The sequence below is a fragment of the Flavobacterium sp. Sr18 genome (genome assembly GCF_011064265.1).
GTDB lineage: Bacteria > Bacteroidota > Bacteroidia > Flavobacteriales > Flavobacteriaceae > Flavobacterium > Flavobacterium petrolei.
Genome location: NZ_CP049329.1, coordinates 634386 through 749728, shown reverse-complemented (window position 1 = coordinate 749728; position 115343 = coordinate 634386). Strand labels below are relative to the sequence as shown.

Sequence of the window (115343 nt, the reverse complement as noted above, 5' to 3'; positions counted from 1 at the left end):
TGGTAAATGCGGTAAAATTGCTGGTTTTGTTTTGAACACTTTCATTGTTAGGAAAGTATTCCTGTGCATAAGTTTTTGGCAGTAAAAAACTGAAAAATAACAGAAGTAAGATTTTTTTCATAGTAAGGTTTCTAATTATTTTCTAAAAGTAGAAAAATGCTAATAGTATACCCTCAATTTTTTTAATTTTAACATTTTGTTTTTGCGAAAAATGTATCATATCGGACTGTAATATGTAATATTTGAAGTATTTTTTGATGAAATTTTGGTTATTCACTATTTTATTGGAATTTGTGTAGGATTTATAATAATAATAAGAAAAGTTTTCTCTAATTTTAGAATCAAATAAAAACAGATGCTAGTTAAAGTTTTTGGAAGTGCAGTTTTTGGAGTCGAAGCCACAACGATTACTGTTGAGGTAAATATTGATAAAGGGATTGGTTATCATTTAGTTGGCTTGCCGGATAATGCCATTAAAGAAAGCAGTTACCGTATTGCAGCAGCACTCAAAAATAATGGCTACGCCATGCCAGGTAAAAAAATCACCATCAATATGGCTCCCGCTGATTTGCGCAAAGAAGGCTCTGCCTATGACCTGACTTTAACCATCGGAATTCTGGTAGCTTCCGGGCAAATCAATGCCGAGGACGTTGATAAATACATCATTATGGGAGAACTTTCCCTTGATGGCAGTCTTCAACCGATACGAGGTGCTTTACCTATTGCCATTAAAGCCAAAGAAGAAGGTTTTAAAGGTTTTTTTCTTCCAAAGCAAAATGTAAAAGAAGCCGCAATTGTTGCAGGATTAGATGTATATGGAATTGAAAATGTGCAGGAAGTAATTGATTTCCTTGAAGGAAAAGGGACGCTGGAACCAACAACAATAGACACGCGAGCCGAATTTTATAAAACATTAGATTTTCCTGAATTCGATTTTAGCGATGTCAAGGGACAAGAAAGCATCAAGCGTTGCATGGAAATTGCCGCTGCCGGAGGACATAATATTATATAAATGACGTACACAGACAGACTTTTTTATTTATCTTTGTAAAAAACAAAAGGTAATGAAAAGAAGTGCAATATTACTGGTTCGTGTAAGTACGATTGAACAAGATTATAACGCTCAAATATATGACTTAACCAAATATGGTGAAAGTTTAGGTTATACACAATTTAAAATAATTGAAACAAAAGAAACTGCATTCGCTGATTTATCTGAAAAAGTAGGAACAAATGCAATGTTCAAATTTATCCAAGAAAATCCAGAATACAGTTGTATAATGACCACCGAAATTTCCAGAATTGGTAGAAGACAATCAATACTGCACCAAATAAAAGAACATTGTTTAGCCAAACAAATACAAATATATATTAAAGATTTATCTTTTAAATTGCTTGATGATGATGGTAAAATTTCACAAATAAGTGAAATGACATTCACACTTTATGGTATGATAGCTGAAAGTGAAATCAAACAAAAGAAAGAACGTTTTATTCGTAGTAGAAAGGACCTAATGCAACAAGGATTATCAATAAGTGGTAAATTACTTTTTGGTTATGATAGATTACGATTAGATAATAAAAAGAATACACTTGTAATAAATAAAGAACAAAGTGAAATTGTAAAAACAATATTCAATTGGTACTTGAACGGATTAAATACCACAAACAACCCACTTATATTAAACCCATCAATCAAAACAATTAGCCTTGAATGTATCAAAAGAGGATTTCACCCATATACACATTCAAAAAGAAACGTTAACAAGCTACTAAAAGAAGAAGGTTACACTGGCTTGAAAACAACCAACAATAAAAGGAAAAATCCAAAGTTTGGAATTGTTACTAATGAAGATGAATATTTAATTAGTAACACACTAATAAAATATCCAACAATAATTGATAAAGAAACATTTGATAAAGTGCATTTAAAATTAAAATCAAATGTTATCAATTCAGATAAAGAAACAAAACACATAACACTACTATCAAAAATATTAACTTGTCCTTCTTGTGGTCGTAAATTATCTGGAAATTATAGAACAACACCAACTGGAAATAAAAATTCTTATAGATGTACAAGCCGAGGTGATACAACACCTTGTACATCAAAAAAATCTTTACCAATGAATTTAGTTGATAGTGCTGTTTGGTCCTTAATAAAAAAAGATTTACCAGCATTATCAACCAAGATAAATGAAATAAATCCAGATGAATATTTGGTTGAAATGAATCACCAATTAAATAATTTAGTTGCACGTGAAAAAGAAATACAAGAAAGAATAAATGAAAATGTTGCAATACTTAATTCTGTTGGTAAATTAACAAGTGGTAGTGTTTTAACATTAATTGAATCTACTGGTAAAAAGATAAAAAAACTTGAAGGTGATTTAAATAAAATCGAACAAGAAAAGACAAGGATTGAATCTAATAAACTACTTATAAGTGATAAACAAACGAACATTGAATCAGTTATAAATGATAACCTTGATAAGATTGAATCATCAAAAGAATTACTTAAAAAATATATTAATATTTTTGTTGATGAAATAAATATAATAGAACATAGTGTTAAATATACTATACTTAAAGTGACAATAAAAAATTATTTCAAAGACTATACATCGCTTATTAAACTTGATAACCAACCAACAATACCAATGTACAAAGATTATAAATATCTTATCTTGGATAAAACAGTAACAAGAAATATTAAAGGTGCATACTATGTAAATAAACCAGTGTATCCATATTACCCACCACCAAAAATAACGCTTGAAGATGATTTATTAACAGTCAAAAATGAAATCATATCAAAAGAATATGTTGTTGGTGAACCGTTAAATTATATTAAACTTAATTTGGAAATGTAAAATATTTTTACTAATATTTGCATCACATCATAAAATAAACAAACTTAAAATAATACATTATGGTAACTGAACAAGAAGAAAAAATTGCAGCACAAATTGCAAAGATAAAAGCACAACACCAAGCAGCAGCTGAAAAAGAAATTGAAGATTATAAGCTATCATTTGAAGTAGACCAAGCAAGAAAAGATTTAAGCAATAAAATCAAATCTGATTTAAAAGATTTGGATACAAAACATAAAGCTGAAATAAAAGAATTTGAAAAACATTATAATGTAGATTATGATGTAACAAAAAAAGATGCACCATTACCACACGATGCAAATGTAAAAGATGGTTATTTTAGTTTAACACAAACAAAATGTGAAGAAGCTGTTGCATTAATAGTTAATGGTAAACCAAAGTATTCACTTAATGCTGATAACTTAGTTGTTGGTACAAAGGGTGAAGTTATCACATCAACAATAATGTTACCAAAAACACCAGCTGGTAAAAAAAGAACACTTTCAGTTAATGCATTAAAATCATATATGATTGGGTTAAAGAAATAATACATCATCATACATCAAGAAACAAAATAAGGTATCAAAATTGATGCCTTTTCTGTTTTACAATACATAACACTACATTTAAATTATCATCACTTAAAACGTCTTATTTGGATTGATGCTTATAAAAATATATTTGTTTTTATAATACTTATATTACTAATTTAATCTATATTTGTTTCTGTAACTTTAAAAATAATATAAAATGAAAAAATTCCTAGTGGTGCTAGTACTGATGTTAGGTACTGCGAGTTATTGTCAAACATACACAACTGAAGATAAAGCACTAACTGGTGTATTTGAAGTTGCTGGTAAATCTAAAGCTGAAATATTTTCAGCCATAAATAAATGGATAAGTATCAATTATAATTCTGGTAAATCAGTAACTCAATTATCAGATGCTGAAGCTGGTAATATTGTAGTAAAAGGAATTAATCAAACTATCTACAAGAACACATATAAAATTTTATATCCAAAAAGTAATTCAATACCAAGTTATAACCCTTTATCGTTAAACCATCTGATTGAAGTTAATGTTAAAGATAATAAATATCGAATCACATACAGAATAATTGATTATTCACCAGCAATTCCAGCATTACCTTATAATTTGGATGATGTTGCTTATCAATGTCTAAATTTTAATGGTTCATCTGATGATTCTATATTAGCTTATAATAATAGAATGGATTCATTACTTAAAATGGGTTTAATAGGTGCAACTAAACGTGCAACGGTTAATGCAACAACTAAACAAGCATTTGATGAAATGGGTGTTTCTTTAATTGCTGATATGAAAAAAACAATGGAATCAATTAATAAATCTATTACAACACCAACAAATGATGGTTGGTAACGTTTAATATTTGTAATCAATTAAGAATAAAAATATTACATTTTAATAACTGCAATTAAAACTAATTAAATTATGATAGCAACACCAACTGTTATACCTAAACAAGCGATATTACAACTAAAGAAAACGCTAGATAACTTTAAGTTAAACGATGCAATAGAGTTATGTAGCAATGAAGCCCAGACAAGAAAGTTTTTAATTGAACCTTTTTTCTTTTTGTTAAACTATGTTTCGAATGATTTGATACCAGAATACAATGCAGACTTTGGTGACCGTATCAGCCAAAAAATTGATTATGCTGTTGTACTAAATAAAAAAGATACTATATTAATAGAGGCTAAAAAACATAACAGCCGCTTGACAGACAAAGAAGCTGGACAATTAAATGGGTACTTCAATAATACCAAGAATTCTAAGATAGCTATTCTAACAAATGGTATTTCATACCGTTTTTATTCTGATGTATTAGAGCCAAATGTGATTGATGGTAAGCCATTCTTTTGCTTCAATCTAAGCAGCTATACCGATAGGGATATTGAAACACTTATTAAGTTTGATAAGCGATTTATCAAGATTAAAGAAATAGTTGAAACAGCACAAGAAGCTGTATTTATTCAAGATTTCGAAGATACATTATTTAAAGAATTAGTAGTACCATCAAAAGACTTACTTAAAATAATACATAGAAATATGAATTTTAAAACAAAGTTTAATGAAGAAACACAATTGAAAATGATAAGCCTTATTAATTCATCATTGTTAAAAAATATCTATGATAAGAAAGTATTAGCTGAAGCAAATTCAAATTCATTAGGTATTATTACAACAGATTTAGAAATACAAGCATATCACACAATAAGAACCTTAATTATCCAGAATAAAAAGATTGATAAAGAAAGAATAAAGTTTAAGGATTTCAAATCTTTTTTCAATATTAGCATTGATGATAACAGCAAGAAAACTATTTGTAAGTTAGATTTCAACAACTCTAAAATGAAATTGTCAATTGATAATACTGATTACGTACTTGACCACATTGATGACCTAATGAAATATAAAGATAAATTAGTTACGAGAACATTAGCACTAATAGAATAAACACATATCTATCAACAAAATAAGGTATCTATATAGATACCTTATCTGTTTTATAACACCTAACACTTCATTTAAATTATCGTTGCTTAGAACGCTTTAAAATGCGTTATAAATTTAAATAGATATTGTTTAACTCTTCTTGTCTTATTCCTAAATACACACGTGTTACTGCAACTGATGTATGATTATAAAGTTCAGATAAATATACCAAAGCATTTTCTGATTCACCATTATTTGTATATACACGTCTACCAAATGATTTACGAAATGAATGTGATGATATGTTAAGTGTTTTTGATTCCTTAGCAAACACATCTTTAAGTAAACGATTCAAATGTTGGTTGGTTATAACTGAACCTTTATTTGTTATGAATGGTGAACCAGTTGCTGATGCTGGAATGATAGCTTTAATAGAATCATTTAAAGCAATGATTTTATTCTTATTGGTCTTTTGTTCCGTAATGGTTAACTTATCACCTTGTAGGTCCTCATACGTTAATGATAGTATATCACCAGAACGTAATCCAGTATTAACTGCAATGATAAGATAAGTACCAATTAGTTTTGTTTTAGGTTCTTTGATTAGTTTATTAGCAACATTCATTACTCTATCATAATCAATATAATCAGCTGTTGTTGTTGTTCCTTGTTTGCCCATAGTAATTATTATTTGATACAAATGTAAATTAAAAAATGTTCACCCACAACTGTAAATGAACATTTAATAATAAATTTTTTTATATGTGTTATTGTATCACTTGAAATGGTTTATTCCATTCACCAACTGATAATGATATATAATGACCAACATCAAAGTAATCAACCATTGCATCAGAATTATTATAATTATCTTGATTCAACACACTATTGATTTTTGTTAATACTTCTTTAGCTGCTGGATTAGCTTCATAATGTGATTCAATGTAATAGTTATTAACTGATTCGTGTGAACGTGTTAAATCCATTCTTAATTCAATTGGTGCTGCAAGGATTGCACATCTTACTGTTGAATAGTTAATACAAGTAATACTGAATTTCCAACCTTGTTTTGCTGGGAATAAGTTTTTGATTTCGTTTCTCATTCCTTTTACTGTTTCTGTTTTGATGTAAGCCATTGTGATTTGATTTAGTGTTTCGCTTTATTGCTGTTACAAAGATATAAATAAAATGTTCATTTACAACTATTATATTAAGTAAATGAACATTATTTTTACTGTTGATATTTTATACCCTTGTTAAGTACCGTAAACACTAGGATTTTTATTTAATGTTCACAAATGTTGGTAGTGAACATTTTTATTATGATGGTTATTTAGATTGAAAAGCTGAATTAGTAATGATAAGTTAAAATAAAGTAAGAAAAAGATGCTAGTTATCAATTTTTCCAGATTTCAACTTTTTTACGTGGTTTGGCTATGTTTTTGAACATATACTTTTAATAAAGGCGTAATAAATATGAGTGATGATTAAATTTAATGTTTAAAAATAATCAACAAAAGGAAACTTTTGTTCTAACTAATTAAACTTTTGTTTATATTTGTACAACAAAAAACCCACCAGAACCACAAAAAAGTTCTAGCGGGATTTAAAACGGGATTAGCGTTTTTTGATGAACACCAAGACTAGTTTCCTAATCTCTTTAATCGTTGGTGGTAAAAACTGTATAGCGTTTACCAACCCAATGAGTAATAAAAAGTTTTTTTCCATTGTGTTGAAATAAGTTAGAAAATAAGAACATTTCTAGCAACTCGAACCGAAACCCCACGTTTCGGTTTTTGTTTTTAATGAATGCTAGACTTCATTAAAAGCTTATTCTACAAATATAAGTTAAATACAGATACACTCAAAAAAGTGTATGCTGGTTGTAAACTATGAAGAAATTTCTTCATTAAAAACTTAAATTCCATTTCCAAAGATACAACACTCTTGTTTTTAAGTAGCTTTTAAATCGATTAAAAAACAAATTTTATTTTTTTTATTTGATTGAGTAAATTCAAAGTTTCCTTATCAAATTTCAAATTTACTTAAAGGTTAGGTTTTTTTCTTGGACAAAAATTAAATTACTATTTGATAAGTGTTTGCATATTATATACGATTTGTTTGATTCTGTCTGTTGATAGGTCGTATTGTTCCGATAGTACTATATATTTCATTTCTTTTATTATTGTATCTTGTAGGTTAACAAAGCTTTCATATATTTCAATATCTCTTAGTATCATAAAAGATAGTATTCCATTTTTCACATACTTATAATTTATTGCTTCATTCTTTTTTAATAGTTGGTATCTGGTCATTCTATTGTTGCTTTTTATTTTCTTTATTTATTTTATCATTGATGTATATTTTTAACCATCCATTAAAATCTTTATCTATATTATACCCTTTTCCATTTGCACTAATACAGCAAGCTGCTTCAACTAATGGACATATTTCATTTTTTTTCATTTCTATTGTATTTTATTCTCTTTTGTTATTTTTGTGTTGTTAGGTGTTGATTGGAAAAACCAGTCAAATTGACCACCCTATTCCAGTTCAAATTGACCACCAGTTTCGGAGCAAACTGACCACCATTTTCCAGTCCAAATTGACCACCTGATTTTGGGCTAAAATTGGACATTAAAAACTACTAACTTTTTCATGTTGTTAGCACCATACATTCGTTAAAAAAATACGGATTATGGCAAACAAAATAACAGACATGAGTAAAATTAGAAAAGCAATTAAATTCTACTGTAACGGGAAAAGTAAGTTATTCATAAGTAAGTACTTATCTCTTTCTAGAAATACAGTAAAGAAGTATATTTCTTTATTTGAAGTGCTAGGATTAAGTTTTGAAGTAATTAACGAAAAAACAGATGCTGAGTTAGAACTTTTGTTTTCACACACTACCGTGGAATCAATCAGTCCCAAACTGCAGATTCTTTATGATTTTTTTCCTAAAATGGAACGCGAACTAAAAAAAGTTGGCGTTACCATACAGCACATGTGGGAGCAATATATTGCCCTAAATCCTAATGGTTACCGAAGCTCGCAATTTGGACATCATTATAAAACATGGAGCAAACGAGTCAATCCAGTGATGCACATGAATCACAAAGCGGGTGATAAAATGTATGTGGATTATGCTGGAAAAACACTCTCCATCATTGATAAAGACACGGGAGAAATTAAAGAAGTACAATTTTTTGTAGCCATATTAGGAGCCAGTCAATACACCTATGCCGAAGCTTCCATGAGCCAACAAAAAGAAGATTTTGTTACTTCGGTAGAAAATGCTATGCGTTTTTTTGAAGGTACTCCTGCGGCAATTGTTCCCGATAATTTAAAATCTGCAGTAATAAAAAGCAGTCGTTTTGAACCCACAATTAATGAAACCTTAGCTGATTTAGCCGAACATTACCAAACTACAATCTTGCCTGCTAGGGCTTATAAACCCCGAGACAAATCATTGGTTGAAGGAGCTGTTAAGATCTTGTATCGAAGGATTTATGTAAATCTAAAAGAAACTAAATTCTTTTCTCTGGAAGAATTAAACCAGCAAATATGGGATTTATTGGATGCTCATAACAGTCGAAAACTCACAGGACGTCCGTACTCTCGGATAGAATTATTTTTAGAAGATGAGCAACAAAAACTAAGTCCATTACCACAAGAACGTTTTGAAATCAAATACCAATCCTTTGCAACAGTAATGCAAAATGGGCATGTTCAATTAAGTCAGGACAAAAATTACTATAGCGTTCCGTATCAATATGTCAAGAAAAAAGCGAAACTATTGTATACCAAATCAACGGTAGAGATCTATCACAAATACAATCGAATAGCCATCCATCCAAGGAATTACAAACCTTATATCTATACCACAATCCCGGAACATATGGCTAGCACGCATCAATTTGTAGCTCAGTGGAGTGCTGCCCGCTTCATTGATTGGGCCAGTAGTATTGACGAGTCAGTAGCAGAATATATTATGCAAATAATTGAAAGTAGAAACCATCCTGAACAGGCTTATAAAAGTTGTTTGGGAATATTAAACTTCGAGAAAAAGGTAGGGAAAGAGCGATTAATAAATGCCTGTAAGCGGGCACTTGATTTTAAAATTTACAATTTTAAGACCATTCAAAATATTTTAGAAAACAACTTAGATCATATCGAATTTGAACAAGAACCTGAGCAGGAACTTCCAATTCACGCTAACATAAGAGGAAAACAGTATTATAATTAAATTAAAACACAGTAATCATGAATGAATCCACAGTAACAAAAATGAAACAAATGAAGCTTTACGGCATGCACAATGCTTTTAAAACAGCCATTGAAAGCGGAAAAACAGACCATTACACGCTCGATCAGTTTGTATCGATGCTTATTGATGCCGAATGGGATGAAAGGCACAATCGGCGTATTGCCCGCAGTATCACCAACGCCCGATTCCATTACAAATCAAATATTGAAAGTATCAATTTTGACCAAACCCGTAATCTGGATCGAAATACCATACTGCGTCTGGCAGAATGTGAATTTGTCGAAAAAAATGAAAACATTTTAATAACGGGAAGCACTGGTGTAGGCAAAAGTTATTTAGGCACAGCATTGGGTTATCAAGCCTGTATCCAAGGTTTTAAAGTAAGTTATTTTAATACTTCGAAGCTGTTTGCTAAATTAAAAATGGCCAAAGCAGATGGTTCTTACCTGAGAGAATTGGCCAAAATAGAACGGCAAGATGTTATTATATTAGACGATTTTGGACTCCAAGCTTTGGATAGCAGTAACCGAATTACCCTTTTAGAGATCATTGAAGACAGGCATAATAACGGTTCTATTATTGTAACCTCACAAATCCCAGTGCAAGGCTGGTATGACATCATTGGAGAAAAAACCATAGCTGATGCCATTTTGGATAGACTGATTCATCAATCTCATCGACTCGAATTACATGGAGAATCCATGAGAAAAAAAAGAGGGATAAACAAAGGCTAATATTTAAGTATATTTGAATACTAATTAACAGATGAAAAAGAGTAGTTTTTAATGAAAAATGGGGTGGTCATTTTGCTCCGGAATTAGGTGGTCATTTTGAATTGGAATCAGGTGCTCACTTTAAATTGGAATTGGGTGGTCAATATCACTGGAATTTGCAGTTATACCAGCACTTGCTGCATAACCAACTGATTTACTCGCATCAGATGTATTATCAACAAGGTTTAAACCAAAATCAGTTTTATTTAATACAACAGCACCTACTTGACCGTTAACACTGGTAACTTGTCCAATCGTTGGTTTACCAGTAACATTTGCCCAAGCAACCGAACCAGTTGAATCAGAATAACCAACTCTTACTGCATTCCCGTGATTAGAAGTTATAAACCAATGAGAACCAGTCCAATTGTTCTCTAAATAAAAAGCATCTGGGTGAGTAGTAGACCAAAATTTAATTGCCCCATCAGCTTTACCACCGTTTGCTGGTGCTGAACCAGCAGTATTAGCATAATTAACAGATTTTGATGCATCAGATGTATTATCAACAGCTGATAAACCAATTTCAGATTTTGTATAACTTGGCTTTGAAGCTGCTTTTGCCCAAGGATATACATCAGATGCTGGTGCTGAACCAGCACTATTTGCATAATTTGCAGTTGTTGAGTAATTTGAATTTCCGTTAATATTCATTATTTGACCACTGATTGCAGCAGCAACAGCAGCTGGTGTATAACTTCTAATGTAAGTATCAGTTGAATTAAAACCAGCAAAATAACCCATACCAGATGCGTTTCTTTCTGTACCACCAGCAGTTGTATTAAAATAATTGTTGAATATGTAACCACTACTATCACGCTGTACAATGGTGTTTACACCACCAGTTGAACTAGGTGCATTATTTAATAATAAACCAGCATTCAGTGCATAATTAGCATTAGTTGCTGAACCAGCTGAACCAGCATAATTTACTGATTTAGTTGAATCAGCTGTATTATCAACATTTGATAATCCAACCATTGCTTTTGAAATTCCACTAACATTTCCTGTAAAAGTTGGTGAAGCCAAATTTGCTTTTAAATTCAATGCATTTTGTGTTGCAGTTGAAACTGGTTTATCCAAATCCGAAGAATTTACAACTTCGCTTAAACCTACATCATACTTAGTTAATGTAACAACACCCGTTTTTCCAGCTACTGAATCAACAGCACCGCTTGATATAAAAACATATACTGAACCACTCCATCTATATGTTTTGTTATTATCTATTGCAACATATATTTTTCCAGTAGTTCCAATTGCTGGAAATGAAGCAAAATTTGCATATTCTAATACATCATCAACATAACTAGGTAATTGTGTTGATGGTACTAATGCATTTGCATCTAATGTTGCAACACCATTTGCAACACCTTTTTCACTTGTTGCTATACGTGGTGTTGTATCAGTTCCTGGAATAGTTATATTTGCAGTACCATCAAATGCAACACCATTTATTGTTCTAGTTGTATTTAACTTAGTTGCTGAAGTAGCATTACCAATAAATGAATTTGCTTTAACATTTCCATTTACTTCAAGTTTTTCACTATAAGTTCCATTACCACCAATAATAACGTGGTTTGCTGAATCTTCGATTTGACTATTAACAACACCACCATTATTATCAAATTTTGGTATCTTTCCGCTAGTTCCATTTATTTTACTTGAAGTTAAATATTGTGTTGAATCCGTTGAACCATCAGCTTTTAAAAATTGTGAATTTAAACCACCATATACTTCATAACTACTAGCTAATAAATCACCATCTTTACCTAGTAAAAAACTTGTTGTACCATTGTTTTGACCTTCGATTAAATTTGTTTGATTTGGTTGACCATTCAACACAATAAGCTCTTTATAGTTGTCTAAACCAGCATTTTTTGCAAATAAAATAATAACTAGTGCATCAATTAAAGCATTTGCTGATGTATGTACTACACCATCAACTGATATTTGACTAAAATGTCTTGATGATAATATTTGTTGTTTAGTATCGTATGAATTATGGATTGAAATATTTGTTGTTCCATTTTTTATAATGGTAAATATTTTAATAAATTTTACACCATTTAATTTAAATGTTTTTCCGTCTATATTTTGAATTATTTGCATTATATTTTTCTAAATCTAAATGTTCTTTCACCAACTATATTTGATTCTGAACCTGTGTTATTTTGCCATTCTGGAAATATTAATGTACTTGCATTCAAATACATCTTAATAATTTCCCATCTTGCACCAGCCAATTGTAATTGTTGTGTTGCTATATCTTTTAAAGAATTTCTATCAGCAATTTCACCATCTTGTGGTACTTTATTTGTTGCACCGAATGGTGTAAAATTGGTATTAACCTGTAAGACATACTTTGACATAAAATAATCACTTAAAAGTGCTTTAATTCCATCGTGCTGGTATGTTATACCACAATATGTAAAGCTGCAACCATCCAATAATGGTTGGTATTTTGTTGTTGCTAGATTGTTTAATAAATCAAAATAAAAACGGTCTCCTAATACTGATTTTAATTCAGTTAATTGCGCTTGTTCAATAATTGGGTTAATTTTTGATTCATCAATTTTATTACCAATATCTTTATAATTCTTAATTTCAGTTGATGTTAATATATTATTCATTTGTTGGTTCTGGTTTTTGAATTATCGGTGTTATGTTCCAATCATTTGATGGATTTATTTGTTTATGGAATTTTGAAAATAACATTTGAAAAGCATCACAAATAATATTGCGTTCCTCTTCTTTGTTTTCCCAATGCATTTGTTGGGAAACCCTAACGAGTTCCCCAGAGTTCCCAAAAATTGAGTTGTCACCATCTTCGATTAAAATCGATGGAACACCAAACGCCTTACGAATGTTTTTTGCTGATGATATTTCTGTTTGAACAAACATTTTATCGTCCAAATTTGATGCGATATCTAATACAGAAAGTTCATTTGCTAATACATCACTTTCTTCAGATACTTGAAAATGTACCATCCCAATATTATCAACACCTTGCAGTTTTTCAAGTGTTTTACCAAAAGCTTCAGTTTCAGCATAGTCCATTGGTTTTGTTAATATAAACTTTGACCCCGTATACCCTTTGGTTAATAACTCATTTTTAAAAAGACCAGTTCTATGTTCTGCATTTGCATCATAAATAACTGAATCAATATCACTTAAAGAATATAATTCACCAAAATCTGAATTTATATGTAATACTTGACCTTTGTATTTATTCCAACCACCAGCAGCTTCAACTTGTGCTTCAATTACGGCTGGTAATGGGTTGTATTTATCAATTATATTGAAATCTTTTTTCTCGATTTTTTTACCTTTATCTTTCGACCAATTATCGTAAACAATGAATTTTCCACTATATCCAGTTGAATCACTTTTACCAATTCTTACATCTTCTGATGTTAATAAATCAACTGAAATAATTTCATAAAGTGCATTAAAATTGATATGTAAGAAAAGATTGTTTTGTTCTGAAAATTCACGTGAAACTATTCTTAGTAACTGATTTATATTTATACCTCTTTTATTGATGATAAGGGTATTTTTATCAACTATATTTGAAGTAAAATCAAAACCCTTACCATAGATATATTTTGCGTTTAAATCAACACATTGTTTAGCTGTTACGCTAGAATTAATTAATGATTTTATTAATTGTGGGTAACAATTATCAGCACCCCAATTATAAACATCTTCAGATTTATTGTATTTTATTGAAAGTCTATTATCAACATCTACTAATTTTATTTTCATTATTCATTTTCAGTTTCATTTTCGTTATTTTTTTGGATTAATTCCATCCAGTTTTCTGGATACTTTTCAAATAATGAAATTCTAGCTGGATTGTCTTTTAAAAAACCAATACATAAATCATCTGGTGCGTATGTTTGGCTAATGAAATTACCATCACCAAAATTGATTTGAAGTACACCTATGTTATCTCGTAATTTAAAATTACTTTCAGTTTTTGCTGTTAGTTTTTCAACACCATTTTCAACTAATTTTTTATAATATGTTGGAAATTTATTTTTACAGCTTGTACATACTTTTACATTATAGATAAATTTATAATAATCAGTTAATTCAGTTTGTAATTCGCTATTTGAAACCAATTCTGAAAATGGTATATTCAATATTTGTTCTAATCTTTGTTTGTTCATAATTTCTTGTTTTTTTTATATAAAAAAAGGTAGATAGCTTTTATCACTATCTACCTTTAATTATACTATTGTTATATCCTTTTGTAAAGCTGTTATACTACTTTAAATAAAGCATCAAATTTTGCTTTTGAAGCTACATAAGTACCTTCTAAATAAACTTTATAAGGATAACTTTCACCGAAGTTTTCAACACTTGATAAAGTGAATAAGAATGAACCATCATTTTCAAGTGATGTAAATGAACCTTCAGACATTTTTAAACCATTTTCAAGTCCAAAAAGTTTATAAGAATCAACATTACCAGTTCCTTTGAATTTCGTTTCAACACACACCACAAATTCACCTTCAGCTAATTGTTTAATTATTTCAGCATCATCTGCACCTTGTCCAAATACTCTTGCAGCAAATGAATGATTGAAAGTATCTAATCCATCATTTACAGAAAATTCTGAAGCTGTGTTTGCTAGTTGTTTTATCCAACCAATTTCGTAACCTGTCGCACCGCTTTTAAGTGCTAAATTTGTAACTGTTGCACCAGATTGTGTTATTGCTGTTAAATCTAAATCAGCAACATTAATCAAAACTGCTTTTGTTTCAAGACCACCTTTTGCTCTGTTTGCAGTTGTGCAATCATAAGCAATATTAGCAGTTAATTTATTTATACAATTTGCCATTGTTTATATATATATTTTCTTTTTTTATGTTATTTTTTTAAAGCTTTGGGTGCTAACTTTAGCACCCATTACTTAATGTTTATTGATTAATATGCTACTGAAATAAAATAACCTTCTAATACTTTCGCATCTAATGAAAAGATGTTCTCTGTGTAAACTTTTCTAGCAGTTTTATCATACCAAACTGCTAACTCTTTAAATTCCCCAGAATCTAAAGTTCCTACTGGAATGTTAGCTGGTGTTGTAAATACAATTCTGTTTGGTAAGTTGTATTTTGTACCGTTATCTTGGTAAGAAGTAATGTTTCTATCCATAAAGTCAGCAACAATAATTTGTTTACCTCTGTAAGTCATTACTCCATCATTCATAGCCAATTGACCTACTGCTGATAAACCAGCATCTTCCAATTTATCTAGGAAATTATCATAAACTGATTGGGTTACGATGAAAATACCATCTTTGTGATTTTTCAATCTTGAATCAGATTGATTGTACACTTTTCTCATTGCTGTTAAAGCTTCACCAGCTGATAATTCTTGTGCTGTGTAGTTTGCACCAGCATTTGAAGTAATCGTTGCTCTTTTAATATCACCAGCAGTTACACCAGCAAAAATTTGTTTCCAAATACCATCAACACCTTTAAAATATGCTACATTAGTACCATTTGAGATAGTACCACCACTTACAATATTTGCAGCAGCTTTATCACCAAACCAAGCTAATCTTAAAATTGCTTCATCTAATGCTTCAAGTAATCTTGTTGCAACCATTTTGATTTCTTCAGAACCTTCAACATCATATTTATTTGATTTAGTTCCAAATGCTTTTAACAATTCTGGTAAGTCTTTTGCACAGTAAGGAATTCTTACTTCGATTTGGTTATTTTCCCAATATTTTTGTGTTGCCACAATTCCAGCATCAGAATCTTGTGGGTCACAAGTTCCATCAGCTGATAAACCTTGCATTGCCATTGATGATAATAACAAGATTTGAGATTTCATATCTATACCTTCAACAATGTTATGTATTTTTGTAAGTTCTGGATTTGCAAATGCAGTTTCAAAGATTGCAGTACTTAGTTCTTGAACTTCTTTTGGTGATAACGTTACGTTATCAAAATTAAAATTTGCCATTTATTTATTTATTTTTAGCTCTTTTTGTTATTTTATTATTTTCTTTTTATAGCAAAACTTGTTGTTTCACTTTGTACATTTTTAATTCCACTTTGATTTTCTTTTGTACTTGTTCCAGTAAAATCTGAACCAATTGATTTAGCAAGTGCTAAAAATTTTGTTTCCAATTCAGCTTGTTTTGTTGCTGATACTTCTAAAGCATTTAATAAATTTTCAACATCAGTTACACTCATTAATTCTGCAATTTTTGCTTCCAATTCAGCAACCTTTGCTTCTAATTCAGTAATCATTACATCTTTTTCATCAGTAATTACTTCTTCTTCAACTGGTACTTCTTCAACAGCAACCGCTTCTTCTTCAACTGGTACTTCAACTTCTTCAGCTGGTGCAATTACAGTAACAACACCTTTTACAGCTGTTATTGTTGAACCATCAGCCATTAAAAAATCACCATCAGCAGCTTTACCATCAACCATTACTTTTGCATCAACTGAAGCAACTTCTGTTGGGTCTAAATCAGCAAAAACCAATTCAACACCTGTTGCATCTTGTAATTTTAATTCAGCTTTAATTGTTGGATTTCCAGATAACATATTCATTATGCTATCAATTTTTTTGTTTAGTTTATTCATTAAACTTTCTTCTATTTCTTCTTTGTTATTGTTTAATCTAGCAACCGCTTTTTGTGCAACTTGTAGTTGTGTTGCAAAACCTAAATCTTTGGCTTGTGTTGCTGATAAGTATGTTTCACTTTTAAGTAGTGAATGAATTGTTGTTGTATCTAATGCAAGTGCATCTGAATAAAATTTTACTAAATTATCTTCAGTATTTTTTAAGTCTTTTAAATATGTTGATAATTCAGAATGATTACCAACTGCTTCCATCCAAGGTAAATGAATCATTAAAGCTTCAAATGCATTTTCTGGTATAATTCTAGTTGAACCAGCCATAAAAATTACACTTGCAATTGAGTATGCTTTTGTTGTGTATGTTGTTACTGGAACACTTAAATTTTTTAAATAATTGTATATATCCATACCAGCATCAACATAACCACCAACTGAATCTATCTTAACTAAAAATGATTCTGATGTTGATTGATTTTTAACCTGTTTGATTACATCTAAAAGTGTTGTATCAAATCCAATTTCTCCCGTTATATATATTGTTCCTATCATATAAAATAATAGTACTATCATATACAAGTGATGTAAAGTTTTATCTAATTTTTATTAGTTTTTTGACATAAAAAAACCAGCCTGTTAAGCTGGTTTAGTTTGTTTTTTAATTATTAATAATCTGTTTCAATATATATTTTATTGATACCCATTTGTATTGCATTTGCACCCAAAGTTGTATTTGCTCCATTACTTGCAAGTACATTAGCTGTAAACATTGTTGATGCAGCTGGTAATGAACCATCATCATATAATATACCAGACGCTTCCATTTTAGTGTTTAGTTCAACTATTCGCCATTGTATGTTGTTACCGTTGTTACCGTTAGGGGCGCAAAATAAAAATATATCATAACCTTTACCAGCTGAAATTGTAAAAATAGTTGGGTCTTTTCTGGCATACGTTGAACGGGATAAAATACTGATTAAGCCATTATCATATTCATCACAACCTACACCAATAGTATTATTTAAGGAATTTGGATTTCCAATAATTACGGCTGCCGAAGTTGCCATACCAGCAAAAAACCTTCCATTAGTGGTCCAAGTGTCAAAACCAACTCTAGTATAAAAGAAAAAACCACCTTGTCCAGCAACTGTACCACGGGTAAACATTGCTTCAGTAGTTCGTTGCCCCAAAACTTGATTTGCAGTTGTAACAACATTTGCGTATCTGGCTCTTTTCATCGATGTGTAAATTGATGTTGTTGTTGGTAAAGCTGTTGTATATGTTCCAGAACCAGCACCAACCGTTCCAGACCATAAACCAGCAGTTGCTGTTGTAGGTGTCCACATAGTAACATTATTTTGCCATAATGCTGATTGTAATGGAAAATCTAAACCGCTTGGTCCTTTTGCCTTTAGAGTTATCTTACCAGCAATTGATTTAGCATATATTTGTAAATTTCCAGTAGCTGGTGTTGGTGGTTCGTTTGTGATTGATTTTAAAATAATTCCAGCATCAGCACCATTTAATATTAAATCATTACTTACCTTATTCCATACAAAATCAGCATCAGCACCAAATGTTCCATTATCATTAAATTGTATTTGTGTATCAGAACCGCTTGGTAATGTTGCTGGACCTTGAATACCTTGTGGTCCTGTTGCTCCACTTAATCCAGTTGCACCAATATCACCTTTTAAACCTTGAATACCTTGAATACCTTGTGGTCCTGTTGCTCCACTTAATCCAGTTGCACCAATATCACCTTTTAGACCAGTTAGTCCTTGAATACCAGCATCACCTTGTGGTCCTTGTGAACCATTAAGACCAAGTGAACCTTGTGGTCCTTGCGGTCCTTGAATACCTTGAATACCAGCATCACCTTGTGGTCCTTGCGGTCCTTGTGAACCATTAAGACCAAGTGAACCTTGTGGACCTTGTTCACCTTGAATACCTTGTGGACCAGTTGAACCAGTATCACCTTTTGCACCAGTTAGTCCTTGAATACCTTGTGGTCCAATTGGTCCTTGTTGTCCTGTTGCTCCACTTAAACCAGTTAATCCTTGTGGACCATTTAGTCCTTGAATACCTTGTGGTCCTGTTGCTCCGCTTAATCCAATTGGACCCGTTGCTCCACTTAAACCTTGAATACCTTGTGGTCCAGCAACACCAGTTAATCCTTGAATACCAGCTGGTCCTTGAATACCATCAATTCCATTATCACCTTTATCACCCTTTAACCCTTGAATACCTTGTGGTCCAGCTGGACCTGTTAAACCAATTGGTCCTTGAATACCATCTATACCATCAGCACCTGTATCACCTTGAATACCTTGTAATCCAATATCGCCTTTTGGTCCAATAGGTCCTGTTAATCCAATATCACCTTTAAAACCATTAACACCAGCAATACCTTGTGGTCCTTGTGAACCATTATCACCTTTTATTCCTTGTATTCCAATTGGTCCTTGTGAACCATTATCACCTTTATCACCCTTTGGTCCAATTGGACCTTGTTCACCTTGTGGTCCTGTTGCTCCATCAATACCAGATGGTCCTTGTAATCCAGCAATACCTTGAATACCATCAGCACCTGTTGGACCAATTGGTCCTTGCAATCCAGTATCACCTTGTGGTCCAGCAATAATTGAATCAGAACCTTTATCACCTTGTGGACCAATCGGTCCTTGGATACCTTGTTCACCAGTATCACCTTTAGGTCCTCTATTTCCTTGGATACCTATATCAGATGTAACAATTGAAATGGTTTCAATATTATCAATTATAGATAATGTTATATCTTCATTTACACCAGTAACTGAAATATTAATAATTGGATTTGTTTCATTTATTTGTATCATTATTCAGTAATATCTTGTACGATTGTTATTGAACCACGAAAAAATGTTTGCACAAATCCATTACTAAATGTAATTTGACAATCATAAATGTATTTTGCAGCTGCAAAATCTAACATCTTATTATTCATTCTAATTATTCCATTTATTGGGTCAATTATTATTAATGAATCATCAGTTGTTGACCAAAAAAAAGTTGGTAAAGAAGTAACAGTTGTTTTAAATTGCATTGCAATTTTTGCATCAGTTATATCTTTACCAAAATTTATTTGTTTATCTAAAAATGTATCTCCTTTTATATGGTCTGGAAAATTATATGTTGGTATCATATTTTAATTATTTAATTATAGTTATTAAATAATTATACTATGTATTCGAACTATTTTAAAGCATCAGTTGATAGTATTCTTTTGTTTTATTTATTCTATCACTTAAACCATTTGGTATAACACTTGTATTAACATTTCCAACATTGATTGCTTTACTTATTTTGGTTATACTTGCATCATCAACTGTTATTGTATATTTCCATAGTTGGTTATTATCAAAATAAAATTTAGCTGATTCAAAAAAGTACTTACTAGCAACCAAATCTGGATTTTTAAGGCAATCTTCACCAACATATTTTGAAAATGCTTTATAATTTGCCTTACCAGTTAGCTGTAAAGCACCCCTTCCACGGAAATTAAACCCATCATTGGTTGTTATATCACCGTTTCCCATACGATTTGCATATACTTTATTAGCTATTTTTTGCGGCTGTCTAGCATATAATGCAGCTGATTCTGGTGTTGGAAAGTACTTTTTAAAGGTTATTTGTAATGCAGCAGCTGAATAGTTTAGATTTTCAGTATCAGCTGTAAAATCGGCTGTTTCGTGGCTTATTTGACCCATAAAATGTGCTAATGCTTCATTTGTTGGTATATTAAGCACTTCTTTTATCTTGTTAAGTGTTTTTTTGCCAATTACACCATCACTTGTTAATCCATATTGCAGTTGAAATTGTTTTATCTTAATCATTATTGTTTAAGAATATATATTTCACCCAAAATGATTGAAGTTATTAAGCTAATTGATGGTGTTAAACTATATGATGATGCATTTTTAACTGGTTTTTTGAATATAATAGTCAGTTCAACACCCATTTGAACAACATTATGTTGTCTATCTAGCTTATTTGTAGGTATTAATGTTAGTGAATAACCAATATTTGATGCATTATGACCCGTTTTTTTGCCGTAATTCTTTAATGCATTGTTGATATTAGTGTTTATTTCACACTCTAATTCTTTATTAAATGGGTCAAAAAAGTTTAATGCACCAATACCAGATACATCAACTTGTATTGCATCATCTAAATCTTCATATTCAAGTAAAAACGGGTTGTATTTTGGTAGGTTCTTTATTTCAAGTTCACCTTTTTCTGTTGTAATCATAATCATATTGTTATATGATTAAATATTACTATGGTTGTGGTGGAATGTAAAGTGTTATATAAAAAAGTTTGCGGAGCGAAGTTTATTTAATCTTATTATCCTTCTATTCATCTATGTTACTGATATAATAGTAATAAAATACTTTGTTAGATACTGTGAATAGTGGGTTGACAAGAAATAGGTGTAATATAGTTATGCGCAATTTGCGCTATTATGTAATAGTATATAGTAGCGCAAAGCGGTTGATTATTTGCGCTATTGTGTAATAGTAATAACAAAGGTGCGGAGCGAAGTTTATTTAATCTTATTATCCTTCTATTCATCTATGTTACTGATATAATAAACATAATAAACCTTGTTAGATACTATAAACAATGGGCTAAACGAATATATCTAAAATAAAAGTATGCGCAGTTTGCGCTATTACCAACCAATTAAAATAAAGTTGAAACTAGAATATTATCTAAGTAGTTTTGTATATATAGAATCATTATAACTTTTCGTCATACTACTATAAGAAAATATGATAGTTAAAAATGCTTTACTTATAGTGATTCAAGAAGTATAATTGAAATAAGATTAAGATAAGCAAAAATAATTTGGCTTTTTACTAAAAGCTAGATATATATAATAACACTTCAACATTGAATGTTGTCTGGTTGCTGATGGGTAGCTCCCATCAGCTTCTGCACCAGATTAAAAAAAGCAGAACATAACATAAAAGCAGAATAAAATGAAAATTGAAAACAACAACCAAATTAATTAATGAAGATGTAACACTAAGTGGTGATACTGGTGATATACAAATAATCCAAAATGATATTGCGCTAATATTCCCAAGCGTTGATTCAATCCTAATTCCAAAAAAAATAGAATACAACTTAAGAAAATACGTTTCAAAATCTTTATTAAAAGAAATTGATTCAGATATTGATATTGCTATTGAAAAATGTTTGGTAATAATATCTAATTTTTCCAGTACCTTTTTTACTGATGATAAATGGAAATCTTTAAGTAGTGAAATATTACACGAACAAACAAAAATTGGTGAAGACAATACATACATCTATAAAAAAATATTAACAGTATTAAAGAAAGGAACTGCAACTGGTGCAATGATTGAAGTTAAAATTGATTCAGCTGGTTATGAAGATTACACAATTGGTTTAAAAAATAAACATTACCGATTAACTGAACAATACCTAAGAGTTGGACTAATTGAATACAGATTAAAAAATAAATCAATTATTCAAAAAAGAAATAAAGATTTTTTTAAACAATTAGATGTTGCATACCAAAACACCATTTGTAAAAACTTAATAAAACTTTATCCAGAAATTGACTTACCAGCAAATGAAGAACTACTAAAAATTGGTAAATAATTAGTTAAAGATGGTTATAAAACCAAAAAAGGTAAACAATTAACATTAAGAAACAAACACAAAAATGATTATTGGATTGACTCAACAGAACGTTCATTTGTTGAAGATGATATTCAACTTTTTGATTACTTAACTGGTCGTGGTTTTATGATTCCAAGTGCTGGTGATGAAAAATCTGGTGGTCGTGTTGTCGATTCATTTACCCTTATGCCATCTTGGATAAGAAAAGAAATATCAATCAATGGTACAAAGCTAAAAGAGGCTGATTATACAGCATTACACCCTAATATAGCGGTTAAATTGTATGCTGGTAAAGAAAGTTATATTACACACCAGAAAGTAGCTGAAAACGCTTCAATTGATGTTGCTGATGTTAAGATAGAACACCTAAGTTTTTTCAACAAGCATTGGAACGGAATGTTAACATCACCATTATTTAACTATTACGCAAATAACGAAACTGAAATGATGGAAAATATTTTTAAAGATAAACAGCAAAACGGTTACAAAATAACATCAAGAAAATTATTTAAAGCTGAAGTTGATGTAATGACAACGGTAATTGAAAAATTAAACGGAGTTGGTATTTATGTTCTATATGTTTACGATGCTTTGATTTGTAAACCAGAAGATGAATCAATTGTAATTGAAATAATGGATAAAGTAATTTTAGATTTTGGAATTAAAACTGAAGTAAAAAAAGAAGCGGTTGAACCAGAAATTGATTTGGTAGCGGCACAAGCATTTGCTGATGCATTCCTTAATAAAATCAAAACAAGAACTGAAGAAAAGATTCAAGAAGAAATTGATTCTGTTAATGATATTGATAATTTATTTGAAGTGCTGAAACAATCACCGATGAAAGAGATTCACAAATTATCTATATATGATGATATTAAAGATTTAAAAATAAAAACACTTGAAGCATTAAATATTAGAATAGCATCATAAATTATAATTGCGCACATGGTGCGCCCCAATATAAATTATTTTCATCACATATTGAAAATAAAGTTGAAACACAAATAACATAGAAGTATATTTGTAATGTACCCAGCAAAATAGACATTACCACCTTCAGCTGCTTACTTTAACCACCAACCACATTTTGCAAAGCCATTTAGCATATTGATACAACATCAGTAATATCTTGTTGTATTCCAATGTTAAGTAATTGTTAACTTTAATATTATTTTAGTTGTTTTCGATTAGTTGATATATTTATAATAAAGCAATAACAATAAGTGGTGTACCACAAAGCAAAAAAACAAAAACAAGATGAACACAATTATTTACAACTCAGTAAAATTATCTAAAAACGAAAGAACAATCTTAACTAACATCGTTAAAGGTGCAAAATCAAATGATAAATATGTAGTATGTATTGAAAAATTAGCAGCTGCAACTGGTATATCTTATGAAACAATTATGAACACGTTAAGAAGATTAACAAGAAAAAATATTGTTAGATTAACGAACTTTGATAGAAGTATTAATAATGGAAGTGGAAATGTACAGATATATTATGTTACTGAAGAAGAAGTGTTACCAATCGTTGAAACCAAAATGAAAACATTATCAACACCAAAAACCAAAAGAATAACATTAACTGAAGAACAAGTAAGTGATTTAATATTTTTTTGTAAGGAAACAATAAGCAGTGATTTTGCTGAAGATTATCACGATTTATTTAAAAGTTTAATAAAAAAATTACAATAACAATACCAAACAAGAAACCAAAATGAAAACATTACCAACAGCAATAGAAACATTAGCAACTGAAACAACTAATAAACTTATCCAACTATACCCAACAAGTGAGACTAATAGAAAACAATATCACCAAGTATCTTTAAAAAAGAAAAAAGGGTTAATCACATTTGATATTAAAGGTAAACATAATGATATAACAAATGTTTTTGATACATACATAACATTATATGTAAGCGGTTTAAATGTACCAACTGATTATAAAAGCGAATTAGCAAGTGAAAATAAATTTATTAGCAAATGTATAACTAATGAAACATCATATCTTAAGTGGGTTATAACACACGAATACGCACACATACTTTATCCAAACCTTGGACATACAAAGGAATTTTTTGAACAGGTTGAAGCGATTTATAGAACAATATAATAATGATGCTTCGCATGAGCGAAGCGAATAACAACTAAACCACCTTCAACGGTGGTTTTTTTATTTTCAGTTGAAGCTGTCCTTTTGGTTTTCTTGATATATTTATATTAAATAAGAATACACAAAAAAAAATATTAACCAATGAAACCAACAAAAAATGAACTTAACCTAAAACACATTACCAACAAAGATTTTGATTCTTTACTAAGAACCAACCAAAGATATATAAATACAATTGCTTATTCATTTGGTATAAATGATGCTGAAGTAATTAATGACCTTATACAAGTTGGTAGAATTGGTTTATTCAATGCATACCAAAATTTTGATATTAAAAAATCACCAGTATTTATTGGTTATGCAAGTTGGTACATTAAAGCCGAAATGTTAACGTTCCTAAATGAAAACCTTAATACAATCAAGATAACACATCGAACACGTGAACTATTAAAATCAGAACAAATACCAGCAACCAGAACAATATCAATGCAACACCCAATTAATGATTCTGGTGGTATTATTGAAGACTTAATTGCAAATCCAGTTGATAGTACTGAAGATGATTTAGAAGGTCTTAAAACGGCTGTATTGAAGCTGAAAAGTGAACAACAATATTTGATTAATTTGTGTTATGGGTTGAATGGTGATGTACCAGTAAAGCAAAAAGATATTGCTGTTATGTTTGGGTGTTCACATCAAAATATTCACGACAAAATAAACAAGGCAATTGCAGCATTAAAAAAAATAATGATAAATAAATAATCTTTTTTTGGCTTTTTGATAAAACGGATATATTTATTAGTATAACAATAATATAAATGGTTCGCCATGCGAACCAAACATATAAAAAAATATTAATAGAATGACAACAGAACAACAGAAATTTCAAAAAGCATCAGAAAATGAAAGACAAAAGATGATGCAAATATTTAATCAATTTGGTGTAACACAATATGAATTTACACCATCAGTATCTTATGATAGAATTGATGGTTATTACACCGCTTCAACTGGAACAGAATATGTGTTTGAAGTAAAGACCAGAAATAATGCAGCAAGTGCTTATAATTATAATACAGCAATTGAAAAAAGCAAAGTGGAATACATACAAGGTAATACAAAAGAAATACCACATCAACCGATACTGTTTTTCTTTTACAATGACAACCAAGCATATTATCAACAATTGGATTATGAAAAAGAATATGATTCATTTAGAGCATTTGCACCAGCAACAACATTTGGTGACCAAACAATGGTATTAAAAGATTTTGTTGGATTTAACATAAATAAAAAACACTTACTAAAACTAAACTAAAATGAACCAAGAAGACCAAAAACAAAACGAAAATAACGATGATATGTTAATGATATTATTCCAATTGAACCGAGCAAACCAAATTCAAAAAGATTTTTTAAAAAGCTTAGATGATTTGTTTACGCTAGAAGCTGAACAAGAAGATTAAAAAAAAAATGCTAACTTTAACCAGTTAGCATTTTTTTTATTTATAAATATATATCTCAATATTCTTTTCATCAACAATAATTTCACCAATTTTATTATTATTAAGTTGATTAAAAATAAGATTCAAAACATTGTCTTCATCAAGTATTACATAATCAATTTCTGTATCCTCAAAATGAAAAGTAATATATGTTGATGTATCAAATTTAAGTTGCATTTCATCATCAACATAATCAGCTTGGTTATCTAACTCAATACCAAAATAATCAATATTGATTAAATTAGATAAAATTAATTCTTTAACAAATTCCAAAATTTCAGTTGATGGAATTATAATTTTTGGTGTTGTTAACACAAGTGTATGTTGTACCATTGTTTAAAATATTTTATTTAGTTTTTATTTTCTGATTCATCAGTGAATAAACTTTCTAATTTCATTATGTAAATTTTTTCGTTTGTATGTTTGATTATTTTTCCTTTTTTATCTTTTTTAAATCCTTCAATGATTTTAATAAACATATATTTATCATTAAAATATAATAATTTTTGTTTTGTATTAGGATACTTTTTAGCAACATCAAGTTTAACTTGTTCAATATTAATTATGTTGTTAGGTGCTATAAAAATATTATGAATACGCTTATAAAAATAAATTGTTGCAATAATATATAATAAAAGCAATAAAATATTACAACCTTTAATAATTTTTTTATGTTTTTCTTTTGCATAAAAAAAACATCTATTTAAGTATACATTAAGCAAATAAAAAGCAAAAAATGATGTAACTGCTGAAGTTTCTATTTTACTGAAATTAGATTTATCATTAATAAAATATAAATAATAATAAACTAAAAGAACATAATAAAATGAAAAAAGAAACATCGATGTATTTAACTCTGATTGTCTGTATTTTTCATATTTTTCAACATCTAAATATTCAGTCGCTTTGGGTTCGTCTTTAATAAAAAATAAAATATCAGCAAACCAAGCAATGGGATAAAAGGAAAAAGCTGTGACTAAAAACATAAGTATTAAGATTCCATCTGGTACAATTTGAGAGATAGAAAAAAACCTTATATAAGGTATAGAAATTGACATTAATTCAAATGCTTGCCATAATCCACCAATGAATGCGGGAACAATAATTAGAACGCTTAAATACTCTTTTAGAAATTTTCCAATTGTAGTAATTTTTAAACCTGTTTGAATCATTTTAATTTTTTATATAACATTACTAGCTGAATCATAATAATTATGATTCCAACACCCATAATTATTTGAAACATTATTTTTGATTGCTTATTCATAATTATTATTTAAATATTTGCTTATTCTAAAGGTAAAAATATAACTTTGCTAGACCATTTTTTATTGAAATTTATTTAAAATTTTAAGATAATTTCAACTTTTTCAAAACATCAAGTATAACTTACTGATTTATAACATTTTAAAAAGTTCGTCTGTATACTACATTATTATCTTGATTGGACCACCGGGAGCAGGGAAGACGATGTTAGCCAAACGTTTGCCGAGTATTTTGCCGCCGATGACGTTGCGTGAAGCATTAGAAACAACCAAAATTCATAGTGTTGCCGGAAAATTAAAGGAAGTGGGATTGATGAATCAACGTCCGTTTCGAAGTCCGCACCATACAATTTCGAATGTCGCTTTGGTGGGCGGCGGAAGTTATCCGCAACCGGGTGAAATTTCGATGGCGCATAATGGTGTTTTGTTTCTGGATGAATTGCCTGAATTTAAGAGAGACGTTTTGGAAGTGATGCGTCAACCGCTGGAAGATCGGGAAGTAACGATTTCCAGAGCCAAGTTTACGGTTACTTATCCGTCCTCGTTTATGCTGGTGGCGAGTATGAATCCAAGTCCAAGTGGGTTCTTTAACGATCCGGATTCACCACAAACTTCTTCGCCACACGAAATGCAACGGTATCTGAGTAAGATTTCGGGACCTTTATTGGATAGAATTGATATTCATATTGAAGTGACTCCGGTTCCTTTTGAAAAATTATCGGATGACCAAAAAGCAGAAAGCAGTGTTGATATTCGGAAAAGAGTGACTGCGGCAAGAGAAATCCAAACCGAACGTTTTGAACAAATGGAAAACATCCATTACAATGCTCAAATGAATACCAAACACATTCGGGAGTATTGCGCTTTGGACGATGTTTCCAAGCAATTATTGAAAACGGCAATGGAACGATTGAATCTTTCCGCTAGGGCCTACGATCGTATTTTGAAAGTAGCCAGAACAATTGCCGACTTGGATGCAGCTCCAACAGTAATTTCGGGCCATATAGCAGAGGCAATTCAATATAGAAGTTTGGATCGTGATGGTTGGCTGGGGTAAATTAGATTTCAGATTTTTGATTAACGATTTTTGATTTTAGATGTTTAACAGCTGAAAATAGAGAATACGCTCGCGCTAAAGAGTAAAAAAGAAAAGTGTAGAAATAAATAAGTCAAAAAAGAGATTTCGAGAGAAATCTCTTTTATTTTTGCCAAATGTTAGAAATTCTGTACCAAGACGAATATATTATTGCAATTAATAAACCAAGTGGATTGTTAGTCCACAAATCGTTTTACGCGCGCGATGCAAAAGTTTATGCGATTCAAGAATTGAGAAATCAAATAGGAGGGCAACACGTTTATCCTGTTCATCGGTTAGATCGCAAAACATCTGGTGTCTTGTTATTTGCGTTGGATAAGGATGTTTTGAAAATTATGAATGATCGTTTTGCCACACGCGAAGTCGAAAAAAAATATTTAGCCATTTTACGTGGTTGGTCACCCGAAGAACTAACGATTGATTACGATTTAACCAATGATGATGGCATTATACAAAATGCAATAACCTACTTTTATCGATTGCAAACTACCGAAATTGAGTTAGCATTTAACAATAAACCTACATCACGATATTGTTTGGTAGAAGCGATTCCTGAAACGGGACGTATGCATCAATTACGAAAACATTTCAAACATATTTTTCATCCCATTTTAGGAAGCCGACCACATGGTTGTAACAAACAAAATAAATTATGGTTGGAGCATTTTGAACTGAAAGGAATGATGCTTCATGCACATCAGTTAATTTTTAATCATCCTATAACAAATGAACCACTTATCTTGAATGCAAAGATTAATGAAGAGTTTAGCAGAGTAGGTACTATTCTTGAGCTAGATTTGAATAACTATGAATAGCATACTAATTTGTAAAGTAATGCTTTACATTATTGTTGTATTTTGAAGCAACAGTTTTCAGTATAAAGAGGTATAGATTTTTTATTAATTCTTGAGATATTTACGAAAAAAGTCGGTAGACTTTTATATCGTTTGTGATTTTTAAGAATATTTAAATTAAAAGTTCAAAGTCTTGAAACTTTGCGTAGCGGGGGTAAATGAAGTATTGTGTGAAGTTTATAGCCATCCATCAAGTGTTTTATTGACAACCTTAATACGATCTGTAAAAGCAGAAATATTTTCTTCTTTAACTGTTTCAGGTTCATGAACTATTTTATTCCTTAAATATATAAAGTTTCGAATTTCATTGTGTAAGTCTTCATTTAAAAGACCGTGATTAGAAAGTCTTGTCAAATCCCCGACAATAGATCGTCTTGAATAATTCGGCTTTTGCTCGGGAAACATGTTAAAAATTTTATTTTCCACAAGCATGTAAATTAACCTTGTCATTTCAGAGTATTCTGAAAGATATTCACCTAAACCAAAATTAAAATTTCCCGCAACAGTTTCGGTTAATATTGTGCTTTCAATTTCAGAAATATTAATTTTGTCCAAATTGAGAATTGCTTTTGAAATCACATCTTTTACCTCAATTGAAAGAGAGTTGACTTTTTCGTAATCTGATTTTTCAAAAGTTCTATTGTGTGCGATTTTACACCTTAATCCATATAACTCATCCCATTTTTTGCTTAGATTTTCTTTCGTTATATCAACATTCGTGGAGAAGAATTTCTCCCAATTAGACATTGGGATTAGTGCTTTTATCTCTTCAAGTTTTAGTTCTTCAATAGTTTGAGCTTTTCTGAGTTTTTGAATTAAATGATCTTTATGTGCTGTATAATTTTCACTAAACAAAAAATTTTTTAATTGAATAAAATCAACATTATGCAAATAAGTCATGTCTTTGTTTGATGAAATTATTGAATTTTTTACATCATCTGGCACTCGATCTTTTATCCAATTAATTCCAACATTCGTCAGCATAAACTTTGTAATTAATTTTCGCATTAAATTTTCTACTTCAAAAATTTGCGGATATGCTAAATTTGAATAATAAAGACTTATTCCATCGAATAGTGTTTGGGGTGTTTTGTTAATTATATGTAATATCGATTTTACTGCTCTTAGAAGCTCAATAAATTCTTCTATTCTCTTATCATTATCGCATTCAATGGATAAATGAAAATAAGACTCTCCCGTATTTTTTACTTTGCCAGATTCTAACAAATAATTTACGTGTAGCTCTTTGTATGACAGTCTGTTTTTAGAAATTGTAATTTCTGGATCGGATTGTAACAAATAATTAAAAGTTTTCTCATTTGAACTTTTAATATTTTGATTTTCTATAAAAACAAGATATTCAATTTTTAGCATGATGTTGAATTAAATTTCGCACAACTAGTATATAAGTCTGACAATAGCCATACTGTTTTATTCAAATATATTATTTTTTTTCTTACAAATCATCTGGCAATTCTAGATTTGTCAAATGAATTTACAAAATTGTATTATGAAAGTAAAAACGCTCTTAATAGCCCCGATTACTTCACTTAGCTTTTATTTTAATTGGAGTTCAGTGAACTACGTTTGAAATGAAAAACCTTCTTAGAGCTGGTGTTCAGCCCTAAGAAGGTTTGTAATGGATAGCGAGAAATACGTTCTTAAAAAACGAAAATATTCTGCTCCTAAAAAACAATAAAATTAATTATCTTTTAGAACGTCTGTCATTATTTTGACTCGGACGTCTTGGACCAAAACTGTTATTGCTGCTTCGGTTTGTAGTGTCTGTTTTTGGTTTTCGCGGAGTTGAATCGCGTTGTTGTCTTCCTTGCCCTTGCTTGATTGGTTCTTTGGAAGCGTTAGGATCGGGTTCGAAACCTTTGATATTTTCTTTAGGCAAATTCAAACCCACTAATTTTTCGATATCACGCAAGAAGACCGTTTCGTCTGGACTGAATAAAGAAATAGCTTCACCATTGGCACCAGCTCTTCCGGTACGACCAATTCGGTGAACGTAATCTTCAGGAATGTTAGGCAATTCAAAATTGACCACATGCGGTAACAATGGAATATCCAGTCCTCTGGCCGCAATATCGGTAGCGACTAAAGCGGTTAGGCTTCCGTCTTTGAAACCCGCCAAGGCTTTGGTTCGTGCGCCTTGACCTTTGTTTCCGTGAATGGCTGCTGCTTTGATTCCGGCACTAATCATGCTTTCTGTCAGTTTATTAGCGCCTTGTTTGGTACGGGTAAAAACCAAAATTTGTTTCCAGTTTCCTTCTGTAATCAATTTAATGATAAGTTCAGTTTTTTTCTCTTTGGCAACAGGATATATTATTTGAGTAATAGCATCTACGGTTGTGTTTTCCGGAGTTGCTTCTACGTGAACGGGATGGTGCAAAATACCCATCGCCAATTTCTTGATGTCTGTTGAGAAGGTTGCCGAAAACATCAAGTTTTGTCTTTTTGTAGGCAATACTTTTATAATGCGCTCAATGTCTCGTACGAAACCCATGTCTAGCATACGGTCAGCTTCATCTAAAACTAAGATTTCAACTTTTGCAAGTGATATTAAACCTTGATTTTGCAAATCGATTAACCGACCTGGAGTGGCAACTAAAATATCTACTCCCTGACGCAGTTGTGTTACTTGTGGATTTTGGTTTACGCCACCAAAAATAACGGTGCTTTTTAAGTCTAAAAATACACTATATTCCTTGATATTAGCCAATATTTGTGCGGCTAATTCTCTTGTAGGTGTCAATATTAAGGCGCGAATAGGTCTTTGTCGCAATTGTTGACCTTGTGATAATATTTGTAAAATAGGTAATGTAAAACCGGCTGTTTTTCCTGTTCCTGTTTGTGCAGATGCTAAAACATCTTTACCTTCTAATATTGGGGGAATTGCTTTTTGTTGAATTGGAGAGGGAGTTGTGTACCCTTTTTTGCTGATGGCTTTAAGTAAAGCATCAGATAAACCTAATGAGTTAAATGACATAAATGGTGTTTATAAAGTAAACACTATTATTTAGGTTACTTTTTTAATTGGGCGCAAAGGTACAGTTAATTTTCCGATGTGCTTTTGATTGCCTTGATTTGTTTAAATGTAAGCATAAAAAAAATCGGGACTATATCCCGATTTTTAAATTCTAATGATTTGAAATTTATCTTATTTCTGCAAAAGTATCGCCTTGATTGATGTCACCGGATTTATACCCTTTCATAAACCACGCTTTACGTTGTGCCGAAGTTCCGTGTGTAAAGGACTCCGGAACAATGTGTCCTTGAATTTTAGCTTGAATTGCATCATCACCAACTGCGTGAGCCGCACTTAATGCTTCATCAATATCGCCTTCTTCCAAGAAATTATTCATTTTTTGATTGTAATGCGTCCAAACACCCGCATAAAAATCAGCTTGCAATTCCAGAGCAACCGATAATTTATTGGCTTCAGCCTGACTTTTACCTTCTTGCATTTGTCTCATTTTAGCAGAAGTGCCTAACAACGTTTGCACGTGATGACCAATTTCATGGGCGATTACATAGGCTGTAGCAAAATCGCCTCCTTGTGCACCAAATTTTGTTTTCAGTTCTTCAAAAAATGTTAAATCCATATATACTTTTTGGTCAGCCGGACAATAAAAAGGTCCCGAAGCAGAGGTAGCATTACCACACTCCGTTTCCACAGCCTGGTTGAACAATACTAATTTAGGATTTGAATACTGCATATTATTTTCCTGAAATATTTTTGACCAAATATCTTCACTATCTGCAAGAATGGTTTTTATAAATTGTTGCTCTTCGATTTCTTTGGCAGTTAAATCTCTTTGTTCGGTAGGAGTACTTTGACCCTGATTCATCTGTTCCAATATCGGCGTAAGCATTTGGGCATTTTCTCCACCAAAAGTGTTTAGTAACAAGATAATAATCCCAATTATTCCACCTCCTACAATTGTTTTTCCACCAGAAGACATTCCTCTTCGGTCCTCTACATTATCACTTTGACGTCTGCCACTCCATTTCATAATCTGTATTTTTTTAATTGTTAATAAACCTTTGTACTACAAAATTACATTATTTTTAAGTATAATTATTTTTTATAAATTTTGGTCAATGTACCCATTTCAGAAATGTTTCTTCAATAATTCCTTTGATAATTGGTTTTGGAATGTAATCACTCATTCCTGCATTAAGACATTTTTCCTTTTCTTCTTTTTCCGTTCCGGCAGTTATTGCAATTATGGGTACGTTCTGTCCTAATTTTAAATTCCGAATGATTTCTGTCGCTTCATAACCATTCATGACAGGCATTTGGATGTCCATAAAAATAATATCAGGGTGAATTGTTTCAAATTGTTCTATTGCTAACTGACCGTTTAGTGCTTCATAAATTGTGGTAGGCACGGGCAAATTTTTAATGATTGTTTTCAGCAGTAACATATTCACTTTGTTATCCTCCACAATTAATACAGTAACTTTTTTAGCTTGATGATTAGTTTGGACTGCTATTTTGTTATTAGAATCAAAATCAGTGTCGTTTAAACTGAACGTTGTCGAAGCTTCATCGCTTGTCTTTAGTGTTAAATCAAAATAAAAAGTGCTGCCTAAATCTATTGTACTTTCTAATTGCAAATGACTGTTCATTAATCCTAATAATTGGTTTGAAATTGTTAATCCCAGTCCAGTACCACCAAATTTTCTTGTTGTGGAGCTGTCTTCCTGTGAGAATGCTTTAAATATTTTCTTTTTGTTTTGTTCTAATATTCCAATTCCGGTATCGATAACCGCAAAGCGAATAGTAGCTTTGAAATCATCTATTTTCTCTATCACTGACACCTCTAATTTTATAGCGCCTCTTTCTGTAAATTTTACGGCATTCGCCAATAAATTAATTAAAATCTGTTTCAATCGAACGCTATCCAGCCATAAATATTTTGGTGTATCTGCTGCAATATTGAGTTCCAGTTTTAAATTTTTTTGATTGGATTCGTATAAAATTAAGTCGATTACTTGAGCAAGCATTTCATTGATATCATATTTTTCAATGTACAAATCCAGTTTTCCGGCTTCAATTTTGGAGAAATCCAGAATATCATTGATAATGTCTAGCAAGGAGTGTGCCGATTGACTGATGGTAGTCATATATTTATGCTGTGTTACTCCAAGATTAGTTTTCATCAATAAATCCGTAAAACCGATAATCCCGTTTAAAGGTGTTCTAATCTCATGACTCATGTTAGCCAGGAATTCTGATTTTGCTTTGTTGGCAGCTTCGGCTAATTCTTTCTCTTGTACTACGGTTTCGGCTTGCTTTCTCTCGGTAATGTCAATAAAAATCCCTTCCAAAAAAACAATTTTCCCATCTTTGTATATGGTATCGCCAAATTCTTCTACCCAAACCACGCGATTGTCTTTATGAATAATTCGGAACGTTAAGTGGATAGGGATTTTACGGTCTATCGCATTTTTTTGAGCAGCAATAGCGTTCGCTTTATCTTCGGGATGAATTAAATCTATGAAAGATAAGTGGTGATTTAGGAATTCTGATTTGGGGTATCCAGTAAGTTTTTCAATTTCATCATTGATGTAAATTTTAGTATTATTTTCATCGTAGTTCGATAAATATACCGTCCCGGGAATATTATTAGCCAATAATCTAAATTTTTCTTCACTTTCATAAATTGCAGTCTCGTTTGTAATACGTTCAATAGATGACGCAATATTACTGGCTAATGTTTGTAAAATATTCACCTCATCTTCAGACCAGGTTCTTTCGTTTTGTGTGTCGTCAAACCCTAAAAATCCGTGAAATTTATTTTTAACGAAAATTGGAAATAAGATAATTGAAATTACATCTACATTAATTAATTTGTTTCGAAGCGATAGATTTTCAATTTTCGGAATTATTGCTTTATAGATTTTGTTATTCAAAAGCGGTGTTAATAGCTCTTCAAAAAAATCATGCGGTAAGTTTTGAAGTTTAATATTGTTCTCTGTCAATTTAATATTGTTGATAATCCATCGGTATTTTTGACTTATTAATCCCGTATTTGCATCGTTTTCATAGTAATACGCACGATGTGATTTGGTCGCTTGTCCCATAATTATAAGGACATCCGAGAAAATATCGTTGAAGTCATTACTGTTTAAAAATTTCTCCGTGCAAAGCGCCATAGCAGACAAAAGTTCGCTTTTATATTCTAATTTCTTTTCTGTTTCATAGCGACTTTGTGAAATCATGGTTAGTGAAATAATATCAGAGATTGATCTTGCAAAGTTAATGTCTTCATTATCCCAATTTATTTTTGATTTGGTAGCCTCAAGACACAACACGCCAATGAGTTCCCCATTAATAAAAAATGGAATATCAAGTATTGACTTTATATCATACTCTAAAAAATAATTTTCAGTGAATTCTGATAGTCCATATTTGCTGAATACGTCAGGAGCACAAATTTGTTTTCTGCTTTTTATCAGTTCAAAATAAATTGGGTAATTTTCTTTTTTAAGAACAACGCCTCTACTGAAAGAATTAGCTTCTAATTCATATTGGTTTTCACATGTTAAGATGTCATTGGCATATTTCCAATAACTTACACGATTGCATCTGGTAACTCTAGCAGCGGATTCTAGGATTTGCATTACACTAACATCTAGATTTTTGTAGTTGCTAAAGTTAGTTGTTGATAATCGTTTAATCGTTTCGTTGTATTTTTCTATTTTTTCCTGCCGTGCTTTATTTTCAATTTCTATATCTTTAAACTTAGTTATATCTCGAGCAATTCCGGAATAGGCAACTATTTTTCCAAGATCATTTCTACGAATAATTACTTTCTGTGAAACCCATAATTCTTCTCCGTTCTCTTTTAATAAAGGAAATTCAATTGTTGGAAAGTAATTTTCCTTTTCCAACAAATTTTGATAAAAATCTCTGATGCTGCTAACATAATCTTTCCGAATAAAATCAGAGTAATGTCGATTTATTAATTCCTCATTTTCATAACCCAGCAATTTAATTGTAAAGTCATTCACAAATATAAAATTTCCAATAGTATCGACTTCATAAATAAGATCGATTGCATTTTGAATTAGATATTTATACTGATTTTGAATTTGAATTTCATTGGTTACATCCTGTCCAATTCCAATTATCAAATCATTCGAAAATTTCTTATCGTTCCATTGGATGTGTTTAAATTCACCATTTTTACATTTCAGTTTTCGAATAAATATATGATCGTCTTTAAATGTTTTATGGTATTCTTCACCAAAAAATTCGCTGTCTTCAGTAACTTTCCAATACCCTAATCCCATAACTTCCTCCACAGAATAACCTAAAATTGTTTTTACATTTTCACTGCAAAATACAATTTCCCCTTTTTTGTTAGTGGCCAGAATAAGCGAATTTCCTTTATTAATGATTTGATTGTTGAAACGCATTTCAATTTCAAGATTCAGTAACGAAATATAATGAATGTAGTTGATAATCAATATAATGAATGAATAGGTGGCAAGCGTAATGCTAGTTTCTATGGGGACCAATTCTAATAAAAAAATAACCAAAAAGAATGTAAAGACTGCGGTTACGAAAAACCAATATAGTTTTGTAGGTTTTAAAATGTTGTATGAAAAGAAAAAGCACACTATAAAACCTACAATAGGAATTGTATCTGTTGGAGAATAAATCAGATTTCTAGAAATAAAAACAAAGTAGAAAAGAAATAAACTGATGAATATTTCTTTAATATGTTTAAAAATAATTGCATATTTAGTGCTTAGCATGTAGAGAATTAGCAGAAATAAACCAATAGTACAGTTAGCTAATAATAAACTTTTAGGTCTAATTTTAAAAATCTCAAAGATGATTTCAATTGAAGGAAGTATGATACCTAGAAAAAGAAGATACAGTTGGTATTCTTTATTTTTTAAAACTGTTTCCGTACCATTTTTTAATAGCTTACTCTTTAAAGTCGATTTTATTTTATATACTTCATAGATCATGAATACAAATAAAATGGGTATAGCAATCAATAAAAGATTACTCATAGGGAAAAAATTATAAGCCCAAAATAAAATAAATTTTGAGTTGAGAATAGTCAGCAGTCCACAGTACCACAACATAGTAATTTTTTTATGAGGTTTCTAAAGAGTAGATCTTGGGCTCTAACTTTTGGTGTTCAATGTAGCAAAAAAAATCAAATAAAAACCAAAACAGATTTAAATTTCTGTTTGGTCTTTATTCAAAAAAGTAATTCTTAATTTTTATATTTTTTCTTGAAATTCAATTTCGCTTTCATTTTCAAAACCTATTATTTCGCTGTAAATAGCATAGTATAAGGAGTACATAAAAGGTAATGTGAAAAATATTCCAATACAACATCCTATAAAACCTACCAGCACTCCAATCGTTCCAATAACGATTAATCCCAGTAGTACTAATGGTTGTTTAGAAACCAATAGAATGCTAGTTTCTATTGCTTCTACCGCTTTTAAATTTCCAAAAATGATTAGCGGAATCATTAACATCGTAAATAACGATACGGTCACAGTAACAATAAAACCAAGTGCAGGTATTTGTGCATAATTTATTATCGTGGAAATGATGGAACTTGTAATAGATATGAGAAATGTTGCTACAAAAAGTTCCTTGAAATAGGGAGCTTTGAAAAATTCAAACATAGTAGAGACATGAAACTCTTCATCTCTTTCTGCGCAATAAGCCATTTTTAGTAACCCCGCTGTGAATGGACTAAATAAACTTGAAATAAGTGCTGAAATTCCTGTAATCAGTAGCAGCGTAGGTAAGGCAATTTCCTCCAGTTTTAAATTTTCCGGTTTTAAAAAATCTAAAACTGTTGGTGCTCCAAATATGGACATCACTATTCCAAATCCTAATATACTAAGCAGAACAAAGAAGACGAAAAATATCAAACCGCCATACAGTGCAATCTTTTTATAATTTTCGAAAGCGTGATTGAAAACATTGCCAAAATCTAAATTGTAGCCATCTTGTTTTATTTCTGAAATTCGGTTTTGTGTAGATTTATTCATTTGGTTTAAAAATTGATTAATTATATTTTAAAATAAGTTTCTTCAAAAGGGATTCGGAATCGTTCTCCATAAACACCATTTTCGTCTCTGATACCGCAGCCTAAAATCATGTTGATTTCTGCGGAAGCGGGTAAATGTAATATTTTTTTAATTCTCAGCGAATCAAAACCTTCCATGGGACACGTGTCATAATTGATTGCGGCCATACTAATCATAAAATTCTGCGCAGCGAGTCCAGCACTTTTGTGAGCTACAATACGCATGTCGCTTTGTCGCGCTTGTCTGTAAATAGGTTTGAATATTCCAATGACTTGAAAAACAACGAATTTTATCATTCCGATAATTCCTAAAAAATCAAAATAAAGTGCCGGAATAATTTTCTGATAATAATTCAATGCAAATTTCTCTCTTTTGGAATACGCTGCTTCGGGTTTATTGCCGTATTGATTTTTCAAATAATCAATATTCGATTGCACTCTCTTGCGCCATAAATCCTTCCTCGCCACTACAATTACCAATTGCTGAGCTGTTTTAGCTGCATTTTGGTCAAAACTCGCTTTGGCTAATTTTTGAATTATTTCAGGGGATATCACGTGATAAAATTCCCAAAGTTGCATATTACTGCTTGTGGGTGCGAGCGCCGCCAATTGAATACATTCTTTTACTTTTTCAGTATCAATAGCTTCATTTTTAAAGACCCGAACTGAGCGTCTGTATTTTATGGCTTCGCTTACTGATTTTTCATTGGTTACAACCATTTTAAGAGTTTTTGAATGGTTTTTAATTTGTCTTTATAGGGTGCATAACGCAGTTGTAAATCAAGCCAAGTTCCTTTTTTTACAATCGCTTTTTTATGGGAAAAAATATCAAAACTTAATTTTCCATGATACGCACCCATTCCGGAATTTCCAACTCCACCAAAAGGAAGTCGATTGTTTACCAGATGAATTACGGTGTCATTAATACAACCACCACCAAACGAGTATTTGTGGATGACTTCATCGATAAAAGATTTGTTTTGGGAAAATAAATAGAAGGATAATGGTTTTTCGAAGCTCGAAATTATTGCATCAATATCTGATTTAGTTTCGTAGGAAAGTATCGGGAGTATCGGTCCAAAAATTTCTTCGGTCATAACCAGACTGTCCATTTTGGGTTCGTCCAGTAAAGTAGGAGCGAGGTATAGCGAATCTGGGTTTGATTGTCCACCAAAAAGTATTTTCTGATTTTCCAATAAACTCAATTGACGCTGCCAGTTTTTCAGGTTAATAATTCGGGCAAAATCCGGAGATTCTTCTGGATTTGTTCCCAATGCTTTTTCAATTTCCTGTATAAGGAATTTAACCAAAGTATCTTTCATTTTATGGTGTACCAAAATATAATCTGGAGCCACACAGGTTTGTCCGGCGTTTATGATTTTTCCCCAAACAATGCGTCTGGCACTTAATTCTAAATTTGCGGTTTCATCAACAATGCAAGGGCTTTTTCCGCCTAATTCCAGTGTTACCGGCGTTAGATTTTCGGCTGCAGCCTTTGCTACTATTTTTCCAACGGCAACACTTCCCGTAAAAAAAATATAGTCCCAGCGTTTGCTTAACAAATTTGCTGCAACAGTGGCGTCTCCAGTAATGACAACAACATCTTTTACCGGAAAAGTTTCAGTGATTATTTTTACTATAATATTTGACGTATTCGGGGTTAGTTCAGATGGTTTTAAAGTCACTTTATTCCCAGCAGCAACAGCGGCGACAAGTGGACATAAAGCCAATTGAAACGGATAATTCCAAGGCGAAAGGATTAAAACATTGCCATAAGGTTCACTGTATACGTAATCAGAAGAAGGGAAATTTAAAAATGAAGGGAAAACCTTTTTTGGCTTCGCCCAAGAATCGATGTTTTTTATCGTTTCTTTCAAATCACTGATAACGTAATTAGTTTCAGTTAAAACGGCTTCAAAAGCAGGTTTTTTAAAATCATCATACAACGCCTTAATAATTTCCTCTTCATGTTTTGTGATGACATGTAATAATTTTTTAAGAGATTCTTTTCGGTATTTTATGTCAGTTTTGTGATTCATGAGATGATTTTTAAATTAAAAATACATAATTATTAACTTACAGCAGCTTTCTTTAGAAGCTAAAATAAAAAAAACAGGAGTTTATATTCCTGTTTTATATGGTATAAGTCTGTAAGTTATCTTTTTTGTTACCGTTTTTGGATCCGTAAACTGCAAAATATTAGACTGCATTCCAAATCACATCATCAGGAGTTGGTGCGATGATTTCTATGTTTTCTTTAGTAACAGGATGTACAAAAACTAGTTTTCTGGCGTGCAAATGTATTCCTCCATCGGGATTACTTCGATCAAAACCGTATTTCAAATCGCCTTTTATGGGTGATCCAATAGCCGAAAGTTGGGCTCTGATTTGGTGGTGTCTTCCCGTATGAAGATTAATTTCCAGTGCAAAATAATTGTTGAGTTCTTGAATAATTTTATAATCTAAACTGGCTAGTTTACTGTCAGGAACTTCTTTTAAATGCGCTTTTGACGTGTTGTTTTTTTCATTTCTTTTAATATAATGAACCAATTTATCCTCAGAATTTGCAGGTTTATTTTTCACAATACACCAATACGTTTTTTGAGTTTCACGGTTGCTGAACAACTCATTCATTCTGGTTAACGCTTTACTGGTTCGGGCAAAAACTACAATTCCGGTTGTTGGTCTGTCTAAACGGTGTACAACGCCCAGAAATACTTCTCCGGGTTTATTATACTTATCTTTGATGTATTCTTTCACCACATCAGACAATGGTTTATCACCTGTTTTATCACCTTGCACAATATCGCCTACGCGCTTGTTGACCACAATAAGATGGTTGTCTTCGTGAAGAATTTGCAGGTTATTTTTATTGGAAACTATTTTCATTTGGATTTTTAAATTTTTAGACTTCTTAGATTTTTAGACTTTCTTAGATTTCTAGACAAGTTTTGCAGTCTAAAAATCTAAGAAAGTCAAACAATCTTTTTTTAAAAAAGTCTATAATAAAGTTGCTCTAAATCTTGAAGTCATTTTAATAATTTCGTCTAGCATATTTGATAATTCTATTAAATCTTCTGGAGTGATAAAACCTAAATCGGATGAAATAAGAATTTGTGTTTCAACTTCATAAGCTGAACCGATGGCAATTTCTAAAAATCGTGCAAAGTCCTTATTAGATTGCCTTGATGATCCTTCAGCAATATTAGACGGAATAGAAACAGAAGCTCTTCTTAATTGATTTGTTAGTCTAAATTTTTCTTCGTTAGGAAAAGACAAAGTCACTTTGTAAATTTTAGAACAGAAATATCTACTTTTTTTCCAAATCTCTAAGTCCTTAAATCTCTATGCATTCCTATTTTTTTTATTCTAACAATCCAACAATCTAAAAGTCTAATAATCTAAAAGGTCTAATTTAATATTGTTCGCTGGAATTAGGAAAATCACTTGATTTCACATCGGCAACATATTGACCAATAGCAGTTGTCATTCCTTCGTATAAATTCATGTATCTTCTCAAGAAACGCGGACTAAATTCATTGTTCATTCCTAACATGTCGTGAATCACCAAAACTTGACCGTCAACACCGCCACCAGCACCAATTCCAATTACTGGAATCGAAATACTTTGGGCAACTTTTTCGGCTAAATGAGCAGGAATTTTTTCTAATACTAATCCGAAACAACCCAATCTTTCCAACAATTTAGCGTCTTCTATTAGTTTATGCGCTTCTTCTTCTTCTTTGGCACGAACGGTATAGGTTCCAAATTTATAAATAGATTGCGGGGTTAAACCCAAATGTCCCATCACTGGAATTCCTGCGTTTAGTATTTTTTTGATTGAATCTTTAATCTCTTTTCCGCCTTCCAGTTTCACGGCATGACCACCGCTTTCTTTCATAATTCGGATAGCAGAACGCAACGCTTCTTTAGGATCTGATTGGTAACTTCCAAAAGGTAAATCCACGACTACCAATGCTCTTTCGATCGCTCTCACCACAGATGATGCGTGATAAATCATTTGGTCCAACGTAATTGGCAAAGTCGTTTCATGACCCGCCATCACATTCGAAGCAGAATCACCAACTAAAATCACATCAATTCCGGCGGTATCAACGATTTTTGCCATCGTATAATCGTAGGCAGTAAGCATGGAAATTTTCTCTCCATTTGCTTTCATTTCAATCAGTGATTTTGTAGTAATCCTTTTATAATCTTTTTTTGCGACAGACATATTTGTTATTTTAAGATTGTAAAGGTAACAAAATGTATATTTTTAACTCAAAAATGTAACAGTAATGTTACTTGAAATACCAATTAAATAAAAAAGTAATTATGCGTAAAATAGTATTAATGATAGTATTGCTTATAACGGCGAATGCTGAGGCTCAAAATCAAGAAATTCAAAACGTAATTGAAACTTTTTTTGAGGCTTTTCATGCCAAAGATACGCTGAGATTAAAGACGATTTGTGACGAAACAATGATATTGCAATCCATTAGTGAAAATGCTAAAGGCACTAAATTAACGAATGAAAAATTACAAGCATTTTTTAAATCGATAGCTTCTATTCCTCCCGAAGTCAAATTTCAGGAAAAAATATTGAATTACTCCATCCAAATCGATGGAAGTATGGCGCACGTTTGGACGCCGTACGAGTTTTATGTGGATGGTAAATTAATTCATAAAGGCGTGAATGCGGTTACGCTGTTTAGGAAAGATACTCCCGAAACTTCAGAATGGAAAATCGTTCATATTATTGATACCAGAAGAAAGTAGTTTTGGTCAGTAATTTTTTAAAGACGTTTACTTGATTGTTTTATCCAATGTATTTATCATAGAGAAAAACATAGAAAATGGCTATCATAACAGAAATGAAATTCCCCACCAAATAAAAATCGTTGTACAGAGATTGCTTTACTTTATCTTGTTCATCGTCCCTTTTTAATCTTGTTGCCAATTTTAAGGCACCAAATAAAGCTAATGCATGCGGGTAATCATTGATCAGCGAAACTAATAAAAAGATTCTTTCAACGATTCCTTTAAGAAGAGATTTATAGTCTATAACTTTATTTTTTCGAATTGTTTTTGGCGTGATAACATAATAAAATATACCTAAAAGTATTTCTGTAGAAAGAATGAAAACCATAAATTGAAATATAGCCATGCTTTTATTTTATTGAGGTAATTGTATGAATTATATTTTTTGTAGCATTATAAGTTTCCATCTGTAATGTTTTTTCTCTTTTCCATATTAAAGAACGGGTTTTATTCATTTTTTCAGAAACGATTTTATAGTCTTTTAATTGTATAAAATTTGATACTAATTCATAGTCCTTTTCTAAAGACCATTTGTCTATAACATTTTCAAAAATTATGAAAGCATCATTCAAAATACTTTTTTGTAAGAGATTGTCTATTGAAATGTTAAATCTAAATTTTTTATATTTTGAATCATTCAGTTTTAATCTTGCTTCTGTTAAACCGCTTCCCAACATTTCATAGGCAATCTTTTCATTGACGGGCGTTTCTATTTCGCCTTGATTCAAAACATACCGTAATTTAAAATTTAATTTTTTGTGAATACAATTTTCTTCTAAAGTAAGAATAATTTGTATCGATGCGGCTAAGTTTTTTATGACACCTTGAAATTCATCACCTAAAGTAATAGTTAATGGTGATGATATATCTGTTTTATAGATTTCATTTACCTCTTCTATTAGATTTTTGAAATCTTCCATTAGTGGTTTTTGCTCCTTTTTTCCACTATTAATAATATCCGCCATTAGGATAAAGTGTTTCATAAAAAATGAAATTATGTATTTTATTTCAAAAATAGTGAAATAATTAATATAATTTCATTTTTAGTGAAATTAAAAGTAGGATTTAAGGAAAGATAAAATCAATTTACAAAATTACATGAGAATTTAACAAGACAAGTTAATAGGTGTCGTCATTCAAATCTGATTCTTTTTCATCAGCTTTTTTGAAATCATTGTTCAAAAAATTGGTGTACTTTTTTTTATCTTTTTGATTTTTTTTGATAAGAAATACAATCAAAATTACCACACAAATAATTACAATACTAACTACTATCCAATTGATTTCCATTATTTTTGATTTAAGAATAAAGATTAAATCTACTATTAATAGTTGGATTTTAGAGTGAATGTATTTTAAATTTGTGTTATGGAATTAACAATCCGCCATATTTACGGCAATAGCTAATCCTCCTTCGGAAGTTTCTTTGTATTTGTTGTTCATGTCTTTAGCCGTTTGCCACATCGTGTCCACCACTTTGTCCAAAGGTACTTTTGCGTTTTTAGGGTCGGTTTCCAGGGCTAGTTCAGCTGCATTAATCGCTTTTATGGCGCCCATCGTATTACGTTCAATACACGGAATTTGAACCAAACCACCAATAGGATCACAAGTCAATCCCAAATGATGTTCCATCGCGATTTCGGCAGCCATTAAAACCTGCTCAGGAGTTCCGCCCATCAATTCGCATAAAGCGGCCGCCGCCATCGAGGAAGAAACGCCTATTTCTGCCTGACAACCACCCATTGCTGCGGAAATGGTAGACCCTTTCTTGAAAACACTTCCTATTTCACCGGCAACCATCAGGAATTGTTTGATTTCTTTTTCTCCGGCATTGTGGTTTTCAATTACTAAATAATACATCAAAACGGCAGGAATTACACCCGCACTTCCGTTTGTTGGAGCCGTAACCACACGTCCTAAAGCTGCGTTTACCTCATTTACCGCAAGGGCAAAACAAGAAACCCATTTCAGGATTTGGCGAAATTTCACTTCCGTTTTTCTGATTTCTTCGAGCCAGGTTTGTGGAGAATCATAATTGGCTAAACCAATAAGGTTTTGGTGCATATCAAAAGCGCGGCGACGCACGTTTAATCCGCCGGGAAGAATCCCTTCAGAATGACAACCAATGTACATGCATTCGAGCATGGTTTTCCAAATGCGCATCAATTCATGATCGATAACCGCTTCGGTGCGCATTGATTTTTCATTCTCATAAACGATTTCTGATATGGATTTGTTCTCCTTTTTGCAAAAATCTAACAGTTCAGCTGCTTTCTCAATTGGATAAGGAAAAGCATATTTTATTTGTGTTTTCTTCTTGGCGTTAATGCGTTCTTCTTTGACCACAAATCCGCCACCAATAGAATAAAAGGTAGAAACGTATTCGCTGTCATCCGTCATGTACGCTGTAAAAGTCATTCCATTGGCATGAAAAGGAAGGAAGTTTTTATTGAAAACGATGTCTTGGAGGAAATAAAAAGGAATTGGTTTTTCGTTTCCTAAATTGATTTCGTTTTTAGATTCAATGGATTTGATAATGCCATCAATATTTTCCACAGGAATGTATTCCGGATCTTGCCCGCTCAAACCCAGCATTACGGCTAAATCTGTGGCGTGACCTTTTCCGGTCAAGGAAAGGGAACCGTATAAATCTATTTTTACCCGATTTACAACAGGAAGTAAATTTTCATTTCTCAATTCACTAAGAAAGCGTTCGGCTGCTCTCCAAGGTCCAAGTGTGTGTGAACTCGAAGGTCCAACACCAATTTTTAACATGTCAAAAACTGAGATACATTCTTCCATCTTTCGTGTGAATTTTGTTGTTTGCAAATATAATAGAATGTAGCAAGGATACTAATTCAAATTGGAATATTATTGTTTTTTTAATAACGAAAGGTGCTGTATTGTTAGTATTCTTCAACAAAAAATGAATTAAAAAAAACTTGAGGTTTAGGAAAATCAATATTTCATTAATCCGAAATTTAGCTTGTGCAATAGTTCGTAAATGGCTATTTTTGAAGTATAACTAACCCAAAACAATATGAAAAAGACTATTTTTTCTTTTTATCTAATGCTAACTTTGGTGCTCAGTGTTCAGGCACAAGTGCAAAGTCCATCCCAGTTTTTACCCAATTATGGAAAACAAATTACCTATTATCATCAGGTTGAAAATTATTTCAAGCATCTCGCGGAAAAGTCCACTTTTGTCAAACATCAGAAATATGGAGTGACTCCAGAACAAAGAGACTTGAATGTGTATTTTATTTCCAGTCCGGAGAATTTAGCTAATTTGGAACAAATCAGAAATAACAATTTAGCAGCCATTGGTTTATCCGAAAATAAATCGCAAATGATTGGTGATAAATTAATTGTATGGTTGAGTTTTAATGTTCACGGAAATGAATTTGCCGGAACCGAAAGTGCCATGACCGTAGCATACGAGTTAGTAAATCCATCGAATGCTGAAACTAAAAAATGGTTAGAGAATACGATTGTTATCCTTGATCCATGCATTAACCCTGATGGATATTCCAGATACGGGAATTGGTTACGAGAAATTTCAGGAAAAAAAACGCATCCTGATTTATCAGACAGAGAGCATATGGAAGTTTGGCCAGGCGGAAGATACAACCATTATATTTTTGATTTAAATAGAGATTGGGCTTGGCAAACACAACCGGAAACCCAGCAGCGTATAGCGTTGTACAACCAATGGATGCCTCAAGTTCATACGGATGTACACGAAATGGGATACGATTCTCCGTATTTTTTCCCACCATCAGCGGAACCATTGCACGAATACATTGAGAAATACCAGAAAGATTTTCACTACACTTTAGGTAAAAATATTTCCAAAAAATTTGATGCTCAAAACTGGATGTACAATACCGGCGAACGTTTTGATTTGTTTTATCCAAGTTATGGCGACACTTATCCTACGTATAATGGTGCGGTAGGAATGACGATGGAACAAGGAGGAATAGGCGCGGGGAGAGCTGTTACAATGAGTAACGGAATTACCCTTACAATACAAGACCGATTAACACATCACGCAACGGCAGTCTTGACTGTGGTAGAATCAGCGGCGGCACAAGCGGATGTTTTGCTGAAAGGATTCAGAGGTTTTATGAATAATTCCCGAAAAACAGTGAAGGGAAATTATAAAATGTACGTGATGAAAAGCAATCCGAAGTTGGTTCAAATGGCGGATTTATTGAAAAAAAATAATGTAGAATTCAGTTATGCCGATGCCAGTCAAAAAGCATCTGGATTTAATTATAATACTAAAACAGAGAAAGGTTTTACGATCGAACCTAACGATTTAATTGTAAAAGTAGACCAACAAAAAGCTGTTTTTGCTCAGGTACTTTTTGAACCAAATCAAAAATTGAATGACAGTTTATCTTATGATATTACCTCTTGGGCTCTGCCCTTGGCGTATGGAGTTGAAGGCTATGCGTTGAAAAATAGTTTGGCTATCAAAACAAAAGCAGCCATTGAAGTGATAGAAAAAGGAATTCCACAAAATGTATATGCATTTCATATTCCATGGAATAACAGAATTTCTGCTCAGGTGCTTTCGTTATTGCACCAAAATAATGTCAAAGTTAGATCTGCTATGAAAAAAGCTGTTTTTGGTGATGTAATAGTGGAGCCAGGCGGTTTGATTGTGACCAAAGCCGATAATCCAAAAGTAGTAGATTTTGAAAAAACGATTGGCGAGCTGATTAAAATAAAAACCGATTACAATTATATAGCTACGGGATTTTCATCGAATTCTAAAGATGTTGGTGGAGAAAATTTCAATTTACTAAAAGCACCAAAAGTCGTTTTATTATCCGGAAAAGGAGTTGGTTCAACTGAGTTTGGTGCTGCTTGGTATTATATGGAAGAAACTATTGGATATCCAGTGAGTGTGGTTGAGGTAAGTAATTTTGACAGATTAAACCTATTCAATTATAACACGCTTATTATGGCTGATGGATATTATGATTTTTCAGAAGACCAACAAAAGAAAATAGGAGAATGGATTAAAAATGGCGGAAAAGTGATAGCGATGAACAGCGCACTGACTCTTTTTGAGGCTAAAGAAGGATATGCGTTGAGTCCTTTTGCAACAGAAGAAGACAAATTAAGTTCCGAAAAAGAGGCCGAAGAAGAGGAGTTGAAAGAACGTTTTCTGGATTTTCAGGATTCAGAGCGTAGGTATATTTCTAAATCAATTCCAGGAGCCATCATTGAAAATCTTCTGAATAAAACACATCCAATGTCGTTTGGTTTAGGCGATAAATATTTCAGTCTAAAAACAGATGACAGACATTATTCATTATTGAAGAAAGCCACCAATGTTGTTTACGTTCCTAAAGATTATAAAAGTTATGGATTTGTGGGGAATGAAATCAGAAAGAAACTGAACAACACCGTAAGTTTTGCAGTAGAAAATAAAGGTGATGGTTCTGTAATTTATATGGTAGACAATCCATTATTCAGGGGATTCTGGGAAAATGGAAATTTACTGTTTAGCAATGCCTTATTCTTGGTAGACTAAAACGGGATTAATTATCATAAAAAAAGAGCACGAAATCATCGTGCTCTTTTTTTATTTAAATGGTTTTGTTCTAAAAAGGATATCCAATCGCTAAATTAAAAACTAAATTTTCTCTTCGCCAAGGACCGCTTCCAAAATCAATTTTATCTAAAACCCAACGGTCTCCGTCCGGCAAATAGGGTTTTCTTAAAGGAAATGCAAGATCTGTTCTCAGGATAAGAAAAGAGAAGTCGAAACGCAATCCGGCTCCGGCTCCAACAGCTATTTCATTTAGGAATTTTTTAGAGAATTTAGCTCCCGGTTTTTCCGTATTCTCATTCAACAACCAAATGTTTCCGGCGTCTATAAATAAAGCTCCCTTCACTAATCCGTAAATTTTAGCTCGGTATTCGGTATTAAATTCTAATTTTATATCACCGGATTGGTCAGGCAAGAAAGCATTAGTATTTGTTGATGCGCCATCAAAACTTCCCGGCCCAATAGAACGTGCTCTAAAGGCTCGCAAACTATTGGTTCCACCAATGAAAAACTGCTTGATAAAAGGCAATTCGCGCGAGTTACCGTAAGCAAATCCTGCTCCTGCAATAACTCTGGTGGCAATTTGTGAATCCGGACCTAACTTGTAATAATGTCTAAAATCATTTTCTATTTTTATAAATTGGCTAAAAGGGACGTCAAAAAATTTAACTGGGTCCTTTTTTTCAATGTTTGCTCCCGTAGCTAATCCGGCAATATTTCCTGCCAAGTCGACGGTTCCTTTGTAGTAAAAAGTATTTTTCTTTCGCTTTTGCAATGTATTAGTGTACGTGTAGGAATAGGTTGGACCAAAAATTAATTGTTTCTCAATTACTTTGTCTAACGATGGGTTTACATTTATTTGTTCTTGATACAACGGCGTTACATTTTGCGGACTTGCATATGTAATTTCAGTGATATTTAATAAATGTTCTTTCTGTTCACTTTCTTTCCATAAATATCCAAAAGAGCCTTTGAATGTTTGCAACGAGTATAACTTGGTTCTATTTTGAAACTCATATCCTAATGTTGCTTTTGTTTTTGGTACAAAACCACTTGGAGAATTAAGTTTGAAAGGAGCCACTAATCTTGGCCAAATTAAATTAGCCTCGGTTCCGAAGCGATAGACATTAAATCCATTATTTTGCCCGGAAACTTGTACTTCAACACCTCCAAATGCTGATATCGTAAGCAATTCAGCACCTCTAAAAGCATTTCTGTTGCTCCAGTTTAAATTGAGCTCGGTTCCGGTATAATTAGCTGAATTGGTTTTGGCTAATAATTCCAGTCGGATTGATTTTTTTGGTAACGGCGTCAAATAATAGTAGGCATCAAGATAATTTCCTGTTGTATCTGAAATCTTAAATTGATTTTTTACAAATTTAAAAGTACCTAAATTCACCAATCGATTCAGTGATAAGTTATGATCAGTTCTGTTATACAAATCTTCTTTTTTGAAATACAGCGCGCGGTCAAAAATACGTGGTTTGAATAAATTCTCTGGGTCTATAATCGTTAAATCATTGTACTTTTGGATAGAATCCAAGTTATTTTTTACACTGTCAATCCCAATAGAATAATTAGGATAAACAATAATTTTATTGATTTTATACGGTGTCTCTGCCAGGCTTGGAGTTTCCTCTTTAACTTTTACAATTAAATCCACTTGATGATCCGCAACGGTACTATCGACCTGCACTTTAAGATAATCGGGGTTAAAATAGAAAAACCCTTTTTCTTTTAATCGGGCATCAATACGAACCCTCTCTTCTTTGATTGCCTCAAGGCTGTATCCTTCCTCTTTTTTTAACAAACTTCTGCGTCTGGTATTGCGCACAGCAGTTGAAATTACTGAAGAATCCGTAGGGAATTTAACTTCTCTGATTTTGTATTGTTTTGCCGGATTTACCAGATATTCAGCACTTGCTTTTTTTCCTTTTCGTGTAGAATCCGCCGTTGTTTTGGTATTGAAATAACCATTGTTTTCAGAGAAATTTTGTAAAACGCTTTTGTTGTATGATAAATCTACTTGACTATACAAAACGGGAGGTTCGCCTACTTTAGTTCTCAACCAGTAACGCCATCCTTTTTCCTTCTTTGGCGCCCCAGCCAAATTATAAATGTACAGTTTTGGCTTTAACCCAAGAATTGAAGAGTTGGGTTTGGGTCTCACAATTTCTTGTAATTGGTTTTTTAGCGCTTTGTTTTCTTTCTTGGAGGTTTGCTTTCCTTCCACTTTTATTTTTGCGCCGGTATACAATAATTCTCCTTCCGGCAAATATCTGGTATTGCTACACGAGGAAATAAACAATCCTAAAAAAAGAAAGTATAATAAAGGAGTTTTATTCATCTGATTTATTTTTTAATTCTTTTTTTGCTTTTTGCTTTGCTTTTTTTGCTTCGCTTTTAGCGTATAGTTCCCTGAACTTGTTGTAATTCATCGTAATAACGAATGCAACTCCAGTTTCAACCACTTCTCCCTGAAGCGCGACTTGATATTTATTGACACGATATACTCTAATTTTATACCTTCCATCTTTAGAAAGTTGATAATCCAGCGAAACATCACCTGCAATATTATTGGCATCCTGATTAGTTTGCTGTGGCCCTTCGATTCCAAAACTACTTCCAACAGTAACTTTCAATCGGTCATTCAGCAATTTCTTTGAAATTCCAACATTCAAATCAGTTTTATTCTCGCGTTGTCCGGTTGTATAATCGTCAGAAGTATTCAAATCAAAATTAAGTTCAACGCCTTCAATTAAATCTCCTGCCAGATTATTCAGCTGTTGTGATAGAATTTTACTGGCACTTTCTCGCGCTAATGATGAAACGTTTGTTCCTCCGGTTTCACTGGCAAATGGGTTTTCTCCAACAAAACGGTTCAATAACAACAAGGCAAAAACCTGCTTGTTCATTTCATCCTGTTGTTGACGCAATTGAGTCAATTTAGCCTGTGTAGTATTAATAATTTCTGTTGAAACACTGTTATTACCCTCCGGTAAAACAATGTCAAATGAAATTGTGGGTTTCATTAATTCTCCTGTCATTTTCAGACGGGTTTCAAACGGAATTCTTTGCTTGTATGTATTTCTTATTTCGGCAGTAACAGTTCCTAATTGGTCGTTTACTAAATCGATTGGAGCGGCTTCCGTCTTATAAATTGCCGTGATGTTTATGTCAGCGCTTGTTGGTTCTCCAGTCCACAAAATATAGCTTCCTGATTCGATATCGAATTTTCTTTTAATACCATTAAAATTCATCTCATAACTTCCTTCAGACAATTCATATCTGCCGGTCAGCGTTGTTTTTCCTGAAGGATCAATTCCTCCATTCAATTGTGCTTCTCCTTTTAATTTTAAGAAATCTCCGCTTGCTTTATCAATGTTTAAAGATAGTTCAGCCTCTTTGTCGATTTCAATATTTACAGAGGCATTGATTCCTTTTATTTCCATTTCACTACTGATTTCATCAAGTGTAGCGGTGCCTAGAATTTGTGGATTATCCTGATCAATGAACTCTACAATTCCTTCTCTGTCCGCTATGGACGGATCTGATTGTGGTAAAACAACAGTAAATTTAGTGTCTTTATTGATTTTGATATTTCCTTCTACGATAGGATTTTCTATTGTTCCACTTACTTTTAAATGGTTATCCAGAAACAGTTGACCATAATACAAATCATTGTCTTTCGCTTCAGAATTGACTGCTTGAAAATTATCTGCATCAATCGATAAATCAAATCCAAAATTGCTGAAATTACTACTGTTAATTGCTCCGTTTATCACTAAATCATTGTCTTTCTCGTCTTTTATGGTGAACGTGTCAAAAAGGATTGCATTTTCTGTAAAGGTGATTTTATCATTCAAAGACTTAAATTTGGCATTAAGTTGTGTGGCTTTGAATCCAATCTCATTGAATTGTAATTCTCCAATTACTTTTGGCTGTGTAGTATTTCCGGTAATCTTGAAATTTCCAGTTAAAAATCCTGTGCTTTCAGTAATGTTATCAAGTGTAAAGCCTTGGATACTTTTCAAATTCAATTTGTCAATGTCCAAATTCATATCAAAACGGCTTTCATTCGCTTTATAGAATCCTTCTAAATTCACCTGATTTCCTTGCCCGGTAATTGCAACTTTAGCATCATATTGATTTGCAATCGCATTATTGACGTTGATGCTGATGTTTCCAACGGTGTCTTTTTTGAAAGTGAAATTTTCAATGTTCAAATCCGAAGTGAAAAGCGGTGTCTTAGTTAAGTTTTTTACAGTTGCATTTCCATTTATTTTCCCACTTAACTGTAAATCTTTCTTCTCCACAAAACTGGTAATCGTATTGATGTCAAAATCCTTAAAATCAATTGCAATTGGAGCATTCTGATTATCCGTTTCGGACTGGATTTTGATGTTACTTCCATCTTTACTCAATTCGAAATTATCGATATAAATTCCTTTTGCGCCAAAGCGAATCAGATTGTCTTGTGCAATTTTCCAAGATTCATAGTTCAACAATAAATTGTCCGGACCAAGGCTTACTTCGTTATTTCCATTAGTAGCCTTTAATGTACCAGCAATTAAATAACGCTCCACATCTTTTGCATCTTTCAATTGCAAGATGTAATCCACCAGATTTTTCTCCACTTTTCCAGTAATGCTGGTGTGTGGTAATTGAATTTGGTTGTTTTGAATATCGTCTACTACAAAGCTGTATAGCAGTGCTTTGTCTTGAGTGTCAACTTTCAAAGTCGCATTTGTAATTGTGTTGGCTCCGTAAACTAATTTTGGAATAGAACCATTCAAAACAATGGAATCGTTTACCGAATTATATTTCCCTGTTATATTAATTGGTTCCAGACTTTTAAGTTCAGGAATAAGTTTCAATATAATAGGATTGTCTTTTACACTAACTTTAAAATCAAATTGCTGATTTTCAAGCGCTATTTTTTTCGAATTTGGGTTACTGTCATAATACTTCGCAATAGAATTAGATAATGCACTTGCAATTTTTGATAACTTATATTTTCCATTTATTTCAGCATCTAAAAAGGGAGAATTTACTACCAATGTGTTTTTTTCAGAAGTGGTCGTTGCTACAACATTTATGGAATCAATTACGAATTGTTCCTTGGCATTGACCACATTTATGCTGTGTGCATTCACGGTTCCGTTGAGATAATCTAAATTAGCTGACTGAATATCAGCATCTACAACACCTCTTATTTTTAAAGGACCGGCATGCAGATTCAGTTTTTCTAAATCGGCGATATCGACATTCAGTTTTAATTTTCCGGAAGGATATTTGTCTTTAAAACTACCGCTGCTCACTAAATCAAAAGTCAAATTAGGATCTTTTGCAATAGCAGTCGCATTAAAATTTCCATTTCGAATGGCTCCTTTTACATTCAGATTTTTATAAGTGTATTTGTTGTAATATGCTTTTAAAATACTTCCGTTTAACGAAGCCGTTGCGGTTTTTGTATCAAAACCAGTTCCTTTTATATTGGCTTTTAAAGTAACTTTTCCAATCGAATCGTTTTTGATAAATTTTCCTAAATCAAAATTAGTAAACTCCGTTTGAGCATCGTATTTATCATAATTTTTTCTGCGTTGATCGAATGTTGCTTTGATTTTTGCACTTCCAAAACTGCTGACCAAATTCAAATTGGTATTGAAATTAGCAATCGTTCCTTTAAATGTTCCTTTAGCGTTTAATTTTGAAGGCAACTGAATCGTATTTGGAATCGTCCCTTTTGGTAAAAAACCAACAAAATCCTTTGCGCCAGTTTGCAAGTCTTTAATATTCAAATCAAAATAAGCTTTGGTCATGTCCGGTAATCCTACAATGCTGCCGCTTGCCGATAATTTTGTCGCTCCAATGCCGCTAATCTCCATAGACGGAAATATAATGTTGTTCAGTTTTCCTTTGATGGAGCCATTTAGCAACAATATTGCATTAGGATAGCTCATGAAAGGATTGGTTTTGTTCAAAGTGGGGGCAAAAAGTAAAATGTCTTTAATTCCAATTTTACTTTTCTTTAAAGAGGCGATAAGGCCTAGTTCGCCGGGATTTGCTGCCAATGAAGTAATTGATGGATACCCAATTCTGATTTCATCCCTCAATTCCGTTTGTGGAGTTTTTAAATATAATTTCTTAAAAAAGGCATTCTTCTTTCCATAAAAGAACTCAGTAGTTAAGGATTGAATGTTCAAACCGCTTTTGTCTTTTATGCTCAGGGAATTAACCTCTCCGGATATGTTTTCGGGATTGTAATTAAGGACATCTACTTGTAAATTTAAATTGGTAAGATTTAAATGGTTGTAATCAATTCCTTGTTGGGTAGCAGCCACATTATTATTGTCGTAACGGAAATTAACACGCTTGAACTCCGTCGTCTTTATCTTGACCTCCCACTTGTTGGATTCGGTGCTTGCAGATTCTTTTTTTGGTGTTATTTTATCTAATTTTCCAAAAGTCAAAGCGCCTTCTACACCGGTTAAGTTAAAACTTTCCACAATGGCAAATTGATTGTTGAGATCAATTTTATCTATTTTGGCAAGCAATTTTTTAACATAGAAATTTGTCTCTAGTTTGGTTTCTTCACTTTGGTAATCCACATCAATTTTTGCCAAATCAATCTCACCCAATTTTAATTTTAGGATGGATTCCGACTCGTTTTTTATAACTGCGGCTTTGGTTGCATTAGAAATTTGAACGATACCCTGTTGTAATCTGAACTTTAATCCATTAATTTTTGCTTTCGGAATTTCAAAGTTCATTTTGTCTAAATCGAAAGTTTTGATATTGGTTTCAAAGTGATTTAGATTGGCGTACAGATTGTTTTTTGTGACAAAATCATTGTATTTAAATCGGATTCGGTCCAGTTTGATTTTTTCTACGGAAAATTGCATCGGTGGTGAATCTGTTTTCTGTTTTTCAGGCGATGCAAAAGCGTCTATGATGTAATCAAAATTAAAAACAGCTTTTGAATCTCTATTTAAATGAGCCGTAATTCCTTCTAAATGAACAGAGTTTATTTCGACTTTGTTATTCATCAATTGGAGTAAACTAATATCGACGGAAAGTTTTTCTCCTGCAAAAAGGGTGTCTTTTTTTTGATCTTCAAAATAAACACCTTCAAGAATCACTTTTTTTGGAAGGCCAATTTCTATGCGTTTAATGGTAACTTTAGTTTTAATTTTTCCTTCCAAATATGTGACCGCTTTAACTTTAGCATAATTTTGAACTGATGGAATTTGAATGGCTACAACTAGTAGTAAGAACAACAGAAGTATTGATCCTATTATCCATAGGAAAACTTTTAAACTTATCTTTAAGTATTTTTTCAAATGATGTGTTTTTTAGCTAAAAATAATCAATTAAATCAGAATTCAATTTCAATCCTAAAAGGAATTACCTGCAAAGGTCGAAAATTGAAAGTAAAATACATTATATAATATAAAAATAAAGTTGTAAAATTTTTCGGAATTTTTTTATTTTTTTATAAAGTTTAGGTTTTGTAGATGGGGATTTCATTAAAATTCTGAGCATTTTTTTCGTCTAATAAAACATCTTTAACGGCCATTAGCATCGCTTTATTTGAAGTAAAAAGTTCTCTATTAAAATTGATAACGGTTGTAATGTCAATACTTTCGATAGTTGTCAGTTGAACTTCTGTATAGAATGTGTTAAGTGCTGTCGTGTAATTTTTTTGAATAGTGTCAAAAAGAACTTTTAATTCTTCAAAATTTGTGGGTTCTTTTTTAGTCAGAAACGCATTTAATTTGACATATAATTGTTGTGTCTCGTTTTTATGATGCAGGAAAAATTGGTATTTAATATCTTTAGAAGAGCGACTCAGATTGGTAATGTTTGCACCAATATCTTTCACGCTTTTTACGGCATGCATTGAACTTCGTGCAGCCGAAATTAATTGGTTGAGTTCTGAGTTTTGTTCACTGTTTAATTTAGTCCTTAATTTCAAATAGAAAGCCTGCATTTCCCCTTGCAACTGTTTCAGGAATTCATATTTTTCTTCGATGGATTTCGTTTCATAATTATTTTTTTCATTGATTTCAACGTAATCGCTTTGTTGTTTTAGAGCAGTCGTATCAATTTTAAATAATTCCAGATTGAAAAGCATCGAGTTGTGAATGAAATAATTAGTTTCTCTTCGGAATAAATCAACTGCCGTTACGGGTTCTGCAATAGAGGCGTGGCCAATAAAAGCAGCAGAATTACCATCGGTATTTTTAAAAAAACGTTCTAAAAATTTAGTAAAAATATCAAGAACAGGCAGGAAAAGTACAATCGCCAGTAAGTTAATCAGACTCGAAAATGTAACCAAGCCTATAAGCGGATCTTTGATTTTTATAACGTCAGTAATCAACTGAAGAATAGGTTTTAGCAATATAAATGCAATGGCGGTGATGAAAATATTGAACAATAAATTGCCTAAGGCGACGCGTTTTTTTGATGCGTTGCCTCCAATTGCACTTACAAGAATTTTAATGATAGTTCCGGTCTCTCCTCCCAATACTATTGCGGCTGCCATAGGAAATCCTATTGCTCCTGCATTCAAGGCGCTTAATGTGAGCGCCATGGTTACGGAACTTGATTGCACAATTAACGTAATCAAAAAACCAATAATAAGAAAAACGATTAGCGGCATCGAAGCATATTGCGAGAAATCAAAGTGTTGTACCTGAGTCTCCATGGCGGTTTTCATAAAGGAAAGTCCGATGAACATTAAGCCAAATCCCAAAAGAAAATAAGAAATGTATTTGAATTTTTTCCGGCTACCAAGCAAAATAAGTAAAAAACCACCCAAACAAACGGCTGGATAAGCAATCACTTCAATATCAGTTTTAAAACCTAAAGTGGCCACCAGCCAGCTGGCAATTGTTGTTCCTAAATTAGCACCAAGTATAATGGCCATTGCATTTTTCATCGTAAAAACACCTGCACCTACAAACGCCAAAACCATTAAAGAAACCATCGAACTGCTTTGAAGTATGCCCGTAATTATAGTTCCGCCCGCAACGGCGCCAATATTGTTTTTAGTAATGCGTTGCAGAAATAGTTTGAAACTTCGGCCGGAGAGATTTTTCAACGATTCTTCTACCAAATACATGGCGAAAAGAAATAATCCCACACCTGCAGCAAGTTTTAGTATCGTATTGAGTGTTTCCATAGCTTAAATTGGTATTAAAGATACTTAAATTTATCAATACTACCTTTGTGAAGTTTTGACTTCTATTCTTTGCAAATTAGCATTTGGGGTATTGCTTTAAACAAAAAAACTACAACTTTTAGGGTTATAGTTTTAGTAGCTTACGATCGAAATCAGTTGTTGTAAACCTAATAATCAGAATAATCTGTTGGGTATAAAAAAGTAATATCGATGTGCGAAATATTATTTTTATACTTTTCCATAGCTATTAATCCTTTCCATTCTGGCGAATCTACAAAGGATTTCCAGTGCGCATCTCTACTTTGCTGGTCTGCAAAAGTGGTCATATACATTAAATTCGGCATTTTGGCTCCTGAAACAACTTCGCCGTAAAAAACAGCATTAAAGGCAAGGCGTTTAAAGAGTTTTATTTCTCCACCGGCATTAAACATATCGACTTTATTGTGGTAAATTGCTTCGGTAGCTGATTCGTAGCTTCTCAATTCATAAACACGACTGGATCTAGCGCTGTTCAGTGCTGGTTTCGTCAAGAAAGGATGATCTGAAAAAGCTTTTAGTAAAATAGATTCTATTCGCAAATATGGCGGTTGTTTGTAGGTAGCATTTAAATAATCGGCGCCAGCAATTAAATATGTTTTGTCTTTCGCCAGTTTATCTTCTAATTCGAGGAATTGCTTCATGGATGAAAACGGAATTACTACAATAACTTTTTTTAAGGTGTCCGTAGTATTTGGTTTTGGCTTGAAAACACCAATATTTTCGATTCCCAGTTTTTTCAATCCAGGTAAATATGCTTCTTTTAGATATGCATCAGTGGTTTGTTCTTGCTGTTCGTTTTTAAAAATATAGGTTTTAATTTGGTAAAATTCTCTTGATTTTAGCATACTCGATACAGCAATTGAATCTTTTGGAGCCCATTTAAAACTGGTTGTGCTAAAAATGATCAACAGTGCAAAAAATAATTTGGTTAATTTCATTCTTGATTTTTTGGTTTGGTAGTTTTATTTATTCATCTATAAAAGTATAAAAAAAAAGACAACTTTATGGGGTAATTACTTGGGAAGCGAATTACTTTTTATTGTTTAAAGAAGGGTCAATATGTAACCCAAAATGGAACTGCCCAAAACGATAAATGCGCTATTTATTTTTTTGAAACCAAAAGTAATGGCGAGGCTTATTATTGCAATTAGAATCGTACGCAAATCCGTAACGGTGTCTTTTGCCATGGCATAACATATCGAAATTATGATGGCCACAGAAGCTATATTTACCGCATCGAGAAATACTGAAAAGGGTTTTGAACCTCTCATTTTTTTTACCAATGGATTCAGAAGCGCAACAAAAATAAAGGAAGGCAGAAAAATTGCAATTGTAGAAACTACTGCGCCGGAGAAACCTTTGATTTGATATCCAATAAAAGTTACTGATGAAAAAACTGGACCTGGTGTAAATTGTCCTACTGCAATTGCATCGATTAATTGTTGTCTTGTCAGCAGTCCGGTAGCCACGAGTTCAGCATCGAGAAACGCAAAAAGCACATAACCGCTGCCATAAAGGATTGCGCCAATTTTCAAGAAAATCCAAAATAAATTCATGTTGGTGGCAGTCAAAACTGTTGTGGTGGAAACTTGCATCAGCGTTATGGGCAGAAAAATAGAAGTGTTTTTCACTTTTTGGTCTCGGATGAAATACCAGAACAAGGCAAATAATCCTGCTCCAAACATCAAATAGATTTCATGGAAGTCGAGTAAGGACAAGATTAATACAGCAATTCCGATTCCGGCTAATGGTATTGATTTCAGGGATTTCTTGGCCAATGGATAAATGGCAGCCAGAATCACGGCAATAATCGCGGGCTTTATGCCATAAATAAAGGGTTGAATTTCCGGTAACTGTCCATATTGTTTATAGCCCCAAGCAAAAAAACCGGTGATGAAAACTGCTGGCAGAATAAAACAGAGTCCAGCTGCAATCAGACCTTTCCAACCAGCTCGTTCATTGCCAATATGGATTGCCATTTCAGTGCTGTTGGGTCCCGGAATTAAATTTGTGGCACCTATGAGATCTAAAAAATGTTGTTCTGAAAGCCATTTTCGCTTTTGGACTACCTCTTCCTGCATCATCGCAATATGTGCCACCGGACCACCAAAAGCGGTAAGTCCCAACTTAAGGAATAGTTTGGCAAGCTCTTTTATTTCGGAATTTTGATTCATCTTTCTGAATCTTTTTTGTTAAAGGCAATACAACTATCGAAAGGCATTTGGTTTTATAAAAAGGAAGTTCTTTTTATTAAATATTTTGAATGGTTATTCTTCTTTTTTCTTTTAAATTTTTAAAATGAGTGGGTGTCAATCCGGTTGCTTTTTTAAACTGATTTGACAAATGGGAAACACTGCTGTAATGCAGTTTGAAAGCTATGGCTGAAAGCGTATGTTCTTCCAAAATGATGAGTTCTTTTATACGTTCTACTTTGAGTGAAATCACATATTGTTCAATTGTACTGGCTTCTATTTCGGAGAAAAAATTGGCTAAGTAGGTGTAACTGTGATTTAATTTTTCGCTTAGCAAAACAGAGAATTTGATGACTGGTTTTTCATCAGAATTATAGACGTAATCAATTATTACGCTTCTGATTTTTTCAATCAGAATACCTTGTTTTTTTTCTAATAATTCTAATCCTGCTTTTTTAATTTTACTGTTTAATTTCTTTTTTTCACCCGTGGTGAGTTCTTCTTTCACTTCAATTTCACCAAGTTCTATTTTTATCGCTGTGATGTCGAGCTCTTCTAAAGCCTCTTTAACAAAGATTTTACAACTTTCGCAAGCCATATTTTTGACATATATTTTCATAGATGGATATTGCATTAAATTTTTGGATTCCGAAGTTTATCCAAAATATTGTTTTTGTTTCTTGAAAACCGGATAATTTGCAAAAAAATGAGTGCTTTTTATTTCTAATTTTCTTCGGTCTTTGTTGGACCGCTTACGATTCTGGAAATTAATCCTTGCTGCGTTGTTAATTCAGAATAGAAAACGCCTGATAAGTGAATCACAATAAACGCCAATAGATAGTAAATAGAAAGTACGTGTATTTCTTCCATGGATTCCTTTAGATTTTTTGGACCTAAAACAATAATTAAACCGGTAATCAGCGAAATAGCGACACAAACATAAAAAATGAGATATGTCCAATATTGAAATTTTTCTTTAATACCCAAATCTTTGTGGAACGGATTAGAGAATTTCATTTGTCCAAAAAATGGTAGCGCCATCCGAATACTATACAAACCTACTAAAGCATAACCAATATAAATATGCCAGTCCCACATGGGTTTTCTTATTTTTTTAGCAAGCGTAATGAGTTGGTCTTGCGTCAACTTTTGATCTGTAGTCGCTAAATAATCTTGAATAATTAGCGCAACATTATTTTTATTCATCCACGTCAAACGTAGAAAAATCGTGACAAGCAATAAAGTCATGCAAATGGCGATTGACCAATGCATTATTCTGTAAATGGCGGAGTATTCTCTGTTTTTCATGATTTTTGAGTGCTAGTAACGTTACGCTTTTGATTCTCGTTTGATTTAAAATGCGAAAATGATTCTAATTTCCCGATTTTTTTTATGTAGTCACGAAGCTCTCGCTTTTAGGAAAAATACTCAAGGCTTCCATCGCAATTGCGGGAGTAGGAGATGCTAGTTTTCGAAGTTTAAGATCCATCCATGCGCCATCAACTGTTATGGTTGCGCATAGTTTATTGTCTTCATTCATGAATTCATGTACAATAGACCAGCGGGATGCGTCCGCATTTACTTTTGAAGTTTTGGTGTACATGGAAATTTTATCCGAAAGTTTTATTTCCTTTCTAAACACACATTCTTCCCTAAACAGAATAGGGCCAAAGCCTTGCGCTTGCATCACCTTCATGGTTAAACCAAGACTTTCCAGTATTTCGATACGATGTTGTGCACCAAAGTCATAATAAGCGCTGTGTCGAACATGAAAATTAGGGTCAAGATCAGACCAACGAAAGGATAATTCTTTGCTAAATGAAGTCATTGTAATTATTTTTAAAGTTGTTTGCGCTATTCTTTTGGATTGCTTTACCAGAAATTTAGTACGCATTGTTACGGTCAAAACTACGAATAATATGTGGAATGAAAAGGAACTCACGAACCTTTTTAATCCTTTTTTAAGGATACGCTACCAAAAGTAATTGGGGATTTTGTAGTTTCTTTTTCTTCAAAAAAAAATGTGGCGTGTCTTTTGTATAAGAAAAGAATTGTCCAATTCCGGATAATAGAAAATAACCATGTATGAAAAAAATGATTGTACTGTTATTGCTATCGGGTGGTATTTATTCTCAGGAACAAGTGTTTAATGTGCAACGGTATTGCATAGATGAAGAGCCTTTTAAACAAGGCGAATGCAATGTATCAGGAAATGAGTATTCATTTGTATTCCTTGATACTCAAAAGCGTACTGTGGTTTTCTTTCTTACGGCTACAAAGATGAAATATAAAATTGTAGACTCCGGTATTTTTGCTCCCAATAGGAATTATACGTTCTATACTTTAGAAAATGAGAAAGGTCAAGTAACAATGCGGATAAACAAGCAAAATACTAAAATTGAATTCCTGTATCCCAATACGCATGTTTATTTGACGGTAGGAAAATCTACTAAGGCGGTGAATTTAAGAGCGTGATTTTTATTATTATCCGCACGGTCATGTTTTTGAAATCAAACATGATCCGTGCGGTTTTTTTTAAACAGGTCTACTAATCTAAGACTTTGAAATTTCTTCCAATACTTTTTTCCCGTTTACATTATTTGGATCCAGTTCCACTGATTTTTTATAGTTGATGATCGCCAGTTTTTTATCTCCGTTTTTCAAATAGGCTTCTCCCAAACTATCGTAGGCATTTCCTGATTTTGGAAACGCTTCTACATTTAGTTTAAAAACTTCTATTGCTTCTTTTACTTTTCCGGTTTGTAACAATTGATATCCTGCGGTATTCATTTCATTTTCGTTGATAGCATAGGTATTTGAATTTTTATTTTCATTAAAATAAGTTAATCCGGAAGCAATTCCTTTTTCCAGAATAACGTCTACGAAAGCAACAGCCAATGATTTTTTAGGCAAACTGTACGGTTTATTGTATAAGATGTTTCGAATTGCTTTACTCATCTCGTTTAAGTTTGTACCGCCTGTATTATTTAACAAAACCACTAGATTTTTGTCAGACGGAATACGGGAGAGCAAGGTGTTGAATCCATTTATTCCACCGCCATGCTCAGTAACTATGATACTCTCATTTTTTTCTCCATTGAAAGCCTTATTGATAAACCATCCATAACCATATTGTCCTGGTCCTGCAGGAATATAGGAATTAAATAACAGCTCTTTATTTTTTGTCGAAAGTAACTGTTCGGTGTAAAGTGCTTGATCCCATAAATACAAATCATCTACATTGGAATACAAAGAACCGGCAGCGTAGGGGATAGACAAATCAAGGTAACTGGCATTGCTGTAGTTTTTACCGTTTTTCTCATAACCGGAAGCTCTGTTTTTCAAAATTGTCTCATGATGGTCGAATCCTGTATTATTCATTTTGAGTGGTGTAAGAATATTGTCTTGCAAAAACTGCTCGTAAGTTTTACCGGAAACTTTCTCTATAATATAACCCAATAAAAAATAACCGGAATTGCTGTATGCAAATTTTTCTCCCGGCGTAAACTCCAGCGGTAGGTCAGCGAATTTTTTCACAAAAGTTTCTGGGCTGTACGGATTGATACTTAAATCTTTCACGAAATTAGGAAACGAAGTATAATTAGGAATTCCAGCGGTGTGCGTCAGTAAATGATGAATAGTAATTTTATCGCCCAATGGTTTAGGATAATCAGGAAGATAGGTTGTAATAGGAACATCCAACTTTAATTTTCCCTGCTCAACTAATTGAAGTATTAGCATGGCGGTAAATTGTTTGGTAACAGAACCCAAACGGTGTTTGGTATCCGGCTGGTTCGGAATATTCCATTCCATGTTTGCCATTCCAAATCCCTTTTTATAAATGACTTTACCTGCGTCAGCGACAAGAATGGAGCCGTTAAATTGCCCGTAGTCCGAATATAGATTCATCAACTTATCGATTTGTTCTGCTTTGGTTTGGCCAAAGGAAACTGATATTGTAATTAGCTGGATGAATAGACCAATTAGGATTGTTTTTAATGCAAAATGCTTGGAACGTTGTTTCATGATGATTGTTGGTTTAAGTGATTGATGTTTTTTTGTTCTTTTTGTCTGTTGTTGCAAATTTTGTTTAATAGTCCGTTACAGGCTAGTGTTTATATTCCGAATAATTAATAAATGTTTTTCCATCGTAAAGGGAGAGACCTGTTTCTCTCGTACCCACCCAAATATTTCCTGTTTTATCTTCCAAAATTGCCCAAACACCGTTATTGATTAATCCATCTTTTGTTGTAAAACAAGTGAAAGCTTTTCCATCGAAACGGCAAATACCGCCAGCGCCACCAAACCAAATATTTCCGTTTTTATCTTCTATAATTCGCATAACCGAATCACTTAGCAAGCCATCACTTTTTGTGAAACTCGTAAATGATTTTCCATCATAACGGTAAGCACCGCTCCAATTGCTGAACCAAATATTTCCGTTCTTGTCTTGCAATGCGGGCCAAGCCCAATTATCACCATTTGGTTTAAGATTGGTTATAGATTTTCCATCGTAACGAAACACACCCTTATTACCCCTTCCACCAAACCAAATGTTACCAGCTTTATCCTCTAAAATATATTCCACGTTATTGTTACTGCTCATATAGCCAACTCCGCCCTCATTAATTATAAACGGAGTAAAGGATTTGCCATCGTAGATGTAAACGCCATTGATTGTTGCGAACCATAGTTTTCCGCTTTTGTCCTGCATGATACTGAATACCTCCTGCGTTTTTCTAAACTTGTTGGGAGGCAGGTTTTTTCGTAGAGGGATCTGGATTTTAGCAAATGTTTTACCATCGTAAAGACAAACTCCCGCTGGAGTACCTATCCAAATTTTACCATCTTTATCTTCTAAAATGGCATTAATATTATTACTGTTGAGCCCATCGCTTACTAAAAATTGGGTAAAGGATTTTCCGTCATATTTATAAAGACCATTTTCTGTGGTGCCAAACCAAAGGTTACCGGCTTTGTCCTGCAGCGCAGATTGTACATTGCCATATTTAGGCGAGCCTATGGTTTTTATAAGTTTGGGATGTGCAACAGATAGCGATTCACTTATCTCTCCTTTTGGCAAGTCTTTTTTAACGGGTCCGTTGCAGGCAGTGCCAAAAAGTAATATTGTCAGAAAAGTAAAAACTCGCATTTGTGAGAAATATTTTTTCATCGTTCAATCTATTTGTCGGTTTGGGTGTCGCTCTGCAATGACCATTAACTTGTATATATTTGTTGCACAGTAGCGGACATAGACCCAAATATATGTATAACTTAGAAGAGCAACTGTAAAGTTCGCCATATTTTTATTGCGTTAGTTTTTAATATTTAAAACTAAGTCTTTTTTTGAACAATTTTTAAGAAAGTCTGCGAAAAATAGTTTGCACAAGTAATCGCTTTCTATAAAAATTTTCTGTAATAATAGAGCAAGTACGTTAATTATTTGGCAGTATTTAATTTAATAGTCTTAATAGTATGGCACAGGAGATCAGCTTAAAGCTATTTAGGGAGCTAATAATTGATAGTTGTGATTCTTTATTAGAAAAAAATAACAGTTAACTTTTTTAAGAACAATCACTTAGGGCCATTTATTTGAAATTTCTGGCGTTTCATAAATGAAACTTTAGATTAATCTTGATTTTTAAGATTTTTTTAAGAAAAAAAAGTAAATTTACTTTCTAGACTATATTAAAAAAACAAAAAAAAAATTATGAGATTTAACCAATTTATTTTAGCCGCATTATTTATCTTAATAGGTACTGCAGCTGTAAATGCACAAACAATTAAAGGGATTGTGACGGACGAGAATGGGCAAGCGCTACCATATTCTAATGTAATAGACAAAGTGACATCACAAGGAGTAACCACTGACGGTAATGGTAATTTTGAAATTAAGGTAAAGAGTTTGCCAGTTACTTTAATTGCAAAATATGTGGGTTACCAAAATCAAAATATTGAAGTAACCAATGCTGATGTTGCCATTGTTTTTAAACTTAATCCTAATAACAGTTTAGATGAAGTAGTTGTTACTGGAAATAGATCAAAAGTACGCAGTGTTTTAAACTCTGCTGTGCCAATCGATAAACTTTATGCGGAAGATCTTAAATCCAGCGGGCAAGTTACGTTTGATAAAATGTTAGCCTATAAAATTCCTTCATTCAATTCCAGCAGTCAGGCTATCTCTGATGCTACGGCTCACTTTGACCCAGCAGATTTGCGTGGATTAGGACCCAGTCGTACGTTGGTTTTGGTTAACGGGAAAAGAAAAAATCAAAGTGCATTAGTGTATATCAATGATACTCCTGGAAAAGGTGAGGTAGGAACTGATATGAAAAGTATTCCTTTTTCAGCAATCGAAAGAGTTGAGGTTTTGCGCGATGGAGCATCTTCTCAGTATGGCTCTGATGCTATTGCCGGAGTAGTGAATATTATACTTAAAAAGCAAACTAACTTTACCGAAGTGAGTCTTACTTCAGGAATAACTTCGCAAGGGGACGGTTTCAATTTTGGAGCTGATCTTAATTCAGGATTTAAAATTGCAGACAAAGGTTTTGTGAATTTCAATCTTTCTTATTTGGATCAAAAGAAAACGAACAGAGCAGGGAAACCAGGAAAAGATGATTTGTTTGGAGTAGCTGCAAATGATGCACAATGGGGAGATTGGTTAAGTAGAAATCCTGACTTGGGAATGACTATTGGACAGCCAGATTCTAAAATGGGAGCTTTGGTGGTTAATGCTGAATATCCTCTTTCTGACATCACAACGATTTACGCTTTTGGAGATGTAAATGTTAGAAAAGGAACGAGTTTTGCTTTGTATAGAACTCCTTACTGGGTTTCAGACCCTAACAATTTATTACACGATGCAGGTACGACTTATAATGGATTCCAACCTACCTTCAACACGGATGTATTTGATAACCTGGGGTCTATTGGGATAAAATCAACTTTGTTTGGTTTTAATTCAGATTTCAGTTTAACAGCGGGTTCTAATAAAGTAGATTACACAGTAGGGAATTCCTTGAATGTATCTTTGGGTGCTAATAGTCCTACTGAATTTAATACTGGTGGATATACTTTTAGTCAGTTGGTGGGTAATGCTGATTTTAGCAGAACATTTGATAAAGTTACTTTTGGTTTTGGAACAGAATTAAGAAGAGAACAATTTGAAGCTAGAGCAGGCCAAGAGGAGTCATACGTTGGTGGAGGTGCGCAGTCTTTTCCTGGGTTACAACCGGCAAATGCATTGAAAAAAGACCGCAGCAACGTTGGGGTTTATACTACATTAGACTATGATGTTTCTGAGGCTTTCTTGATTGGAGGATCTTTACGATACGAGAACTATTCTGATTTTGGTGATAATTTTTCTTGGAAAGTGAATTCTCGTTACAAATTAAATAATGATATTGTTGTAAGAGGGTCTTTCAGTACAGGATTTAGAGCACCGGCATTACATCAGATTTATTTGAGTAATATTCAAACCCTTGTATCAGGAGGAACGGTTTCTAATCAAGGGACTTTTAACAATGTGGATCCAGCAGTGATTGGATTAGGAGTTCCTAAATTACATGCTGAGCAATCACAAAATGCATCAACAGGGATTACTTTTAGATCAGGTGCTAATTTTTCTGCTTCAGTTGATTTCTACCATATAAAAGTGAAAGACCGTGTTTTGTTTTCAGGAGAAGTTGGATTTGACGGTGATAATTCAACAACTAACCCAGTCGAAGCGGTGTTAATTGCTAATGATATAACAAGCATGAAGTTTTTTATCAACGCAGTGAATACTATAACTAAAGGTGTTGATGTTGTTTTGAATTATAAAAACCTTGCAATTGGGAACGGTAAATTAGGATTTAGCTTGGCATCAAATATTGCTTCTACTAAAATTGATGGACAAATTGCAACACCAGCTATTTTGAAGGCTAACGGATATGATATTTTCAACCGTAAAGAGCAAGGTAGAATTCTAAGTGCAAGACCTAATACAAAGGTATTGTTAGGAACCAATTATGATTTGAAGAAAGCAAGTCTTATTTTTAATAACACTTATTTTGGTGAAGTTACTTGGCAACACGCTACAGACATCTCAAAAGATCAAACTTTTGCAGGAAAAGTTATTACGGATTTAGGAATTGCTTATAAATTCACAAATACAATATCTGCTAATGTGATGGTAAACAATTTATTCAATGTTTATCCAGACAAAATAGACACTAAAGGGGATGTGGTTACTGACTTGGGAGGTCGTTTTAAATATCCTTGGGAAGTAAATCAATTTGGGTTTAATGGAACCACTTTTTCAGCAGGACTAAACTTTAAGTTTTAAAAGACAGTAAAAACTTAGCATAAAAAAACGGGATTTATTCCCGTTTTTTTTATGATTAAGTTTAACTGATTGCTGCCGTAGTATTTATTTTAATAATTGAATGGGGTAGTACTATATTTCAGTTATAGTTGTATGACTAGTAATTGAAAATTAGACAACTCAAAAAATTAAACCGGAATTTTTTCTATCACAACGGGATCCCCTGCAGAGGTAAGATAAGTGCATGTCATCTCGATGATATCAATATGCGACTTGGCAATACCACATTGCGCAGCTTGTTGGCAAAAAGTATAATAGTCGGTTTGACCGCTTTCATGAGTAACCAGATATTCAATGAAGCGTTCCTTATTTGCAGTGCCAGCGATCAATAATTGATCGTATTTTGCATCGGTGCTTACTTCATGATTAGTATCTCCATAATAAACGACACGACCGTCTGTAACATGAGTGTCATATTCTTTTATACCTAATTCAATTAATTCCTGGATGTAATTTTTAAAATCAATTTCTGTATGTACTTTATCATACGCTTGTTTGATTTGTGCTAGGGTAAACATATTTTTTAGTTTTATTTTTTATTTAGTTTGTGGCTACAGCGTGTAAATGTACGCAATATGGAAAAATAAAATTGACCGCTCTGACTTTGATTTTGTTTGCAACTTGCTATTTTAAACTTTAATTTCACCATTCAAATCAGTTGTAAGAGCAACACTCAAATGGTCAAAAAAGGGTCGTACCGATTTGAAAATTTCGTTCACCTTGTAAACAAATTTCGGATCAATGACTTCTTGATCTGTAAAATTATGTCTCAAAATAAATTGTTTATGGCGAATTAGATCTATGGCTTCATGGTCTTTAGGGAAGCCTTTTGGAAAAGTGGGAACGGTGCTGCCTGTCAGCTCTACAAAGTTATCTTTGATAGGTTTTGAATCTATAATTTTGCGCCAATCTTTAAAGTTCAGCTCAATATCCTTTCGTATTCTTTTTAGGTCTTCTGGATTAGGGGAGAAAAAACCACAAGCCAAATAATTATTACCGGGTTCTATGTTCATATAATAGCCTCCTCTTTTTAATTTAGTAGCTCGTTGTAAACTGAATGCAAATCGAGGTTTGTAAGGGGATTTATCTTTACTGAACCGGACATCATTATAAATACGATAGAGGCTTTTTTTTCCAGATTCATTTTCAATGGCATCATAGGTATTCATTAGCAGTATGAGTTGGTCAATAAAGGCAATAATATTACTTTGTGCCGAAATATAAGTCTCCTTATTTTCAGCAAACCATTCTCGATTGTTATTTGTTGCCAAGGTTTCCAAAAAAGTAATGCTGCTGGCAAGTATGTGTGAATCTTCCATTTTAATTTGTATTCTGATTATTGTTCTGTGTGTTAGCGGGCACGGATTGCAAATCAGCGCAAGAGGTTTTTTATTCCGATAAATGTATGCAAATTCCAATATGATCGCTTAGTTTTTTGTCCAAATTCCAAGTTTCAATATTTATTTTTTTATCTTTTATGAAATCATTACTCAAAACAATATGATCAACATTATCAGCAATTTCAATGGTTAAACATTGTAAATTTAGATTGTCAAAAATTTGATTAAGTTTTTCTCGAGCTTCATGACTCGGATATGCATAACCAGTCATATAAACATTGAAGTCTCCCGCAATACAAATAGTACCCGAAAGATTTTCAAAGTCTAAACGTTGAGATTCCAAATCGGTTTTAAAGCGTTCATCTTTTCCACCAAAAACGCCAATTATTGTTCCGTAAATAGTTAATACACCTAAAGCTGTTTGAATTTCTGCGCAAACACTAGTAAAGTTATCAAAGGTTTTGAGTTGTTTTTCAATTTTATACTTCGTCCAGATTGTTGTTCTGTTTTCTCCACTTTTATATGGAATTCCATCGTGGCCTTTTGTCAAGCTTTCTGTAGCAATATATGAATAATCTTTACCAGGATTGATAATAGAATTTGTTTCTGTTAAGATCAAAATGTCAGCATCAAGTTCTGAGAGTTTGTCTAAGATTACTTGATTTTTATTTTTTATCAGTCTTTCTAAATTCCAAGTTAAGATTTTCATAAGTTAGCGCACGTTTTTAATAATTTCTTTAAGTCGAGTTTGCCAAATTATTCCAAATACAAAACCATTTTTCTATTAAGCTAAATGCCCAAATTGCTTGTAGCGTGTGTTAGCAGCTGGCTTTATTTTATCGAATTTATTATTTTGGAATGCAATTCTTTTAGTTTTTTATGTGTTTGTGGTATTTCTAAAATGGTACCTAGGGTTTTACTTTCTTGTTCATTATGTGTTTTTCTCGTCATTTGAGCTCGATCATCTACAATTATACGTCCCAATCTTTCTTTACTGCTTTCTTCAACAGTCACGAAAGAGTGACAAATTGTATCTCTTAAATTTTTCACAGTAACACCACTTATAAATTCTTCTGACAGATCAAGCTTTGGTATTTTTGAAAACATTCCTGCATCAAGTTGGTCGTTAGTTGCGTAAGGAATTAATAAGTAAAGTGCGATTATTTCTCGTACACCTGGTATTGAAAGAAATCTATCATTTCCGTCTAAAATATTTTGGGCAATTTCTGAAAGGAAAATTGAATGTTCTCTAAAATTAGTATTTCTGTCTTTAATCATTTTATAGATTGAAAATATTGTTAGAATAGTTTTTATGATATTGATTTTTCCGTATTTGCTTGTAGCGTGTGTTAGCGGTAGTAAATATTTCTAAGCGAATTCTTTAAAAACATATTCTCTGATTTTGGCATCTAGACCTTTGGTTTGTAAACAAACTTCTTTTAAGTCAATATGTCGAATTTCTCCAAGTAAATATTTGTGAATTGCTTTAATTCTATAATCATTAAAATACTTTATTTCCGCAATTAAATTTTTATCGAAGCCTAGTATTTCGCATTCGTTTATATAATTTCCAAACATTCTTTTGTCTGTCTCAGCGTCTATAACTTTTCCTTTTTTATTTTTAATGACCACATACATTCGCAAATAGAGTTCAATATGTTGTAATCTAAGTGAAATAGTTTCAATATAAAAGCCTTGTTCGAATGCTTGCTGAGAAATAATTGCACCTTCATTTAGGTTCTCAATGAAAATATCTATGTTTTTAATCCCAAGTGTAAATAAATTTGGACCACTTTTAAATTCCCCGATGGGACCTAGTTGCATTAACTCATTCATTTCAGTATCTGTGAGCACTGTTTTTTCCCTTAATTCAGATAATCGTTCTTTTTCCGTCATTTTTTTTGTTTATTAACGCCAACTAGCATATACCCGCTACAAACTAGCGCTTATCCACCCAAAATCAGGTTGCTTAGCGCTACAAATAGCATTTTATAGTTCTGCTAATGTAGTTCATTTATTACGAATTACTGGTATTGAAATTGGTAAAGTAATCGAATAGAAATAAATAAACTTAGGAATCAGATTATCTAGCCCCGATAGCAGCGGCATCCTTTATGTTCTTTCTTTAAGAACATAAAGATACAGCGGAGAGCGGGAGAGAGCTCCAGATTCCGACTTCCGCCAGAATGACAAACCTACTGAAATGTCATCTTGTCAGATTTTTTTCCGCCAATTTTAATATAAACTGACATTTTATTAGTGGGTTTTGTATTGGCACAAAGATTGACTTATGCACTTCGAGTCATTAAAACAAGTATACAATAAAATTAAATATATTAAAAATGGGTAAAATAATCGGAATTGATTTAGGTACGACCAACTCTTGTGTTTCTGTAATGGAAGGTAATGAAGCAGTTGTTATTCCTAATGCAGAAGGAAAAAGAACAACACCATCTATCATCGCTTTTGTTGAAGGTGGCGAAATTAAAGTAGGAGATCCTGCGAAAAGACAAGCGGTAACTAATCCAACTAAGACTATTGCTTCTATCAAACGTTTTATGGGACAAGGTTTTGGTGAAGTTTCGGCTGAAGCAAAAAGAGTTTCATACAAAATTGTAAAAGGGGACAACAATACACCACGTGTGGATATTGATGGTCGTTTATACTCTGCTCAAGAATTGTCAGCAATGACACTTCAAAAAATGAAAAAAACTGCTGAAGACTATTTAGGTCAAACAGTTACTGAAGCAGTTATTACAGTTCCTGCTTACTTTAATGATGCACAACGTCAAGCGACTAAAGAAGCTGGTGAAATTGCAGGTCTTAAAGTTATGCGTATCATCAATGAGCCTACTGCTGCTGCACTAGCTTACGGATTGGATAAAAAAGGAACTGATCAAAAAATTGCTGTTTACGATTTAGGTGGAGGTACATTTGATATTTCTGTTCTTGAATTAGGAGACGGAGTTTTTGAAGTATTGTCAACTAATGGAGATACTCACTTAGGTGGAGATGATTTTGACCACGAAATTATTGACTGGTTAGCTGCTGATTTCTTAGCTGAAGAAGGTATTGACTTACGTCTTGATCCAATGTCATTGCAACGTTTGAAAGAAGCTGCTGAGAAAGCAAAAATTGAATTGTCTTCTTCTGCAGAAACTGAAATCAACTTGCCATACGTTACGGCTACTGCTTCAGGACCAAAACACTTAGTGAAAAAATTATCTAGAGCTCAATTTGAAAAATTAACTGATTCTTTAGTTAAACGTTCTATGGCACCAGTTGCTAGAGCCTTGAAAGATGCAGGTTTATCTGTTTCTGATATTGACGAAGTTATCCTTGTGGGAGGTTCTACTCGTATGCCAAGAATTGCTGATGAAGTAGAAAAATTCTTTGGTAAAAAAGCGTCTAAAGGAGTTAACCCTGATGAGGTTGTTGCTATTGGAGCAGCTATTCAAGGTGGAGTTCTTTCTGGAGATGTAAAAGATGTATTGTTATTAGACGTTACACCTTTATCTTTAGGGATCGAAACTATGGGTGGAGTTATGACTACTTTAATTGAGTCTAACACAACTATTCCAACTAAAAAATCTCAAGTTTTCTCAACTGCTGCTGATTCTCAACCAACTGTTGAACTACACGTTCTTCAAGGAGCTAGAGCAATGGCTGCTGATAACAAAACTATTGGTCGTTTCAACTTAGATGGTATTCCACCAGCACCAAGAGGAGTTCCTCAAATTGAAGTAACTTTTGATATTGATGCTAATGGTATCATCAAAGTTTCTGCAACTGACAAAGGAACTGGAAAATCTCACGATATCCGTATCGAAGCTTCTTCTGGATTAACTTCTGAAGAAATCGAAAGAATGAAACAAGATGCTGAAGCTAACGCTGAGTCTGACAAAGTTTTAAGAGCTAAAGCGGAGAAAATTAATGAGGCTGACTCAATGATTTTCCAAACTGAAACTCAATTGAAAGAACTTGGAGCTAAATTAGCTGATGATCATAAAGTTGCTGTAGAATACGCATTAACTGAATTGAGAATGGCTCACCAATCTCAAGATGTTCCTGCAATTCAAACGGCTCTTGACAACATCAACGCAGCTTGGAAAACAGCTACCGAAGCAATGTACGCTCAAGGAGAACAAGGTCAAGGTGAAGCACAACCTCAAGGGGATGCTGCTCAAGGAGACAATGTTGAAGACGTTGAATTCGAAGAAGTAAAATAATTATCTGTAGAGATGCACTGCGGTGCATTTTTACGATTGATTTAGAAAACCGTTCGCCATTGGTGAACGGTTTTTTTTGTGGAATTTATTTTTGTTTAAATAGGGATGCGCCTATTTTGTATCAAATATTATTGTACTTTTCAACCCCTTTGAAATCGAAAGCAATTATGAAAAAAACAATTTTACTTCTTGTTATGGCATTTTGTTGTACGGCTCTTTTCAGTCAGACCAATAAAGCCAAAAAATCAACAGCTTCATCCATTCTTGCAAAATCAGAGAATGTTTCTGCGGAAATGATTAAGAATAAATTTTATTTGTTTATCACGAATAAAGGAGCCAAAAAAGACACGATTTTATTGAAAAGTTTTGAGGTAGATAAGTTGCCATTAGAATGTAAAATTGAACCCTTTACGACCAAAGGAACTCCTTTGCATAAAATAACTTGGCAGGAAAAAAAGACTGCGCAAAGCAAATTAAAAACAGAGGCTGCAGTGACTACCATTTCTGTAATTTGTGACATAGTTTCTAAAACAAAAGTGCTGACGAATGAACAAACAACTACAAAAATAACTGAAATACATTTTTTGGATGATAAGCAAACGGTTTCTGAAACAATAGACCGAATTCGAAATGAAGGTTTTGAATGTATTGTAAATAAAGCAGGAGATGTGGTATTGAAAAATAAAGGAAAGGAAAATAAAATGATTTACGTTCCTGCAGATAAAAAGTTTGTATTCGCTTCTGCCGGACCATCTAAGAAAAAATAATAAGTTTAGTTTTAAAATTTAGCCTGATTCGTTTCAGCAATGAGTCGGGTTTAGCAGCTGAAGAAATCGTAAGAATGAAAAAAGAGGCAGAAGCTAATGCTGATTCTGACAAACTTTTAAGAGAAAGAACAGAAAAATTGAACGAAGCTGACGGAATGATTTTCAAAACTGAAACTCAGTTGAAAGAATTAGGGTCTAAATTATCTGATGAAAATAAAGTCGCTGTAGCATATGCATTGATTGAATTGAGAATGGCTCAATCTCTAGACATTCCTGCAATTCAAATGGCTCTTGATAACATCAACGCTGCTTGGAAAAAAGCAACTGAAGCGATGTATGCTCAAAGAGAATAAGGTCAAGGTGAAGCGCAACCTCATGGGGATGCTGCTCAAGGAGACAATGTTGAAGACGTTGAATTCGAAGATGTAAAATAATAATTCCCCGTAGAGACGGACTGTTGTCCGTCTTTATTGTTGATTTAGAAAACCGTTCACCGTTGGTGAACGGTTTTTTTATGCGTTTCTATTTTTTAGTCTGTTTTGTGCCAAACATGTTTGTAATTACTACCGCATGTGGAAAGGTTATGGCGGCCAAAAAGGAGAAAAACAAAGCATTAAACAATTGTTCCTCTTTACATATATAATAGATCAGTGTAATTCCTACTATAGATAGTAACCAATAAATCCCTGCCGCTTTACAATAGGCAAAAAAATATTTTATTGAAAAGGAACCATTCAAAAATTTAATTTGGTCAATTATGGAAGGAATGCTGTGCCATAAAACAAAATAAATGGCAAATCCCCAAATCAGACTGGAAGACTTAAATAGGATTGCAAATAGAACCAAATAAAAGAATTCTAAAATTAGTTTTTTTCTGATATTTTCTGATTTCCAATACAAATATGCGCTTAAGCTAATAAAAATAATTCCTGAAACCTGCAGTATAATGGTAAAGTAACTGTCAGAAATGCTGATATTTGCAATGTTTAAAATGATATTTTGCACTTCAATCGAGTGAAAATTAAACAGTAAAAGAAGAATAACTAATCCATATATAAATTGGAATATTATTACCAGCCATTTGGGAAAGTCACGTTGTAGATTTTGCCATTGTTGTTCTCCAAAATGATAGGCACTTACAATAATGAACAGTAACAATGCAATTTGCGGAATTGTATAAAACAATAGTATGCCTGTTAGAACCACCACTACATAATACCCTAGTATTTTGAGTCCTGAATTGGACTGTTTTACAGAATTTATATTTTTTATTAAAAGTAGATCATTTGCACCATGCAAAATCCCAAAAGTAAAAATCAAGAAGAAACCGGATACTATCTGAAGTTCAGTCGAAAGAAAAGAATCCATCCATAACCCGAAAAAGCTTGCTACAATTGCAATATTTGAATAATTTTTCATGAAATTTAATTAATGTTTAAAATTAGTTAAAAAATATTAAACAAAAAACACTTTTGTTTGTTTAACATTTTGTAGATTTGACTCAACAAAATCATTAAAATAATTATTTATGACAAATTTTATGTTTATTTCAGGACTAGTTGGGAAAATGTTGCCGACTGATTACGTAGGGTTTACTTTTTTTGTAGGCTGTATGGCTATGATGGCCGCTTCAGCATTTTTCTTTTTATCCTTAAGCCAGTTTGATAAAAAGTGGCGTACGTCAGTGTTGGTTTCTGGTTTGATAACCTTTATCGCTGCGGTGCATTATTTCTACATGAGAGATTATTGGGCTTCATTTGGGGAGTCACCAACTTTCTTTCGTTACGTTGACTGGGTGCTAACGGTGCCGTTAATGTGTTTAGAATTTTACCTAATACTAAAGGTAGCTGGAGCAAAACAGTCTTTATTATGGAAAATGATTATTTACTCAGTAATCATGTTAGTAACAGGTTACATTGGTGAAGTTATCGCACCAGAAAATGCGGCTTTATGGGGATTCATTTCCGGAGTAGCTTACTTTGCAATTGTGTATGAAATTTGGTTAGGTGAAGCCGCGAAATTAGCTGCTGCAGCTGGTGGAGAAATTCAAAAAGCACACAAAATTTTATGTTGGTTCGTACTTGTAGGATGGGCAATCTATCCATTAGGTTACATGTTAGGAACTGATGGATGGTATACAGGTCTTTTAGGTAAAGGAAGCGTTGATGCAGTTTACAACATCGCTGATGCTATCAATAAAATTGGGTTTGGATTAGTAATCTACACTCTTGCTGTTAAATCTCAAAAAGATTAATTCCATTTTTATTTTTTTTAATATTTGATTAGAAAACCGGGCTAGCGATAGACCGGTTTTTTTTGTATCATTAAATGAAATAGAACACCCGACCTATTTGAAACAAGTTGGATGTTTTCATTTTATTATTGTTATTTATCATGCAGAGACACACTGCATTTCATCTCTACATCGTGTGTTCTTCAAGATAGGTTTGTATATCGTGCTTCTCTGCGAAGAGCAACTTCTTAATGTGTGTTTAAAACGTCATAATAACCATGAAATGCGTTAGTACATTTACATAATCCACGATGAAATAACATTCATTACAAAGCAAAAAAAAAGGGAAAATGTTGTTTGAACATTTTCCCTTTTTAATTTATTATTTAGGATCTAAAGCTTCACCAATTCTAGAAATCAAATCGAGTACATGGTATTTACTCATTCGGTCTGACATTCTAGCGGAAGACATTTTTAAATCATTTTTAAGAGAATTCAATTGGCCTCTGGCAATAGAAGGTAAATCCGTTTGTGCTAAATTTACTCTTCTGGTATTGAAACCGTACGTTACACCAACCGGAACCGATCTTACTTCTGCATTACCAGGTTTTAACATACCAATCATCTTGTCTACATACAATTTTTGAATGTTTCTGCGATACATATCAATAGAAGTATTGCTTTTCAATTCAGAGAAAATTCCTTTATTCAAATCACTGATTAATTCGTCTACAGAATAATTGTCTTTACTAGCAGTTGAGGTTTCTAAAAGGCGAACCATTCTGTCACCGGCTAACAAGCTAGTTAATGTTGCATCTTGCATTCCTTTGATTGCTTCAACACCGTTTTCTGGGTTGATTTTCGAAAGGACATTTTGATCCAATAACCATTTTGGGGTGTTGAATAATTGAGTATTCAAGAATGCCACAGCGTCTTTTTGAATACTTTTTGGAACTACTTCAAATTGATTCCCAGCCATATCATAGGTTTTTGGAGAATCATAAATTCCACCCACGTTTTTAGTTACGTGTCCCATGTATCTTCGGAATTGTCCTGTAAGCGCGCCGTAAAGCTCGTCTAATTCAGTATAACTTTGACCATCTTCTTTAGTCCATTCTAATAAATTAGGAAGTATTCTTTTCAGGTTTTTAATTCCGTATTCAGAAGCTCTCATCGCATTATTACCAATATCTTCCGTTTGATATCTTGGATCATAAGGACTTGTTTCTGAACCAAACCACAAACGATTGTTTTTGTATGCTTCCTTAGTCATTTCATTCAACAATGCTTTTTCCTGTGCTTCATTTTTAGTGTCTTCAAAATAAGAATATCCCCATTTGATAGCCCATTTATCATAATCTCCAATTCTTGGAAACAAAGCCGTAACACCATCTTCCGGTTGCGCAACATAGTTGAAACGTGCATAATCCATGATAGATGAAGTATGTCCATTTTTCTCTTGGTAGTCCTTATCTCTCAGTTTCTCAACCGGAGTTGCAGAACTCGCACCCATATTGTGACGCAATCCTAACGTATGTCCAACTTCATGTGAAGCAACAAAACGAATTAATTCTCCCATTAATTTGTCATCAAACTTTTTCGATCTTGCCGCTGGATCAACTGCTGCCGTTTGAATCAAATACCAGTTTCTTAAAAGACTCATGATATTATGATACCAACCAATGTGGCTTTCTAAAATTTCACCGCTTCTTGGATCGTGAACATTAGGACCATAAGCATTTTGAATTTCGGCAGCAAAATATCTTAAAACAGAAAAACGCGCATCTTCCAAACTCATTGTTGGATCATTTTCCGGCCAATATTCACCACGAATGGCATTTTTCCAACCTGCTGCTTCAAATGCGATTTGCCAATCGTCAATTCCTTGTTTGATGAATTTTTTCCATTTTTCCGGAGTGGCGGGGTCAATGTAGTATACAATTGGTTTCAAAGGCTCAATCAATTCACCCTTTTTTTGTTTTTGGGCATCTTCAGCAGATTTCGGTTCTAAGCGCCATCTTACCGCAAATACTTTGGTATCAGATTTTTGAGATTCTTCCTCGAATACATCATATTGGTTTGCAAAATAACCTACACGAGCATCAAATTCTCTTTTGCGCATCGGATTTTTTGGCAATAAAATCATAGAAGTATTCATTTCTACTGTAATCACACCTGCATCTAAAGCCGAAGGCAAATCAACTCCAATTTTTGGAGTAGGTGAAGTATTGATTTTTGGTGGCGTTGTCGTAAATGTTTTTACACTTCTAATTTCGGTATTTATTGGAAAACTACTTACTTTTGAGATAAATGATCTGTCTTTTTGAAATGTCTGAATGTTTAACAGTTGCTTTTTAATTGGATCCAAAGAAAAAGTTTGAACATCAGCATCGAAAGTAGTGGATAAATCTAGTACATAACCTGTGATTTTTCCAGCATCATCTTTTTTGTATGCCAGAACATCATAATTTCCAATAATTGGATCTGAAGTTGAATTTTTGACTGCTTGAGCCATTGGTTTGTCTTCATCCGGAGACATAATAACGTAGGTAATAGATCTCAATAAGATATTGTTATTCAACCCTTTTTCCCAACGCACCACTTGTCTGTTGATTTCCTCTCCACCAAAAATTCCTCCTCCGGCCGGAGTTTTAGAATATCGGGTAATGGTCATCATTTCACTTCCTAAAATAGAATCCGGAATTTCAAAAAGGTATTTGTTATCTATTTTATGGACGTCGATTAATCCTCTTTGCGTAACTGCACTTGAATCAATTACTTTTTTGTACGGTTTTGGTTCTTTCTTAGCATCATTTGCCTTGGTATCTACTTTGGCAATAGCATTTTTCTCTGCTTTTCTTTTCTTTCTACTTTGAGCAAACGTCTCCGGAGCCGAAAAAATTAACAGAAAAACAATAAATAGAGTTAGTTTTTTTTTAAACATGTAGTGCAACATATATTGGTTAATAATTAGTTTTTGGCAAATAAATAGGAGAATCTTCTATTTATTTGCCATTAATCTTCAAATCTATTGATATATTTTTAAAATTGTATTATCCAGAAATACAATTTTAAATAATTAACAATAATTAACAATCGTTGAGTATTTATTTCTCATTGGGGCAATATGATTTTTCTCATGAAAGGAATTACTATTTCGTGTTACCTTTGCTTTTTTTAAGGAGTAAATAAAGTAATATTTTTTAATTTCATGGAATGTCAAAAGTGCCTAAAAACGATTTACTTGTAAAAGTTTTTCGTAATATTACTTCATAAATCAGTTGGGATGAGAAAAATCAAGTACAAGAAAGGGAGGAAAATGCAACCCTATAATTTAGAATATACAGGGATTCATAAAAGCAAAGATTCAGAACTGCAGTTGTTTGTTTACGATGATTTGAATCTAACGGAATATGAGGATTTTAAGGTTTCAGATTTAGACAAATATATTGATAAACAGAAAACAAATTGGATTAACATACACGGCTTGAATAATGTTGATTGGTTAAAATCTATTGGTGATTATTTTAAAATCGATAATTTTATGTTGGCTGATATTTTGAATACCACCCGAAGAACTAAACTGGAAGAATCTCATGACTTTTTGTTTTTCAATATAAAATCACTGTTGCCAGGGGAAAATTCAGATAATATTAGTGTAGAACAAATTAGTTTTTTATTGAAAGACGGCGTTTTAATTTCTTTTCAGGAAAAAAGGAGTGATTTTTTTACCCATATTCGAGAACGCATTAGAACCCATTCTGGGATTGTAAGAACTAAGAAAGCGGATTATTTGCTGTACATCCTTTTAGATGCAATTATGGAAAATTTCTTCATCACTTTAGAAAACGAAGAAGATAAAGTAGAGGAATTGATCAATCTTACGAAGCAAAGTGTAGATCCCGTAATTTTAGAAAAAATAGAGAAACACCGCGATAATTTAAATTTCTTAAAACGTTCCATTATTCCATTACGAGATTCTTTGTACGACATTAAAAGCATAAAAGACGACACGATATTTAATGCGATGGAAGTAGATAGTTTTAGTTTCTTTTCGCGATTGCATCAAAAAAGTTTAGAACTTTTGGAACAAATTGATTCTGATATGGGGTCTTTAGAAAGTGCTTCAAATTTCTTTTTTTCGGCACAAACACATAAGATGAATGAAATTATGAAAACGCTGACCATCGTATCGGCGATATTTATTCCGCTTACTTTTATTGTTGGGATTTACGGAATGAATTTTGAATATATGCCGGAACTCAAGCGTCATTATGGCTATCACACCGTTGTTGGTGCCATGTTTTTAATAGTGATTGGAATGATTATTTATTTTAAAAAACGCCGTTGGTTTTAGAAATTAAAAAGCAATACATTCAATTGATTTGGAATTAAATTTAAAAATATAAAGATGAACAAGGCCATATACATTGCAACAAGCGAGCAAAATAGTGGAAAGTCGATTATTACGTTGGGATTGATGAGTATGCTTATTGGCAAAATGGCCAAAGTAGGTTATTTTAGACCCATTGTTGAAGATTTTGAAGAAGGCGGATTTGATAACCACATTGAAACCGTGATTGGTCACTTTGGTTTAGATATTCAATTTGAAGACGCTTACGCAATTACAAAAAGTAAATTAATTAAAAAGAAGAACAAAGGAAAAATAGGAGAGGTTCTCGATTTGATTATTGAAAAATATAAGAAATTAGAAGAGCGTTTTGATTTTGTTTTGGTGGAAGGAACTGGTTTCAGTGGGGAAGGAACGGTGATTGAATTAGACATGAATGTTCTAATTGCCAAAAATCTGGGAATCCCAACGATTATTGTTGGTTCCGGAGTAGGCAAAACACTGGAAGAATTATTGGACAGTTTGTATCTTGCTTACGATTCATTCAAAGTGAAGGATGTGGAGGTATTAGCCGTAATAGCTAATAAAGTACAGCATGAAAATATAGACATAGTGACTACTGGTTTACGCAAAAGTTTGCCTCATACCGTGATGGTGAATACGATTCCTTTAATCCATAATTTGAATAATCCGACGGTACAGGAAATAGTAAACGAGTTGGATGCTAAAGTTTTATTTGGCTCGGCACACTTGAACAACCAAACCGGAAATTTTAGTGTTGGCGCCATGCAATTGTGTAATTATTTGTTGCATCTGAAAGAGAATAGCCTGGTGATTACTCCTGGAGACAGAGCCGATATTATTTTAGGAGCTTTACAAGCTAATGAATCCGTGAATTATCCAACAATTTCAGGAATTGTTTTGACAGGGAATATTTTGCCGGAGATCAGTATTTTGAAATTGATTGAAGGACTTTCGACCATTGTTCCAATTATTGCCGTGGAAGAAGGGACGTATTTCATCACCAATAAAATAGGATCCATTAAATCTAAAATTTATGCAAATAACAAGCAGAAGATTGAAATTTCGATTACTACTTTCGAAAAATATGTCGACTTAGATAACTTGGCTGAAAAGCTCATTACTTTTGAGGCTGATGGAATGACGCCAAAAATGTTTCAGTATAATTTGGTTAAAAGAGCCAGACAACACAGGAAACACATTGTCCTGCCGGAAGGGAATGACGATAGAATTATTATGGCAGCTTCCCGTTTATTAGAAATGGATGTAGTGGATATTTCGATTATTGGCAACAAGAAACAAATAGAAAGTAAGGTTGCGGAATTAGGATTGTTTTTTGATTTTTCCAAAGTGCAAATCATTAATCCGATTGAATCCGAGCATTATGATGACTACGTAAACACGTATTATGAGTTGCGAAAAGCGAAAAATGTTACGTTAGGAATGGCGAAAGATTTGATGGAAGATGTTTCGTATTTTGGAACGATGATGGTTTACAAAGGCCACGCTGACGGAATGGTTTCTGGCGCTGCACATACTACGCAACATACTATTTTACCGGCGTTGCAATTCATTAAAACAAAACCCAATTCATCAGTGGTTTCCTCAATATTTTTCATGTGTTTAGAGGACAGAGTTTCAGTTTTTGGAGATTGTGCCATTAATCCAAATCCTACCGCGGAACAACTGGCAGAAATTGCCATTTCATCTGCGGATTCCAGTTTAGCTTTTGGTATTGAACCAAAAATCGCTATGCTTTCGTATTCTTCGGGTTCTTCCGGAAAAGGAGATGAAGTGGATAAAGTGCGAACTGCAACTGAAATAGTGAGAAAAAAACGCCCAGATTTAAAAATCGAAGGTCCTATTCAATACGATGCTGCCGTTGATATGGCCGTTGGTAAAAGTAAAATGCCAAATTCAGAAGTGGCAGGACAAGCCAGCGTTTTGATTTTTCCAGATTTAAATACAGGAAATAATACCTATAAAGCGGTTCAAAGAGAAACGGGTGCATTAGCAATTGGTCCGATGTTACAAGGATTGAACAAGCCGGTTAATGATTTAAGCCGCGGTTGTACCGTAGATGATATTATAAATACAGTCGTGATTACGGCGATTCAAGCACAAGGATTATAGCTTTTTAATTTAAAGATTGAAATATTTAATGATTTTAAAATTAATCTTTTAATACTTCAATTGTTTAATCTTTTAATGAAACTTAAATGAAAATAGTAATAATAAACTCAGGAAGTTCTTCTATAAAATACCAGTTAATTGACATGCCTTCTTGCGAAGTTATTTGCTCTGGGATGATTGACAGAATAGGATTAGAGACTTCAAATTTGAGCTATGAAACTCAAAAAAATAAAATTGAGGAATCGATGCCAATTCCCAATCATAAAATAGGGTTAGAAAAAATCGCTCGTTTATTGATGGATGAAAGAGTAGGTGTGATTCAAAACACACGCGAAATTGACGCTGTTGGTCATCGTGTGGTTCACGGAGGCGCTGGTTTTTCAGATACCACCATCATCAACAAAAAGGTAAAAGATAAAATTAAACAACTTTTCGAATTGGCACCATTGCACAATCCTGCTAATTTTGAAGGAATAATTGTAGCGGAAGAAATCTTTGGCACTGCTAAACAAGTAGCTGTTTTTGACACTGCATTTCACCAAACAATTCCAGTTGTGGCTTATAAATATGCCTTGCCTAATTATCTTTTGACCGAAAATAAAATTCGAGTTTACGGTTTTCACGGTACAAGCCACAAATATGTTTCTGAAAATGCGATTAAGTTTTTACAAAACAGCTCTAAAATTATCACCATACATTTAGGTAATGGATGCAGCATGGCGGCTATAAAAGATGGGAAAAGTATCGATACTACACTCGGTTTTGGACCAATGAATGGTTTGATTATGGGAACTCGTAGTGGAGATGTCGATCAATCAGTGATATTTTATATGGTCAATTCATTGGGTTATTCCCTTGCCGATGTCAACACGATGTTGCAAAAACAAAGCGGAATGCTTGGACTAACAGGTTTTAGTGATTTAAGAGATATTGAATCTCAAGCCGGACAAGGAAATAAAGATTGTCAAATGGCATTGGCAATGAATGCGTATCGAATCAAGAAATATATAGGTTCTTATACAGCTGCCTTAAATGGTTTGGATGCGATTATTTTTACAGCTGGAATTGGAGAAAATTCTTCTTACATGCGAAAATTAGTTTGTACTGATATGGAGTATTTTGGAATTGAACTTGATGATTCTAAAAATGATATGCGTTCGAAAGAAATTCGGGAAATCAATACTTTGGAATCCAAAACTAAAATAGTAGTTATTCCCACTAATGAAGAGATTGAAATTGCCAATCAAGTCTTTGAATTACTGATAAAGTAAGAAAATAAAAAACCCAAAGGAGCTTCTGAATTCAGAGGCTTTTTTTATAAATTTTATTGAATAAATCTAATTATATTTGGATACTAAACACCACATTTTGAAAGCAAGAATTACAGCAATAATCCTACTCTATCTTATTTCATTTCAATTGTATTCGCAGGAGTTACTTCCTTTTGTGGAAAATTATAATAAATCTGATTATCAAGGAGATAATCAAATATGGAATGTAGCGCAGGGCAATGATAATGCGATGTATTTTGCCAATAATTATTATTTATTGCGGTATGATGGTGTAAAATGGGAAAAATATTCGCTGCCTAACAAAACCATAATTCGTTCTATAATGGTGGATGGCGACAGGATTTATTCCGGTTCCTATAAGGAATTTGGCTACTGGTATCGAAAAAATGGGAAGATGATTTATGTTTCTATTTCTGATACCACTAAGGTTTTTGATGAAAATGATAATGAGGAGGTTTGGAAGATATTTAAATTTAAAGGTAAAATTTATTTCCAGTCTTTTAACGGTCTTTTTCAGTATGATGGAAAGATAATTAAGAAAAGTAAATTTGATTTTTTGGTTTCCTATTGTTTTCCCGTTGGCAATGATTTATTAGTGGCTTCGGTAGAAAAAGGAATTTATAAAATGAATAATTCCAAATTTGAAAAGATAGCGGCATGGTCTATTTTAGAGAATAACGTCATCCACGCTATTGAAAAACACCAAAATAAAACGTATTTTTTCACTAAAAAAAATGGAGTTTATGTGGAAGAAAACGGAGTATTAAGTGCTTGGAAAAGTTCATTAAATGATATTTTGAAAGCGGCTAATATCAATGTTGCTAAATTCATTAAAAACAATAAATTAATTATAGGAACTGCAAATAAAGGAGTTTATATTTTTGATTTGAATTCTGGTGCGTACAAAAACATCAATCGAAATAATGTTTTAATGAACAATTCAATTTTGAGTATTGAATTGGACAAAGAAAATGATTTGTGGTTGGGTTTAGACAACGGAATTGCTCATATCGAAGTAAATTCTCCAATTTCTATTTTTTATGATAATTCAGGTATTTTAGGTTCCGTTTATTCTATTGCGAGTACTTCAAAAGGTTATTTAATGGCTTCGAATCATGGTGTTTTTAAATACGAAGACAAGGACCTTTCGTTGATTCCTAATACGCAAGGACAAGCCTGGGATATCAGTAAAGTAAATAACAAATACCTAATAGGCCATAACGAAGGTACTTTTGTTTACGAAAACGGATTATTCTCTAAATTAAGTACTATAAACGGAGGTTGGAATTTAGCCAAAAGCAATATTAATAATTCGTATTTGCAAGCAACATATAGCGGCGTAATTATTTACAATGATGCTAATGATTTGAATCAAAAGATAGTTATAAAAGGAATATTGAAACCGATTAAATACGTTGCGCAAAACAGAAAAAATGAAATATGGGCTGCTGATAATAATAGAGGCTTGTATCGAATTCTGTATAATGATGCATACGAAACAACCGATATCAAAAATGTTACCCAACACAGTAAAATAAGTAATGATTTTGGAGTCAAAATATTTGAGTTCAGAAATGAAATCCTTTTTTTAATTAATAAATCCTGGTACACTTATAATTCAATTACTAATCAATTGGAAGCAAATGAATTGTTCAATACTAATTTTAAAAACGTATCAAACATAGTTTCCATTGATGAAAACCATTTTCTGATACTTCAAGAAGGACTTTTATACAATATTTATGCACATGATAATAAATTTATTCGCAATATTATTCAAGAGAAATATTACAAAGGGAAAATCATTAACGACAATGTAAAAGTTTTCAAAAACAAAGATAATTATCTGTTAAACCTAGATGATGGCTTTATTTCGTTACAATTAAAATATACGAACAAGAAAGCATCAAACATAAGTATAGAAGCTTTTGTTAATAATAATTTGGTTCAAAAGAACTCAAAGATTCCGTACAATTCTGAGCTTCGCATACATGTAATATCAGGTGTTTTTGGCGCAACAAGACCTAATTTGTTTTATAAATTAAATGGGACCAAAGAATTTATTCCTGTAAATGAAGGTTTGATTGTTTTGAACAATTTAAATAGTGGTTCCAATGAGATTACCGTTTACCTTCATGACGGCCTTACGTATGATAAAATTTCCAACTTCCAATTTATTGTGGCTAAACCATGGTATTTATCTTTTTGGATGATTTTATTTTATCTAGTTGTGATTGGAGGAATACTCTATTTGTATTACAAATGGAATAAAATGCGATACATTCAGAAACTGGAATTGCGTGATGAAGAATTAAAACATCAAAAGAAGATTCTCGAGATGGAATTGAAAGCCGAAAATGAATTGAATATTCAGGAGTATGAAAAACACATTTTAGAACTGGAACTGCAAACCAAATCTTCTGAGGTTGCAGGCAAATCACTTTCGATTGCGAAACAAAGTGAAATGATTGAAAACATACAAAGTATTCTGGATTCCGATATGGATTTTAATAAATTGAAAAGTGAAATTAAAAAAGCTATAAAAATCAATGCCGTTAACAAACATGAATGGGAAACGTTTGAAACAAATTTGAATCAAATTCATAATGAATTTATAATTACCTTATCCAAAAAATTTCCCAATCTTACTTCGAAAGATATTAAACTTTGCATTTACTTAAAAATGAATCTTTCCTCCAAAGAAATTGCTCCCATGATGAATATATCATTTAGAGGGGTAGAACTACATCGTTATCGATTAAGAAAGAAACTAAACCTTGTTCAAGATGAGAATTTATCTAAATTTTTATTATCAATATAAATAGCTTTATTTTTTTATAGATAATTTATAATTTAAGCATATTTATTATGAAATAACACTACATCATTACTACATCATATAGATGTAGTGCGGTATCTCGTAACCGTTATTTTTAGCAGTTATACCGAGATTTAGAATCTTATTTTATTGTTTTGATGTATTCATGTAGTATTTCTGTTTTAGTAACTATAACGTTGTAATTATTTACTTTGGCTCCACTAACTTTAACAAATCATTAATATATGAGAAATATTATTTTTAGCTTTTTAGCACTCATTTTACTTCCGGCATATATGTCTGGACAAGTAATTAAGGGAAAAGTACTGGATAAAAGTGGAATTGGTATTCCAGGAGCCATGATAGTCGCGGCTGATTCTAAAACTTCAACTGATACCGATTTTGAAGGTAATTTTAGTATCAATGCCAAAGTTGGCGAAGTATTAAAAATTAGCATGGTAGGTTTTGATGCTTTATCAGTACCTGCAACTGCAGCACCGATGAACATAAATTTACAAGAATCCAAAGACACTGAATTAAAAGAAGTGGTTGTTATTGGTTATGGAACCAGAAAAAAGATTGATAACACTACCGCAATTACTTCATTAAAAGCGGAAGAAATATCCAAAACCAAGGTTTTGAATGCTTCGCAAGCCATACAAGGTAAAGCAGCAGGAGTTCAGGTAGTTTCTTCAGACTTACCAGGAAGCACTCCTTCGGTAATTATTAGAGGTTTAGGTACTGCTTTAGGCGGAAGAACTCCTTTGTATGTTGTAGATGGAATGCCTACTGATAATATCAATAATATAAATACAAATGATATTACCTCTTATGAGATTTTGAAAGATGCATCATCTTTAGCTATTTATGGTACAAGAGCAGCAAACGGTGTTATCATTATTACCACTAAAAAGGGTAAAGGCGACAAGGTTTTAGTTGAATTTGAAAGTTTTGCCGGTTTTAGAAAACCATTAAGAACGGTAAAAATGGCTGGAAGCGAAGCTTATGCACGATATTCAAATGCTGCTTTGAACAATACAACATTTTCTGAAAATCAGCCTGTAAATACAAATTGGTTAGATGCTATTACTAGAACGGGATCATACACTCAAAATAATGCATCTATTTCTGGGGCAACTGAGAGTGTAAAATACTTTTTCAGTATTGGGAATTATGAAGAAAAAGCAATTTTAAACGGTCTTGATTACAGTCGTTTTACTTTTAGAAATAACAACGAATATAAAATTTCTAAAAAATTGACTATAAATCAAAACTTTAGTTTTACATCAGCTAATTCAAGCCCAAAACCATTAGGTGCTTTTACTAATGCTTACAAACAATCTCCTATCGTTCCGGTACGTTTTGCATCAGGTCAATACGGGGTTTCCTTTGTAGATACAAATGGTGTTGCAAGTACGAGTGGCTCTTCCTTTAATAATGTTGGAAATCCAGTTGCTCAATTAGACTTTTATGATGAAGAACAACGTAGCATAAGCTTACAAGGAGGTTTAAAATTAGATTACGATATTGTAAAATCATTAAAATTCACTTCACAGTTTAACGGTGAATATTATTCTTGGAAGCAATATAATTTTGAAGATACAAGAGCTATTGATATTGCTGGAGATCCAAGTCCAGGAAATTCTCTACCAACGAATATTAATGAGTTGACTAAAGGAAGAGAGCAATATTTTAATTGGAACTTATCAAATTATTTAACCTACAATAAGGTTTTTAATGATATTCATGATGTTGAGCTAACTGCAGGTATCGAAACATCAGTTAAAGGAGCAAGAGAAAAATTGATGATAAGAAGAAAGAATGTCAATGCAAATTCTAATTATTGGTCATTAGCAGGTGTTGATAATGTAGCTAACGTAATCAGTTATAGAGATGAAGTGTTTAATGAAACTAGATTGGCTTCATACTTTGGTCGTTTTCAATATAAGTTAATGGATAGATACTTAATTACAGGAACAATCAGACGTGATGGCTCATCTAATTTTGCTAAAGATTATCGTTGGGGAACTTTTCCTGCCTTTGGTTTAGGATGGATTGTTACCAAAGAAGAATTTATGGCTAATGTAAAAGGAATAGATTTATTGAAACTAAGAGGAGGTTGGGGTAGATTAGGAAATCAAACGGTACCGCTTAACAATCAAGCTTATGCATCAGGACTTTCAAGTTATTTAGGAGGTTCAATACTAAATGAAGGAACTACAATCAATTCTCAAGTAGACCCAAGTCTTTCTTGGGAAATTACTGAAGAAACTTCAGTAGGTTTAGATTTTGAATTATTGAATAGGAGGTTAAAAGGATCTTTTGATGTTTATGAAAAGAATACAACAAACGTAATTTTGAATGTGCGACCTTATCCAACTTCAGGAATTGTTGTAGCTACACCAGGACATGTAGGGGAAGTATCCAATAAAGGGTATGAAATTGCATTGCGTTGGGATGATAAGTTAACAGACAATTTGAGTTACTGGGTTGGAGGAAATTATTCGAAAAATATAAATAAACTTTCAGGTTTGAAAGACTTTGAAATTTCTCCAATTATTGGAGGTAATTTAGGCAACGGTCAGGATACTAAATTACTTAATAGCACCTCTGTGGGTCAACCTTTGGGAAGTTTTTATATTTATGAATTTGCTGGTGTAGATCCGGCAAATGGTAAAATGTTATATTATACTGCCAGCGGTGCAAAAGTTACGCAAGATGCTTTATCTGCAACTAATGATAAAAAATATGTAGGCTCAATATTGCCAAAATCTAATTATGGAGTATCAGTGGGTTTAAACTATAAAAACATCGATTTTTCTGTTGACGGATATGGTACAGGTGGAGCAAAAGTTTACAATGGTAAAAAAGCACAACGCTTTACAGGTGAAAATATAGAGCAATCATTAGCTACAGACTTCTGGAGTGCTAATAATACAAATGCTACAAATCCAGCTCCATTCAATCAAGTGCCGGTTGCTTCTACATACTATTTAGAATCAGGTGATTTCTTCAGAGTCAATAACATTACTTTAGGTTATAAGGTTCCAATGAAGGAAAATCAATTTTTAAGCTATTGCAGGATATATATGAATGCAATAAACCCATTTATCACCCAAAAATTCTCAGGTTTCTCTCCAGAATTAAATGGAGACGGTAATCCTTACGGTAATCAAGGAATTGAGTTGGATGCTTATCCTACTTTAAAATCTTTCGTTATTGGTGCTAATTTAAAATTTTAATATTATGAAAAAGATATATATAACAATGTTCGCGTTATCAGCTTGCTTTTTTTCGGGATGTGCTGATGATTATTTAGATGTAAACCAAACAGAATCTATTTCTACAGCAGATATTGAATTATTCAATAATGACGCTGGTGCAACCACTTTTGTTACTGCAATTTACAGCAAATTTTTAGATTGGGATATGACCTCTTTTGGTTGGATTGGACTCTCAAGCATTACTTCTGACGATGCCGATAAGGGTTCATCTCCCGGAGACACAGGAACTGATAAAGATGTTTTAGATGCATTAACATACAACGCATCAAATCCTTCAGTAGAAAGCACTTTTAATGCCAATTATGATGGAATTAACAGATGCAACCAAGCTTTAAATATTATTCCTAAATTAGATAAAGCAGATGCAAATTTAAGAGCGAGGCTAATTGGGGAAGCTAAATTTTTAAGAGCATTTATGTATTTTACATTGGTAAAAGCGTATGGTGGTGTACCTATTGTAGATCATTTACCAAATCCGACATCTGAAGAGGATAAAATAATGTTGTTGACACGTAAAACTGCTGCTGAGGTGTATACTTTTATAGAAAGCGATTTGAATGATGCAATTGCAGCATTGCCCAATAAATCAGTTTATTCAGCTAATGAAAAAGCAAGAGCTTCAAAAGGTGCAGCTCATGCGTTATTGGCTAAAGTAAATTTATATCAAAAAAACTGGCAGAAAGTGGTAGACAATTGCAATTTGGTTACAGGTTATTCCATTGTTCCAGATTATGCCGCTATGTTTAGAGTAGCGGGAGAAAACGGTGCTGAATCTATTTTTGAAATTAATGGCGTAGGTTCAGTTCCTGCAAAAGGAATTCAAGGGTATTCAGCCACTCAAGGTGCTCGTGGTGCTGGTGGATGGGGTTGGGGATTCAATACTCCATCTCAAAGTTTGGTAAACGCTTATGAAGTAGGGGATGTAAGAAAAAATGCAACAATCATTTTTAGAGGAACGACCCTATACGATGGTAGAGTAGTACCAATTACTGTTGAAAATGAAAGATATAACTTTAAAGCATATTCTTCTGCATTTACAGACGGCTGGGAAACAGATGTAAATATTAAATATTTAAGATATGCTGAAGTACTTTTAATGAAAGCTGAAGCGTTAAACGAATTGAACCAAACTCCTGCAGCTATTGTTTTGTTGAACCAAATCAGAAACAGAGCTGGATTAGCAAATACAACTGCTGTTTCTCAAGGCGATGTGAAAACTGCAATCTGGAAAGAAAGAAGAGTAGAAATGGCTTTTGAGCACGACAGATTCTTTGATTTAGTTAGAACAGGACAAGCGGCAGCTGCATTTGCTGTTGATGGTAAAACATTTACTGTAGGTAAAAACGAGTTGTTTCCTATACCGGATTCTTTTATTAGACAAGCTGCAGGTTTGTCAAGTCAAAACCCAGGGTATAATTAAAACATAATAATCTCCCTTCTGCAAAAAAAAGAGTAGAAGGGAGATTTATTTCCAATAACATAAATTGTTAAAAATTAAAAGATGATTAAAATATCAGTTTTATTTATAGCTTTTACTTTTCTCGGTTGCAGTTCCTTTAGTGATAAATCAAATGAAAGTGTTAAAGTAAAAACTCCTGGTGCGCAAGTAACAGATGAGGAACTTATAGATCTCGTTCAAAAGCAAACTTTTGCTTATTTTTGGGAATATGCAGAGCCAAATTCTGGTTTGGCACGGGAACGCTTCCATCCTGAAGGTTTTTATCCTGAAAATGATGCTCATGTGGTTACTACCGGAGGTTCCGGTTTTGGATTGATGGCAATAGTTTCAGGTATGTCTAGAGGCTATGTCACGAAGGAGGAAGGTACTAAAAGATTGAATAAAATCGCCAATTTCCTTGCCAAAGCAGATCGTTTTCATGGAGCTTGGTCACATTGGATTGATGGGAATACTGGTAAAGTAAAACCTTTTGGTATAAAAGATAATGGAGGTGATTTAGTTGAAACTTCTTTTTTGGCAGCCGGTTTTATAGTAGTTAGGGAATATCTCAAAAACGGAACAGCTGATGAAAAGGCTGTCAGCCTTAAATTTGATGAACTTTGGAAAGGGATTGACTGGCAATGGTACACAAACAATCAGAATAAATTATATTGGCATTGGTCTCCAAATTACAACTGGGATATGAATTTTGCCTTAGAAGGGTATAATGAATGTTTGATTACGTATGTCATGGCAGCATCTTCGCCATCACACCCAATAAATCCTGCAGCTTATCATGAAGGATGGGCAAGAAATGGAGGCATAGTTTCAACCAAAACCAAATACAATTTGCCATTGATTTTAAAACACAATGGTGCTGAAGAATTCGGAGGTCCATTATTTTGGGCTCATTATTCTTATTTAGGATTAGACCCAAATCAGTTAACGGATAAATATGCCAATTATTGGGATTTGAATTCCAATCATACTAAAATTAACTATTTATATGCAATTGCTAATCCTAAAAGTTATAAAGGATATGGAGCTTATTATTGGGGTTTGACAGCTTCGTATTCAAGAAATGAAGATGGATCTGTTGGGTATGATGCGCACATGCCAAGTAACGATAAAGGTGTCATTTCGCCTACAGCTGCCATCAGTTCAATTGTGTACACACCAAATGAATCTAAAGCATTTATTCGAAATTTATACGAGAATTATAAAAATGATACTTGGGGAGTTGCGGGCTTTTATGATGCACACAGTCAGCAGTATCAATGGACAACTAAACGATATTTAGCTATTGACCAAGGACCGGAAATGGTGATGTTAGAAAACTATCGTACAGGTTTAATATGGAATTTATTCATGAATGCACCAGAGGTAAAAAAAGGTTTAATTAACCTGGGCTTTCATTCGGGTAAGTATAAGTTCTAAATGTGTATGAAATATCTATTTATTGCAACGGCCTTTTTACTATCGTTGAATTCGTTTTCACAAAATGATGTTATTGGTACCCTAAAAACCGAAATCGTTCAAAAACGCGAATTAACTTTTGCTTTACATATTCCGAAGCATACAAAAGATAAAAAGCCGCTGATTGTTTTTCTTCATGGTTCTGGTGAAAAAGGAACCGATATCGAAAAAGTAAAAGAGCATGGACCATTCAAGTATTTGAAAAGTCACGAATTAGATGCTTATGTTTTGGCACCGCAATGTCCGGAAAATGAATATTGGAATGAAGAAGTGCTCTACCGATTGATTCTTAAAATCCAAAAAGAGAACAATATTGATAGTAGCAGAATTTATCTCACAGGTCTTAGTATGGGAGCTTGGGGCGCTTGGAATTTAGTTGTTGCACATCCTGAAACTTTTGCCGCTTTGGTTCCTATTGCAGGATATGTAGATCGAATTCCTATGATTGAAAATTGTAAAATCGCAACCATTCCAACTCGGATTTTTCATGGTTTGCTGGATGATGTCGTGAATGTAGAGTATTCGATTGCGATGTATAAAAAATTAAAAACCTGTAATACTAATGTGACGCTGACAATTTTTGATGATGCCAATCACGACAGTTGGTCACGAGTATATGACAACCAAGAAATTTATGATTGGATGTTCAAACAAATAAAAAACAGACAAAATGAAAATTAAATTGATCATACTACTTTTTGGAATTTCTCTTTTTGGCTACAGCCAAAAAAAGACCTCTAAAAAGGAGGTTAAAATTAAACCGAAAACAGAGTTCGTAGCCGAGTTACTTTCGAAAATGACTTTGGAAGAGAAAATTGGACAATTAAATTTACCAACTTCGGGCGATATTACTACCGGTGCAGCCAGTAGTTCTAATGTGGCTAAGAATATCGAAGACGGAAAAGTGGGTGGGTTATTCAACATCAAATCAGTTCAGAAAATAAAAGAAGTACAGAAAATTGCTGTCGAAAAAAGCCGCTTGAAAATTCCGTTACTTTTTGGGATGGATGTCATTCACGGTTACGAAACGACTTTTCCTATTCCGCTGGGATTGTCCGCTACTTGGGACATGAAACTAATTGAGCGCTCTGCACAAATTGCAGCCCAAGAAGCCAGTGCCGATGGAATTAACTGGACTTTTTCGCCTATGGTAGACATTTCTCGTGATCCACGCTGGGGAAGAGTTTCAGAAGGTTCGGGTGAAGATCCGTTTTTGGGAAGCGCAATTGCAAAAGCAATGGTGAATGGCTACCAACAAAATGATTTGTCAAAGAATAATACCATTTTATCGTGTGTGAAACATTTTGCTTTGTACGGCGCGCCAGAAGCTGGACGTGATTACAATACGGTAGATATGAGCCGAATAAAAATGTACAACGATTATTTTCCGCCTTACAAAGCGGCTATTGATGCAGGCGTGGGTTCAGTAATGGCTTCTTTCAATGAAATTGATGGAATTCCTGCTACTGGAAATAAATGGTTAATGACTGATGTTTTAAGAAAACAATGGGGATTTAAAGGTTTTGTCGTAACTGATTTTACCGGAATTCCGGAAATGATTGAACACGGAATGGGAGATTTACAAACTGTATCTGCTTTGGCTTTGAATGCCGGAATTGAAATGGATATGGTGGGCGAAGGTTTCCTAACAACGTTAAAAAAATCAGTAGAAGAAGGTAAAGTAACTATTGAACAAATCGATAATGCAACGCGTCTTATTTTGAATGCGAAATATGATTTGGGTTTGTTCCATGATCCGTATAAATATTGTGATGAAAATAGAGCTAAAACTGAAATTTTCACAAAAAACCACAGAGCTGAAGCACGAGCAATTTCAGCACAATCGTTAGTATTATTAAAAAATAACAATCAGTTACTTCCTTTAAAAAAATCAGGGACGATTGCTTTAATCGGACCATTGGCTGATGCCAAAGAAAATATGGCAGGTACTTGGAGTGTGGCTACTAATATGGATAAATCCATTTCATTAGTAGCAGGAATCAAAGAAGTGGCAGGGAAGGATACTAAAGTGCTTTACGCCAAAGGAAGCAATCTGGATTATGATGCAGCTTTCGAAGAAAAAGCAACCATGTTTGGTAAAACCTTACACCGAGACAACAGAACTTCCGAAGAATTATTGGCGGAAGCCTTAAAAATAGCCAATCAATCTGATGTGATTGTAGCTGCTTTAGGCGAATCAGCTGAAATGTCTGGAGAAAGTAGCAGCAGAACAAACTTAGAGATTCCACAAGCACAAAAAGACTTATTGCAAGCCTTATTGAAAACAGGAAAACCGGTAGTTTTGGTTTTATTTACAGGCCGTCCATTGGTTTTGGTACAAGAAAACGAAACAGTTCCGGCTATTTTGAATACTTGGTTTGCAGGTAGTGAAGCAGGAAGTGCTATTGCTGATGTTTTGTTTGGAAATGAAAACCCTTCGGGAAAATTGACAGCTACTTTTCCAAGAAGTGTAGGACAAGTGCCTATTTATTACAATCAAAAAAACACGGGAAGACCGTTAGGCAATAAAGAAGGAAAATTCGAAAAATTCAGATCGAACTATATCGACGAAAGAAATGAACCTTTATATCCGTTCGGTTTTGGATTGAGTTATACCACATTCGATTACTCGAATTTGAAAATTTCATCTGATAAAATGAACTTCAGTGAAAAAGTAAAAGTGACTGTTGATGTGACCAATACAGGAAATTATGATGGTAAAGAAGTAGTTCAGTTGTACATAAGAGATGTAGTGGGTTCCATTACAAGACCGCTAAAAGAGTTGAAAGGATTCCAAAAAATTGCCCTTAAAAAAGGAGAAAAACAGACAGTTACTTTCGAAATTTCTGTTGAAGAATTAAAATTTTATAATTCGGATTTAGAATTTTTGGCGGAATCTGGTACTTTCCAGGTTTTTGTAGGTACAGATTCGAATACGGATAGGAAAGTTAGTTTTGAGTTGATTAAATAGATTTGGTTTGTTTATTTATGATCGGCCCTTCAGTATTTGTACTGAAGGGTTTTTTTTTAACAAAAAAACGGTATTTGTTAAAAGTCATATAGTCTAAAACAGCTATTTTCTTTACTTTTATCAATTCAAAAAATCATCCAAATATGAAATATTTATTTTCTCTTTTTCTACTCTTTCTTTTCAATTTAGGCAATGCCCAAAGCGTTCAATCCCCATCGGATAAAATCGCCTTAAATTTCAAATTAGGACCAAATGGACAACCTTTTTATTCTGTAAATTACAAAAACAAAGCGGTCGTTTTAGAAAGCGCTTTAGGTATAAAATTAAAGGAAAAACCAGCTTTAGACGCAAATTTTGAAATACTGACTTCAAAAACTTCCAACTTCAACGAATCTTGGAAACCAGTTTTAGGGGAGCAATCCAGTATTAAAAATCAATATAGTGAACTTAATGTTTCGCTTATCAACATGGAAACTAAGGTGAAAATGAATATCATCTTTAGAGTTTTTGATGAAGGAGTTGCTTTCAGATATGATTTTCCAAAACAAGCGGAATTGAATTATTTTATCATTTCTGATGAGGTTACCAAATTCAATTTAACCGAAAACAACAAAGTATTTTGGATTCCAGGAGATTTCGACAGTAATGAATACGAATACAACGAAACTAAATTTTCTGAAATTGATAACAGCAAAATCAATATGAACAACGGAATTGGAGTAAAGTCCATTCCGGGCAAATACATGGTTCAAACACCGTTGATGATGAAAGCGCCATCAGGTTTGTATCTTAATATTTTTGAAGCGGCAGTTGTCAATTATCCAGTCATGCATTTGAATGCTGATGTGACAAATTACAAATTAAAAGCCGAATTAGTTCCGAATGCCATTGGTGACAAAGCCTATTTGCAAACGCCTTGTGTGTCTCCGTGGAGAACCATCATGATCAGCGATGATGCCAGAGATATTGTGGCTTCTAAAATGATTTTGAACCTTAATGAACCATCAAAATTAGAAGATACTTCTTGGATAAAACCGATGAAATATGTTGGAATTTGGTGGGAAATGCACGTAGGTAAATCTACTTGGGATTATGCCGGTTCTCAAAATGCAACTAATTTTGCAGATGCCCCAAAAGCGTCTGGAAAACACGGTGCTACTACTGAAAATACCAAAAGATACATTGATTTTGCTGCCAAACACGGTTTTGATGGCGTTTTAGTAGAAGGCTGGAATGTAGGTTGGGAGGATTGGAACGGAAACTGGAAAGAGGAAGTTTTTGATTTTACAACGCCGTATCCGGATTTCGATATTGCTGCTCTTTCGGCTTACGCCAAAGAAAAAAACGTGAAAATGATCATGCATCATGAAACATCGGGTTCCGTAAGTAATTATGAAAGACACTTGGATCGTGCTTTTGATTTGATGAAAAAATACGAATATCCAGCAGTAAAATCAGGTTACGTGGGCAAAATCATTCCACGTGGAGAGTTTCATGACGGACAATCTATGGTGAATCATTTCAATTTTGTAGTAAAACGCGCTGCAGATTATAAGATTATGATTAACTCTCATGAATCGTCAAGACCAACCGGTTTTGGAAGAACGTATCCTAATTATATCGCTGCTGAAGCGGCTCGTGGAAATGAATTCAATGCCTGGAGTGTTGGGAATCCGCCTATGCACGAAACTATTTTACCATTTACGAGACAATTGGGTGGACCGATGGATTACACGCCGGGAATATTTGAAGTCAAAATGAGTTATTATGATAAAAACAAAACAGAGCAGGTTCACACGACTTTAGCAAAGCAACTAGCTTTGTATGTAACAATGTATTCTCCGTTACAAATGGCGGCCGATTTATTGGAAAATTATGAGAAATACCCGGATGCTTTTCAGTTTATCAAGGATGTAGAAACAGATTGGGATGAAAGCAAATATTTAGAAGCGGAACCAGGCGATTATGTTACAGTTGCCCGAAAAACAAAAGGAAAAGAAACGTGGTTTTTAGGAGCAATCACCGATGAGAATGCCAGAACATCAGAAATAAAGTTAGACTTCTTATCCAAAGGGAAAAAATACAAAGCCATCATTTATGAGGATGCTAAAAATGCCGATTGGAAAAACAATCCAATTGCATATCAAATCAAGACTATTGTCGTGACCAGCAAATCAAAAATCAAAATGAATTTGGCTCCGGGTGGAGGAACAGCAATTAGTTTTGAACCGATAAAATAATAAGGATATCCTGCAAGAACTTTAAACTTGCAGGATTTTTTTTTGAATCTAATATAAATTATTCGTTTGGAATTACGAAATTGCGACAGCAACCAAAACCAAAATTATAAACATGAATACCCAGAAAGCCTAAATTTATTATGAAAAAATCAATTGTTATAGCCGCACTTTTGTTTAGTGGAATTGCCGTATCTGCACAAACTAAAGAAGAACAAGCGTTAAAAGATATTTACAAATCATCCCTGACCAATGCCAAATGTTATCCTTGGCTAGACCATTTATCAAATACAATTGGTTCAAGATTATCGGGTTCCGCGGGAGCAGAAAAAGCGGTTTTGTATGCCAAAGCACAATTAGAAACGCTGGGTTTAGACAAAGTGTATCTTCAGGAAGTAATGGTACCAAAATGGGTGAGGGGCGAAAAGGAAATAGGGTATTTACAACTGGGTAAACAAAAGATCTCTTTCCCAATTTGTGCCTTAGGAGGTTCTGTAGCAACACCAAAAGCTGGATTGAATGCCAATGTGATAGAAGTAAAAAGTTTAGAAGAACTAGCGGCGCTTGGCGAAGCAAAAGTAAAAGGAAAAATTATTTTCTTCAATAGACCGATGAATCCAGAATTTATAGAAACTTTCAAAGCGTATGGAAGTTGCGTTGACCAAAGATCTTCAGGAGCCAGAGAAGCAGGAAAATTAGGCGCTTTGGCAGTGATTGTACGTTCTATGAACTTAAGATTAGATGATTTTCCGCATACAGGTGCTACCAACTATGGCGACATTGCCAAAGAGCAACGCATTCCAGCAACTGCTATTAGTACTAACGGCGCTGAATTTTTGAGTAAAAGTTTAAAACAAAATCCAAATGCAACTTTTTACTTGAAACAATCGTGTCAGACATTTGATGATGTTTTATCCTATAATGTGGTTGGTGAAATGACCGGTTCTGAGCATCCTGAAAGAATAATGGTCGTTGGAGGTCACCTGGATTCTTGGGATCTTGGAGATGGTTCTCATGACGATGGAGCAGGATGTGTCCAAAGTATGGAAGTGTTGAATATCTTCAAAAATATTGGGTACAAGCCTAAAAACACGTTGCGTGTGGTTTTGTTTATGAATGAAGAAAACGGCGTTCGAGGCGGAAAAGAATATGAAACACAGTCCAATAAAAACAACGAAAACCATATTTTTGCTTTAGAAAGTGATTCGGGAGGGTTCTCACCAAGAGGTTTTTCAATTGAAGCCGATGAAGCTAACTTCAATAAGATTAGTAGTTGGGCAACGATGTTCGAACCCTATTTAATTCACAAATTTGTAAAAGGACATTCCGGTGTTGATATTGGTCCGTTACAATCCAATCACATCGTAAAAGTAGGATTGCAACCGGATTCTCAGCGTTATTTTGATTATCATCATGCTGCCAATGACACTTTTGATGCTGTCAATAAAAGAGAGTTAGAACTAGGAGCAGCAGCTATGGCTTCTATACTTTATTTGATGGATCAAAACGGTATTGCAAAATAGAAACATACTTATTCTTGAAGGTGCTACATTCTCAATATTTGAAAGAAATAATGAATGTAGCACCTTCATTTATTTTACTCTCCACGGCAATTCTTCCGCCTAAACTGGTGATGTGATTGTAGACCAAATAGAGACCAATGCCATTGCTGTCAATGTTACTGTGGAATTTTTGATACAATCCAAAAATCTTATCTTTTACTTTATCCATATCAAAACCGAGTCCTTCATCCGAGAATACTAATTGGTTGACTCCATTGACTTTTCTGGATTCGATGGTAATAAGTGGTACTTGATGTGGTTTCGCATATTTAATTGAATTGGTTAATAAATTCAAAAAAATACTTTTGATGTATGCTTTGTTAAAAGTAATATTCTCAAATGCTGAAAAGTCAATGTTAATAATTGCTTTTGAATCGCGAACTAAAGAATTTATGGAAGTAAGCACTTCACTAAGGGATTCATTTAAATTTATTTCTTCAATTTGAGTATTGATACTCTCGTTTTCTACTAATTGATCAATAGAATCATTTAAAGTTTGTTTTAAATTTTCACTAGTTAATTTAAGAATTTCTACTAACTCTAACGTTTCTGGATCATTGATTTTTGAAACATCAATTAAGTTAAAAACAGAAAGCATGTTATTTATGGGAGACTTTAAATCATGCGAAGTTTTATGAGACAAAACCGTTAGTTCTTTGTTGATTTGTGTCAAATTTGCAATCAGTAAATTGCGCTCCTCTTCCATTTTTTTTTTATGGGTGATGTTTTTGGCAATTGCATAAACTAATTTCTCTGACTCAACAGGCATAGAGGTCCATGATAACCATACAATTTCTCCGCTTTTAGTTAAATAGCGGTTTTCAAAATTCAAAAGAGGCTTGTTTTTATAGACTTGTTCTCTGGTTTCTATTGTAATTTGGAGATCGGCTGTGTATACAAAACTGCTGATTGGTTGAGAATATAATTCCTCTTCCGTAAAGCCTAATAATTTTGAAACAGCCGGATTTATTCTTCTAAAATAGCCATCAAATCCTGCAATACATATGAAATCAGCTGAGATATTAAAAAAATTATCAAAGTGATAGTCTGTTTTTAAAGAAGAAGTGGCGGTGTTATTTTTGGTCATTTATAATTTTAAGGAATTATATTTATTAAAATTACCCAACTTGAAACAAGCAAATCCGATGGCTAAATTTAACTATTTAAAATTTCAAAAAAAAGAAAAAAAATCAAATAATGAAACAGTTGTTAATTTTATATATTTTAGTTTTTTTTTAAATCAAATTCAAAAAAAAAGCCATCAAAAATGATAGCTTATTTAATTTTTAATACAGGATGAATTAAATTCTAAAAATCCCTCCCACGGCAATTATCCTCTGAAAAAAGAAAAAATCTTGTGAGGCACTATCTTGGGTGCTCTGTGTAGTTCGTATATCCTGCATGTTGATGTAACCTCCTTTAAGTTCTCCTTGAATATAAAAGTGTTTGAAAAAAGTAACATTTAGTCCTGCTTTAAAAGAAGTTCCAAAACCTGAAACATGGAAATCATCATGACGTTCTTTTCCCAATAAAGTTGTATTAGTTTTAGGGTATAAGAAACCAAAACCAACTCCCTCAGTTAAATTGACTTGAATTTTATCAATATTTCCAATTTTGAATATTGACGATATGTCATCATGTCTTGAAAACTCAGTATTTATATAATTCAAACCATCGGTATGCTCATATTTCAGAAATTCTTCAGTCAAAAGCACTTGATTATTGGCTAATAGCTCATCATAAGATCCGGGATTTGGATAATACCCATTGATGTCCACAGCCTTATTTTGCGACATCACATATTTCATGTGATCCACACCAATAGCAACACTATAATGATCGCTTACAAAATACCCCATTCTAAAATTAGTCTGTGGTATAGTCATTCTGGATGGATTAATATAATCAACATGCCAACCTTTTGGTTTGTCATGCGCTGGAACATTTTCTAAAGTAAAATTGTAATCTTTACCTCGAAAAGTGATGTCTGATTTGGAGTAACTGTCTCTGTTTCCTCCCCATGAAATAAAAAATTTCCCTTTGTTATGAGTTGTATATTTAGTTTGGATTTCTGTAACTTCCTGTGCAATTGTGTTATTAGTAAATAAAATAATAAGGAATGCGTAATATAATAGATATTTCAATGAATTTGGGGCCTAAATTTAAAATGTATTTATTGTTTTTCTGATAGCAACTAACTTGGTCATCAAGGATTCAAAATAATCCAAATGCAACATATTAGCTCCATCGCTTTTTGCATTGGCAGGATCAAAATGGGTTTCAATAAAAATTCCATCTACACCTACAGCAATACCAGCTTTGGCAATGGTTTCAATCATATCTGGTCTTCCTCCAGTTACACCTGCTGTTTGGTTGGGTTGTTGCAGCGAGTGCGTAACATCAAGAACAGTTGTTGCGTATTGTTGCATCGTAGGAATTCCTCTAAAATCAACAATCATATCTTGATAGCCGAACATGGTTCCTCTATCCGTAACCATCACGTTTTCATTGTGACAATCCAATACTTTTTGAACCGCATGCTTCATGCTTTCCGGACTCATGAATTGTCCTTTTTTCAAGTTGACCACTTTCCCAGTATTGGCAGCAGCCACGACTAAATCAGTTTGACGTACTAAAAAAGCGGGAATTTGTAACACATCAACATATTGAGCAGCCATATCAGCATCTTCATTGGTATGAATATCCGTAACAGTTGGAACGTGAAAAGTCTCTGAAACTTTTCTTAAAATTTTCAATGCTTTTTCGTCACCAATTCCTGAAAAACTGTCAATTCTAGAACGGTTTGCTTTCTTGAAAGAACCCTTAAAAACGAAAGGGATTTGTAAATTATCAGTAATACCAACTAGTTTTTCGGCAATTCGCATCGCCATTTCTTCCCCTTCAATGGCACAAGGCCCAGCTAATAGGAAGAAATTGCCGCTGTCAGTATATTTGATTTGTGGAATATGTTGTAGGTTCATAGTATGATTTTTTAAAGGTGCAAAGGTAGTTATGATTTACGATTTACTATTTACGATTTCCAAATAATTTAGGACATTAACTTTTTTTTAGGAGCAGTTTCCTGTCTCGTCATTAGGACGAGATTACAATCTCCCTGAAAAACGGGAGGATTTTCACTAGCATCAGGGCTAGGGAATTGTTTTGCAAGGACATTTTGGGATTCGAAAAATATTATTTTTTCAATGTAAGTCCTACAGGAACCATCAATATTCCTTTTTCATAGATGTTCAAATAGAGTAGTACTGGTTTTTTTTGACCATTCCATTTTAATTCATATACATCTAGAAACCCGGCACCCAACTCGCTTCTTTTTGTTGGAAACGGGCAGCAACTTTCTAATTTAGTAAATGTGATTTTTTCGCCATTGGGTCCCGCCAAAGCATTCAAAAAACGACCTTGATTGATGGTTTCATTTTTAGTGTTATTAAAGAAAATGTTGATTGGGTAATCTTTATCATAACCATATTTTTTGTCTTTACTATATGCCGTAATTAGAAAAGTATTGTCTTTAGAAAGAGTAAGGTTTGGCGCATTATCATCCGTATTTTTCAATGTAGATTGCGTACTGGAGCAAGAAGCTAAACTAATAAGTAAAGCAATAAGAAGGATTGATTTGTTCATGTTTTAAAATAAATTTATTGCGTAATTCGCTTAAGTCTTGAAATAACAGCATTGTGTTGAATACATATTTTTAAACATATAAGAAAAAATAAGTTTTTTTAATTTGAATAAAATCGAGTCAAGTTAATAGTTCATTTAAGCAAAGTCTCTTTACCTCATAAAAATATTTTTAACTTAGATTTACTTTTTAACCCTAATTTGACACATAAACTTTTTTAGCTTACATGACTTATATGTTTAAAATTAAATGCTTTTCATTCTAAAATATAGCATTAAAATTTAAATAGCAATTACAATACCATGCAATTTAATTATACAAATATAAACAGAACTTTAGACCTTAGTGCGTGTTCCCTTAATAATTTAGATCCCCACTTTTTTACCGAAAGTAGCATTTCTTCCAAAATCTCGTAAAATGCTTCTTATCTTTGCACAAAAAAACAATATGGATATTATTTTTCAAACGTGGTCTTGGTATGTTTCCGGTTTTTTGATTGGCTTGATTATGTTAGCACTTATTTATTTTGGGAAATCTTTCGGAATGTCTTCTAATTTGCGTTCGCTTTGTTCGATGGCTGGTTTAGGAAAACGAGTTTCATTTTTTGATTTTGATTGGAAAGCACAACGCTGGAATTTAGTAGTCGTTCTTGGCGCTATGCTAGGTGGTTTTGTTGCCGTTCATTTTATGAGTGATCCTTCAAATGTGGACATAAATCCCAAAACAATAGCACAATTAGCACAAATGGGTATCGAAGCTCCAAACGGAAAATTAGTGCCGGATGCTCTTTTTGCAATCTCCATTTTAGAATCTCCAAAAAGTATTTTCATACTGCTTATTGGTGGTATTTTGATTGGTTTTGGGTCTCGTTATGCTGGTGGTTGTACTTCTGGACATGCCATTTCAGGATTGAGTAATTTACAAATTCCTTCGTTGAAAGCAGTAATTGGATTCTTCATTGGTGGATTAATAATGGCGCATTTTTTATTGCCATTAATTGTAAAGTAGATAGGCAATCATCATTTAAAAATTAAAATTAAAAGCATGAAAAATATACTAAAATATCTATTAGTTGGATTTGTTTTCGGAATTGTACTGACTAAATCTGAAGCCGTTTCTTGGTATCGCATTTACGAAATGTTTCAATTTCAGTCGTTTCACATGTACGGAATTATTTCGGTGGCTATCTTGACAGGAATTATTGGGATTCAAATCATAAAAAGGAATAACATCAAAGACATCAAAGGAGAATCGATTGAAATTCCAGATAAAGAAAAAGGATCTGCTCGTTACTGGATTGGCGGATTATTTTTTGGATTGGGTTGGGCATTGGTTGGTTCTTGTCCGGGACCAATATTCATCTTACTTGGAGCAGGTTTTTGGACTATTTTGATAGTTCTTTTTGGAGCTCTTTTAGGAACTTATTTATATGGGTTATTGAAAAATAAATTGCCCCATTAATCGTTAGAAATTTTATATCAAAGTAGCATTCTCGTATGGAAATGCTACTTTTTTTTATTTAATTTCAAAATACCAATAACAATCAAATATTGCGCAAGTAAATAAGTTGCCATAATCAGGAAGGAACTGTATTGCAACGGTGCATAAAATTTATTAAAGGCCAAAATACTATCTGAAGCTACAAAAATGATAGCGCCAACCAAAATGTATATGCTGGCAGGTTTATGCCAATTCATAAAGCCTTTCAATGCAAATAACAACATAATTGAAATTGTGAGCGCGTAAACAAAAACCGGAATTTTTAGGTCACCCAAACTTGGCAATAAAATCAGTATCATTACAATTAAATAAAAGGTAATTGCTGTAACTCCTATCCAGAAAATGATTTTACTTTTCTTTAAATAAATCTTTAATTGTTTGCTAAAAAGTATGATATAAAAAATATGTGAAAGTAAAAAAGCAATCAATCCTGCAATAAAATATAATTCTCGTTTATCAGCAAACATCAAAATAATATCACCAATCCACGACAAAGTCAAAGCTGTCAAAAGAACTTTTTTAGTAATGAACCTTTCGTGTACATAAACTGCCAGAATTAGAAACGGTAATAAAAACGGTTTGAAAAACCAGGCAATTTCCTCTTTTCCAAAAAGAATTATCAAAAGATAAACTAGACTAAACCCGATGAACCTTTTTAATATTATGTTGCTTTTCATTTTTTATTTTTAAGATTGAGCTATAATTATTGTTTCTTTTTCAAAATTACTGCTAACAAAATATACCGTTACAGCCAAGGATAAAAGGAGGTAACCACCAATAATATAACTTGCAAATGGGAAGAGTTGATTCATCCCAAACCAATCTCCAAAATAGAAAATTAGCCCAATTCCAAATACAAACCGGATACTTTCCCAAAACACAGAAATTTTTCGCGTGTCCATAAGTTCCGTGTAACTGTAAACGGTCAGGAAAATGAATGCTCCGTAAATAAATACATTTGGCAAACCTATTAACGCGATTGAATTGTAGAGGTAACTAATAAGTACTAACGTTATTATTGCTTGAAATAAAGACCAGTACATCAGTTTTTTACAATATTGGACTCCATATTTTTCAAAATCATAGACATTGGTGATTTTAGTTACGGGATATTTTTCTTCAAAATTTTCTGGACGCCAGCCTGTTGGTTTAAACCAAATGGTAAACTTATCTTTCCAGTTTTCTGCGCGCCAAGCATCTTTAGTCAGCAGCCATAAATGCTGAAAATTAATCCGAATGGGATTCCAGGTTCTCGCTGGTCTTGTGATTCCAAAAACAGGCGGAACGGTTTCTAATTCCGCTTGAAAAGTGCCAAACAATTTATCCCAAATAATAAATATCTGTGAATGATTTTTGTCCATGTATTCTGGATTTATGGCATGATGAACCCTGTGATGGGAGGGAGAAACCAGTATGTTTTCTAGAAAACCAATTTTCTTAATGTGCTTGGTGTGGTACCAAAATTGAAGGAATAAATGAATCGGTAAGGTTATCGCAATCACTTTGGAGGGAACTCCTAAAAGAGCCGCCGGAATTAATAAAAAGGTAAACAGATTGACAAAACTGGAAATGGGCTGGCGAAGGGCACAAGCCAAATTGAATTCCTCACTGCTGTGATGAATGGCATGTTTGTTCCATAAAAAATTAATTTGATGCGACAAACGATGACTCCAATAGCCATAAAAATCAATAGCAATAAATCCGATAAAGTAGGTAAAAAAGGTTGCTTGAAGATCAAATAAAGCTATTTTAGAAGCAATCCAATCGTAAGAAACAAGCGTGATGCTGAGTCCCAAAACATCTTTTAGGGAATTTACCATTCCAGAACTTACGCTCGAAACAGAATCCATATTAGGTGAAGTATCTTCCCCTTTGTAATGCCCATATATTTTCTCGATGATAATCAATATCAAAAATAGGGGCATTACAAAAACTAAAATTTTACCGTATTCTTCCATAAAAACACTTTTTATTATTCAAATATAGAATAAAAGAGAATGTTTTTGAATTATTCACAGTAATTTATTTCTAGTGGAAGTTTTTAATGTACTTAAATTATCTCCGCATTTAATCCTGCTTGTAATAATTGAGTGCATTGCGGTTTTAATTTATCATAAGGACCCGTTTTTACGGTACACTTTCCGTTATAATGTACAATTAATGAACATTGCTCTGCTTGTTCCGGAGTATGATCACAAACGCGAATCAAAGTTTCAATGACATGGTCAAAAGTGTTTACATCATCGTTGTAAACCACTATTTCATTGTCTAAACTGATTGTTTCTTTTACACTGACTCTTTCTCTTACTTTTTCTTTAGTACTCATTATGTAGGTTTTTGTACTTTCGTAATTAATAAAAAATAGTACTACTAATTTACGTATTTTAAAGATACCCAATTGTTTCTTTCAAATTTTTTAACATAAGTCAGTCCTTTTTCAGTACAAGAAGCATCTATAAATGGAATATCTTCTTGATAAAACCCACTTAAAAGTAGTGTTCCATTAGGATTTAAACTGTCAACATAACTTTGCATATCGTTCAACAAGATGTTTCTGTTAATATTAGCAATAATTAAATCGTATTTTTTACCGGCTAATAATGCTGCTTCACCTTCATAAACTGTGATGTGTTTACAATTATTGCGTTGTGCATTTTCAATTGAATTCAAATAACACCAATTATCAATATCAATGGCGTCAATTGGTTGTGCTCCTTTCATCTCGGCAAGTATTGCTAAAATGGCAGTTCCACATCCCATATCCAGCGTTTTCATTCCGGTAACATCTATTTCTAATAAATGCTGGATCATCATGTGAGTTGTCTCGTGGTGACCTGTTCCAAAACTCATTTTTGGTTCGATAACAATATCGAATTCGGCATCTGTTTTTGGGTGAAAAGGGGCGCGTACGTGACAATTTCCATCAACATCGATTGCTTCAAAATTCTTTTCCCATTCTTCATTCCAGTTGACTTGTTCGATTTCTTCGAAAGTATAATCGATAGTAAATTCATCTGATTGTAAAATATGAATGTCATCAAGAATCATTTCATCCCATAAATCTTTTTGTACAAAAGCTGAAATCCCAGTTTCAGTTTCCGTAAAACTCTCAAATGCTCTTTCTCCCAGTTCAGCGATTAATATTTCAGAACCTAGTTCTTTAGGCTCAATAGTAAAATGGTACCCGATATATATGTTTGACATGCTTATTTTTTTTGCAAAGGTAACAATCACTATTTAAACGGCATTTGTAAATCAAATTTTATTTTACATTTGTAGTACTAACACACAACTACACAATGAAAAAAATCATTTTATTTTTTGTTTTTCTGCTCAGTATTGCCGGCAATGCTCAAGTTACTATAAAGCAAAATAAACAAGATAATGACTTAAAATTATCTGCACTTCCCTATTACAGCTTTGGTAAAGGGATTGGAATCACTTCTCCAGACAGTTTATACCAATTGAATATTCGTTTTCGAATGCAAAACAGAGTTACTTATACTGAAAATGAAGGAGAAGATGGCGTTTATGATGGACAAATCAGACGTTTGCGTTTGCGATTTGACGGATATGTGGGTTCACCAAAATTTTTATATGCAGTCCAATTATCATTTGCCCCAGGCGATGTGGGAGAAATTCAAGAAGGAGAAAATATTAATATTATTCGTGATGCGGTTGTTTTTTACAGACCTAATAAACATTGGAATATCAGTTTTGGGCAAACAAAATTACCAGGAAACCGTCAACGTGTAAATTCTTCAGGTGGTCTTCAATTAACGGATCGCTCCATTAATAACGCCAGATTTACAATTGATAGGGATTTTGGTTTCCAAGTTCATAATATGAATGAATTTCAAGATAAATTTTCTTATAATTTCAAAACTGCTGTTTCAACAGGTGAGGGACGTAATATAACAGGAAATGCAGATGCAGGAGTTGCTGTAACCGGAAAAGTGGAGTTATTACCCTTTGGAGCTTTTTCTAGGGACGGGACCTATTTTGAAGGGGATATTGTAAGAGAAAAAAAGCCAAAACTGATGCTTTCTGCAGCTTTTCAGCAAAATAATCATGCCAAAAGAACGCAAGGACAATTAGGGAATGATTTGTTTGAGGAGCGAACTATGAAATCAGTGATGCTGGATGCTATGTTGAAATACAATGGATGGGCTGCCATGTCAAGTTACATGTCTAGAACTACATCCAGGAATGCTGTTACTATTAATCCAGACGATATTTCACAATCTAATTTTGCTTATGTAGGGAATGGATTTGATCATCAGTTGAGTTATAATTTCCCATCAAATTATGAAGTTATTGGCAGGTATTCCACTCAAAAAGTAGGTGAAGATATTAGGACTTTGGCTCCAAATTCTAAACAATATACTGTTGGTTTAACCAAATATATTTGGGAACACACTTTTAAGCTGCAAAGCGAATTGACTTTTGACACTTTAAATTATTTCGACGGAAGTACTAAGAATAATTGGTATTTACGTTTTCAGGTAGAAATAGGTATTTAAAAAAAAAGCGGTGAAAATAAATCACCGCTTTTTTTATAAATTCTAAAAATGAAATTTATATTGCATTTATAATTGCAACAAAATCATCAGCTTTTAATGCAGCACCACCAATAAGACCACCGTCTACATCAGGTTTTGAGAATATTTCTTTTGCATTATCAGGCTTCACGCTTCCTCCATAAAGAATAGATACGTTTTCAGCAATATCACTTCCAAAAGCTTTACGAACTGTTTCTCTGATGAATTCATGCATTTCTTGTGCTTGTTCCGGAGAAGCTGTTTCTCCTGTTCCTATTGCCCAAACTGGCTCATAAGCTAAAACAATATTATCCCAGTCCTTTGCTTCAATATGAAATAACCCATCTCGCAATTGGTTTTCTACCACATTAAAATGATTTTTTGTTTGGCGATCTTTTAATTCTTCTCCAAAGCAAAAAATAACTCTCATATCATGTTCCAAAGCTGTATTTACCTTGCTAGCAATCAAAGCGTCTGTTTCATGAAATATCGCTCTGCGCTCTGAATGTCCTAAAATTACGATATCTACACCAACACTTTTTAACATATCTGCTGAGATTTCACCAGTAAAAGCGCCACCTTCGGCTTGATGAACGTTTTGTGCAGCAACATCAATATTAGTAAATTCTAAATGATCTACAGCAGAGGCTAAGTTCACAAAAGTAGGAGCTACAATAACCTGAACAGTAGTGTCTGTTGGTATTTTTGCTATTAGTTCATTTAATAAATCTTCAGTTTGTTCTGCATTTTTATGCATTTTCCAATTTCCTGCAACAATCTTCTTTCTCATTTTCGTTGTGTTATATTTAGTTTTTGGTTTTAATTTTATAATGGTTTGAAAAATAATAGCTAGAATAATTATTTCAAACTTTTTAAGGTTTCATTGATTTTTTCAAAATCTGTTTCAATAGCGCGGTACAATACTATTTTTCCAGTTTTGTCTACGATGATGTATCTAGGAATCCAATCCACATCCACAGCTTTTGCAAATACACCTTTCATTTGATCGTTTGCCATGAAATGTCCACCTTTTAATTGATGTTTTTCAATTCCAGCTTTCCATTTATCAGTAGTTTTATCCATTGAAATAAACAAGTAAGCAACATCAGGATGGTTAGCTTGTAATTCTTTTAGTTTAGGCATTGCTTTTACACAATCACCACACCAAGAAGCCCAAACTTCAATTACTAATCTTTTTCCTTTGTACTGTTTCAAAATATCCTTAAAAGCAACTTGATTTCCATCAGTGGCTAAAAGGGTTTCAGATAAAGCTTCTTTTGAGAATTTAGTTTTTTGTGCATTTGATGTGCAAGAGAAGGTGACAAACGCAATTAATAAAGCAAATATTTTTTTCATTTTAGTATTGTTTTTAACAAAGTTAATCAAACAATTTGAATGCGTTATACAGAATAAGAAATTTTGAAAGCATTATCCGAAAATGATAAAGCAATATCGTTATAGTTTAAAAATAATCTAATGATTTTGACTTAGTGATTTTTCGGAATAGCACTTGCCATTTTTTTAAACAAAAAAGCCGTAAAGTTTCCTGTTTCGGACTTTACGACTTTATAGTTTTTATAGTTTATTTAGAATTTTAAATCTGCAATATCATTGTGATGAACTTTTTGTTTTATTGTTCCTTTTTCAATCAAAACAATACTTGGATTGGCTCTTTCGATGGTTTTTACCGTTATGGCATCGCAAAAATAGAAGTCAAATGTTAAACCAAATTGTTTTTTTGCAGCAGCTATTTCTTCGGGTGAAGAGGCTGTCATTGCAATCACTTGATATCCTTTTGCTTTAGCTTCTTGATTCAGTTTTTCTAATTTTGCCATTCCACTGTGATCCGCTTTTGTTAAATCGTAAGCGGTTATCAGCATCAATTTTGGAGCTTCTAAAAACTCATCTTTATAATCAGAACCGTCTTTTTCCATTGTAAAATCATGAATAGGAGGAACGTAACCTTCTGTGATCACTTTGTCTTTTCGGTCAACAAATACAGCGCCTTCAGGAATTGCCATCAAATCTTTTTCAGTAAATTCTTTATCGACACCGCCAACTTTGTAAATAAAGACCATTTCTACCACTGATTTTTCAGCTCCATCAGGAATTCGCATTCCTTTTTGAATATTGTTTCCTACTTTATATGGTCTGAAATCGATCAATGGCAAATGGTTTAAAACCCAAACTCCCATAAGTGACGATAAAACGATACTGGCGTAAATGACTATGTTTTGTACATTATTGGTAAACAAAGGTTTCACCAATTTTTGATTGAAAAATAATATCAAAACAAAGAAAAGTAAAACGATATCCTTAGTAAACGATTGCCAAGGTGTCAGTTTTAAAGCATCTCCAAAACAACCACAATCTTTTACCACATTAAAATAAGCCGAATAAAAAGTTAGGAAAGTAAATAATACAATCAGGATTAGTAAACTCCAAATAGTGAATTTGGTTTTGTAACCAATGAGCAACATAATTCCCAGAACCACTTCAAGAATTACTAAAAACAAAGCGATTCCCAATGCAAACGGAACAAAAAATGGCATGTTAAAAACGGGTTCACTGAAATATTCCGCCAGTTTGTATGAAAACCCAATTGGGTCATTCAGCTTGATTAAACCGGAGATAATGAATAGGATTCCAACGAAAATTCTAGAAAATTGAGTAATTATATTTTTCATTTTTTTGATAGCTTTATTGTTTATTTCCAAAACCCATCAGAATCAAAGCAAAAACCGAATAATTTATCATGTCCTGATAATTAGCGTCGATTCCTTCAGAAACTAATGTTTTTCCTTTATTGTCTTCAATTTGTTTGACACGAAGTAGTTTTTGTAAAATCAAATCGGTTAGTGAGCTCACGCGCATTTCGCGCCAAGCTTCCCCATAATCATGATTTTTGTCTTCCATTAAATCTTTGGTCAATTTAACTTTGGCATCGTATAATTCGGTTGCTTTTACAACATCTAAATCGGGTTGATCCACAACTCCTAATTCCAATTGAATCAATGCCATAATCGAATAGTTGATAATTCCGATGAATTCTCCTGTTTCATCTTCATCAATTTTTCGAACTTCGTTTTCTTGTAAACTTCTTATTCTTTGGGCTTTAATGTAGATTTGATCCGTTAATGAAGGCAATCGTAAAATGCGCCAAGCACATCCGTAATCTTTCATTTTGTTGATAAACAGTGCACGACAAGTCGCAATCACACTATCATATTCCTTTGAAGTATTCTTCATTATTGGTGTATATTTGTCTTGAAATTTTTTCAAAAATAAGATAATTTTTTTGAATGTCGAATTTTGAAGTCTTTAAAACTGTAAACGAATGACTATTAACTGCAAAGGATTACTTGTTGACTTATCAACTCCCAAAGTAATTGGGATTTTGAATGTGACGCCCAACTCTTTTTTTGATGGTGGAAAGTATAAAAATGAAACCGAAATACTTTCTCAAGTTGAAAAAATGCTGCTTGATGGCGCAACTTTTATAGATATTGGCGCTTATTCCAGCAAACCAAATGCAGAATTTGTCTCGGAACAAGAAGAAATTTCGAGAATTGTTCCTGTTGTTGATTTGATTTTAAAACATTTTCCAGAAACCATAATCTCGATTGACACCTTTAGAAGTGAAGTAGCCAAAGCTTCGATTGAAAGTGGCGCGGCTATCATGAACGATATTGCAGCCGGAAATTTAGACGAAAAAATGTTTGAGATAATTGCAAAATACAATGTTCCTTATATTATGATGCACATGCGTGGCAATCCGCAAACAATGCAAACACTCACAGATTACGATGATATTGTAAAAGAAATGTTGTTCTATTTTTCGGAGAAAGTGGCTATGGCCAGAGATTTTGGGATCAATGATTTAATAATCGATCCGGGCTTTGGCTTTGCCAAAACAATAACTCAAAATTATCAAGTTTTTAAAAAAATGGAATTGTTTAACATGCTGGAGTTGCCTATTCTTGTTGGGATTTCTAGAAAATCAATGATTTACAAAACGCTTGGGACAACAATAGAAAATGCGTTAAACGGAACTACGGTTTTGAATACTTTGGCATTGACAAAAGGAGCAAAAATCCTTCGTGTTCACGATGTTAAAGAGGCTATGGAATGCATTACATTATTCAATAAAATCAATTTATAAAGATGAAATATTTTACTCTGATTGTTCTTTTTACTTTGTTTTCTTGTGGAAACAAGGAAGATATTTTACTGCCAAAAGCCAACACTACAATTGTCAAAAATGTAGATGATCTTTCGCCAATCTATATTTTTTTTAGAACAAAAGGCATAGATACGCTGGCAGAAGTAAACCGTAAAAACAGTATTATTTCAACCAATTGGATTCTAAATGTTGACAAACGTCTGCCATTACGACTTGCAATTCCGGAAATCATGAAGTTGCAACAAAAGAAGCGCGAAGAAAAAGCACACAAGAATGAAAAGGCCGAAAATTATTATTCTTACGCAGATACAATTGGAAAAAATCTAGCTTTTATTCCTTTTACAAATGTGTATTACAAACTGGAAAAACCAAAGTCAGGAATAGTTGTCTTTTTTGACAAAAACAATAAAATTTTAGTGGATGGAAATATTTTAAAACAAGCACAACTTCAAGACTATTTAGATAATGTACCAAATAATAAATCGATGCAATATGTTTTTTGCTTTGATAAAGATTTAAGCTTTGGAAGTTACATACAA

The 115343-nt window shown here is 33.0% G+C and carries 98 protein-coding genes and 3 pseudogenes (2 of these 101 cut by a window edge); 40 read left to right on the top strand and 61 right to left on the bottom strand.

Annotated elements, in window-relative coordinates; all coding sequences use genetic code 11:
* A protein-coding gene (locus tag G7A72_RS03365; protein ID WP_165151430.1) for an amidohydrolase family protein crosses the window boundary here: on the bottom strand, positions 1-121 show its start. It extends 2870 nt beyond the left edge of the window; 121 of the gene's 2991 nt are visible here — the first part of the coding sequence; the start codon lies at positions 119-121; the stop codon falls past the left edge of the window.
* A 234-nt stretch (positions 122-355) separates the two neighbouring features.
* Between G7A72_RS03365 and G7A72_RS03360 the strand changes: the two are divergent.
* The 5 genes and pseudogenes from G7A72_RS03360 to G7A72_RS03340 all read left to right on the top strand — a co-directional run.
* Positions 356-1009: pseudogene (locus G7A72_RS03360) on the top strand (magnesium chelatase domain-containing protein); the annotation flags it as partial.
* Positions 1010-1064: 55 nt separating this feature from the next.
* On the top strand, positions 1065-2873 hold the full coding sequence (locus G7A72_RS03355; RefSeq protein WP_165151429.1) for a recombinase family protein: 1809 nt from the start codon (positions 1065-1067) through the stop codon (positions 2871-2873).
* A 59-nt stretch (positions 2874-2932) separates the two neighbouring features.
* Complete coding sequence (locus G7A72_RS03350) at positions 2933-3421, top strand: hypothetical protein (RefSeq protein ID WP_165151428.1); 489 nt, start codon at positions 2933-2935, stop codon at positions 3419-3421.
* A 202-nt stretch (positions 3422-3623) separates the two neighbouring features.
* Positions 3624-4274 (top strand): DUF4468 domain-containing protein, encoded by a 651-nt coding sequence (locus G7A72_RS03345; RefSeq protein ID WP_165151427.1) that lies wholly within the window; start codon positions 3624-3626, stop codon positions 4272-4274.
* Positions 4275-4346: 72 nt separating this feature from the next.
* The gene (locus G7A72_RS03340; RefSeq protein WP_165151426.1) at positions 4347-5372 is read left to right on the top strand and encodes a type I restriction enzyme HsdR N-terminal domain-containing protein; all 1026 of its coding nucleotides are present in this window, start codon (positions 4347-4349) and stop codon (positions 5370-5372) included.
* A 106-nt stretch (positions 5373-5478) separates the two neighbouring features.
* Here G7A72_RS03340 and G7A72_RS03335 read toward each other — a convergent pair whose 3' ends face one another.
* The 4 genes from G7A72_RS03335 to G7A72_RS03320 all read right to left on the bottom strand — a co-directional run bounded on the left by G7A72_RS03335 (position 5479) and on the right by G7A72_RS03320 (position 7989).
* Positions 5479-6030 carry a tyrosine-type recombinase/integrase gene (locus tag G7A72_RS03335; RefSeq protein ID WP_165151425.1) on the bottom strand — a complete coding sequence of 184 codons (552 nt, stop codon included), beginning with the start codon at positions 6028-6030 and terminating at the stop codon, positions 5479-5481.
* An 88-nt stretch (positions 6031-6118) separates the two neighbouring features.
* A complete protein-coding gene (locus tag G7A72_RS03330) occupies positions 6119-6487 on the bottom strand; it encodes an LPD29 domain-containing protein (protein WP_165151424.1) in 369 nt (122 codons plus the stop codon).
* Between the two features lie 1180 nt (positions 6488-7667).
* Positions 7668-7817 carry a hypothetical protein gene (locus G7A72_RS03325; protein WP_165151423.1) on the bottom strand — a complete coding sequence of 50 codons (150 nt, stop codon included), beginning with the start codon at positions 7815-7817 and terminating at the stop codon, positions 7668-7670.
* Positions 7818-7842: 25 nt separating this feature from the next.
* On the bottom strand, positions 7843-7989 hold the full coding sequence (locus G7A72_RS03320; RefSeq protein ID WP_165151422.1) for a hypothetical protein: 147 nt from the start codon (positions 7987-7989) through the stop codon (positions 7843-7845).
* A 60-nt stretch (positions 7990-8049) separates the two neighbouring features.
* Here G7A72_RS03320 and istA point away from each other — a divergent pair, with 60 nt between their 5' ends.
* Together istA and istB are read left to right on the top strand one after the other, a co-directional pair.
* A complete protein-coding gene (istA, locus tag G7A72_RS03315; RefSeq protein ID WP_165151421.1) occupies positions 8050-9597 on the top strand; it encodes an IS21 family transposase in 1548 nt (515 codons plus the stop codon).
* Positions 9598-9614: 17 nt separating this feature from the next.
* The gene (istB, locus tag G7A72_RS03310) at positions 9615-10352 is read left to right on the top strand and encodes an IS21-like element helper ATPase IstB (RefSeq protein WP_113667236.1); all 738 of its coding nucleotides are present in this window, start codon (positions 9615-9617) and stop codon (positions 10350-10352) included.
* Positions 10353-10472: 120 nt separating this feature from the next.
* Here the strand turns inward: istB and G7A72_RS16515 are convergent, their stop codons facing one another.
* The 11 genes from G7A72_RS16515 to G7A72_RS03255 form a co-directional block, all read right to left on the bottom strand.
* Entirely contained in the window at positions 10473-12500 is a 2028-nt protein-coding gene (locus G7A72_RS16515) for a hypothetical protein (protein WP_206531531.1), read from the bottom strand.
* Positions 12500-13021 carry a hypothetical protein gene (locus tag G7A72_RS03300; protein ID WP_165151420.1) on the bottom strand — a complete coding sequence of 174 codons (522 nt, stop codon included), beginning with the start codon at positions 13019-13021 and terminating at the stop codon, positions 12500-12502. The genes G7A72_RS16515 and G7A72_RS03300 overlap by 1 nt, the downstream gene beginning before the upstream one ends.
* A complete protein-coding gene (locus G7A72_RS03295) occupies positions 13014-14156 on the bottom strand; it encodes a phage portal protein (RefSeq protein ID WP_165151419.1) in 1143 nt (380 codons plus the stop codon). Before G7A72_RS03295 ends, G7A72_RS03300 begins: the two co-directional genes overlap by 8 nt.
* Positions 14156-14563 (bottom strand): hypothetical protein, encoded by a 408-nt coding sequence (locus G7A72_RS03290; protein ID WP_165151418.1) that lies wholly within the window; start codon positions 14561-14563, stop codon positions 14156-14158. Before G7A72_RS03290 ends, G7A72_RS03295 begins: the two co-directional genes overlap by 1 nt.
* Before the next feature lie 92 nt (positions 14564-14655).
* On the bottom strand, positions 14656-15237 hold the full coding sequence (locus tag G7A72_RS03285; RefSeq protein WP_165151417.1) for a hypothetical protein: 582 nt from the start codon (positions 15235-15237) through the stop codon (positions 14656-14658).
* Positions 15238-15323: 86 nt separating this feature from the next.
* A complete protein-coding gene (locus G7A72_RS03280; RefSeq protein ID WP_165151416.1) occupies positions 15324-16370 on the bottom strand; it encodes a hypothetical protein in 1047 nt (348 codons plus the stop codon).
* Between the two features lie 35 nt (positions 16371-16405).
* Complete coding sequence (locus G7A72_RS03275) at positions 16406-17569, bottom strand: ATP-dependent Clp protease proteolytic subunit (RefSeq protein ID WP_165151415.1); 1164 nt, start codon at positions 17567-17569, stop codon at positions 16406-16408.
* 92 nt (positions 17570-17661) lie between these two features.
* Complete coding sequence (locus tag G7A72_RS03270) at positions 17662-19854, bottom strand: collagen-like protein (protein ID WP_165151414.1); 2193 nt, start codon at positions 19852-19854, stop codon at positions 17662-17664.
* Positions 19854-20180, bottom strand: a complete 327-nt coding sequence (locus G7A72_RS03265) for a hypothetical protein (protein WP_206531530.1) — start codon at positions 20178-20180, stop codon at positions 19854-19856. The genes G7A72_RS03270 and G7A72_RS03265 overlap by 1 nt, the downstream gene beginning before the upstream one ends.
* Positions 20181-20235: 55 nt before the next feature.
* Positions 20236-20871 carry a glycoside hydrolase family 19 protein gene (locus G7A72_RS03260; protein WP_165151413.1) on the bottom strand — a complete coding sequence of 212 codons (636 nt, stop codon included), beginning with the start codon at positions 20869-20871 and terminating at the stop codon, positions 20236-20238.
* Positions 20871-21287, bottom strand: coding sequence for a hypothetical protein (locus G7A72_RS03255; protein ID WP_165151412.1), 417 nt, complete (start codon positions 21285-21287; stop codon positions 20871-20873). The genes G7A72_RS03260 and G7A72_RS03255 overlap by 1 nt, the downstream gene beginning before the upstream one ends.
* A 740-nt stretch (positions 21288-22027) precedes the next feature.
* Here G7A72_RS03255 and G7A72_RS03250 point away from each other — a divergent pair.
* The 7 genes from G7A72_RS03250 to G7A72_RS03220 all read left to right on the top strand — a co-directional run bounded on the left by G7A72_RS03250 (position 22028) and on the right by G7A72_RS03220 (position 26275).
* The gene (locus tag G7A72_RS03250; protein ID WP_165151411.1) at positions 22028-22669 is read left to right on the top strand and encodes a hypothetical protein; all 642 of its coding nucleotides are present in this window, start codon (positions 22028-22030) and stop codon (positions 22667-22669) included.
* A gap of 147 nt (positions 22670-22816) precedes the next feature.
* The gene (locus tag G7A72_RS03245) at positions 22817-23620 is read left to right on the top strand and encodes a hypothetical protein (RefSeq protein WP_165151410.1); all 804 of its coding nucleotides are present in this window, start codon (positions 22817-22819) and stop codon (positions 23618-23620) included.
* A gap of 327 nt (positions 23621-23947) precedes the next feature.
* Positions 23948-24388: a hypothetical protein gene (locus G7A72_RS03240; protein ID WP_165151409.1), complete on the top strand. Its 441-nt coding sequence runs from the start codon at positions 23948-23950 to the stop codon at positions 24386-24388.
* Positions 24389-24410: 22 nt separating this feature from the next.
* The gene (locus G7A72_RS03235) at positions 24411-24809 is read left to right on the top strand and encodes a M48 family metallopeptidase (protein WP_165151408.1); all 399 of its coding nucleotides are present in this window, start codon (positions 24411-24413) and stop codon (positions 24807-24809) included.
* Positions 24810-24950: 141 nt separating this feature from the next.
* Positions 24951-25571: a sigma-70 family RNA polymerase sigma factor gene (locus G7A72_RS03230; RefSeq protein WP_165151407.1), complete on the top strand. Its 621-nt coding sequence runs from the start codon at positions 24951-24953 to the stop codon at positions 25569-25571.
* A 100-nt stretch (positions 25572-25671) separates the two neighbouring features.
* Positions 25672-26127, top strand: a complete 456-nt coding sequence (locus G7A72_RS03225; protein WP_165151406.1) for a hypothetical protein — start codon at positions 25672-25674, stop codon at positions 26125-26127.
* A gap of 1 nt (position 26128) precedes the next feature.
* The gene (locus G7A72_RS03220) at positions 26129-26275 is read left to right on the top strand and encodes a hypothetical protein (protein WP_165151405.1); all 147 of its coding nucleotides are present in this window, start codon (positions 26129-26131) and stop codon (positions 26273-26275) included.
* Between the two features lie 36 nt (positions 26276-26311).
* On the opposite strand, the gene G7A72_RS03215 is transcribed toward G7A72_RS03220, so the two are convergent.
* Both G7A72_RS03215 and G7A72_RS03210 read right to left on the bottom strand, forming a co-directional pair.
* A complete protein-coding gene (locus G7A72_RS03215; RefSeq protein ID WP_165151404.1) occupies positions 26312-26647 on the bottom strand; it encodes a hypothetical protein in 336 nt (111 codons plus the stop codon).
* 17 nt (positions 26648-26664) lie between these two features.
* Positions 26665-27486 (bottom strand): hypothetical protein, encoded by an 822-nt coding sequence (locus tag G7A72_RS03210; RefSeq protein ID WP_165151403.1) that lies wholly within the window; start codon positions 27484-27486, stop codon positions 26665-26667.
* Positions 27487-27748: 262 nt separating this feature from the next.
* Between G7A72_RS03210 and G7A72_RS03205 the strand changes: the two are divergent.
* Positions 27749-28636 (top strand): annotated as a pseudogene (locus G7A72_RS03205) (YifB family Mg chelatase-like AAA ATPase); the annotation flags it as partial.
* A 155-nt stretch (positions 28637-28791) separates the two neighbouring features.
* Positions 28792-29490: a pseudouridine synthase gene (locus G7A72_RS03200; protein ID WP_165151402.1), complete on the top strand. Its 699-nt coding sequence runs from the start codon at positions 28792-28794 to the stop codon at positions 29488-29490.
* 216 nt (positions 29491-29706) lie between these two features.
* Here the strand turns inward: G7A72_RS03200 and G7A72_RS03195 are convergent, their stop codons facing one another.
* The 10 genes from G7A72_RS03195 to panB form a co-directional block, all read right to left on the bottom strand.
* The gene (locus G7A72_RS03195; protein WP_165151401.1) at positions 29707-30903 is read right to left on the bottom strand and encodes a HEPN domain-containing protein; all 1197 of its coding nucleotides are present in this window, start codon (positions 30901-30903) and stop codon (positions 29707-29709) included.
* Between the two features lie 331 nt (positions 30904-31234).
* On the bottom strand, positions 31235-32524 hold the full coding sequence (locus G7A72_RS03190; protein ID WP_165151400.1) for a DEAD/DEAH box helicase: 1290 nt from the start codon (positions 32522-32524) through the stop codon (positions 31235-31237).
* A 166-nt stretch (positions 32525-32690) separates the two neighbouring features.
* Positions 32691-33551, bottom strand: a complete 861-nt coding sequence (locus tag G7A72_RS03185) for a neutral zinc metallopeptidase (protein ID WP_165151399.1) — start codon at positions 33549-33551, stop codon at positions 32691-32693.
* 85 nt (positions 33552-33636) lie between these two features.
* Positions 33637-37572 carry a PAS domain S-box protein gene (locus G7A72_RS03180; protein WP_165151398.1) on the bottom strand — a complete coding sequence of 1312 codons (3936 nt, stop codon included), beginning with the start codon at positions 37570-37572 and terminating at the stop codon, positions 33637-33639.
* A gap of 216 nt (positions 37573-37788) precedes the next feature.
* Positions 37789-38577 carry a hypothetical protein gene (locus tag G7A72_RS03175; RefSeq protein WP_165151397.1) on the bottom strand — a complete coding sequence of 263 codons (789 nt, stop codon included), beginning with the start codon at positions 38575-38577 and terminating at the stop codon, positions 37789-37791.
* Positions 38578-38597: 20 nt separating this feature from the next.
* Positions 38598-39335 carry a nitroreductase family protein gene (locus G7A72_RS03170; protein ID WP_165151396.1) on the bottom strand — a complete coding sequence of 246 codons (738 nt, stop codon included), beginning with the start codon at positions 39333-39335 and terminating at the stop codon, positions 38598-38600.
* Positions 39326-40654 carry an aldehyde dehydrogenase gene (locus G7A72_RS03165; protein WP_165151395.1) on the bottom strand — a complete coding sequence of 443 codons (1329 nt, stop codon included), beginning with the start codon at positions 40652-40654 and terminating at the stop codon, positions 39326-39328. Before G7A72_RS03165 ends, G7A72_RS03170 begins: the two co-directional genes overlap by 10 nt.
* Before the next feature lie 160 nt (positions 40655-40814).
* The gene (locus tag G7A72_RS03160) at positions 40815-41504 is read right to left on the bottom strand and encodes an RluA family pseudouridine synthase (protein ID WP_165151394.1); all 690 of its coding nucleotides are present in this window, start codon (positions 41502-41504) and stop codon (positions 40815-40817) included.
* A gap of 111 nt (positions 41505-41615) precedes the next feature.
* Entirely contained in the window at positions 41616-41942 is a 327-nt protein-coding gene (locus G7A72_RS03155) for a four helix bundle protein (RefSeq protein ID WP_165153609.1), read from the bottom strand.
* A gap of 88 nt (positions 41943-42030) precedes the next feature.
* Positions 42031-42849, bottom strand: coding sequence for a 3-methyl-2-oxobutanoate hydroxymethyltransferase (gene panB, locus G7A72_RS03150; protein ID WP_131916405.1), 819 nt, complete (start codon positions 42847-42849; stop codon positions 42031-42033).
* 101 nt (positions 42850-42950) lie between these two features.
* Between panB and G7A72_RS03145 the strand changes: the two genes are divergently transcribed.
* Entirely contained in the window at positions 42951-43394 is a 444-nt protein-coding gene (locus G7A72_RS03145) for a nuclear transport factor 2 family protein (protein WP_165151393.1), read from the top strand.
* A 40-nt stretch (positions 43395-43434) separates the two neighbouring features.
* Here the strand turns inward: G7A72_RS03145 and G7A72_RS03140 are convergent, their stop codons facing one another.
* The 4 genes from G7A72_RS03140 to G7A72_RS03125 all read right to left on the bottom strand — a co-directional run bounded on the left by G7A72_RS03140 (position 43435) and on the right by G7A72_RS03125 (position 46238).
* Positions 43435-43782, bottom strand: a complete 348-nt coding sequence (locus G7A72_RS03140) for a hypothetical protein (protein ID WP_113665548.1) — start codon at positions 43780-43782, stop codon at positions 43435-43437.
* A 4-nt stretch (positions 43783-43786) separates the two neighbouring features.
* Positions 43787-44401, bottom strand: a complete 615-nt coding sequence (locus tag G7A72_RS03135; protein WP_165151392.1) for a SatD family protein — start codon at positions 44399-44401, stop codon at positions 43787-43789.
* Positions 44402-44555: 154 nt separating this feature from the next.
* Positions 44556-44726: a hypothetical protein gene (locus G7A72_RS03130; protein WP_165151391.1), complete on the bottom strand. Its 171-nt coding sequence runs from the start codon at positions 44724-44726 to the stop codon at positions 44556-44558.
* Positions 44727-44810: 84 nt separating this feature from the next.
* On the bottom strand, positions 44811-46238 hold the full coding sequence (locus G7A72_RS03125) for an L-serine ammonia-lyase (protein ID WP_165151390.1): 1428 nt from the start codon (positions 46236-46238) through the stop codon (positions 44811-44813).
* Between the two features lie 238 nt (positions 46239-46476).
* Here G7A72_RS03125 and G7A72_RS03120 point away from each other — a divergent pair, with 238 nt between their 5' ends.
* Positions 46477-48984, top strand: a complete 2508-nt coding sequence (locus tag G7A72_RS03120) for a M14 family metallopeptidase (RefSeq protein ID WP_165151389.1) — start codon at positions 46477-46479, stop codon at positions 48982-48984.
* A gap of 70 nt (positions 48985-49054) precedes the next feature.
* On the opposite strand, the gene G7A72_RS03115 is transcribed toward G7A72_RS03120, so the two are convergent.
* The 8 genes from G7A72_RS03115 to G7A72_RS03075 all read right to left on the bottom strand — a co-directional run bounded on the left by G7A72_RS03115 (position 49055) and on the right by G7A72_RS03075 (position 62248).
* On the bottom strand, positions 49055-51349 hold the full coding sequence (locus G7A72_RS03115; protein WP_165151388.1) for a BamA/TamA family outer membrane protein: 2295 nt from the start codon (positions 51347-51349) through the stop codon (positions 49055-49057).
* Positions 51342-56345 carry a translocation/assembly module TamB gene (locus tag G7A72_RS03110; RefSeq protein WP_165151387.1) on the bottom strand — a complete coding sequence of 1668 codons (5004 nt, stop codon included), beginning with the start codon at positions 56343-56345 and terminating at the stop codon, positions 51342-51344. The genes G7A72_RS03115 and G7A72_RS03110 overlap by 8 nt, the downstream gene beginning before the upstream one ends.
* A gap of 161 nt (positions 56346-56506) precedes the next feature.
* Positions 56507-58189 (bottom strand): Na/Pi cotransporter family protein, encoded by a 1683-nt coding sequence (locus tag G7A72_RS03105; protein ID WP_165151386.1) that lies wholly within the window; start codon positions 58187-58189, stop codon positions 56507-56509.
* A gap of 167 nt (positions 58190-58356) precedes the next feature.
* Positions 58357-59166, bottom strand: a complete 810-nt coding sequence (locus tag G7A72_RS03100; RefSeq protein ID WP_165151385.1) for an NIPSNAP family protein — start codon at positions 59164-59166, stop codon at positions 58357-58359.
* A 105-nt stretch (positions 59167-59271) separates the two neighbouring features.
* Positions 59272-60402, bottom strand: coding sequence for a chromate efflux transporter (gene chrA / locus G7A72_RS03090; protein ID WP_165151384.1), 1131 nt, complete (start codon positions 60400-60402; stop codon positions 59272-59274).
* Between the two features lie 76 nt (positions 60403-60478).
* On the bottom strand, positions 60479-61039 hold the full coding sequence (locus G7A72_RS03085; RefSeq protein WP_113665557.1) for an AraC family transcriptional regulator: 561 nt from the start codon (positions 61037-61039) through the stop codon (positions 60479-60481).
* 104 nt (positions 61040-61143) lie between these two features.
* Positions 61144-61728: a cytochrome b/b6 domain-containing protein gene (locus tag G7A72_RS03080; protein WP_113665558.1), complete on the bottom strand. Its 585-nt coding sequence runs from the start codon at positions 61726-61728 to the stop codon at positions 61144-61146.
* 82 nt (positions 61729-61810) lie between these two features.
* On the bottom strand, positions 61811-62248 hold the full coding sequence (locus G7A72_RS03075) for a thioesterase family protein (protein WP_113666039.1): 438 nt from the start codon (positions 62246-62248) through the stop codon (positions 61811-61813).
* A gap of 257 nt (positions 62249-62505) precedes the next feature.
* Between G7A72_RS03075 and G7A72_RS03070 the strand changes: the two genes are divergently transcribed.
* Positions 62506-62895: a hypothetical protein gene (locus G7A72_RS03070; protein ID WP_165151383.1), complete on the top strand. Its 390-nt coding sequence runs from the start codon at positions 62506-62508 to the stop codon at positions 62893-62895.
* Positions 62896-62973: 78 nt separating this feature from the next.
* Here the strand turns inward: G7A72_RS03070 and G7A72_RS03065 are convergent, their stop codons facing one another.
* Both G7A72_RS03065 and G7A72_RS03060 read right to left on the bottom strand, forming a co-directional pair.
* Positions 62974-64446 carry a serine hydrolase gene (locus G7A72_RS03065; RefSeq protein ID WP_165151382.1) on the bottom strand — a complete coding sequence of 491 codons (1473 nt, stop codon included), beginning with the start codon at positions 64444-64446 and terminating at the stop codon, positions 62974-62976.
* 82 nt (positions 64447-64528) lie between these two features.
* A complete protein-coding gene (locus G7A72_RS03060; protein ID WP_165151381.1) occupies positions 64529-65593 on the bottom strand; it encodes a two-component regulator propeller domain-containing protein in 1065 nt (354 codons plus the stop codon).
* A gap of 537 nt (positions 65594-66130) precedes the next feature.
* Between G7A72_RS03060 and G7A72_RS03055 the strand changes: the two genes are divergently transcribed.
* Positions 66131-68749 (top strand): TonB-dependent receptor, encoded by a 2619-nt coding sequence (locus tag G7A72_RS03055; protein ID WP_165151380.1) that lies wholly within the window; start codon positions 66131-66133, stop codon positions 68747-68749.
* A 167-nt stretch (positions 68750-68916) separates the two neighbouring features.
* Here G7A72_RS03055 and G7A72_RS03050 read toward each other — a convergent pair whose 3' ends face one another.
* From G7A72_RS03050 to G7A72_RS03030, 5 genes are all read right to left on the bottom strand, one after another.
* Complete coding sequence (locus tag G7A72_RS03050) at positions 68917-69306, bottom strand: DUF1398 domain-containing protein (protein ID WP_165151379.1); 390 nt, start codon at positions 69304-69306, stop codon at positions 68917-68919.
* A 111-nt stretch (positions 69307-69417) separates the two neighbouring features.
* Positions 69418-70107, bottom strand: coding sequence for a DUF2461 domain-containing protein (locus tag G7A72_RS03045; RefSeq protein WP_165151378.1), 690 nt, complete (start codon positions 70105-70107; stop codon positions 69418-69420).
* A 70-nt stretch (positions 70108-70177) separates the two neighbouring features.
* Positions 70178-70837 (bottom strand): endonuclease/exonuclease/phosphatase family protein, encoded by a 660-nt coding sequence (locus G7A72_RS03040; protein ID WP_165151377.1) that lies wholly within the window; start codon positions 70835-70837, stop codon positions 70178-70180.
* Positions 70838-70959: 122 nt separating this feature from the next.
* Positions 70960-71406, bottom strand: coding sequence for a hypothetical protein (locus G7A72_RS03035; RefSeq protein ID WP_165151376.1), 447 nt, complete (start codon positions 71404-71406; stop codon positions 70960-70962).
* Between the two features lie 90 nt (positions 71407-71496).
* Positions 71497-72024, bottom strand: coding sequence for a hypothetical protein (locus G7A72_RS03030; protein ID WP_165151375.1), 528 nt, complete (start codon positions 72022-72024; stop codon positions 71497-71499).
* 446 nt (positions 72025-72470) lie between these two features.
* Between G7A72_RS03030 and dnaK the strand changes: the two genes are divergently transcribed.
* From dnaK to G7A72_RS03015, 3 genes and pseudogenes are all read left to right on the top strand, one after another.
* Positions 72471-74357: a molecular chaperone DnaK gene (dnaK, locus tag G7A72_RS03025; RefSeq protein ID WP_165151374.1), complete on the top strand. Its 1887-nt coding sequence runs from the start codon at positions 72471-72473 to the stop codon at positions 74355-74357.
* 167 nt (positions 74358-74524) lie between these two features.
* Positions 74525-75124, top strand: coding sequence for a hypothetical protein (locus tag G7A72_RS03020; protein WP_165151373.1), 600 nt, complete (start codon positions 74525-74527; stop codon positions 75122-75124).
* Between the two features lie 26 nt (positions 75125-75150).
* Positions 75151-75558, top strand: a pseudogene (locus tag G7A72_RS03015) (Hsp70 family protein); the annotation flags it as partial.
* Between the two features lie 88 nt (positions 75559-75646).
* Here the strand turns inward: G7A72_RS03015 and G7A72_RS03010 are convergent.
* The gene (locus tag G7A72_RS03010) at positions 75647-76543 is read right to left on the bottom strand and encodes a Brp/Blh family beta-carotene 15,15'-dioxygenase (RefSeq protein ID WP_165151372.1); all 897 of its coding nucleotides are present in this window, start codon (positions 76541-76543) and stop codon (positions 75647-75649) included.
* Between the two features lie 109 nt (positions 76544-76652).
* Between G7A72_RS03010 and G7A72_RS03005 the strand changes: the two genes are divergently transcribed.
* Positions 76653-77378, top strand: coding sequence for a bacteriorhodopsin-like (locus tag G7A72_RS03005; RefSeq protein WP_113665572.1), 726 nt, complete (start codon positions 76653-76655; stop codon positions 77376-77378).
* A 361-nt stretch (positions 77379-77739) separates the two neighbouring features.
* Here the strand turns inward: G7A72_RS03005 and G7A72_RS03000 are convergent, their stop codons facing one another.
* Positions 77740-80301 carry a zinc-dependent metalloprotease gene (locus G7A72_RS03000; protein WP_206531529.1) on the bottom strand — a complete coding sequence of 854 codons (2562 nt, stop codon included), beginning with the start codon at positions 80299-80301 and terminating at the stop codon, positions 77740-77742.
* A 342-nt stretch (positions 80302-80643) separates the two neighbouring features.
* Between G7A72_RS03000 and corA the strand changes: the two genes are divergently transcribed.
* The 11 genes from corA to G7A72_RS02945 all read left to right on the top strand — a co-directional run bounded on the left by corA (position 80644) and on the right by G7A72_RS02945 (position 100901).
* Positions 80644-81714, top strand: a complete 1071-nt coding sequence (gene corA, locus G7A72_RS02995) for a magnesium/cobalt transporter CorA (protein ID WP_165151371.1) — start codon at positions 80644-80646, stop codon at positions 81712-81714.
* Positions 81715-81768: 54 nt separating this feature from the next.
* On the top strand, positions 81769-83862 hold the full coding sequence (gene pta / locus G7A72_RS02990) for a phosphate acetyltransferase (RefSeq protein WP_165151370.1): 2094 nt from the start codon (positions 81769-81771) through the stop codon (positions 83860-83862).
* An 86-nt stretch (positions 83863-83948) separates the two neighbouring features.
* Positions 83949-85133, top strand: coding sequence for an acetate/propionate family kinase (locus G7A72_RS02985; protein WP_165151369.1), 1185 nt, complete (start codon positions 83949-83951; stop codon positions 85131-85133).
* Between the two features lie 97 nt (positions 85134-85230).
* Entirely contained in the window at positions 85231-87975 is a 2745-nt protein-coding gene (locus tag G7A72_RS02980) for a histidine kinase (protein ID WP_241258568.1), read from the top strand.
* A gap of 242 nt (positions 87976-88217) precedes the next feature.
* Positions 88218-91214 (top strand): SusC/RagA family TonB-linked outer membrane protein, encoded by a 2997-nt coding sequence (locus G7A72_RS02975; protein WP_165151367.1) that lies wholly within the window; start codon positions 88218-88220, stop codon positions 91212-91214.
* 4 nt (positions 91215-91218) lie between these two features.
* Positions 91219-92676 carry a RagB/SusD family nutrient uptake outer membrane protein gene (locus tag G7A72_RS02970; RefSeq protein ID WP_165151366.1) on the top strand — a complete coding sequence of 486 codons (1458 nt, stop codon included), beginning with the start codon at positions 91219-91221 and terminating at the stop codon, positions 92674-92676.
* Between the two features lie 81 nt (positions 92677-92757).
* Positions 92758-94131 (top strand): glucoamylase family protein, encoded by a 1374-nt coding sequence (locus tag G7A72_RS02965; protein WP_165151365.1) that lies wholly within the window; start codon positions 92758-92760, stop codon positions 94129-94131.
* 6 nt (positions 94132-94137) lie between these two features.
* Positions 94138-94851, top strand: a complete 714-nt coding sequence (locus G7A72_RS02960; RefSeq protein ID WP_165151364.1) for a prolyl oligopeptidase family serine peptidase — start codon at positions 94138-94140, stop codon at positions 94849-94851.
* A complete protein-coding gene (bglX, locus tag G7A72_RS02955) occupies positions 94841-97141 on the top strand; it encodes a beta-glucosidase BglX (protein ID WP_165151363.1) in 2301 nt (766 codons plus the stop codon). The genes G7A72_RS02960 and bglX overlap by 11 nt, the downstream gene beginning before the upstream one ends.
* Positions 97142-97284: 143 nt before the next feature.
* Positions 97285-99381 carry a glycoside hydrolase family 97 protein gene (locus G7A72_RS02950; protein WP_165151362.1) on the top strand — a complete coding sequence of 699 codons (2097 nt, stop codon included), beginning with the start codon at positions 97285-97287 and terminating at the stop codon, positions 99379-99381.
* A 140-nt stretch (positions 99382-99521) separates the two neighbouring features.
* Positions 99522-100901 carry a M28 family peptidase gene (locus tag G7A72_RS02945; protein ID WP_165151361.1) on the top strand — a complete coding sequence of 460 codons (1380 nt, stop codon included), beginning with the start codon at positions 99522-99524 and terminating at the stop codon, positions 100899-100901.
* A gap of 31 nt (positions 100902-100932) precedes the next feature.
* Here G7A72_RS02945 and G7A72_RS02940 read toward each other — a convergent pair whose 3' ends face one another.
* The 4 genes from G7A72_RS02940 to G7A72_RS02925 form a co-directional block, all read right to left on the bottom strand.
* Positions 100933-102027, bottom strand: coding sequence for a PAS domain-containing sensor histidine kinase (locus tag G7A72_RS02940; RefSeq protein ID WP_165151360.1), 1095 nt, complete (start codon positions 102025-102027; stop codon positions 100933-100935).
* A gap of 214 nt (positions 102028-102241) precedes the next feature.
* Positions 102242-103084, bottom strand: a complete 843-nt coding sequence (locus G7A72_RS02935) for a hypothetical protein (protein ID WP_165151359.1) — start codon at positions 103082-103084, stop codon at positions 102242-102244.
* A gap of 18 nt (positions 103085-103102) precedes the next feature.
* On the bottom strand, positions 103103-103921 hold the full coding sequence (gene kdsA, locus G7A72_RS02930) for a 3-deoxy-8-phosphooctulonate synthase (RefSeq protein WP_165151358.1): 819 nt from the start codon (positions 103919-103921) through the stop codon (positions 103103-103105).
* 211 nt (positions 103922-104132) lie between these two features.
* Positions 104133-104582: a 2-dehydro-3-deoxyphosphooctonate aldolase gene (locus G7A72_RS02925; protein ID WP_113665589.1), complete on the bottom strand. Its 450-nt coding sequence runs from the start codon at positions 104580-104582 to the stop codon at positions 104133-104135.
* A 445-nt stretch (positions 104583-105027) separates the two neighbouring features.
* Between G7A72_RS02925 and G7A72_RS02920 the strand changes: the two genes are divergently transcribed.
* Together G7A72_RS02920 and G7A72_RS02915 are read left to right on the top strand one after the other, a co-directional pair.
* On the top strand, positions 105028-105588 hold the full coding sequence (locus tag G7A72_RS02920) for a YeeE/YedE family protein (RefSeq protein WP_165153602.1): 561 nt from the start codon (positions 105028-105030) through the stop codon (positions 105586-105588).
* 36 nt (positions 105589-105624) lie between these two features.
* On the top strand, positions 105625-106041 hold the full coding sequence (locus G7A72_RS02915) for a DUF6691 family protein (protein WP_113665590.1): 417 nt from the start codon (positions 105625-105627) through the stop codon (positions 106039-106041).
* 44 nt (positions 106042-106085) lie between these two features.
* On the opposite strand, the gene G7A72_RS02910 is transcribed toward G7A72_RS02915, so the two are convergent.
* The 4 genes from G7A72_RS02910 to prmA form a co-directional block, all read right to left on the bottom strand.
* The gene (locus tag G7A72_RS02910) at positions 106086-106757 is read right to left on the bottom strand and encodes a lysoplasmalogenase (protein WP_165151357.1); all 672 of its coding nucleotides are present in this window, start codon (positions 106755-106757) and stop codon (positions 106086-106088) included.
* Positions 106758-106766: 9 nt separating this feature from the next.
* Entirely contained in the window at positions 106767-108038 is a 1272-nt protein-coding gene (locus tag G7A72_RS02905) for a sterol desaturase family protein (RefSeq protein ID WP_165151356.1), read from the bottom strand.
* A 92-nt stretch (positions 108039-108130) separates the two neighbouring features.
* A complete protein-coding gene (locus G7A72_RS02900) occupies positions 108131-108406 on the bottom strand; it encodes an ATP-dependent Clp protease adaptor ClpS (protein WP_165151355.1) in 276 nt (91 codons plus the stop codon).
* A gap of 44 nt (positions 108407-108450) precedes the next feature.
* The gene (gene prmA / locus G7A72_RS02895; RefSeq protein WP_165151354.1) at positions 108451-109284 is read right to left on the bottom strand and encodes a 50S ribosomal protein L11 methyltransferase; all 834 of its coding nucleotides are present in this window, start codon (positions 109282-109284) and stop codon (positions 108451-108453) included.
* Positions 109285-109379: 95 nt separating this feature from the next.
* On the opposite strand from prmA, the gene G7A72_RS02890 reads away from it, so the two are divergent.
* On the top strand, positions 109380-110603 hold the full coding sequence (locus G7A72_RS02890) for a porin (protein ID WP_165151353.1): 1224 nt from the start codon (positions 109380-109382) through the stop codon (positions 110601-110603).
* Between the two features lie 55 nt (positions 110604-110658).
* Here G7A72_RS02890 and tpiA read toward each other — a convergent pair whose 3' ends face one another.
* From tpiA to G7A72_RS02870, 4 genes are all read right to left on the bottom strand, one after another.
* The gene (tpiA, locus tag G7A72_RS02885; RefSeq protein WP_165151352.1) at positions 110659-111411 is read right to left on the bottom strand and encodes a triose-phosphate isomerase; all 753 of its coding nucleotides are present in this window, start codon (positions 111409-111411) and stop codon (positions 110659-110661) included.
* A gap of 68 nt (positions 111412-111479) precedes the next feature.
* Positions 111480-111977, bottom strand: a complete 498-nt coding sequence (locus G7A72_RS02880) for a TlpA disulfide reductase family protein (protein WP_165151351.1) — start codon at positions 111975-111977, stop codon at positions 111480-111482.
* A gap of 230 nt (positions 111978-112207) precedes the next feature.
* On the bottom strand, positions 112208-113308 hold the full coding sequence (locus G7A72_RS02875; protein WP_165151350.1) for a BT_3928 family protein: 1101 nt from the start codon (positions 113306-113308) through the stop codon (positions 112208-112210).
* Between the two features lie 13 nt (positions 113309-113321).
* Complete coding sequence (locus G7A72_RS02870) at positions 113322-113870, bottom strand: DUF1599 domain-containing protein (RefSeq protein ID WP_165153600.1); 549 nt, start codon at positions 113868-113870, stop codon at positions 113322-113324.
* 88 nt (positions 113871-113958) lie between these two features.
* Here G7A72_RS02870 and folP point away from each other — a divergent pair, with 88 nt between their 5' ends.
* A complete protein-coding gene (gene folP, locus G7A72_RS02865; RefSeq protein ID WP_165151349.1) occupies positions 113959-114783 on the top strand; it encodes a dihydropteroate synthase in 825 nt (274 codons plus the stop codon).
* 2 nt (positions 114784-114785) lie between these two features.
* A protein-coding gene (locus tag G7A72_RS02860; RefSeq protein ID WP_165151348.1) for a hypothetical protein crosses the window boundary here: on the top strand, positions 114786-115343 show its 5' portion. It continues 63 nt past the right edge of the window; the window shows 558 of its 621 coding nt (coding positions 1-558); the start codon lies at positions 114786-114788; its stop codon lies off the right edge, out of view.

Excerpts from the sequence above, each read along its gene's own strand:
- G7A72_RS03325 (WP_165151423.1), bottom strand. The coding sequence starts at position 7,817 with ATGAAAAAAAATGAAATATGTCCATTAGTTGAAGCAGCTTGCTGTATT.
- G7A72_RS02985 (WP_165151369.1), top strand. The coding sequence starts at position 83,949 with ATGAAAATAGTAATAATAAACTCAGGAAGTTCTTCTATAAAATACCAG.
- G7A72_RS02910 (WP_165151357.1), bottom strand. The coding sequence starts at position 106,757 with ATGAAAAGCAACATAATATTAAAAAGGTTCATCGGGTTTAGTCTAGTT.
- G7A72_RS03075 (WP_113666039.1), bottom strand. The coding sequence starts at position 62,248 with ATGACTTCATTTAGCAAAGAATTATCCTTTCGTTGGTCTGATCTTGAC.
- G7A72_RS03240 (WP_165151409.1), top strand. The coding sequence starts at position 23,948 with ATGAACACAATTATTTACAACTCAGTAAAATTATCTAAAAACGAAAGA.
- G7A72_RS02945 (WP_165151361.1), top strand. The coding sequence starts at position 99,522 with ATGAAAAAATCAATTGTTATAGCCGCACTTTTGTTTAGTGGAATTGCC.
- G7A72_RS03245 (WP_165151410.1), top strand. The coding sequence starts at position 22,817 with ATGATTCCAAGTGCTGGTGATGAAAAATCTGGTGGTCGTGTTGTCGAT.
- G7A72_RS03010 (WP_165151372.1), bottom strand. The coding sequence starts at position 76,543 with ATGAAAAATTATTCAAATATTGCAATTGTAGCAAGCTTTTTCGGGTTA.
- G7A72_RS03175 (WP_165151397.1), bottom strand. The coding sequence starts at position 38,577 with ATGAATAAATCTACACAAAACCGAATTTCAGAAATAAAACAAGATGGC.
- bglX (WP_165151363.1), top strand. The coding sequence starts at position 94,841 with ATGAAAATTAAATTGATCATACTACTTTTTGGAATTTCTCTTTTTGGC.
- G7A72_RS03135 (WP_165151392.1), bottom strand. The coding sequence starts at position 44,401 with ATGGCGGATATTATTAATAGTGGAAAAAAGGAGCAAAAACCACTAATG.
- G7A72_RS03355 (WP_165151429.1), top strand. The coding sequence starts at position 1,065 with ATGAAAAGAAGTGCAATATTACTGGTTCGTGTAAGTACGATTGAACAA.
- corA (WP_165151371.1), top strand. The coding sequence starts at position 80,644 with ATGAGAAAAATCAAGTACAAGAAAGGGAGGAAAATGCAACCCTATAAT.
- G7A72_RS02975 (WP_165151367.1), top strand. The coding sequence starts at position 88,218 with ATGAGAAATATTATTTTTAGCTTTTTAGCACTCATTTTACTTCCGGCA.
- G7A72_RS03265 (WP_206531530.1), bottom strand. The coding sequence starts at position 20,180 with ATGATACCAACATATAATTTTCCAGACCATATAAAAGGAGATACATTT.
- G7A72_RS03320 (WP_165151422.1), bottom strand. The coding sequence starts at position 7,989 with ATGTCCAATTTTAGCCCAAAATCAGGTGGTCAATTTGGACTGGAAAAT.
- G7A72_RS16515 (WP_206531531.1), bottom strand. The coding sequence starts at position 12,500 with ATGCAAATAATTCAAAATATAGACGGAAAAACATTTAAATTAAATGGT.
- istA (WP_165151421.1), top strand. The coding sequence starts at position 8,050 with ATGGCAAACAAAATAACAGACATGAGTAAAATTAGAAAAGCAATTAAA.
- G7A72_RS03065 (WP_165151382.1), bottom strand. The coding sequence starts at position 64,446 with ATGAAACAACGTTCCAAGCATTTTGCATTAAAAACAATCCTAATTGGT.
- chrA (WP_165151384.1), bottom strand. The coding sequence starts at position 60,402 with ATGAATCAAAATTCCGAAATAAAAGAGCTTGCCAAACTATTCCTTAAG.
- G7A72_RS03140 (WP_113665548.1), bottom strand. The coding sequence starts at position 43,782 with ATGGCTATATTTCAATTTATGGTTTTCATTCTTTCTACAGAAATACTT.
- G7A72_RS02875 (WP_165151350.1), bottom strand. The coding sequence starts at position 113,308 with ATGAAAAATATAATTACTCAATTTTCTAGAATTTTCGTTGGAATCCTA.
- G7A72_RS03280 (WP_165151416.1), bottom strand. The coding sequence starts at position 16,370 with ATGGCAAATTTTAATTTTGATAACGTAACGTTATCACCAAAAGAAGTT.
- G7A72_RS03200 (WP_165151402.1), top strand. The coding sequence starts at position 28,792 with ATGTTAGAAATTCTGTACCAAGACGAATATATTATTGCAATTAATAAA.
- G7A72_RS03290 (WP_165151418.1), bottom strand. The coding sequence starts at position 14,563 with ATGAACAAACAAAGATTAGAACAAATATTGAATATACCATTTTCAGAA.
- G7A72_RS03255 (WP_165151412.1), bottom strand. The coding sequence starts at position 21,287 with ATGATTACAACAGAAAAAGGTGAACTTGAAATAAAGAACCTACCAAAA.
- prmA (WP_165151354.1), bottom strand. The coding sequence starts at position 109,284 with ATGTCAAACATATATATCGGGTACCATTTTACTATTGAGCCTAAAGAA.
- G7A72_RS03170 (WP_165151396.1), bottom strand. The coding sequence starts at position 39,335 with ATGGTTGTAACCAATGAAAAATCAGTAAGCGAAGCCATAAAATACAGA.
- G7A72_RS03020 (WP_165151373.1), top strand. The coding sequence starts at position 74,525 with ATGAAAAAAACAATTTTACTTCTTGTTATGGCATTTTGTTGTACGGCT.
- G7A72_RS03230 (WP_165151407.1), top strand. The coding sequence starts at position 24,951 with ATGAAACCAACAAAAAATGAACTTAACCTAAAACACATTACCAACAAA.
- G7A72_RS03295 (WP_165151419.1), bottom strand. The coding sequence starts at position 14,156 with ATGAAAATAAAATTAGTAGATGTTGATAATAGACTTTCAATAAAATAC.
- G7A72_RS02905 (WP_165151356.1), bottom strand. The coding sequence starts at position 108,038 with ATGGAAGAATACGGTAAAATTTTAGTTTTTGTAATGCCCCTATTTTTG.
- G7A72_RS02950 (WP_165151362.1), top strand. The coding sequence starts at position 97,285 with ATGAAATATTTATTTTCTCTTTTTCTACTCTTTCTTTTCAATTTAGGC.
- G7A72_RS03100 (WP_165151385.1), bottom strand. The coding sequence starts at position 59,166 with ATGAAATTAACCAAATTATTTTTTGCACTGTTGATCATTTTTAGCACA.
- G7A72_RS03125 (WP_165151390.1), bottom strand. The coding sequence starts at position 46,238 with ATGGAAGAATGTATCTCAGTTTTTGACATGTTAAAAATTGGTGTTGGA.
- G7A72_RS03285 (WP_165151417.1), bottom strand. The coding sequence starts at position 15,237 with ATGGCAAATTGTATAAATAAATTAACTGCTAATATTGCTTATGATTGC.
- G7A72_RS03160 (WP_165151394.1), bottom strand. The coding sequence starts at position 41,504 with ATGAAAATAGTTTCCAATAAAAATAACCTGCAAATTCTTCACGAAGAC.
- G7A72_RS02890 (WP_165151353.1), top strand. The coding sequence starts at position 109,380 with ATGAAAAAAATCATTTTATTTTTTGTTTTTCTGCTCAGTATTGCCGGC.
- G7A72_RS03335 (WP_165151425.1), bottom strand. The coding sequence starts at position 6,030 with ATGGGCAAACAAGGAACAACAACAACAGCTGATTATATTGATTATGAT.
- G7A72_RS02880 (WP_165151351.1), bottom strand. The coding sequence starts at position 111,977 with ATGAAAAAAATATTTGCTTTATTAATTGCGTTTGTCACCTTCTCTTGC.
- G7A72_RS02925 (WP_113665589.1), bottom strand. The coding sequence starts at position 104,582 with ATGAACAAATCAATCCTTCTTATTGCTTTACTTATTAGTTTAGCTTCT.
- panB (WP_131916405.1), bottom strand. The coding sequence starts at position 42,849 with ATGTCTGTCGCAAAAAAAGATTATAAAAGGATTACTACAAAATCACTG.
- G7A72_RS03035 (WP_165151376.1), bottom strand. The coding sequence starts at position 71,406 with ATGATTAAAGACAGAAATACTAATTTTAGAGAACATTCAATTTTCCTT.
- G7A72_RS03145 (WP_165151393.1), top strand. The coding sequence starts at position 42,951 with ATGCGTAAAATAGTATTAATGATAGTATTGCTTATAACGGCGAATGCT.
- G7A72_RS03040 (WP_165151377.1), bottom strand. The coding sequence starts at position 70,837 with ATGAAAATCTTAACTTGGAATTTAGAAAGACTGATAAAAAATAAAAAT.
- G7A72_RS02940 (WP_165151360.1), bottom strand. The coding sequence starts at position 102,027 with ATGACCAAAAATAACACCGCCACTTCTTCTTTAAAAACAGACTATCAC.
- G7A72_RS03000 (WP_206531529.1), bottom strand. The coding sequence starts at position 80,301 with ATGTTTAAAAAAAAACTAACTCTATTTATTGTTTTTCTGTTAATTTTT.
- G7A72_RS03080 (WP_113665558.1), bottom strand. The coding sequence starts at position 61,728 with ATGAAAAACAGAGAATACTCCGCCATTTACAGAATAATGCATTGGTCA.
- G7A72_RS03195 (WP_165151401.1), bottom strand. The coding sequence starts at position 30,903 with ATGCTAAAAATTGAATATCTTGTTTTTATAGAAAATCAAAATATTAAA.
- G7A72_RS02965 (WP_165151365.1), top strand. The coding sequence starts at position 92,758 with ATGATTAAAATATCAGTTTTATTTATAGCTTTTACTTTTCTCGGTTGC.
- G7A72_RS03275 (WP_165151415.1), bottom strand. The coding sequence starts at position 17,569 with ATGATAGTACTATTATTTTATATGATAGGAACAATATATATAACGGGA.
- G7A72_RS03215 (WP_165151404.1), bottom strand. The coding sequence starts at position 26,647 with ATGGTACAACATACACTTGTGTTAACAACACCAAAAATTATAATTCCA.
- kdsA (WP_165151358.1), bottom strand. The coding sequence starts at position 103,921 with ATGAACCTACAACATATTCCACAAATCAAATATACTGACAGCGGCAAT.
- tpiA (WP_165151352.1), bottom strand. The coding sequence starts at position 111,411 with ATGAGAAAGAAGATTGTTGCAGGAAATTGGAAAATGCATAAAAATGCA.
- G7A72_RS03330 (WP_165151424.1), bottom strand. The coding sequence starts at position 6,487 with ATGGCTTACATCAAAACAGAAACAGTAAAAGGAATGAGAAACGAAATC.
- G7A72_RS03165 (WP_165151395.1), bottom strand. The coding sequence starts at position 40,654 with ATGAATCACAAAACTGACATAAAATACCGAAAAGAATCTCTTAAAAAA.
- G7A72_RS03225 (WP_165151406.1), top strand. The coding sequence starts at position 25,672 with ATGACAACAGAACAACAGAAATTTCAAAAAGCATCAGAAAATGAAAGA.
- G7A72_RS02915 (WP_113665590.1), top strand. The coding sequence starts at position 105,625 with ATGAAAAATATACTAAAATATCTATTAGTTGGATTTGTTTTCGGAATT.
- G7A72_RS03210 (WP_165151403.1), bottom strand. The coding sequence starts at position 27,486 with ATGATTCAAACAGGTTTAAAAATTACTACAATTGGAAAATTTCTAAAA.
- G7A72_RS03190 (WP_165151400.1), bottom strand. The coding sequence starts at position 32,524 with ATGTCATTTAACTCATTAGGTTTATCTGATGCTTTACTTAAAGCCATC.
- G7A72_RS03130 (WP_165151391.1), bottom strand. The coding sequence starts at position 44,726 with ATGGAAATCAATTGGATAGTAGTTAGTATTGTAATTATTTGTGTGGTA.
- G7A72_RS03045 (WP_165151378.1), bottom strand. The coding sequence starts at position 70,107 with ATGGAAGATTCACACATACTTGCCAGCAGCATTACTTTTTTGGAAACC.
- G7A72_RS03185 (WP_165151399.1), bottom strand. The coding sequence starts at position 33,551 with ATGAAATGGAGTGGCAGACGTCAAAGTGATAATGTAGAGGACCGAAGA.
- G7A72_RS03120 (WP_165151389.1), top strand. The coding sequence starts at position 46,477 with ATGAAAAAGACTATTTTTTCTTTTTATCTAATGCTAACTTTGGTGCTC.
- G7A72_RS03350 (WP_165151428.1), top strand. The coding sequence starts at position 2,933 with ATGGTAACTGAACAAGAAGAAAAAATTGCAGCACAAATTGCAAAGATA.
- G7A72_RS03060 (WP_165151381.1), bottom strand. The coding sequence starts at position 65,593 with ATGAAAAAATATTTCTCACAAATGCGAGTTTTTACTTTTCTGACAATA.
- istB (WP_113667236.1), top strand. The coding sequence starts at position 9,615 with ATGAATGAATCCACAGTAACAAAAATGAAACAAATGAAGCTTTACGGC.
- G7A72_RS03070 (WP_165151383.1), top strand. The coding sequence starts at position 62,506 with ATGAAAAAAATGATTGTACTGTTATTGCTATCGGGTGGTATTTATTCT.
- G7A72_RS03115 (WP_165151388.1), bottom strand. The coding sequence starts at position 51,349 with ATGAATAAAACTCCTTTATTATACTTTCTTTTTTTAGGATTGTTTATT.
- G7A72_RS03005 (WP_113665572.1), top strand. The coding sequence starts at position 76,653 with ATGACAAATTTTATGTTTATTTCAGGACTAGTTGGGAAAATGTTGCCG.
- G7A72_RS03340 (WP_165151426.1), top strand. The coding sequence starts at position 4,347 with ATGATAGCAACACCAACTGTTATACCTAAACAAGCGATATTACAACTA.
- G7A72_RS02900 (WP_165151355.1), bottom strand. The coding sequence starts at position 108,406 with ATGAGTACTAAAGAAAAAGTAAGAGAAAGAGTCAGTGTAAAAGAAACA.
- G7A72_RS03270 (WP_165151414.1), bottom strand. The coding sequence starts at position 19,854 with ATGATACAAATAAATGAAACAAATCCAATTATTAATATTTCAGTTACT.
- G7A72_RS02920 (WP_165153602.1), top strand. The coding sequence starts at position 105,028 with ATGGATATTATTTTTCAAACGTGGTCTTGGTATGTTTCCGGTTTTTTG.
- dnaK (WP_165151374.1), top strand. The coding sequence starts at position 72,471 with ATGGGTAAAATAATCGGAATTGATTTAGGTACGACCAACTCTTGTGTT.
- G7A72_RS03300 (WP_165151420.1), bottom strand. The coding sequence starts at position 13,021 with ATGAATAATATATTAACATCAACTGAAATTAAGAATTATAAAGATATT.
- G7A72_RS02960 (WP_165151364.1), top strand. The coding sequence starts at position 94,138 with ATGAAATATCTATTTATTGCAACGGCCTTTTTACTATCGTTGAATTCG.
- folP (WP_165151349.1), top strand. The coding sequence starts at position 113,959 with ATGACTATTAACTGCAAAGGATTACTTGTTGACTTATCAACTCCCAAA.
- G7A72_RS02870 (WP_165153600.1), bottom strand. The coding sequence starts at position 113,870 with ATGAAGAATACTTCAAAGGAATATGATAGTGTGATTGCGACTTGTCGT.
- G7A72_RS03180 (WP_165151398.1), bottom strand. The coding sequence starts at position 37,572 with ATGAGTAATCTTTTATTGATTGCTATACCCATTTTATTTGTATTCATG.
- G7A72_RS03055 (WP_165151380.1), top strand. The coding sequence starts at position 66,131 with ATGAGATTTAACCAATTTATTTTAGCCGCATTATTTATCTTAATAGGT.
- pta (WP_165151370.1), top strand. The coding sequence starts at position 81,769 with ATGAACAAGGCCATATACATTGCAACAAGCGAGCAAAATAGTGGAAAG.
- G7A72_RS03345 (WP_165151427.1), top strand. The coding sequence starts at position 3,624 with ATGAAAAAATTCCTAGTGGTGCTAGTACTGATGTTAGGTACTGCGAGT.
- G7A72_RS03235 (WP_165151408.1), top strand. The coding sequence starts at position 24,411 with ATGAAAACATTACCAACAGCAATAGAAACATTAGCAACTGAAACAACT.
- G7A72_RS03105 (WP_165151386.1), bottom strand. The coding sequence starts at position 58,189 with ATGGAAACACTCAATACGATACTAAAACTTGCTGCAGGTGTGGGATTA.
- G7A72_RS03085 (WP_113665557.1), bottom strand. The coding sequence starts at position 61,039 with ATGAAAATATATGTCAAAAATATGGCTTGCGAAAGTTGTAAAATCTTT.
- G7A72_RS02970 (WP_165151366.1), top strand. The coding sequence starts at position 91,219 with ATGAAAAAGATATATATAACAATGTTCGCGTTATCAGCTTGCTTTTTT.
- G7A72_RS03050 (WP_165151379.1), bottom strand. The coding sequence starts at position 69,306 with ATGTTTACCCTAGCACAAATCAAACAAGCGTATGATAAAGTACATACA.
- G7A72_RS03030 (WP_165151375.1), bottom strand. The coding sequence starts at position 72,024 with ATGACGGAAAAAGAACGATTATCTGAATTAAGGGAAAAAACAGTGCTC.
- G7A72_RS03220 (WP_165151405.1), top strand. The coding sequence starts at position 26,129 with ATGAACCAAGAAGACCAAAAACAAAACGAAAATAACGATGATATGTTA.
- G7A72_RS03260 (WP_165151413.1), bottom strand. The coding sequence starts at position 20,871 with ATGATTAAGATAAAACAATTTCAACTGCAATATGGATTAACAAGTGAT.